The 111071-nt window shown below is 59.6% G+C and carries 111 protein-coding genes, 1 tRNA gene and 2 pseudogenes (2 of these 114 only partly in view); 47 read left to right on the forward strand and 67 right to left on the reverse strand.

The features are described from left to right. Positions 1–851, forward strand: the 3' portion of a protein-coding gene (locus tag FHS83_RS04465; protein ID WP_167081317.1) for an AraC family transcriptional regulator. Its footprint begins 58 nt before the window's first position; only the last 851 of its 909 coding nucleotides appear in the window; the start codon falls outside the window, past its left edge; the stop codon is at positions 849–851. Here FHS83_RS04465 and FHS83_RS04470 read toward each other — a convergent pair whose 3' ends face one another. From FHS83_RS04470 to FHS83_RS19615, 3 genes are all read right to left on the reverse strand, one after another. Continuing rightward, positions 852–1532, reverse strand: coding sequence for a YoaK family protein (locus FHS83_RS04470; RefSeq protein ID WP_167081319.1), 681 nt, complete (start codon positions 1530–1532; stop codon positions 852–854). It abuts the gene before it with no gap. A 77-nt stretch (positions 1533–1609) separates the two neighbouring features. Then, a complete protein-coding gene (locus FHS83_RS04475; RefSeq protein ID WP_167081321.1) occupies positions 1610–2491 on the reverse strand; it encodes a VOC family protein in 882 nt (293 codons plus the stop codon). Positions 2492–2565: 74 nt separating this feature from the next. Beyond that, on the reverse strand, positions 2566–2838 hold the full coding sequence (locus FHS83_RS19615; RefSeq protein ID WP_341801530.1) for a DoxX family protein: 273 nt from the start codon (positions 2836–2838) through the stop codon (positions 2566–2568). A 225-nt stretch (positions 2839–3063) separates the two neighbouring features. Between FHS83_RS19615 and FHS83_RS04485 the strand changes: the two genes are divergently transcribed. Beyond that, positions 3064–3354 (forward strand): DNA -binding domain-containing protein, encoded by a 291-nt coding sequence (locus FHS83_RS04485; protein ID WP_167081325.1) that lies wholly within the window; start codon positions 3064–3066, stop codon positions 3352–3354. 15 nt (positions 3355–3369) lie between these two features. Here FHS83_RS04485 and FHS83_RS04490 read toward each other — a convergent pair whose 3' ends face one another. From FHS83_RS04490 to FHS83_RS04500, 3 genes are all read right to left on the reverse strand, one after another. Continuing rightward, positions 3370–4146: a DNA -binding domain-containing protein gene (locus FHS83_RS04490; RefSeq protein ID WP_167081327.1), complete on the reverse strand. Its 777-nt coding sequence runs from the start codon at positions 4144–4146 to the stop codon at positions 3370–3372. A gap of 60 nt (positions 4147–4206) precedes the next feature. Next, a complete protein-coding gene (locus FHS83_RS04495; protein WP_167081328.1) occupies positions 4207–4836 on the reverse strand; it encodes an acyl-homoserine-lactone synthase in 630 nt (209 codons plus the stop codon). 80 nt (positions 4837–4916) lie between these two features. Continuing rightward, on the reverse strand, positions 4917–5651 hold the full coding sequence (locus FHS83_RS04500) for an autoinducer binding domain-containing protein (protein WP_167081330.1): 735 nt from the start codon (positions 5649–5651) through the stop codon (positions 4917–4919). 546 nt (positions 5652–6197) lie between these two features. Here FHS83_RS04500 and FHS83_RS04505 point away from each other — a divergent pair. The 6 genes and pseudogenes from FHS83_RS04505 to FHS83_RS04535 all read left to right on the forward strand — a co-directional run bounded on the left by FHS83_RS04505 (position 6198) and on the right by FHS83_RS04535 (position 9795). Then, positions 6198–6503 carry a heme-degrading domain-containing protein gene (locus FHS83_RS04505; RefSeq protein ID WP_208414223.1) on the forward strand — a complete coding sequence of 102 codons (306 nt, stop codon included), beginning with the start codon at positions 6198–6200 and terminating at the stop codon, positions 6501–6503. Positions 6504–6552: 49 nt separating this feature from the next. After that, positions 6553–7398 (forward strand): VOC family protein, encoded by an 846-nt coding sequence (locus FHS83_RS04515; RefSeq protein WP_167081332.1) that lies wholly within the window; start codon positions 6553–6555, stop codon positions 7396–7398. A gap of 103 nt (positions 7399–7501) precedes the next feature. Beyond that, positions 7502–7852 (forward strand): putative quinol monooxygenase, encoded by a 351-nt coding sequence (locus FHS83_RS04520; protein ID WP_425061525.1) that lies wholly within the window; start codon positions 7502–7504, stop codon positions 7850–7852. Positions 7853–7901: 49 nt separating this feature from the next. After that, a pseudogene (locus FHS83_RS19235) lies at positions 7902–8036 on the forward strand (GFA family protein); the annotation flags it as partial. A gap of 91 nt (positions 8037–8127) precedes the next feature. Further along, the gene (locus tag FHS83_RS04530; protein ID WP_167081336.1) at positions 8128–8811 is read left to right on the forward strand and encodes a type 1 glutamine amidotransferase domain-containing protein; all 684 of its coding nucleotides are present in this window, start codon (positions 8128–8130) and stop codon (positions 8809–8811) included. Positions 8812–8898: 87 nt separating this feature from the next. Further along, positions 8899–9795 (forward strand): hypothetical protein, encoded by an 897-nt coding sequence (locus tag FHS83_RS04535; protein WP_167081337.1) that lies wholly within the window; start codon positions 8899–8901, stop codon positions 9793–9795. Between the two features lie 201 nt (positions 9796–9996). On the opposite strand, the gene FHS83_RS04540 is transcribed toward FHS83_RS04535, so the two are convergent. From FHS83_RS04540 to FHS83_RS04550, 3 genes and pseudogenes are all read right to left on the reverse strand, one after another. Further along, positions 9997–10905: an MBL fold metallo-hydrolase gene (locus FHS83_RS04540; RefSeq protein ID WP_208414226.1), complete on the reverse strand. Its 909-nt coding sequence runs from the start codon at positions 10903–10905 to the stop codon at positions 9997–9999. Between the two features lie 79 nt (positions 10906–10984). Continuing rightward, positions 10985–11707, reverse strand: coding sequence for an alpha/beta hydrolase (locus tag FHS83_RS04545; RefSeq protein WP_208414227.1), 723 nt, complete (start codon positions 11705–11707; stop codon positions 10985–10987). A 115-nt stretch (positions 11708–11822) separates the two neighbouring features. Beyond that, positions 11823–11942, reverse strand: a pseudogene (locus FHS83_RS04550) (type 1 glutamine amidotransferase domain-containing protein); the annotation flags it as partial. Positions 11943–12422: 480 nt separating this feature from the next. Here FHS83_RS04550 and FHS83_RS04555 point away from each other — a divergent pair. The 8 genes from FHS83_RS04555 (at position 12423) to FHS83_RS04590 (ending at position 23990) form a co-directional block, all read left to right on the forward strand. Next, positions 12423–12719 (forward strand): putative quinol monooxygenase, encoded by a 297-nt coding sequence (locus FHS83_RS04555; protein WP_167081341.1) that lies wholly within the window; start codon positions 12423–12425, stop codon positions 12717–12719. Positions 12720–13047: 328 nt separating this feature from the next. Next, positions 13048–16119, forward strand: a complete 3072-nt coding sequence (locus tag FHS83_RS04560; protein WP_167081344.1) for a sensor histidine kinase — start codon at positions 13048–13050, stop codon at positions 16117–16119. Positions 16120–16384: 265 nt separating this feature from the next. Then, a complete protein-coding gene (locus FHS83_RS04565) occupies positions 16385–17179 on the forward strand; it encodes a sensor histidine kinase (RefSeq protein WP_167081346.1) in 795 nt (264 codons plus the stop codon). Continuing rightward, a complete protein-coding gene (locus tag FHS83_RS04570; protein WP_167081348.1) occupies positions 17172–17810 on the forward strand; it encodes a response regulator in 639 nt (212 codons plus the stop codon). The genes FHS83_RS04565 and FHS83_RS04570 overlap by 8 nt, the downstream gene beginning before the upstream one ends. Positions 17811–18046: 236 nt before the next feature. Next, the gene (locus FHS83_RS04575; protein WP_167081350.1) at positions 18047–18580 is read left to right on the forward strand and encodes a winged helix-turn-helix domain-containing protein; all 534 of its coding nucleotides are present in this window, start codon (positions 18047–18049) and stop codon (positions 18578–18580) included. Between the two features lie 389 nt (positions 18581–18969). Further along, positions 18970–19788 carry an alpha/beta fold hydrolase gene (locus FHS83_RS04580; RefSeq protein WP_167081352.1) on the forward strand — a complete coding sequence of 273 codons (819 nt, stop codon included), beginning with the start codon at positions 18970–18972 and terminating at the stop codon, positions 19786–19788. Between the two features lie 1563 nt (positions 19789–21351). Then, positions 21352–22599, forward strand: a complete 1248-nt coding sequence (locus tag FHS83_RS04585; protein ID WP_167081354.1) for a site-specific integrase — start codon at positions 21352–21354, stop codon at positions 22597–22599. 155 nt (positions 22600–22754) lie between these two features. Beyond that, entirely contained in the window at positions 22755–23990 is a 1236-nt protein-coding gene (locus tag FHS83_RS04590) for a tyrosine-type recombinase/integrase (protein ID WP_167081356.1), read from the forward strand. 50 nt (positions 23991–24040) lie between these two features. On the opposite strand, the gene FHS83_RS04595 is transcribed toward FHS83_RS04590, so the two are convergent. From FHS83_RS04595 to FHS83_RS04625, 7 genes are all read right to left on the reverse strand, one after another. Then, a complete protein-coding gene (locus FHS83_RS04595; RefSeq protein WP_167081359.1) occupies positions 24041–25057 on the reverse strand; it encodes a GIY-YIG nuclease family protein in 1017 nt (338 codons plus the stop codon). Positions 25058–25184: 127 nt separating this feature from the next. After that, positions 25185–28208 carry a type I restriction endonuclease subunit R gene (locus FHS83_RS04600; protein WP_167081361.1) on the reverse strand — a complete coding sequence of 1008 codons (3024 nt, stop codon included), beginning with the start codon at positions 28206–28208 and terminating at the stop codon, positions 25185–25187. After that, on the reverse strand, positions 28205–28903 hold the full coding sequence (locus tag FHS83_RS04605) for a retron system putative HNH endonuclease (RefSeq protein ID WP_167081363.1): 699 nt from the start codon (positions 28901–28903) through the stop codon (positions 28205–28207). The genes FHS83_RS04600 and FHS83_RS04605 overlap by 4 nt, the downstream gene beginning before the upstream one ends. Continuing rightward, positions 28887–30164 (reverse strand): AAA family ATPase, encoded by a 1278-nt coding sequence (locus FHS83_RS04610; protein WP_167081365.1) that lies wholly within the window; start codon positions 30162–30164, stop codon positions 28887–28889. The genes FHS83_RS04605 and FHS83_RS04610 overlap by 17 nt, the downstream gene beginning before the upstream one ends. Then, positions 30161–31444: a restriction endonuclease subunit S gene (locus tag FHS83_RS04615; protein WP_167081367.1), complete on the reverse strand. Its 1284-nt coding sequence runs from the start codon at positions 31442–31444 to the stop codon at positions 30161–30163. Before FHS83_RS04615 ends, FHS83_RS04610 begins: the two co-directional genes overlap by 4 nt. Further along, on the reverse strand, positions 31441–33444 hold the full coding sequence (locus FHS83_RS04620) for a type I restriction-modification system subunit M (RefSeq protein ID WP_167081369.1): 2004 nt from the start codon (positions 33442–33444) through the stop codon (positions 31441–31443). Before FHS83_RS04620 ends, FHS83_RS04615 begins: the two co-directional genes overlap by 4 nt. A gap of 48 nt (positions 33445–33492) precedes the next feature. Next, positions 33493–33696, reverse strand: coding sequence for a type II toxin-antitoxin system prevent-host-death family antitoxin (locus tag FHS83_RS04625; protein WP_167081371.1), 204 nt, complete (start codon positions 33694–33696; stop codon positions 33493–33495). Positions 33697–33909: 213 nt separating this feature from the next. On the opposite strand from FHS83_RS04625, the gene FHS83_RS04630 reads away from it, so the two are divergent. Further along, positions 33910–35850, forward strand: a complete 1941-nt coding sequence (locus tag FHS83_RS04630; RefSeq protein WP_167081373.1) for a hypothetical protein — start codon at positions 33910–33912, stop codon at positions 35848–35850. A gap of 605 nt (positions 35851–36455) precedes the next feature. On the opposite strand, the gene FHS83_RS04635 is transcribed toward FHS83_RS04630, so the two are convergent. The 7 genes from FHS83_RS04635 to FHS83_RS04665 form a co-directional block, all read right to left on the reverse strand. Further along, positions 36456–37970, reverse strand: a complete 1515-nt coding sequence (locus FHS83_RS04635; protein ID WP_167081374.1) for a DNA primase family protein — start codon at positions 37968–37970, stop codon at positions 36456–36458. After that, on the reverse strand, positions 37970–38188 hold the full coding sequence (locus FHS83_RS04640) for a helix-turn-helix transcriptional regulator (protein ID WP_167081376.1): 219 nt from the start codon (positions 38186–38188) through the stop codon (positions 37970–37972). The genes FHS83_RS04635 and FHS83_RS04640 overlap by 1 nt, the downstream gene beginning before the upstream one ends. Positions 38189–39128: 940 nt before the next feature. Further along, positions 39129–39203: transfer RNA gene (locus tag FHS83_RS04645), tRNA-Gly, on the reverse strand. Between the two features lie 197 nt (positions 39204–39400). Further along, positions 39401–42289 (reverse strand): bifunctional [glutamine synthetase] adenylyltransferase/[glutamine synthetase]-adenylyl-L-tyrosine phosphorylase, encoded by a 2889-nt coding sequence (locus tag FHS83_RS04650; RefSeq protein WP_167081378.1) that lies wholly within the window; start codon positions 42287–42289, stop codon positions 39401–39403. 41 nt (positions 42290–42330) lie between these two features. Further along, positions 42331–43773, reverse strand: a complete 1443-nt coding sequence (locus FHS83_RS19745) for an ATP-binding protein (protein ID WP_167081380.1) — start codon at positions 43771–43773, stop codon at positions 42331–42333. Continuing rightward, complete coding sequence (locus FHS83_RS04660) at positions 43760–44437, reverse strand: response regulator transcription factor (protein ID WP_167081382.1); 678 nt, start codon at positions 44435–44437, stop codon at positions 43760–43762. The genes FHS83_RS19745 and FHS83_RS04660 overlap by 14 nt, the downstream gene beginning before the upstream one ends. A 203-nt stretch (positions 44438–44640) precedes the next feature. Then, positions 44641–46200: a DegQ family serine endoprotease gene (locus FHS83_RS04665; RefSeq protein WP_167081384.1), complete on the reverse strand. Its 1560-nt coding sequence runs from the start codon at positions 46198–46200 to the stop codon at positions 44641–44643. Between the two features lie 180 nt (positions 46201–46380). On the opposite strand from FHS83_RS04665, the gene FHS83_RS04670 reads away from it, so the two are divergent. Continuing rightward, complete coding sequence (locus FHS83_RS04670) at positions 46381–46968, forward strand: hypothetical protein (protein ID WP_167081386.1); 588 nt, start codon at positions 46381–46383, stop codon at positions 46966–46968. 104 nt (positions 46969–47072) lie between these two features. Here the strand turns inward: FHS83_RS04670 and FHS83_RS04675 are convergent, their stop codons facing one another. The 6 genes from FHS83_RS04675 to FHS83_RS04700 all read right to left on the reverse strand — a co-directional run bounded on the left by FHS83_RS04675 (position 47073) and on the right by FHS83_RS04700 (position 53105). Then, the gene (locus FHS83_RS04675) at positions 47073–47414 is read right to left on the reverse strand and encodes a hypothetical protein (RefSeq protein ID WP_167081388.1); all 342 of its coding nucleotides are present in this window, start codon (positions 47412–47414) and stop codon (positions 47073–47075) included. Next, positions 47383–48771, reverse strand: a complete 1389-nt coding sequence (locus FHS83_RS04680) for a CoA transferase (RefSeq protein ID WP_167081390.1) — start codon at positions 48769–48771, stop codon at positions 47383–47385. Before FHS83_RS04680 ends, FHS83_RS04675 begins: the two co-directional genes overlap by 32 nt. 185 nt (positions 48772–48956) lie before the next feature. Next, on the reverse strand, positions 48957–50351 hold the full coding sequence (locus tag FHS83_RS04685; RefSeq protein ID WP_167081392.1) for a hypothetical protein: 1395 nt from the start codon (positions 50349–50351) through the stop codon (positions 48957–48959). 141 nt (positions 50352–50492) lie between these two features. After that, a complete protein-coding gene (locus FHS83_RS04690; RefSeq protein WP_167081394.1) occupies positions 50493–51869 on the reverse strand; it encodes a sensor histidine kinase in 1377 nt (458 codons plus the stop codon). 16 nt (positions 51870–51885) lie between these two features. After that, complete coding sequence (locus FHS83_RS04695; RefSeq protein WP_167081396.1) at positions 51886–52563, reverse strand: response regulator transcription factor; 678 nt, start codon at positions 52561–52563, stop codon at positions 51886–51888. A 38-nt stretch (positions 52564–52601) separates the two neighbouring features. Beyond that, the gene (locus FHS83_RS04700) at positions 52602–53105 is read right to left on the reverse strand and encodes a PepSY domain-containing protein (RefSeq protein WP_167079621.1); all 504 of its coding nucleotides are present in this window, start codon (positions 53103–53105) and stop codon (positions 52602–52604) included. A gap of 198 nt (positions 53106–53303) precedes the next feature. Here FHS83_RS04700 and FHS83_RS19240 point away from each other — a divergent pair, with 198 nt between their 5' ends. Together FHS83_RS19240 and FHS83_RS04710 are read left to right on the forward strand one after the other, a co-directional pair. Beyond that, the gene (locus tag FHS83_RS19240; protein WP_208414229.1) at positions 53304–53729 is read left to right on the forward strand and encodes a hypothetical protein; all 426 of its coding nucleotides are present in this window, start codon (positions 53304–53306) and stop codon (positions 53727–53729) included. Positions 53730–53935: 206 nt separating this feature from the next. After that, positions 53936–54346, forward strand: a complete 411-nt coding sequence (locus FHS83_RS04710; protein ID WP_167081398.1) for a hypothetical protein — start codon at positions 53936–53938, stop codon at positions 54344–54346. Positions 54347–54381: 35 nt separating this feature from the next. Here FHS83_RS04710 and FHS83_RS04715 read toward each other — a convergent pair whose 3' ends face one another. The 18 genes from FHS83_RS04715 to FHS83_RS04800 form a co-directional block, all read right to left on the reverse strand. Further along, the gene (locus FHS83_RS04715) at positions 54382–54846 is read right to left on the reverse strand and encodes a hypothetical protein (RefSeq protein ID WP_167081400.1); all 465 of its coding nucleotides are present in this window, start codon (positions 54844–54846) and stop codon (positions 54382–54384) included. A gap of 34 nt (positions 54847–54880) precedes the next feature. Then, positions 54881–55144 (reverse strand): hypothetical protein, encoded by a 264-nt coding sequence (locus FHS83_RS04720; RefSeq protein WP_167081402.1) that lies wholly within the window; start codon positions 55142–55144, stop codon positions 54881–54883. A 10-nt stretch (positions 55145–55154) separates the two neighbouring features. Next, positions 55155–56354, reverse strand: a complete 1200-nt coding sequence (locus tag FHS83_RS04725) for a DUF2793 domain-containing protein (RefSeq protein ID WP_167081404.1) — start codon at positions 56352–56354, stop codon at positions 55155–55157. After that, positions 56344–60162: a baseplate multidomain protein megatron gene (locus FHS83_RS04730; RefSeq protein ID WP_167081406.1), complete on the reverse strand. Its 3819-nt coding sequence runs from the start codon at positions 60160–60162 to the stop codon at positions 56344–56346. The genes FHS83_RS04725 and FHS83_RS04730 overlap by 11 nt, the downstream gene beginning before the upstream one ends. Positions 60163–60168: 6 nt before the next feature. Further along, positions 60169–60603, reverse strand: a complete 435-nt coding sequence (locus FHS83_RS04735) for an NlpC/P60 family protein (protein WP_167081408.1) — start codon at positions 60601–60603, stop codon at positions 60169–60171. Continuing rightward, positions 60593–61468, reverse strand: coding sequence for a DUF2163 domain-containing protein (locus FHS83_RS04740; protein WP_167081410.1), 876 nt, complete (start codon positions 61466–61468; stop codon positions 60593–60595). The genes FHS83_RS04735 and FHS83_RS04740 overlap by 11 nt, the downstream gene beginning before the upstream one ends. Further along, positions 61465–62085: a DUF2460 domain-containing protein gene (locus FHS83_RS04745; RefSeq protein WP_167081412.1), complete on the reverse strand. Its 621-nt coding sequence runs from the start codon at positions 62083–62085 to the stop codon at positions 61465–61467. Before FHS83_RS04745 ends, FHS83_RS04740 begins: the two co-directional genes overlap by 4 nt. Positions 62086–62092: 7 nt before the next feature. Then, the gene (locus tag FHS83_RS04750) at positions 62093–62611 is read right to left on the reverse strand and encodes a phage tail tape measure protein (RefSeq protein ID WP_167081414.1); all 519 of its coding nucleotides are present in this window, start codon (positions 62609–62611) and stop codon (positions 62093–62095) included. A gap of 4 nt (positions 62612–62615) precedes the next feature. Next, positions 62616–62726, reverse strand: coding sequence for a phage tail assembly chaperone (locus tag FHS83_RS19885; protein WP_344100119.1), 111 nt, complete (start codon positions 62724–62726; stop codon positions 62616–62618). Between the two features lie 23 nt (positions 62727–62749). After that, on the reverse strand, positions 62750–63106 hold the full coding sequence (locus FHS83_RS04760) for a GTA-gp10 family protein (RefSeq protein WP_167081416.1): 357 nt from the start codon (positions 63104–63106) through the stop codon (positions 62750–62752). Further along, the gene (locus FHS83_RS04765; RefSeq protein WP_167081418.1) at positions 63103–63519 is read right to left on the reverse strand and encodes a phage major tail protein, TP901-1 family; all 417 of its coding nucleotides are present in this window, start codon (positions 63517–63519) and stop codon (positions 63103–63105) included. Before FHS83_RS04765 ends, FHS83_RS04760 begins: the two co-directional genes overlap by 4 nt. A 12-nt stretch (positions 63520–63531) precedes the next feature. Beyond that, positions 63532–63933, reverse strand: a complete 402-nt coding sequence (locus FHS83_RS04770; RefSeq protein ID WP_167081420.1) for a DUF3168 domain-containing protein — start codon at positions 63931–63933, stop codon at positions 63532–63534. Beyond that, entirely contained in the window at positions 63930–64244 is a 315-nt protein-coding gene (locus FHS83_RS04775; RefSeq protein ID WP_167081422.1) for a phage head closure protein, read from the reverse strand. Before FHS83_RS04775 ends, FHS83_RS04770 begins: the two co-directional genes overlap by 4 nt. Then, positions 64241–64780: a head-tail connector protein gene (locus FHS83_RS04780; RefSeq protein ID WP_167081424.1), complete on the reverse strand. Its 540-nt coding sequence runs from the start codon at positions 64778–64780 to the stop codon at positions 64241–64243. Before FHS83_RS04780 ends, FHS83_RS04775 begins: the two co-directional genes overlap by 4 nt. Before the next feature lie 138 nt (positions 64781–64918). Further along, a complete protein-coding gene (locus FHS83_RS04785) occupies positions 64919–66145 on the reverse strand; it encodes a phage major capsid protein (protein ID WP_167081426.1) in 1227 nt (408 codons plus the stop codon). Then, on the reverse strand, positions 66135–66632 hold the full coding sequence (locus FHS83_RS04790; RefSeq protein WP_167081428.1) for an HK97 family phage prohead protease: 498 nt from the start codon (positions 66630–66632) through the stop codon (positions 66135–66137). The genes FHS83_RS04785 and FHS83_RS04790 overlap by 11 nt, the downstream gene beginning before the upstream one ends. Then, entirely contained in the window at positions 66629–66895 is a 267-nt protein-coding gene (locus FHS83_RS04795; protein ID WP_167081430.1) for a hypothetical protein, read from the reverse strand. Before FHS83_RS04795 ends, FHS83_RS04790 begins: the two co-directional genes overlap by 4 nt. A 15-nt stretch (positions 66896–66910) precedes the next feature. Beyond that, entirely contained in the window at positions 66911–68083 is a 1173-nt protein-coding gene (locus tag FHS83_RS04800; protein WP_167081432.1) for a phage portal protein, read from the reverse strand. Between the two features lie 92 nt (positions 68084–68175). Between FHS83_RS04800 and FHS83_RS04805 the strand changes: the two genes are divergently transcribed. The 3 genes from FHS83_RS04805 to FHS83_RS04815 all read left to right on the forward strand — a co-directional run bounded on the left by FHS83_RS04805 (position 68176) and on the right by FHS83_RS04815 (position 69306). Beyond that, the gene (locus tag FHS83_RS04805) at positions 68176–68523 is read left to right on the forward strand and encodes a hypothetical protein (protein ID WP_167081434.1); all 348 of its coding nucleotides are present in this window, start codon (positions 68176–68178) and stop codon (positions 68521–68523) included. 124 nt (positions 68524–68647) lie between these two features. Beyond that, positions 68648–68977: a GrlR family regulatory protein gene (locus FHS83_RS04810; RefSeq protein ID WP_167081436.1), complete on the forward strand. Its 330-nt coding sequence runs from the start codon at positions 68648–68650 to the stop codon at positions 68975–68977. Continuing rightward, positions 68977–69306, forward strand: coding sequence for a hypothetical protein (locus tag FHS83_RS04815; RefSeq protein ID WP_167081438.1), 330 nt, complete (start codon positions 68977–68979; stop codon positions 69304–69306). Before FHS83_RS04810 ends, FHS83_RS04815 begins: the two co-directional genes overlap by 1 nt. Here FHS83_RS04815 and FHS83_RS04820 read toward each other — a convergent pair whose 3' ends face one another. The 3 genes from FHS83_RS04820 to FHS83_RS04830 form a co-directional block, all read right to left on the reverse strand. Further along, positions 69307–70587, reverse strand: coding sequence for a DNA-packaging protein (locus tag FHS83_RS04820; RefSeq protein ID WP_208414230.1), 1281 nt, complete (start codon positions 70585–70587; stop codon positions 69307–69309). Then, entirely contained in the window at positions 70520–70924 is a 405-nt protein-coding gene (locus FHS83_RS04825) for a hypothetical protein (RefSeq protein WP_167081442.1), read from the reverse strand. The genes FHS83_RS04820 and FHS83_RS04825 overlap by 68 nt, the downstream gene beginning before the upstream one ends. 81 nt (positions 70925–71005) lie before the next feature. Continuing rightward, on the reverse strand, positions 71006–72250 hold the full coding sequence (locus FHS83_RS04830) for an MFS transporter (protein WP_167081444.1): 1245 nt from the start codon (positions 72248–72250) through the stop codon (positions 71006–71008). Between the two features lie 178 nt (positions 72251–72428). On the opposite strand from FHS83_RS04830, the gene FHS83_RS04835 reads away from it, so the two are divergent. Then, a complete protein-coding gene (locus FHS83_RS04835) occupies positions 72429–72749 on the forward strand; it encodes a hypothetical protein (RefSeq protein ID WP_167081446.1) in 321 nt (106 codons plus the stop codon). A 98-nt stretch (positions 72750–72847) separates the two neighbouring features. Here FHS83_RS04835 and FHS83_RS04840 read toward each other — a convergent pair whose 3' ends face one another. The 3 genes from FHS83_RS04840 to FHS83_RS04850 form a co-directional block, all read right to left on the reverse strand. Then, positions 72848–73222, reverse strand: a complete 375-nt coding sequence (locus tag FHS83_RS04840) for a hypothetical protein (protein WP_167081448.1) — start codon at positions 73220–73222, stop codon at positions 72848–72850. 321 nt (positions 73223–73543) lie between these two features. Then, the gene (locus tag FHS83_RS04845) at positions 73544–74017 is read right to left on the reverse strand and encodes a VOC family protein (RefSeq protein WP_167081450.1); all 474 of its coding nucleotides are present in this window, start codon (positions 74015–74017) and stop codon (positions 73544–73546) included. A 2-nt stretch (positions 74018–74019) separates the two neighbouring features. After that, entirely contained in the window at positions 74020–74439 is a 420-nt protein-coding gene (locus FHS83_RS04850) for a VOC family protein (protein ID WP_167081452.1), read from the reverse strand. 93 nt (positions 74440–74532) lie between these two features. Between FHS83_RS04850 and FHS83_RS04855 the strand changes: the two genes are divergently transcribed. Then, entirely contained in the window at positions 74533–74976 is a 444-nt protein-coding gene (locus tag FHS83_RS04855) for a MarR family winged helix-turn-helix transcriptional regulator (RefSeq protein ID WP_167081454.1), read from the forward strand. A 168-nt stretch (positions 74977–75144) separates the two neighbouring features. Here the strand turns inward: FHS83_RS04855 and FHS83_RS04860 are convergent, their stop codons facing one another. Together FHS83_RS04860 and FHS83_RS04865 are read right to left on the reverse strand one after the other, a co-directional pair. Further along, positions 75145–76101, reverse strand: coding sequence for an SRPBCC domain-containing protein (locus FHS83_RS04860; protein WP_208414231.1), 957 nt, complete (start codon positions 76099–76101; stop codon positions 75145–75147). Then, positions 76082–76438 carry an ArsR/SmtB family transcription factor gene (locus FHS83_RS04865; RefSeq protein WP_167081456.1) on the reverse strand — a complete coding sequence of 119 codons (357 nt, stop codon included), beginning with the start codon at positions 76436–76438 and terminating at the stop codon, positions 76082–76084. The genes FHS83_RS04860 and FHS83_RS04865 overlap by 20 nt, the downstream gene beginning before the upstream one ends. A 140-nt stretch (positions 76439–76578) precedes the next feature. Between FHS83_RS04865 and FHS83_RS04870 the strand changes: the two genes are divergently transcribed. After that, positions 76579–76971 (forward strand): hypothetical protein, encoded by a 393-nt coding sequence (locus FHS83_RS04870; RefSeq protein WP_167081458.1) that lies wholly within the window; start codon positions 76579–76581, stop codon positions 76969–76971. A 97-nt stretch (positions 76972–77068) separates the two neighbouring features. Further along, positions 77069–77629 (forward strand): DUF4337 family protein, encoded by a 561-nt coding sequence (locus FHS83_RS04875; RefSeq protein WP_167081460.1) that lies wholly within the window; start codon positions 77069–77071, stop codon positions 77627–77629. A 266-nt stretch (positions 77630–77895) separates the two neighbouring features. On the opposite strand, the gene FHS83_RS04880 is transcribed toward FHS83_RS04875, so the two are convergent. Then, entirely contained in the window at positions 77896–78459 is a 564-nt protein-coding gene (locus FHS83_RS04880) for a TMEM165/GDT1 family protein (protein WP_167081462.1), read from the reverse strand. An 84-nt stretch (positions 78460–78543) separates the two neighbouring features. Here FHS83_RS04880 and FHS83_RS04885 point away from each other — a divergent pair, with 84 nt between their 5' ends. From FHS83_RS04885 to hcp, 4 genes are all read left to right on the forward strand, one after another. Beyond that, positions 78544–79620 carry an AbrB family transcriptional regulator gene (locus FHS83_RS04885; protein ID WP_167081464.1) on the forward strand — a complete coding sequence of 359 codons (1077 nt, stop codon included), beginning with the start codon at positions 78544–78546 and terminating at the stop codon, positions 79618–79620. A 116-nt stretch (positions 79621–79736) separates the two neighbouring features. Further along, complete coding sequence (locus FHS83_RS04890) at positions 79737–81815, forward strand: transglycosylase domain-containing protein (protein ID WP_167081466.1); 2079 nt, start codon at positions 79737–79739, stop codon at positions 81813–81815. A gap of 139 nt (positions 81816–81954) precedes the next feature. Continuing rightward, a complete protein-coding gene (locus FHS83_RS04895) occupies positions 81955–82356 on the forward strand; it encodes a hypothetical protein (RefSeq protein ID WP_167081468.1) in 402 nt (133 codons plus the stop codon). A gap of 174 nt (positions 82357–82530) precedes the next feature. Continuing rightward, a complete protein-coding gene (gene hcp, locus FHS83_RS04900) occupies positions 82531–84195 on the forward strand; it encodes a hydroxylamine reductase (RefSeq protein WP_167081470.1) in 1665 nt (554 codons plus the stop codon). 151 nt (positions 84196–84346) lie between these two features. Here the strand turns inward: hcp and FHS83_RS04905 are convergent, their stop codons facing one another. Then, entirely contained in the window at positions 84347–86830 is a 2484-nt protein-coding gene (locus tag FHS83_RS04905) for a glycoside hydrolase family 9 protein (protein ID WP_167081472.1), read from the reverse strand. Between the two features lie 198 nt (positions 86831–87028). Between FHS83_RS04905 and FHS83_RS04910 the strand changes: the two genes are divergently transcribed. The 10 genes from FHS83_RS04910 (at position 87029) to FHS83_RS04955 (ending at position 95669) form a co-directional block, all read left to right on the forward strand. Beyond that, positions 87029–87307 carry a DUF2849 domain-containing protein gene (locus FHS83_RS04910; RefSeq protein WP_167081474.1) on the forward strand — a complete coding sequence of 93 codons (279 nt, stop codon included), beginning with the start codon at positions 87029–87031 and terminating at the stop codon, positions 87305–87307. Positions 87308–87310: 3 nt separating this feature from the next. Next, positions 87311–88966 carry a nitrite/sulfite reductase gene (locus FHS83_RS04915; RefSeq protein WP_167081476.1) on the forward strand — a complete coding sequence of 552 codons (1656 nt, stop codon included), beginning with the start codon at positions 87311–87313 and terminating at the stop codon, positions 88964–88966. Beyond that, positions 88953–89438 (forward strand): DUF934 domain-containing protein, encoded by a 486-nt coding sequence (locus FHS83_RS04920; RefSeq protein ID WP_167081478.1) that lies wholly within the window; start codon positions 88953–88955, stop codon positions 89436–89438. Before FHS83_RS04915 ends, FHS83_RS04920 begins: the two co-directional genes overlap by 14 nt. 134 nt (positions 89439–89572) lie before the next feature. Continuing rightward, positions 89573–90148, forward strand: a complete 576-nt coding sequence (locus FHS83_RS04925) for a Spy/CpxP family protein refolding chaperone (RefSeq protein WP_167081480.1) — start codon at positions 89573–89575, stop codon at positions 90146–90148. 165 nt (positions 90149–90313) lie between these two features. Then, complete coding sequence (locus FHS83_RS04930) at positions 90314–90697, forward strand: VOC family protein (protein WP_167081482.1); 384 nt, start codon at positions 90314–90316, stop codon at positions 90695–90697. A 161-nt stretch (positions 90698–90858) separates the two neighbouring features. Further along, complete coding sequence (locus FHS83_RS04935) at positions 90859–92496, forward strand: alpha-L-fucosidase (protein ID WP_167081484.1); 1638 nt, start codon at positions 90859–90861, stop codon at positions 92494–92496. Between the two features lie 220 nt (positions 92497–92716). After that, the gene (locus FHS83_RS04940; RefSeq protein ID WP_167081486.1) at positions 92717–93175 is read left to right on the forward strand and encodes a hypothetical protein; all 459 of its coding nucleotides are present in this window, start codon (positions 92717–92719) and stop codon (positions 93173–93175) included. Further along, a complete protein-coding gene (locus FHS83_RS04945) occupies positions 93172–93600 on the forward strand; it encodes a hypothetical protein (protein WP_167081488.1) in 429 nt (142 codons plus the stop codon). The genes FHS83_RS04940 and FHS83_RS04945 overlap by 4 nt, the downstream gene beginning before the upstream one ends. 142 nt (positions 93601–93742) lie before the next feature. Continuing rightward, entirely contained in the window at positions 93743–94924 is a 1182-nt protein-coding gene (locus tag FHS83_RS04950) for a type III PLP-dependent enzyme domain-containing protein (RefSeq protein ID WP_167081490.1), read from the forward strand. A gap of 97 nt (positions 94925–95021) precedes the next feature. Then, a complete protein-coding gene (locus FHS83_RS04955; protein ID WP_167081492.1) occupies positions 95022–95669 on the forward strand; it encodes a DUF2336 domain-containing protein in 648 nt (215 codons plus the stop codon). A 5-nt stretch (positions 95670–95674) separates the two neighbouring features. On the opposite strand, the gene FHS83_RS04960 is transcribed toward FHS83_RS04955, so the two are convergent. Together FHS83_RS04960 and FHS83_RS04965 are read right to left on the reverse strand one after the other, a co-directional pair. Beyond that, on the reverse strand, positions 95675–97051 hold the full coding sequence (locus tag FHS83_RS04960; RefSeq protein ID WP_167081494.1) for an ATP-binding protein: 1377 nt from the start codon (positions 97049–97051) through the stop codon (positions 95675–95677). Next, entirely contained in the window at positions 97048–97773 is a 726-nt protein-coding gene (locus tag FHS83_RS04965; protein WP_167081496.1) for a response regulator, read from the reverse strand. The genes FHS83_RS04960 and FHS83_RS04965 overlap by 4 nt, the downstream gene beginning before the upstream one ends. Positions 97774–97928: 155 nt before the next feature. On the opposite strand from FHS83_RS04965, the gene FHS83_RS04970 reads away from it, so the two are divergent. Further along, a complete protein-coding gene (locus FHS83_RS04970) occupies positions 97929–98729 on the forward strand; it encodes a MipA/OmpV family protein (protein WP_167081498.1) in 801 nt (266 codons plus the stop codon). 19 nt (positions 98730–98748) lie between these two features. Beyond that, entirely contained in the window at positions 98749–99012 is a 264-nt protein-coding gene (locus FHS83_RS04975; RefSeq protein WP_167081500.1) for a helix-turn-helix domain-containing protein, read from the forward strand. Here the strand turns inward: FHS83_RS04975 and FHS83_RS04980 are convergent, their stop codons facing one another. Continuing rightward, entirely contained in the window at positions 99013–100581 is a 1569-nt protein-coding gene (locus tag FHS83_RS04980; protein ID WP_167081502.1) for a peptide chain release factor 3, read from the reverse strand. It lies immediately after the preceding gene. A 196-nt stretch (positions 100582–100777) separates the two neighbouring features. Here FHS83_RS04980 and FHS83_RS04985 point away from each other — a divergent pair, with 196 nt between their 5' ends. Further along, positions 100778–100927, forward strand: coding sequence for a hypothetical protein (locus tag FHS83_RS04985; protein WP_167081504.1), 150 nt, complete (start codon positions 100778–100780; stop codon positions 100925–100927). A gap of 62 nt (positions 100928–100989) precedes the next feature. On the opposite strand, the gene FHS83_RS04990 is transcribed toward FHS83_RS04985, so the two are convergent. Next, positions 100990–101325, reverse strand: coding sequence for a DUF1491 family protein (locus FHS83_RS04990; protein WP_167081506.1), 336 nt, complete (start codon positions 101323–101325; stop codon positions 100990–100992). Positions 101326–101462: 137 nt separating this feature from the next. After that, entirely contained in the window at positions 101463–103193 is a 1731-nt protein-coding gene (locus FHS83_RS04995; RefSeq protein WP_167081508.1) for a PAS domain-containing sensor histidine kinase, read from the reverse strand. Positions 103194–103430: 237 nt separating this feature from the next. On the opposite strand from FHS83_RS04995, the gene FHS83_RS05000 reads away from it, so the two are divergent. Beyond that, positions 103431–105020: a sensor histidine kinase gene (locus tag FHS83_RS05000; protein WP_167081510.1), complete on the forward strand. Its 1590-nt coding sequence runs from the start codon at positions 103431–103433 to the stop codon at positions 105018–105020. Positions 105021–105652: 632 nt separating this feature from the next. Here the strand turns inward: FHS83_RS05000 and FHS83_RS05005 are convergent. Further along, positions 105653–106378: a DUF6456 domain-containing protein gene (locus tag FHS83_RS05005; protein ID WP_167081512.1), complete on the reverse strand. Its 726-nt coding sequence runs from the start codon at positions 106376–106378 to the stop codon at positions 105653–105655. After that, complete coding sequence (locus FHS83_RS05010; RefSeq protein WP_167081514.1) at positions 106371–106730, reverse strand: helix-turn-helix domain-containing protein; 360 nt, start codon at positions 106728–106730, stop codon at positions 106371–106373. The genes FHS83_RS05005 and FHS83_RS05010 overlap by 8 nt, the downstream gene beginning before the upstream one ends. 378 nt (positions 106731–107108) lie before the next feature. On the opposite strand from FHS83_RS05010, the gene FHS83_RS05015 reads away from it, so the two are divergent. After that, positions 107109–107447 (forward strand): hypothetical protein, encoded by a 339-nt coding sequence (locus tag FHS83_RS05015; RefSeq protein ID WP_167081516.1) that lies wholly within the window; start codon positions 107109–107111, stop codon positions 107445–107447. Between the two features lie 336 nt (positions 107448–107783). Here FHS83_RS05015 and FHS83_RS05020 read toward each other — a convergent pair whose 3' ends face one another. Together FHS83_RS05020 and FHS83_RS05025 are read right to left on the reverse strand one after the other, a co-directional pair. Beyond that, positions 107784–108824, reverse strand: coding sequence for a DUF4424 family protein (locus FHS83_RS05020; RefSeq protein ID WP_167081518.1), 1041 nt, complete (start codon positions 108822–108824; stop codon positions 107784–107786). 158 nt (positions 108825–108982) lie between these two features. Continuing rightward, positions 108983–109459, reverse strand: coding sequence for a MerR family transcriptional regulator (locus tag FHS83_RS05025; RefSeq protein ID WP_208414232.1), 477 nt, complete (start codon positions 109457–109459; stop codon positions 108983–108985). A gap of 576 nt (positions 109460–110035) precedes the next feature. Here FHS83_RS05025 and FHS83_RS05030 point away from each other — a divergent pair. Then, positions 110036–110821 carry a DUF1499 domain-containing protein gene (locus FHS83_RS05030; RefSeq protein ID WP_167081520.1) on the forward strand — a complete coding sequence of 262 codons (786 nt, stop codon included), beginning with the start codon at positions 110036–110038 and terminating at the stop codon, positions 110819–110821. On the opposite strand, the gene FHS83_RS05035 is transcribed toward FHS83_RS05030, so the two are convergent. Further along, positions 110818–111071: the 3' portion of a hypothetical protein gene (locus FHS83_RS05035; RefSeq protein ID WP_167081522.1), read on the reverse strand. The gene runs 52 nt beyond the window's last position; 254 of the gene's 306 nt are visible here — the last part of the coding sequence; its start codon lies beyond the right edge, outside the window; the stop codon is at positions 110818–110820. The genes FHS83_RS05030 and FHS83_RS05035 overlap by 4 nt on opposite strands.

Here is a 111071-nt window from a genome sequence, read left to right on the forward strand (position 1 = left end):
CAGTACGCAGTTCCGTGACGGCAGTCACATATCCGAAAAAGCATTGGAACGGCTTGGTGGCGGAAGTAGACGAATTGCGAGGCCCCGGCTGCCATTTAGCGAAAAAATGCGCCGACCGCGCTTGGCTGGCCGTTTGCCTTGAAGAACGGGGAGGTCATGTCGAGTTGCGTGCAAAACTCGACCATACAGAGTCGCGGCCATGGCACGGCGATGCTCGGCTCTATCTGGTACCCGCAAGATTGCCGGTGTGGGAGCGCGCCGATCACATTGCCTTTGCACGACGCATCTCCTTTTTCTTCGACGCTGCGCGGCTGGAAGAAGCCGGACACGATACGCAATTGCTGCTCCAGCTTTCTCACATTGCGGTATTCTCCGATCCCGCCATTCGCCAGATCGCCACCATGCTTGCCACCGAAACGCTACAACAGGAGCCCAATGGACGTCTCTACGGTGAGAGTCTTGTCATGGCCCTTGCCGCGGCACTTCTGGCCACGGCCGGCAAAGCTCAATCGCAAGCGCACGGCGGACTGGCGCCGCGAACCCTGCAACGGGTCATCGATTATCTGGAAGAAAAGTGGCGCGATCAGGTTTCGTTGGCCGAACTGGCGAAGCTGGCCAACATTTCCCAATCCCATTTCGGCCGCGCCTTCAAAGCCTCGACGGGCGCTCCGCCATCGCGTTGGCAGACGAATATCCGCATCCGTCATGCCCAGGACATGCTGCTTTCGGCCGAGCAGTCTTTGGCCGACATTGCTCTCAATACCGGCTTTGCCGACCAAAGCCATTTCACCCGGACGTTCCGGCAGGTTGTCGGAACCTCGCCCGGCGCTTGGCGCAAATCGCGCGGGTGATCACGCCGTCTTGTGCGGCTGATGCAATAGAATGGCAAGCGCGAGCAGCGGCGGAAGTGCGTAGCTTGCCGCTCCAGCAAAATGCACCAGAAGCGCCGCCGCGGCACAGCCGAACGCAAACGACAGGATGCTGGTGCCAAGGCGTACAAACCGGCCCCGAATGACCGCGGTCTCGTCTCCCGCTTTTCCGGCCACAAGATCGGCGATATCCAACATTGCCTGTGTGGTAGAGCCGGTCATCAAAGTCGATGGCGGGATCTGCGGCAGATGAATGCGTTGCGCGCCGTTCTGGATTGCCATAGCCGAGACGAGAACCATTCCGGTGATCAGCGCCGGCCATTGGTCGCCGCCGAGGAATGGGCTGAACCGAAAGGCTAGTACAGCCGCCGCAAGAAATAGCACGAGCATCAGGCACAGCATCATCGGCAGAGGCGCCCGCCCGCGCCGTTCCAGGCCATGGGCGAGCAATCGCGTTACGATAATTACCAGACAGAAAACCGGCAATGCCAGAAGCTTTGCCGTTATACCGCTGTTGCCCAACACTAGGGCTGCGCCGAGCGTGACGAAATTTCCGGTGACGTGGGCGGCGAATAGCCCCTGTAAGCTCAAGAAACTGAGTGTATCGACATAGCCGCCCAAGATACTAAGCAAAATCGCAACGCGGTTTATCGTAGGATTCATTGTTCACCAGCCGGTCTTGAGTTCCATGCCAAGGAGCAATGGCGATTTGCGGACCACCGGAACGAGCGCCGTTCTGATCACGGAGCGACCGCGTGAATCTCGGCCACATAGCCTCCCGGGAACTGCACCATCGCCGCTTTACGATTACCGGAAATGGCCGGCTCATTCACCACCGTCACGCCGGCCGCTTTGGCCTTCATAAGCGTCGCATCGAGATCCGGAACTTCATACCCCGTCGTTTCGCGCCCATAAGGCCAGGGCAATTGCCCATTGGTCACCAGCACCACCATCTTGCCGTAACCGGATTCGATGCGGACCCGGCGATAGGTCGTGCCTGGCTTGCCGATTTCTTCGCCTGGGGCGTTAGCCACATCGGACACCACGTTGGCATGCGCAAACGCGACGAAATCATGGATGAAGGCGTTGGCGGCATCAGGCGAAACATAAACCCGGTTTTCCGGCACGGTGGCGAGCGCGGGATAATTCGGGGCTGTTGTGTGCCAATAGAGCTGCATGTTCACCCCGCCCGGCCAAGTGATCACCGCATCCTTGCCGATCGGATCGAGGAAGGTCGACACCAAAACCGTCGCGCCCGCTTTCCGTGCGGCTTTCACGGCGGCGTCGATATCGGTGACGAGATATCCGGTGCGTTCCGCCCCGAAGGGATAGGGAACCGGGGTCTTGAAGCCGAACGTCGAAATCGTTCCGACCGGCGTAAGCGCCAATTGCGACACGGTCTGGCTCGGAGTCGGCGTGACTTGAAACACGCCTTGCTTGGAGAGCTTACCGCCGAACGTAGCGACGAAACTCGCCATGAAACGATCGTAGTCCTCCGGCGCGACATACACATGTGTGGTATCGTATTGTGGTCCGACGGAGAAATTCTTGGCTTCAAGCGGCGTGACCCAAAGGCCAGCCAAAGCCACACCTGCAAGCACGCCAACTGTAAATTTACGCATCCGAAACGTCCCTCTTCAGCCATCACAGCGCTTGGCGTGCTCCGCAACCAAAGCCGCCATCACCAGACCTACGATCAATCCCATATGCTCGAAGAAACTGTTAGCGCCATGAATTGCGCCTGCCCGCTCGAGTTCCAGAAATCATAGGCGACCAGACTGGCAATCAAGGTCAAGAGGGTCAATCCGCCCGCTGCCAGCCAGACAAACCTTCCCCAAACGATGGGAACGGGACCTACCAGTTCCAACGTGATCGCAGCCACGGCCCAAACCGCGGCCGGTTGCCGGCGCCCCGAGGACGCCGGCCAGGGCGAAGCCTTTCCCCTCCGTCCGAATTTAATCACCAGCACGCTGTTTGCTTAACAAACAAAAAACTGCGATTCTGACGGTCTGAACACAACTCACTTCAGAAGTGATGAAACCTTTCACAGGTTCGACCTGCGGGGTCGGACAACAGCGTTATGGCCATGGTTCGGGGGAAAATTGTTGGGCGCGTGTCGTGCGAACATTGTGGTCACCGGGCCACCAACGTCGCTCCGCCCGAGATGCCGCCACAAGCCGATGGGAGACCTAGAATGGTGCGACGGCCGAGACCAAGCCCAGATCCGAACATCATTGCTTGCGCTCCCGACGTGCCAGAACTGACCGATTATGACTACACGTTATTTATTTGCTACGTGCGCCTGCTCGACGCCGAGAAAGAGGGCGCCGATTGGCGGGAAGTGGCAAAAATCGTCCTCAAAGCCGATCCTGACCGAGATTTTGTTTACGCCAAGCGCTGCTACGACACCCATCTGGCACGGGCCCATTGGATGACGAAGCACGGCTACCGCCATTTGCTGCGTGAAGCCGACGACGAGTGGTAATTCCACAAACTCGCCTCAACACAAAAATGCGCAGTGACCGCGCTCCACCAACGCTCGTCCGCGTGCAATCGCGTGTCGCACCTGATCGCGAAGGTTTTCTCTGGGATCACGCCAATCGCGTTCAACACGCTCGCGTCCGTAGAGCGTCAACGCGATCTCACGTTGGGGCAGACCGAAAAGCCAGCCGTCCAGGGCTTTAAGAACAAAGGTCAGACGCTTGGCGTGCGGATCCGCCGGGAAATGGCGTTCTAGAAATCCTTGGCCTGCCCGGTATGCCTGAAAGCAGGCCAGACTCTGATTTTGGCGGGAAAACAGCGATGGCGCTGCAGCGGTATCAAACACCAGCGTAACTGGATGAAGAAGACTTTGGCCGCGAATGCAGAGTTGCAAGGTCCGCACACCATCCCGGACAGTTACGTGTTGCAACCCATCTGGAGCAATAAGCAAGCTGGTATGTAATGGGCTTTCGGCGAAGATAAATGGCATTGCCCTCTTCCGGACGGGTAGTGCCAACAAATGCAATACTTTGGGGCACACACCAGGCTCCCAGAAGACCGTGGCCGAACGGGCGTCGTCGTCGGGCGAGGTAGCGAAGAGGCAATGGCCACCAAATTTTAGCCGTCGGCCATCAATCACTGTGAACCGATTGCCTACCTGCCGGATATACCGGGAATTGTCGTGGCAAACCTCTCGAAATCTCTCATTGCGGCGCAGGTATTCCCACGCGAATGCCAATCGCGGAAAGCGCTCAAAACCTTCGTATCCGGTCCGCCAATTGGGCGGTGCGCTCATGCTTACCATTGTCGGTCATCTCCACCCCCATTGAGCAACACATCCCATTTCCCACATGTCTCACGCAGCCTGCATCACAGGGGCCCAGAGTACGGGACCAGGTAGCCCGCCAAGTTCGCGCAAACGCGCTAGCGCTGCGGCCGATACTTCGAGATAGCCCGCCACCGCCATCGTGGTACCAATCGCGCGAGACGGTCCTAATCGTTCAAGCGGCCAAGTGGCCCGCCGCAGAATGCGTTCCATCCGCACATCCGTAACGGTGAGGATTTTTCTGAGGGCTTTGGCCAAGCCAAACTCCACCATGCCCGCGAAAAGTTCATAAGTCGATTTCGCAATCCCACCAGCCGCTTTCGGCGTATCGCTTTGGAGGTCGAGCGCAAAGCGGCTGCTCTCCCAGATGTCGTGCGCTGCAGGGGCCGCCCCTTCGGGCACAAGGGCCGGAAAGGCATCACGCAACATGGTGGAGCCTTTTGATGGCAGAAACCGAACACATCCTTGCAAACGTCCATCATGAGCTCGCAGCAGCAGATAGGCTGGTCGCAAGGCATCAAATCCATCGGCCTCCATATCACCGGCGGTCTCCACTTCCCAGCCCAGCCGCTCCTTGAAGACACGGTAACGTAAGCGATGCATCTCAGCGAGATGCTCCCTGAACTCGCCATATCGATCGGGCGTAATCAATTGGATCACAATGAGCCTCCATGCGTAGTACCGGCATGAAAGCGGAAAACATGGACGTGCGGAGCCCCCAAACTCTTATGGGGCGGGTGCTAGGAACATTTGCTGCCGTCCTGCGTTGCACGGCCCAGTAATCTCGCGATTTGACTCTTGGTCCGGACGCCGAGCTTTCGTTTGGCATTTTCAATATGCCAAATAACCGTGTTCTCACTGATCTGAAGAATTTGGGCGGTTTCCCATGCGGTTTTGCCCTCCGCGACCCAACGGATGCAATCAAATTCCCGCGGCGTCAGCCCAGCCATACTGTCGGGCGGTCGATCATCGAGCTTTCGTCGCACCTGAAAATGCAGACATAGCGACATCAATTGAAGAACGCGCTTATTCTGCTCAATGATCTGCAAAAACTCCCGGCGCGGCGCATCCGATGCAAACGTGACCGCCGCAACCGGCCCGTGACCGTCCTGCACCGGAATCGTAAGACCGCAACGAATTCCGAACTCCGCGGCCTCATCGAAGAATTGCGCTTCGGCAGGGGTTATTTCGCTCGCCGGAGTGCTTATCCCCCACTCGAACGGCTCGTCCCATTTGTGGGCTTGAGCGATAACGGGATCGAGCTTCTCATAGTGCTGTCGCAGATAGTGATCGGTCCAGAGAACTGGGTAATTGGAGATTAGTGCCGCAGGAGCGAGCTGATCGCGCGGCATCCGAAGATAGGCAAAACACGAGAGGTCGAAACTCGTTATTGCCTCAGCCATGGCAAGCTGGAACTCGCCTACGTCCCGGCAGATGTTCAGTTGATCAAGGAATCTTTGGAAGATGCGCTGCATCACTCTTACCAGAGTAAAAGCCAGCGATGATGACTATGCGAGCTCTAGACAGTCAATCAGCAGCTTGGTGTTAAGCAAAAGCAACTCGTGAGAGCCCAACTTATCCGTAGCCGCAGCGCAATTTTGTGGCTAACAATGATGCCCTAAAGTCCATTACCCCGGCTGCTCTGTTTTGACTACTTAGCGATGCAGACTAGCTTAGGTATAGGTCATTCATTACGTGAGGAAGCCGTTGTCGCTATGGCGGTGCTTAGGGCGCGAGGCCATTAAGGCGAATACCACCCCATCAGAGTAGTGGCACAGAACTGGGGCCGAGATATCAGGCGGGCATCCCAACAAATCCGGATTTACCTCTTTTAACCGGTACCGCCAGCGACTCTTTGCTATTTTGATTGGGCCAACCCGAAAAAGGCGACCTGGCTGGTCCAGACGCAAGTTGGCTACTGCAAAGGATTTGGGCATTGCGCGCCATCTCTGCGACGACCACCTCGTGGCCGCCCCGGTAGCGCCCGTGCCGAACGAACAGTGTGGAACCTGAGCAAAACCATGCCTCACATGCTCACCCCCCTGACGCTGTCAGATGCGAAACGGATGCTGCAGACTGACGAGGACAAGGCGACCAGTCTCGGCATTGTCCACAATATCGCGGTGGTCGATGCTGGCGAGGCCCTCATCGCGTTCGCGCCAAGACGGCGCGCTCACTGGGAGTATCGACCTTGCCATCGGCAAGACGAAAACAGCCCGCATGTTCGACAAGACGAGATCCAACACACGATCAAGACGATCTCGTTCAACGACATCAACAAGAATATCAACCTGATGCACGACTACAAATCGTCGGGCGCGCGGTAGTGACGTTCTGAAGGATTGGACACTGAAGGACAAAACCGAAAGGTGCGACATGAGTAACGTCAATGACGAAAATGCCTCGAACCTCAGGCGGCGGGACGTCATCCATTTGACAGGTCCGGCGATCATAACAGGTATGGCCGGTGGCGCACTTTCAACAGCACCTGCGCGGTCGCAACCCACCATCAGCGACCGTGACGGCGCACCTCTGGGCGTCCGACTGCAAGGCGTGCAGCATTTCGGCCTTACCGTTCAGAATATGGAGCGTGCTTACGAGTTCTACACGCAGGTACTAGGCGGAACCGAAGTATTTCGGCACGGCAACTTCCACGGTGATACGGTTCAGAATACGCTGCTTGCCGACCAGGAAATTCTCGCCACTGAACGCGGCATCGATCCCCAAACCATCGGCGTGCCCGATCTACGCTCCGGGGTCCAGCGTCTAGATGTGCGATTCATCCAGTTCGACAATGTGGTTATCGAACTCCTGCAGTATCGCGACGCAAGCCAGCCCATGGGTAGCTCCAAGTCGTTCGCGGAGCCGGTACAGCATATGAGCCCGGCCTATCCGCGCATGATGCACATCTGCTTTTATGTGCGCGACGACGTCGACTTCAACAAATTCATCGCCGACCTTGAAGCCGAGTCCGCTCGGCGCGGCATGGCACAAGTGCGCGCCAACAGGTCGATCCGCGTCACCACCGAACAGCAACGCAAGGCAGCCCCGCGCGACGCCAATACCACCAAAGTCACCGAACCGCCGTCAGACGGCTGGGAACTGATCTATTGCAAGGGGCCTGAAGGTGAGCAGCTAGAATTCGTGCGCGTGCTCGGGCCGGTAAAGAAGCGGTTCGGCGACGCCTTCGCCAAACGGCAGGCGCTTGTGGGTGCCCGCTAAGGACCTTCACTTCGAAAAGGGAAAGGTCATGCGAAAACATTTACGTCCACCCGTTCTTGTAGTGATCATGGCCGCCATCGTGGAGCTAGCGATGGTCTCGCCGATGGCGGCGCGCGAACGCGCAGCACCCCCCTATTCCCGGATACCCGAAGATGCTTGGTCGATCGTTGCGCAGGTCCACGCCAAGCCCGGAAAGGAGGATGAACTGCGCAAGGTAACGCTGCCGCTGGTCGCGCTTGTTCGCAGTGATCCGAAAAATCTCGTTTACTTCCTCCAGGAAGATCGCGAAACGCCGGGGCATTTCGTGTTTTACGAAGTCTTTGCGACCCGCGCCGATTTCGAGGCGCATAACGCGATGCCCTATGTACAGCAATGGTTCGCGCGGCTGCCCGAACTCGCTGACGGCGGCGTCACAGTGATGCAAATGCGCGTACTGAACGAACCATCCAAGTAACGCTGTGGGATAAACACCGGCGATACACCTTGCAAGAAAGGACGCAGCGATGACGATGAAACATACCGGCCAATGCGGTGGCGAAGCGGCGACCTTCCTCGGCATTCCGCAAGATACATTTCCGCTGAAAAGCGGTCAGCCGAAAGCCTTCCACTACATCGCGGGCTCGGGAAAGGGGCTCGACTGGGCCGCTGCGCTATCCCTGCCGCAATACTATGCCATGCCGGGCTGAACGTCCGATGCCCCCATTCCAACGATCAATCGAGGAGAAAACCATGACCCAACATGTCTTGTTCATCGTCACCAACGCACCAGTCATTGGCCCGCACAATCGCAAGACAGGCTTCTTCTTCGCCGAAGTGGCCCATCCATTCGACGTGCTCGACAACGCAGGAATCGCAATAGAGTTTGCGTCTCCCGCCGGTGGCTGGACGCCCTACGATGCATATGACGAGAAAGACCCTGCCCAGAAGGGTTTTCTCGAGAGCAAGGCCTTCCGGCGGCTGAATCACAGTCGGAAATTGTGCGAAGTAGACACGGCCGATTATGATGCCATCCTGGTGCCCGGCGGGCTCGGCCCCATGGTCGACATCCAGCGCAATGCGGATGTCCAGAAGGCCATTGTGCGCGCCTGGACCACGGGAAAGATCGTTACCGCCGTTTGCCACGGTCCTTGCGCCTTGCTCGGTGTCAATCTCGGTGATGGCACACCATTCGTGCGCGGCAGGAAACTGACATCGTTTTCGACAAAGGAAGAATACGACTACGCCCGCGAAGACGTACCCTACGAACTCGAAGATGCGCTAAGAGCTGAGGGAGCCGAGTACTCGTCTGCATCCAACTGGCAACCTCACGTCGTCGTCGATGGTCGGCTTATTACCGGCCAGAACCCAGCCTCGGCGGGACCGCTTGGAAAAGAACTGCTCGCCGCCCTAAAACGAGCTGCCGTTCCAGCGTGAACTGATGAGGTGCAATACGCGATTTGCCGATTGGCTTAGGAGGCGTCTTGCTGTGATTTGAGCCGCCTTCCTTCGCGAGTGAACTGTATGGAACCGATCAAGGTATTGCTTCAAACCACCATCCCTGTGGCTGTGGACGATTGGTCAATTTCGCGCTTCAGCCGTTTAGCGGAATTTCTGCGCAACGAACGCGACGCCGAGGGACGCCCGATTTTTGAGGTCACAACGCGTAATCGCGATCCCCTGGGATCGCCGGACGCCGTGCTGTCCAGACTTGATCGGAGCGAGTTCGACGAAATGTGGCTGTTCGCCGTGGATGTCGGCAATGGCCTAACGACAGAAGATTGCGAGGCGATTTCCAATTTCCGCCGCAAAGGCCGCGGGCTCCTCGTGACCCGGGATCATATGGATCTCGGATCGTCTGTTTGCAATCTTGGGGGCGTCGGAAAGGCCCATTACTTTCATTCACGGAACCCCGATCCGGACGAAGCAAACCGCAAGGTGGACGATCTCCAGACAACATATATCTCGTGGCCGAATTTCCATTCAGGAGCCAACGGCGATTTCCAGACAATTGAGGTTCTGAGTCCGATACACCCCGTCTTGGCAGACCCCACCTCACCGACCGGCGCCATACGTTTCCTGCCGTCTCATCCGCATGAGGGGGCGGTTGCGGCCCCAGTTGATGAGCACGCGCGCGTTATTGCGCGGGGCGTGAGCAAAGTTTCCGGACGCCCATTCAACCTGGCGGTGGCCTTTGAGCCCGGTGAAAGGGCCGGCCCCGCGATAGCGCAAAGCACATTCCACCACTTCGCAGACTATAATTGGGACACCAGAAGTGGCGCTCCCAGCTTTGTGGATGAACCTCCCGGCGATGGCATGCTGCGGGAACCGCAAGCCATCGCTGATACGCATCGCTATGTCCGCAATGTCGCCCTTTGGCTTGCACAAAGCTCCCTCCTGTCGGACCCTCCGCCAACATGACGGGATCAAATCCGCTACACTCATCCTCGATCTGCAGAACAAGACGATCGCGAGGATATTCCGTCCTGGCGCGAACCGCGTCGGAATGAGGCTGATATTGAACAGAGCCTCGCATCCGATCTCAATCACTTCGTCCAGGACCTGCGGTTAAGCCGGCGCGTAAAACGCAATCAATACACGTGAGCGATGTCAAACGCCTCTTCAGATCGCCAGTGTTTCACCATCGGCGGGAATGAGGAGATGCTGATCGTATCCGTCCCGTTTCGCGAAGGCACGCAGGTCAGCTCGGCTGAGGATGCAGTGATTGACGGCTTCCATGTGGCTGGCGATCAGCATGGCGTTCGGCGCGGCACGATGCACGGCGAGCACATCGGCAGGCCCCATGATGATCGGATCGAGTCCGATCACCGTCGCCATGCCGGCGTTTAGTACAATCACGTCCGGAGAGTGATGGGCAATGGCGCGCTTGACCTCAGCGTTCCAGATCGTATCGCCGGCGACATAAAGAGTCTTGTGAGCAGGATGGCTCATGACGAAGCCGCTGACGGGGCCGAGGATCTGCGGCAGTGCCTTCAGGGCTGCGTCGGTACCATGCTGCCCGCCAGTACGGTTCAGACGCACGCCATGAAACTCGGTATTTTCGGTCAGCAATCGCACATCTGAGAAGCCCGCAGATCGGAGCTGGGCAGCGTCCTCGGCATTCTGCGCGAAGATCGGCAGCGACTTGTTCAGCTTGGCCTTCGCTGCCTCGTCCCAGTGATCGGGATGCAGGTGCGTCACGACGACGGCATCCACGTCGACGATCGAGGCGAGCGGTATGGGCAGCGGCACCAGCGGGTTGCGCCGCTGGCTGTTCGCCGTACCCTCGAAGCCAGGATAGGCGTCTTTGTCTCCCAGCAATGGGTCGACCAGGAAACGAACCCCGCCATAATCGATGCGCAAGGTCGCGTTACGCACCTGGGTCAGGCTCGCGCTTCGGGTAGAACGCTCAGTAATGGCACTGGCCGAGCCGTGCGCGACGAGTAGCGCCGAGCCAAGCAGCGCACCGCTACCCATGGCGATTGTCTGTCGGCGTGTCATTGATTTCGGCATGTGTGTAGCATCGACCATCTAACATTCTCCCTCAACTCCGATTGTTCTTCGGCGTTTCCGGGCGGGCGGCGCACGCGCCGCCGCCTAGAACTTTAGGTTAGTGGGTGTCGGCGGCCGCAGCCTCAATGAAGGCGGCGACTTCCTTGGGATGAGACAGCATCACGGCGTGGCTGCTGTGGATCTCGGTCAGTTTGGCCTTGGCGCGGGTCGCCATAAAGCGCTGGGTGGTCGGCGAGACCATGTGGTCCTGTGTCGTCAGCATCCAGTGGACCGGTTTGTCATTCCACGCCGCCTTGGTGAGCTTGGGCTGCACCGCACCGAGCCCCCAGGGAACTTGCCCCACCGCCATGAAGCCGGTGACCGAGATATCGACATCCTGGGCAAAAGCAGTTGGGAACTTGGCGGGATCGACAATGATGAACCCGTCGTCCGGCGGCAGCAGTGGCGGACCGGACTCGCCCGGCACCGGCCGGGTGGCGAGCTCGAACACCGATTCCCCGGCATCGGGCGCGAGCGCCGCGATATAAACGAGGCTCTTCACCTTGGGATCGGTGCCGGCTTCGGTGATGACCGCGCCGCCATAGCTGTGGCCGACCAGCAGGACCGGCTTGGTCGCCCTGGCGATCACCTGGCGCGTCGCCTCGACATCGCCATCGAGCGTAACGGTCGGGTTCTGGACGACTAACACCTCATAACCGTCGTGTGTCAGGATGTCGTAGACGGACTTCCATCCCGAGGCATCGACAAAGGCGCCGTGCACCAAGACGATCGAGACGGGCTTATCAGGGGTCTGAGCGGCGGCGGAAGCGATGGTAGCCATGGCGAGAAACACTCCTGTAATAAGATGTTTCATTGACGTCACTCCAGGTTGAACGGGTCGCACGCTTCCGGAACGGAGCGCGCATCACCAAGTTGGGATCTTGTTCGGTACGCTGTCAGGCGAGGCCGAGCTTGCGATCCAGCGCTGCGATAGGTGCCTTAGCAATCGGATGGTCTGAGCGTGGGTTCTGGCCGGTGATCAGTTCGCGATTTTCGATGACATAGGGCTCAAAGTCCGACCGGTTATCGATGCGCGCAGCATTCGAACCGATGACGACGACCTTTCCTTTGCTCATGACGTACTCCGTTGCGTTGATCTGCCGAAGCAGCAGCTCACGTCTAATACGCTCGCGTCCGGGGTCTCGGTCGTGAATTGCGGTTAGGTTGGGTTAAGAGAGAACATTGCCCCACAAGAGAGCCTGGTTGATGGTGCTAAAGATCAGTCGGCCCGCGATCGGACATTGCCCGAAATTGATCCCGCTTAACTCTCCGGACCTGCCGATTGGTGATAAAGTTGGTAGCGTATCCACAGCGACGAAGCCGCCGATCTGCTTGCTGAGAGGTTATCGGTGTTCGTCGCAGGAGCACGATGAGAATGCGAAAGCGCGCCTAACCGAGTTTTGCTGCGTTTAACCTTGCCAACGCAGCCTGCTGGTCTATGCCGCAGTCCGCCGAGAAGGTGCGTAACGAGGACCGTCTGTAACAGGAGAACGGACATGACCAGCAACGTGAAGACCGTGGGCATCTTGACGGCCCATCCAGGCAAAGAAGCCGAACTGCGCAGCCTGCTCGAAGGGTTGATCCGTTCCAGCCGGTTGGAACCGGGCAATTTGCGCTACGACCTCTGGGCCGATCCCTCCCAGCCAGGCGTCTTCGTGCTCGACGAACTCTATGTCGACGCGGAGGCGGCCGGCGCGCACCAGGCCTCTCCGCATTTTCAATACTATCGTGCGAACGTCGGTGCGCTGGCTGACCGCCAGGCCTTGAGCCTCCGAGCAGTCGTGGTTGCCTGAGGGAGAGAAGGAGATTCGAAACGATGAGCAGGAAGATTAGCCGACGGGCCGCCCTTCTGGGCGGAACGACATAGCTCGGGATGGGCTGTTCCCCGTCATGTTCTTCACGCGGGTGGCCAGTATGGTGTGTCCGGCGTGGCAAAACTGGTGGTGATGCCGTGTTGGTCTCGCATAACGATGTGCGAGCGGCCTGGGGCGTATAGAGCGATCACGCAAAGCTTCCTCTGCGATACTTCGCAGCGAGCTTTCAAGAAGCTGTCGACACGGCAATACATACGGTGAGATTTAGGTCTCGCCGTGCTCCAGCGTGACACCGCGTCCGATTTGAATGAAAATATCGGACATGCCGTCCGCTAGGAAATTGCTTCTGCTGGGGATGCTTGCCTCGCTCCTGCCGGACCTGGGTGGCGCATGTGCGGCAGATGCGCAACGTAGCCTTCAACAACTGCAGCACACTGCCTGGACTTCGAGAGACGGAGCCCCACCGGAAGTTTGGGCTCTCGCTCAGTCGAACGACGGTTATCTCTGGCTGGGTACGGGCGGCGGACTCTACCGGTTCGACGGAGCGAGCTTCGAGAAGTTCCGACCAGTCAAAGGCGAGAGCCTTCCTTCGCTCAACGTCAATTCCCTGCTCGCCACTCGCTCCGGTGATCTTTGGATCGGCTTTGCATCAGGTGCTTTGGCGAGACTCCGCGCGGGCCACCTGACCACGTTCGACTTAGGCCTGCCGCCGGTCCCCGTGCTGGAGCTATCTGAGGACCGCACAGGCGGGATCTGGGCGGCCCTAGGCGAGAATGACAGAGGCGGCGTCGCGCGCTTCCATCAGGGCAGATGGGAGATTTTCGGTCGTTCACGTGGGGTAGCCGCAGGCGCGGCAACCAGCGTCCTCGGGGCGGCCGACGGATCGGTCTGGATAGCGGCCGGCGGTGAACTCGAGGTGCTGCGTCCGGGCACAAATCGCTTTTCGCCCGTCACCGCCTCGGCTTCGGACAGACCAAAGCTGAAGCAGTCGCCTGATGGAGCGATATGGCTCACCACCGGCGCCCGCCCCGGTCTCCAGCGCATCGCGGCATCGCCTGCCCAAGCCGCGCCGACATGGATTGTGCCGCCGATGACGGCCGATCCTCGAGCAGAAAGCATCCTGTTCGATCGGCACGGCAATCTTTGGGGAACCTACGGGAGTGGCGGCGTCTTTCGTCTCGATGGCGTCGGCTTGGGAGATAGGGCGCTCATTGCCGATAGCGCGAAAGAGAAGTTCGGCGCGGAGCGCGGCCTTACGTCCAACCTCGCCAACCCTATCCTGGAAGATCGTGAAGGTAACGTGTGGGTAGGGACGAATCTTGGTCTCGACCAGTTTCGTGAGACGAGCGTGGTGGTGGCGACCGGGCTGCCTACGGATTCACGGAATGGTTTCCGGATCGCGCGAGGCCGCTCCGGCTCGATGTATGTGACTTCAAAGGACGCTCTCTTCAGAGTGGACCCAGAGCATGTCGCCCGGAAGCTGGTCCAACTTCCGCAGCGGCCATTGATCCTTCACACAGATGCATTGTTGCGGACCTGGATCGGCACAGACCGAACGCTGGGCATTCTATCAGGCGTAACCGTGCGGGACGTGCCGCTGCCATGGGCAAGGAGCAGACCGTTTGCCCTCCTTGAGGAAGCCCCGGGTCGAATCTGCGTCTCATCCGTGGAGGGGGCCTTTTGCCGGAAAGAGCGTGGATGGACGTCCGAACCACGCCTGGCGACCCCAGGAATTTTGCCAATGCAGATGCTCCGCGACGAGCTCGGGCGCGTATGGATCGCAGAAGGCGACCGCATCGAGATGGTCGATGGAACCACACGTCGGGTGTTCTCCGCGCGCAGCGATCTTTCGCTGGGAACCGTTGTGGTGATGGCCGTCCGGGGACGACATGTTTATGCAGGCGGCGACTTCGGATTGGCGCGGTTTAGCGGCCAGCGCTTCATCACTCTCACGTCAGACACGCACCCGTTTTTGAGCCGGACAGCCGGAATCGTCGAAACCTCCGAAGGCGACCTCTGGCTCAACACCGTTGCCGGCGTTGTTAATATCGCGAGCACTGACCTAGATTATGCGTTCGCTCACACCTCTCGCCCGGTGAAGGCACGGGTGTTCGATCGTGACGACGGAATGCCCGGCGTGGCGCAGCAGGACTCCTGGTCGCAAACGGCAATGGAGGCCTCCGACGGACGTCTTTGGTTCGTGACAAGGCTCGGCGTTGCCTGGATCGACCCCAAGCGGCTTTCCTTCAATTCACTTCCACCGCCAGTGATCATCAAGTCTTTGGTTTACGACGGCCGCATCTATGCGGTCTCTACGCCCATTCAGCTGCCGAAAGGCGCTTCCAATCTCCAGATCGAGTATACCGCGCCGAGCCTTTCTATGCCTTCACGCGTGCGGTTCCGCTACCGATTGGAAGGCGTGGACGATGATTGGGTCGACCCGGGCACCCGCCGCGCGGCCTTCTACACGGGGCTTAAGCCAGGCAGCTACAGGTTCCGCCTTATGGCGGCGAACGATGACGGCGTATGGAACCGACGGGGCGCGACGTTAGAGTTTGAAATTCCGCCGACTTTTTTCCAGAGCTGGCCGTTCTACCTCCTCTGCGCGGCTCTAGCGCTGGCGCTGCTGTGGCTCGGCTATTCGCTGCGGTTACGCGCCATTGCCGAGCGCATCCGGGCGCGGATGAACGAGCGCCTGGACGAGCGCGAACGCATCGCGCGCGAGCTGCACGATACCCTGCTGCAGAGCGTGCAGGGGTTGATCATGCGCTTCAGCAACATTGCACAGGACATAACTGCGATTCAGCCGGCACACCGCGATATGCTGGATGCGCTGGACAGCGCAGACGCCGTCGTGGTGGAAGGGCGCGACCGCGTCCACGAATTGCGGCGATGGAGCGGAGCACGGAGCCTGTCCGACGTCGTCACCCACACCGCCGAGCGGCTCCTGCTGTCTGACAAGATCGAGATTCGAGTAGGCGTCGAGGGGCTGCAACGGGAGATTTACCCCGCAATTGCCGATGAACTCCTGCGTATCACGGACGAGGCATTGTTCAACGTCACCCGTCACGCGCACGCGCGCAAAGTCTCGATCGCCGTTTCCTATGGCGCGGAAGAACTTGTTTTACGCATCATCGACGACGGTGTCGGAATCGCACCGGAGATCGTCGCCCAAGGCGGTGTCGCTGGTCATTTTGGTCTCGTCGGCATGCGCGAGCGGGCGGAGAAGATAGGCGGACAACTGGCCATCACCCCTGCCCCAGCCGGAGGGACACAAGTAGAAATAAAGGTCGCTGCCGAGATTGCCTATGCCGACAGACCGCAGCCGATATGGCTGGCCTGGTGGTATCGACTCGCAAAGAAGCGCAACGGTAAATGATGCGGTATTTGCCAATGCAATCACGGAATTCACGTTGTAGCCACTCCGAATACGATGCGGCGACGTGGCATCTGGTTGTTCATCTCCGTGAAGCGGGGTTAATTCTGGTCGCATGACAACCTCGGGCGGGTGCTGGCTGTCGACGCGCGTGAGGCGAAGGGGCTAAGTCGGACGACTAAGTTCGACATGTCTCGAGACGCGCTCCGCTCGATCAGGGCAACGGCCATGAAAATCACAAATGCATAAATCGGCGCGATATCTATCTATGGGTAGGCGCATCTCGATCGCGCTGCTGCTTTTGGCATTGCTGTGGTTCGCCTATTCGCTGCGACTTCGTGCCGTTGCCAACCGCATCCGAGCGCAGATGAATGAGCGGCGGGACGAGCGCGAGCGTATCACGCGCGAGCTGTACGACACGCTGCTGCAAAGCGTCCAGGGGCTTATCATGCGATTCAGCAACATCGCCCAGGACATCACTACTATACCGTCCACGCACCGCGAGATGATCGATGCACTCGACAGCGCCGATGCGATCATTATCGAAGGACGCGACCGCGTCCACGCGCTGCACCAATGGAGCGACACGCGCAGCCTGTCCGACCTCGTCAGGCGTACTGCCGAACGGTTGCTGCGGCCCGAGAAGGTCGAGACACGCGTGGTCATCGAGGGCTCACAACGTGACGTCTATCCGGCGGTCACCGACGAGTTGCTGCGGATTACTGACGAGGCGCTGTTCAATATTGCGCACCATGCCCAGGCACGTAACGTCACCATCGCGATCATATTCGGGCCCAAGGCATTGACACTACGGATCATCGACGATGGAATCGGTATTGCGCCGGCGATTGTCGCGCAGGACGGCGTCACTGGTCACTTTGGCTTGGTCGGCATGCGAGAGCGGGCGGCGAAGATCGGCGGACAACTGGCGATCACACCTGGGCTCACTCGTGGCACTCAAGTCGAAGTGACGGTTGGGGCTGAGATTGCCTATGCCGACAGATCGCGCTCGATATGGCTAGCTTGGTGGCGTCGGTTCGCGATGGTACGTAGTGATGAATGACTCTGTAACCGCCAGTCCCATCCGCGTGATGATCGTGGACGATCACCCGATGCTGCGCGACGGGGTCGTTGGGTCAATCAAGCGGCAGTCTGATATGGTTGTGGTCGCGGAGGCTGGCGATGGCGCCGCGGCGATCGCCGCGATTGAGGCGGCCAGCCCCGATGTGGTGCTGATGGATCTCCAAATGCCCGGCATCGACGGGGTCGAGGCGATCCAGACGATCAGCAAAAAGCATCCGCAGGTACGTATTCTGGTGCTCACAACCTACGTCGGCGATGCGAAGGCATTGCGTGCGCTCAAGGCGGGGGCCAACGGCTACTTGCTCAAGAGCGCGATGCGAACCGATCTGATAGACGCGATCCGCGCAGTGCATGGCGGTGGACACCATATCCCTCCGGAGGTCGCGACACAGATAGCGGTGCACGCGATCGGCGAAGCCCTGACCGAGCGCGAAATCGAGATTCTGTCGCTGGTGGCTGCCGGCAATCCGAACAAGCAGATCGCCTGGAGGTTAGGTGTCTCGGAGGACACGGTGAAGGCACATCTCAAGCGCACCTTCGCCAAGCTCGGGGTCACAGACCGAACGCACGCGGTAACGGTTGCCGCCAAGCGAGGTATCATCGAACTTTAGCCATTCCGTCAAGTTTATCGACCGGAAGCAATTTCGCAAGTCGCTGACTTCGTGCACTAGACATGGCTTGTCACTGACATGGGTACTCTGGCTTACCCGCTTTGGGGCCATAGACCGATGTTGGGGCCGACGCCTATTCTGCCACTGTCGGATAGAGCAACACTGTCGAACGCACTCCAGTGATGGACCAGATGCCGACAGCTCAGACTATGCGTCAAGCTAGAAGGAGTGTCGAAATGCCGACTACTGCAGCTTCCGAACCTCTTCTTGGGGCAACTCGTTCACCGGATTACGCACCGGTTTTTGACCAAGCCGTGCTGCCCCAGCGCTCCTTTGCGTTCGGCCTTTTCCTTCTGAGGCCGGAACAGCAGTTACTGCTAAAACAAGAGGTGCCGGTCAGAATCGGGGGACGCGCACTCGACATCCTCACGGCTCTAGTCGAGAAACCGGGCGAACTGGTGGACAAGCGCACGCTGATCTCGCGGGTCTGGCCGAACACCCACGTCGAAGAAACCAATCTCAAGGTCAATGTGGCCGGCCTGCGACGGGTCCTAGAGGACGATCCTTGCTTGCCACAATTTATCGCGACCGTCGTCGGTAGAGGCTATCGCTTCATCGCGCCAGTCCGTGCGACTGGATCGCTCGCTCCAGCTTCAAACCGCCCCCCAGCAGGAGAAGCGCCCAGCATCGTTGAGTTGATCGAGACCATCGATGCCGTTCGGCAGCACCTCGCGCAAATCTCGTCAGGTCGGAGGGAGCCGAACGCTTGATAATCCGCGACCTACATAAGACCTCAAACTCAGTCCGACCAATGCAGGTGGAACCCTGCCCCGAGCCACACAGTATTGCGAATACAAGCACTTTCAAGTGCAGCCCTTCCCAATGACAAGCCAGGACGATGACCTCTACTGATCGCGCCCGAGCAATGGAAGGCTGCCAAGCCACCAAGGCTTGGGGCGGCGAGATCACCAGGATTGTGGTGCATGCCTGCTTGCCGAAAAGATTGTCGCGTTAATAGACGACTGGTCATCTTAGAAAAAGATCGCCACCCCTCTTCTGACGCCGAAGCGTACCAATTGTTTCGCAGAGATCACCCGCTGGAACGCCGCGCCAGCGAGCGATGAAGCTCAACCCGCGGCTAACCTGAAGGAACTGAACAATGTCCACGATCACCACTACAGACGGCGTAAGCATCTTCTACAAGGATTGGGGATCGGGTCAGCCCATCGTTTTCAGCCACGGTTGGCCGCTGACAGCGGACGACTGGGATGCCCAGATGACGTTCTTCCTTCAGCACGGGTATCGGGTGATCGCCCACGACCGGCGCGGCCACGGCCGGTCCGACCAGCCCAGCACCGGCAACGACATGGACCACTGGGTTGCAGACCTCGCAGCCCTGACGGAACATCTCGATCTGCAAGATGCGATCCATATCGGGCACTCGACAGGCGGCGGTGAGGTGGCTCGCTATGTCGCTCGCCATCAGGAGCGCGTCGCGAAAGCGGTGTTGGTCGCTTCACTGACGCCGAACATGTACCGGAGCGCGGACAACCCGTCCGGCCAGCCGCTGGAGTGGTTCGAAGCGATCCGCGCAGGTGTGCTGGGCAACCGGTCGGAGTTCTACCGCTTCGTCCCAGAGAACCCGTTCTACGGCTACAACCTCGACGGCGCGAAACCTTCGGAGGCGGTCATTGCCAACTGGTGGCGCCAAGGCATGGCTGGCGGTGCCCTCGCGCATTACGCAACCGTCGCCTCTTGGCTCGAAGACTATAGCGAAGACCTCAAGAAGATCACCGTGCCGGTGCTGGTGATGCATGGTGAGGCTGATCAAGTCGTCCCCTTCGCAAGCTCAGTGCCGCGCGCGGTCAACCTGCTTAAAAAAGGCTCGCTGAAGACGTATCCGGGCTATCCCCATGGCATGCTCACCACGCATGCGGATGTCCTCAACCCCGACCTGCTGGCGTTCATCAGGGCCTGACAACATCTCTCATCCATGATTGCCTATGATAGACATTTCGAGCTTTAAGTGAGGAGGGCTCGGGTTTCGGCGTCGTGACGAAGAAACGACAAGAAACTCATACCCTCCTCGAATATTCGTCGGCCACGATCCCACTCGAAGCGGGTGGCGTTGTTCGGTCTTGAGGTCCACTCCATCGTTGGCCTCGCGCCTGCCGGCCCCAAGGGGGCGCTCGGTATCTTCCCCTTTCAAGAAGAGAACATCTTCACCACAGCCCTTTGCCGTAAATGACGGTATGAATGCATTCGATTCCAGAGGCCTTTGCAGGCAACGTCGAGCGGAGCTGCTTGGCGTACGACACGTAATCAGTGATGCTGGCAGTCATGTTCGACAGTACGAATTGATGGAGTTGCGCAAGGAATATTCGCAGGCTCATGGAGAGTACCAAAGTTATCTCGGAAAATGTGGAGACTGATCCGGACGGGGCAGAGTTCACAAGAGGGATGATGGATTGGACAAACATGGTTTTGGGCTAGGGCGTGGCATTGCTGGGAGAACTGCCCCGCTCGTAAGAAATGCGAGCCTCAACTTCGATCGATAGCATCCACCGTGTTATTGCGGATTAGCTGCCTTACCAGAACCGGAGGAAGAGGAGGTTAGATACGTCTCCCCTCCTTGGATAAGATATACGGCGCCCCGTTTGACGACCTCGCGTGCAGGGCATCCGTCTATTCTTAAAATCACAAGGCGTTCAATTTTTCCGCTCGGAAGGGCGCCCACGGGCTGCAACCTGCCCCAGCCCGATCGCTCTGCATTATGTTCGAAGTCCGAACAAGCCTCTCTGATCGCCGACTGATCGGGTCCCGGACTCATTACCATGTTATTATCCAAGCTGCCGTGACCAGAAGATAGGGCTGTCAATGCAATGCCAGCAAGCCAAACACCATCCATGCAGACCTCCAGACCAACTCCTTTATGGTAATCCGACACGCTGTAACTCATCCAGGACAATCTGGTGAAAAAACGCCTTATCAGCTGGTACAAGAATGAACCAGACGGATTGAATGGCGACTCTGAGGACCTCCAATGCGCGACCTCTGGCCTCGGCAATTATTACGAGGATAGTCCGAGAGGGCTTGTGTGTGTGCGTCCCCTAAAGTTCCTCTTTGTGGTTTGAGCTGAGCTCTAGCGGAGCATGCGTAGACAGCGTCGCCCAGAACAAGTCATCATCGAGCCGTATTCACTCCGTCGCTTCCGTGGCAGCCAGTGACCGACCACAAGCCGAGCCGACGAAATGCTGACGGCCGCATCAGGTGCATGGATTTCGATGTCAGCATTTGCGTCAGTCACTGAGGAGGGCGCAAACCTCGTTTGTCCGGGAGCCGACACACTTCTGTCGGAATCCCAAGTAGTCAAAACTTGGCCTTGCCTTTCACGCATAGGCTTGCGTGCAGCGCGAAAGTCCGGGAAGATTCGTTGGGTGCGCGGACAGCGCGGAACGGCCTGGTACGAGCCGAGCGCCGTGCGCGAGTACATACGTGATGTTCTGGAAGTTGCAAGATGGCTAGACCACGATCCAGATCCTTGTTCGAACTCGGCGGTCAATGGATCGCCACCGAAGGCGATAGAGGAAATCTGTACCGCTATTGGTTCGACGTTGGAACTGGAAGAACACGTCGCGAAAGTCTGCGCACAACGGATCTTGAATCCGCCAAACGGGCCCTTGCAGAAGTCGTCATCAAAGGCGCACCAAAGACGGCGACCGCCAGGCTCTCTGTAGTGCTTGAAGACTACTTCGTCGGTCATACCGACAAGCTGCCTTCCAGGCTTCAATCGCGCAATGCTGGCAAAGTCCTTCTTCGCCATTTCGGTGAGACTGCGCGCATCGCGTCCTTGACTGAAATCAAGCAGCGAGAGTTCGCGAGCAAATGCATCGAAGAGGGCTATCGGCTCTCGTATATCGCCAGAAACCTTGTGGTCTTGCGGGCGGCACTTGCCCATGCCCGAATAGCTCACGAGGTCATATACACCGAAGCACAAATGGAACGGCGCTGGGGCTTGCGACCGGCTGTTATCGAGAAAGCGCGAATTCCAACCGATGAAGAAATTGCAGCGCTTTGGTCTGTGGATCTCGCCGAGGATTTGCGCCGCTTCATCCTGATCCAGCTCGCCACAGGCGGTAGGCCGCAAACTGCGCTCGACCTCATGCCCGTTCAGCGAATTCGAGACGCTTCCCTTGTTGACCTCAACCCGCCCGCTCGCGCTCAAAACAAGAAGCGGCGCCCGATCGTACGAGAGCCGCGGGTGCTGACGGGATGGTTGGACAAATGGGAGGGCGAAAAAGCGGAGATGGAGACCCGCAGGAGCCATTATTGCGGTTACACTACCATGGAGGGTGTGAAATCCGGGCTCGAACGGGCCATAGAGCGCGCCCGGATCCCGAAGATCTCCACCTACAGCTTCCGCCATAAGGTGACGACCATTCTGCGGCTGGCCCGGGTTCCCGAGGACGAGATTGCTCGGCAACTAGGCCACCGCCGGTCTGACCTGCGCACCACCGCAGGTTATGGCGAATGGGACCCGGGCTACCTGGCCAACGCCGCCGCCGCGATAGATGCATGGTTTGTGCGGGTCCAGAAGCTCGCGACGCGGCCTCTGTTTTCCCAAGGTTTTCCCAAAACCGTCCGCAGACGGAGGGAAAACACCTCGCAAGTCATTGATTCCACTGGAGCGGGCGAGGCGAATCGAACGCCCGACCCTAACCTTGGCAAGGCCCCAAAGGGGTCTTGCCGGGTGCTTCCGTGTCGTTCCTGCTCATTCCCAACATACTGATTTGACTTGCAAAGAACGGGGTTCCAGGGGTTAGGGTCGTTCCCATGAATTCCTGGTTTTTGCTTCCGTCTGCTTCCGTGGTGCTTCCGCGGAAGCAGGTTAGGCCCCACGGAAGCAGACGCGGAGGGGAGCTGATGCCACGTTTGACGAAACGAATGGTCGACGCATTCCAGAGCACGCCGACTGAGCATGAAGCCTTCCTTTTTGATGACCAGATGCCCGGATTTGGTATCCGCAAAATGCCTTCCGGCGTCTCATCCTGGATTATCCAGTACCGCAACTCTTACGGGCGAACGCGGCGGATGACGCTGGGCCGGGTAGGCGTGCTGGCCCCCGACCAAGCTCGCCTTTTGGCGAAGGACAAACTGACAGCGACGGCGCACGGCTCAGATCCCTCCGCCGAGCGAACAGCCGCACGGAAGGCAATCACCGTGACCGAGCTGTGCGACCAGTATCTGGAAGCCGCCGAGGGCCGGTTCAAAGAGAGCACGCTCCTGGTCGATAGATCGCGCATCGAATGTCACGTCAAACCGCTCCTCGGAACACGTGCAGTTGCTAGCCTGACAGCCCTCGACATCGAGAAATTTCTTCGCGACGTGGAAGCAGGCAGAGGTTCCCGCCAGCGCAAGAAGGTTGGCCGCGGCGGCAGAACCACGGGCGGCCAAGGTGTCGCCAGCCGAACAGTGAGCATGCTCGGCACGATTCTGCAGCGCGCCGTGCGGGACGGCATTCTTCCGACAAACCCCGTTCGAGGTGTAAAGCGGCCGAAGGACAAAATCCGCAAACCGCCGTTTTCGTTTGAAGCCCTCGCGCGGGTTGGAACCGCACTTCGAGAAGCTCAAGCCTCCGGGGAAAGTGAGACTGCGATTGCCGCCATCCACCTTCTCGCGCTTACCGGTCTTCGCCGTATGGAGGCCCTCTCCCTTCGCTGGGAGGAAGTCGACTTCAAGGCGCGATGTCTTCGTCTGTCAGACACCAAAACCGGCCCTCAAATCCGCCCCATCGGCCGCGCTGCACTGGACCTACTGAATTCGCTACCGCGCTACAAAACTCAGCCCTACGTCTTCCCGAGCAGGACCGAAGAAGGACACTTCATTGGCCTCCCCCATTTCTGGGACCGCATGGCCAAGCGCGCCGGAGTCAAAGGCGTCACTCTCCACGGACTGCGCCACTGGTTCGCCAGCGCGGCGGCAGAATTGAATTACTCCGAACTCACAATCGCGGGATTGCTTGGACACAGCATCAAGAGCGTAACCGCTCGATACGCAACAGCACCAGATTCGGCGCTTCTTAGTGCAGCAGATCGAACTGCCCAGAGTATTGGCCGCCTTCTCGGGGGCTCTCTACCTGAGAGCAACGTTATCGATTTAGAGCGCAACCGTACGCAGTAATAGCGTTATCCCCAGCCTTCGACGATACGGCAGTCAAGGAACTGCCAGTTTCAGTTCGCCTGTTCGCTCCCGGCTCGGGACTTCAGGATTTGGTCCTCCTGCCAATCGGCATACGTCTTCCCCGTCTCCTCAATGGTCCAGTCCGTTCGACCATTACGGCTCGTCCCCATGACAGCTTGCGCCGCAGCACTCGGACTGGAAAATGCCACATCTTCCTCAAATCTAAGGACGCCAGATTTTCCAGATGGAACAAGCTTGCCCGCATGGCGTAGTTGCTTTCGCAACGTCTTCACATTTGAAGGCATCGATGGAAGCTCCTCTTCCCGCGCCTCGGAACCCTTTAAGACAATCATCTGACCGTCGATCTCGACCGCTCGAGCATGCAGGTTTCCTCGACGATCGCCGAACTGGAACTGTGGACTCCGCCCACCATCAGCGGTAGGCCGATCTAAACCGAATGCGCGCCGTCCTGAGGCTTCTAGAGCTTCGTCACCAGCGATAGTAGATATAGACTGATCGGCTGCATCTATGGCTAACCCCGTTAGCTGGGGAGTGGCTCGGAAATAATCGAGCCCCAATACAGGCAACAGCGTCTGAAGCTGTAACACGAAATACTCCATATCGGCGATGTCGGCCTCTGGCAAAAAGCCGTAGTCGGGCGCAGTGCCATTCCAAAGTCGAGCGCGAGCCTCCTTCACTGCCAAGCTTATAAGACGGCTCTCCAGATATCGGACGTGGGCTTTTGTAAGGTTGGCATCTTTGCTCGTAATGATGCAGGTAAACTCCCAAAACGCTTTGGCATCATCTCGATTATGCTGCGTCAGCCGCACTCCAACATTATCACTCTCACCGACGTATATGAGGCGCTGCGAGGGGTCGTCTGGATCTTGACCGATCAGAATGTATACACCAGTGCGATTGGCCTCGGGACGTCGCAATACATCCACGATTCGAGCACGAGGAGCACAGAGGACATGTCCCGTCCAATTCATTATTTCCGCTGTGATGATTCCTGTCGGCGCCCCATCTGCAAGGAATAGCCTGATTGTTCTCCCGCCCTCATTCATAACGCCCCCTTAGATCGACCTGAGGAAATTACACTACTTCAAAATTAGCCATACAGCCCCATTTCATCAATTATTGAACATGGGACCAATTTACCCGAGACCTAAATCATTCAACTTAGCTTGGCATTTACAATCCCGGCTTTCGCAATTTTCGATACGCCTCCGATGAGAGCCATTCGGTAACAACTTTTTGAAAGGATTTATCGTTCATGAAGCGAGCAAATATCTCCTCATTTTGATCCATGCGCTCGACAAAGAGCGCCTCAAGAAGGTTTTTGAATACCAACTCGAACTTATCACCAGGGTTTACTGCCGCAGCCTGCCGAAGAGCATTATCAGAAATCGCGGCCTCAACAATTTGATCAAAGAAGAGTTGGTCAGCTTGATTGAAATCCGTTCCGAAACGATCATTGACGACGTCGATCAGACGAGATAGCGAAACAGCCTCTTCGCGGAGAACACCGGTTCCGACCTCGGATGGTCCATCGAGGCGATTAGCTTGGCCTTCACTCAGAGTGATGGAGCCTTCGCTGATCTTCTGTAGACGATAATATTCCAACCTCACCTCATCATCGAATTGATATGACGGGCCAGCATCTCGCCTTGGCAGCTTCGATCCCAAATGGCGAAAGAATACATAGAGACGCTCAAGATCAGAATCTTGGTAGGGAATGATCTGACTTAAAAATCCATAGAGACTACCGAACGCGACCATTTTTCCGCGCCACAGCTCGGCTTCAAGAGGTGAGCTCTGTTGCATTGCCTTAAATCGCGAAACAACGGGGTCAAGGGCAGCGTTCATCAACTGATGATCGTTTGGACTCTGGCGCTGCTTTGGTTTGAAGTAGACCGCACAAAAGCGCTCTACGTCTCCGGCTTCATACACACCTTCGGAATCAAGCTCGCCTTTGATTTGATACATTCGAGCGGGGTCCACCTCTTCGCCGATCTCAGCCCCCTCAAAGTAAACCTTGAATGCTTCGCGAATTTCATCGCGATCATTGACAAAGTCGAGAACGAAGGTGTCCTCTTTTAGCGGGTGGATACGATTGAGCCGGGAGAGCGTTTGCACGGCCTGGATACCCGCGAGTCGCCGATCAACATACATGGTGTGCAGCAGCGGCTGATCGAAGCCCGTCTGGTACTTCTCGGCTACAAGTAGAACCTGATATTCTTGTGTAGCAAAGACCTCGGGCAGCTCCTTTTCCCGAATACCGAGGTTCATGCCCTCTTCGGTGTAGGTCACGTCTTCGAGCTTGTCGTCGGCCACGGCTCCTGAAAAAGCAACTAGCGTCTTTATTGCGTACCCCTTCTCCCGAATGTACCGATCGAAGCTCTGCTTATAGCGCACCGCTTCAAGACGAGATCCGGTGATAACCATTGCTTTGGCTCGCCCACCTATCTTGTGCTGAGTTGCTGCATGGAAATGCTCAACCATGACTTCGGTCTTCTGCGCGATATTATGGGGATGTAGCCTTATGAAGCGCGCAAGGGCTCGGGCGGCTTTTTTCCGCTCAACGTTAGGATCATCCTCGCAGGCCTTAAGAAGCCGAAAATAAGTCGCATACGTTGTGTAGTTCTTGAGGACATCTAATATGAAGCCCTCCTCAATCGCTTGGCGCATTGTATAGCGATGTGTTGCCTTGCCATCACGGCCGAAGATCGCGAGTGTCTTGTGCTTGGGAGTCGCTGTAAACGCAAAGAAGCTTAGGTTCGCCAACCGCCCACGCTTAGCCATAGAGCGATAAAGCTCCTCGATAGCCTCCTCGTCATTTTCGGCCACGTATTTTGCCGCTTCTTCCCGAAGCCCTCGACCGCCAAGAACCTCCTTAAGATCCGTTGCTGTTTCCCCTCCCTGAGAACTGTGCGCTTCATCGACGATCACGGCACAGCGGCGTGTTTTCAGCACACCCCCATCTACCTCTCCGCGCTTCTCAGAGAGTTTAGACAGTTGACGCGAGACGAACGGAAATTTCTGCAGTGTCGTGATAATGATCGGTACAGCGCTCTCCAGCGCCTCGGCGAGTTGTAGCGAGCTTTCGTCGATTTTTTGCACAACGCCATGCTTATGTTCGAACTGATAAATGGTGTCCTGCAGCTGCTTATCGAGCACCACCCGGTCCGTAACCACGATGACGCTGTCAAAAACTTTTTCATTCTTGGCATCGTGCAACGAAGCCAAACGATGTGTCAGCCAACCGATTGTATTGCTCTTTCCGCTTCCGGCTGAATGCTCAACAAGATAATTGTGCCCGACGCCCTCACGCTGAACCTGCTTGACTAGGGCGCGGACAGCATCAAGTTGATGAAAACGGGGAAATACCAGGGTCTCCTTTTTAACTTTACGGCCCTCGTCGTCACGCTTTTCCTCAACTTGGAAATGTATGAATCGCGCAAGAAGGTCCATAAGACTATCTCGCTGCAATGTCTCTTCCCACAAATATGTAGTACGATAACTGCGCCCGTCACGATCTGGTGGGTTTCCGGCTCCGCCCTCATTTCCCCGATTGAAGGGCAAAAAGTGGGTTGCACTCCCGGCCAAGCGCGTTGTCATGAAGACGACGTCGGTATCCACCGCAAAATGCACAAGCATCCGGCGCTTAAATTCGAATATCGGTTCTCGCGGGTCTCGATCGACCCGGTACTGGCGCATGGCATCATTCACATTCTGCCCAGTCAGCGGATTCTTGAGTTCGATCGAGGCGATCGGAATGCCGTTGACGCTAAGCGCCACATCTAGCGACTTCTCCGACGCCTTCGAGAAATGAAGCTGTCGTGTGATGCCGACGCGATTGGCCGCATAGCGCGCCTCAAGCTCGGGGTTAAGCCCATGCGCCGCCTTGAAGAAGGCTACGCGCAAGGTCTTACCATAGCACTTGAAGCCATGGCGCAAGGTGGCGAGTGAGCCCTCCCGATCCATCCATTTGGTGAGATCTGTCAGGATTTGCTCGCCGGTCTTGTCACCGTGCAGAGCTTCCAGTGCCCCCCATTCTTTAGGCTGCGTATTACGGATGAAATCGAGCACAGCCCCCGGAAAAATTGCACGCTCGCGGTCAAACCCCGCCGCGGGTTCCGACACAGCGCCATTGGTCAGCATTGCGGTTTCAATGACGGTCTCGAAAGCGCCCTCCGAATGCCGTGCGTGGTTCATGACTGACCTCTAGCCTCCCGAATCTTCTCTATGCGCTGGATCTGCCTTTCGAGCGCCTGAACCAAGACAAACGAGTAGGGTTCCAGTGTTCCAGCTTGTTGCTCCGCCTGTTCTAGGTCGCGAAGTCGCTTACGTGCGTCTGCAATCCTAATTGAGGCGGGACCACGCCCCCGTATCTGAAGTGTCGCCGCAATTGCAGCCTTTCGAAGCTGAACGAGCGCGTCGTCATTCAGCCCGAGGCGCACGATCGTCTCGACTGCGGCATTATCGGTCGCACTACGCGCCTCAACCTCTCCGTTCAGTCGGAACGAGAACCGGTCTGCGCAGCCTCCAGATAAAGGTGATACAAACAAATGCTCATCAGCGCGTGTCGGCCAATCGCCTTTCTTGTGGGCGCCATACGGCAGCTGCGGCGTGTTAGGAGCGGGAACACTGGCAACCAAATTCCGGTAGTCGACATCTTCACCGATCTCGCAGTGCGTTTGAGGGCGAAGGTGTTCGATATGACAGCTCCCCACATCGATACGCCGCCCGGTATAGGCGCAAAGGCCCCTCTGTTCTCTCACAAGCGCGTTTCGGACCGCGAGACGATGTGTGGCGGTCAATGATGCGTAGCAATAGTTCGGCGATGCCCGATTTTGGGCTTTCCACGCCGTCAATTCAGCCGGTTCGGCGCCTTTATTGATCTGCCGCATCACCGAGCGCCTCAAGATTATTGATGGTTGCCTCGAGGCCAACAACGGTAGGATCGTCACCATGAATTAGCGCCCGCAACTTAGCGAGTAGTGTGCGGGCTTGGTCGAGCTCGCCACCATCTAGAGCAGCCTCAATGTCCGCTATCGCTCTCCTTGCGGGCTCTGGTCGGGAGGGCGTGCCCATCAGGTGTTCGAGAATGTAATTTGTGTCGAGCCCGTAGGCCTGGCCGCATCGCACTGGAGTTATTCGGCCTCCTTCTGCTTGTAACAAGATAATGCGTTCCGGGTGCGTCTCGCCGATGATCTGCGGCGAGTGCGTGGTGGCGACGAATTGGCAATTGGGAAATGTGCTGGTCAGCAAGGACATGACTTGCCGTTGCCAGAGCGGGTGCATGTGCATGTCAAGCTCGTCGATGAGCACGACGGCGGCGCCGTCCCGCACTGGATCATCCAGTCCAGGATTGGCCTGAGAGAGCCGCCGGGCAAGATCGAGAACAAGGACCAGTAAGCTGCGTTCGCCATCCGAAAGCTGGCGCGCATCGAGCGTTACACCTGATTTTGTAATCATCAACCGGGGCTTTTCTTCAACCTCCGCCCATAGTTCCTGGCAGCCTGGAAGAAATCTCCGAGCTGCGGTTTGAAGGGCCTGAAGATGCATCCGCAACTTCGGTTCCTCGCCTGAAAGGATTTTTTGCGCGTGCATCCACTGCGCAAATTCCGCGAGCCGAAGGGGGCGGGCGACAAGGGCATCGGCGAATGCGGCGGCTTGCCCGCCTCCAGCTTTTCCGGTCTTCACCTGTTCATCGGAAACGAGAGAGCGGCGGGTAGCGAAGTAGACAGCAACTGGCTGCTCTTTCGCCGTCTTGAGCGCTCTAAACCTTCCGCCGAATTCCGGTGACAGGGTTTCCCGGTCAGGGGTAGCAAATGTCTGCTCTCGCACGACACCGCCTTTGTGCGGCACGCTCTGCTCGCGCTGCTTATGGATCAGCAGATGGTGGGCTTCGCCATTGATCTTGAGGTCCAGATCGACCGTTAACGCCGGTGCTCCCACCTGGATATCATCGAGACCAAAAGGGACCGGACGGCTCCTGCTGGCGGTGAACTTTGGCAACACGCGCGAAAGGCAGACGCGTAAGGCCTCCAGCACCGTGGTCTTGCCCACACCGTTGACGCCGACCAGCAGTGTGAAGCCGGAATCGAAATCGAAGGAGGCCTGCTCGAAGGCACGAAGATTGGCGATGCCGAGTCGTGTGATCTTCATGCCGCCTCCGGGATATCGATTTGGCCAGTGACTGCAGCAGCGATCAGCGCGCCGCGGCGCTCTTTCAACAATGAGATAGAATGCTCAGTGGCGGCACGAAGGCGGTCGATCTTGGCGGTTTCGGTGGAGATGTAGCGGACGATCTCATGCTGTTCGGCTAGTGGCGGGCACGGAAACCAGAGCGCCAGGAAGTTCTCCGAATAAAGCCTCAAGAAGCCCTGAGAACCCGTGCCAAGCCCGGTCGACTCAGAACGGAATACAGCCTGCAGAAGCGGCGTCTTGAACATATGAACATAATAGTCCGCCAAAATGTCTGGTGATGGCCGAAACACCGCATAGTCTGGACTGACGAGGCCATCTTGCGTCGTGATCGCAATCAGGCCGGTTGCGGCTCGCATTCGATTGACAACAAGTTGCCCAACTGAAGTTTTCTTGTAGCCGATTAACTCTTCAGGGCGCGTGTGCTTCTCGGATACATCGTTGTGCGGCACCAAACCGCGTTCCATGCGGAGTGACAGCAAAACCTCAGAGCCGTCAGTGCTGCGGTCGTCGCGTTCCAGGAATAGCCATTTGCTCCGCTTCATTTCCCAATGCGCGGGAATGTCGCCGAGCCAGTCGATGCCAGAGGGGCGCATGCGGACTGCAGGATTGAGCCCACGCATGACGGCCTCGGCAACGATTGCCCGCCGCTTCTCAGCCAACAATTCGAGCAGCCTCTGCTTGGCTACGATCAGGGCGTCTATTTCGGCAGTTTCGCGGTCAAGGAACGCAATAATTCCTTTCTGAGTGTCAAGAGTAGGCAGAGGAATTTCGGTGGAAGCCATAAGGTCGTACTCAATGCTCTCGACTGTTGCCCCTTCCTTGCTCCACTGGCTCAATAATTGTGTTTGAAAGCCCATGATCAGATACGCAAGAAATACCACATCGAGGGAATCGTCAGGCAAAATCGCGCGCATATCTTGATTAAGGGCGACTCGGACACGATTCACGGCCACAGGTATTGAGTGCCTTAGAATGCCCGAACGAACGACGATCAATGCTGCGCCAGGCTCAACCAAATTGGTGGCACTCGACTGAAGCCCCTCAAGGGTGATGTGATCTTCTGAATCAAAGACCTGATTAGTTTTCATATCTTTAGGTGAAACCCAAGGGATATCGCCATCCCAGAATTCTGGTTTCGATTTATCAGGGGTTCCCCCTCCGACAAAACCTGCAACATACTTCAGCTTCTTACGTCCCCAGACTTCAGGGGTAACCTTTGACCAAGGGGCATCAATCATTCTGTTACCTCCCGCAGCAACCGAAGGATTTCCTCTTCCGCCTTTTTCAAGTCAGCGTCGATCTCGGGTAAGTTGCGCGGCAGCGTGAATTTGTAGAAGTGGCGGTTGAAGTTGATCTCGTAGCCGACCTTATCCTTGGTGCGATCCATCCAAGCATCTGGGACATGAGGCTGCACCTCGCGCTTGAAATAGGCGTCGATGTCTTCCTTCAGCGGAACATTCTCGAAATCGCGCAAATCCGCATCGGCTTCAAAGCCCGAGCCTTTCTTCACGGCGGCACCCTTCTGGTCCTTTTCAGTAAATACCGTGCGGAACAGCTTTTCTTCTGGAGCCTTCCACCGCGAGCTGCGCTTCTTCAAGAGCTTCTCAATACTGGACCAGACAGCGTTCCAATCGAGCTGCGGCTCACGGCCAAGCGCCTTATCGATCGCTTGTATGTCGTCCAAGAGGTGCGGCGCCGCATCGAGGAAGCGCGCCTTATCCTCTAAGCTCATCTGGTAGCGCAGCTTAAGAGGACGCTCGACCGTTACGCGGGTGTAACCGAAGTCTTCATTGTCAAAGAGCTTTGATTTTTCGTTTGCCTGGAATTGTCCATAAAGCCGGACGATATCGGCGATCTGATCGGGCTCGTCTGCCCGGTCGTCGCCTTCCAGCGCCGGGCCTTCGCCGATCTTGCGGCGCTTGTCGCCCTGGCTGCGGCGCATAGGAATCCACGTGTCACGCGCATCGACGAGCTGGATTTTCCCCCTGCGCCGCTTCGCCTTCCGGTTGGTGACGATCCAGATATAGGTGCCAATACCAGTATTGTAGAACATCTGCTCCGGCAGGGCGACGATGGCTTCCAGCATGTCGCGTTCGATGATCCAGCGGCGGATTTCGCTTTCGCCGCCACCTGCGCCTCCAGTGAACAGAGGCGAGCCGGAGAAGACGATGGCCGCGCGCGAACCGAACTTCTGCGCTTTAACGTCCACATCTTCGAACTTTGAAAGCATATGTTGGAGAAACAGCAGCGAGCCATCGTTGACACGGGGCAAACCGGGTTTCCAAGGACTGTCCCCTTGGGCCTTCTCGTGCCGACGGACGATCTCCTTCTGTTGCTTCTTCCAATCAACACCAAAAGGCGGATTGGCAATGAAGTAGTCGAAGAACTGCCCTTCGAACTTGTCATCGAGAAAGCTGTCGCCGAATTGAATGTTTTCTCCGCCGCCGTTGTGATCCACTTCTTTCATGAGCATGTCAGACGCGGCGGTGGCGAAGGCACGCTTATTATAGTCCTGCCCATAGACGTAGAGCTTTGCATCGGAATGATGCTCGCGCATGTACTTTTGTGCGCCAGCGAGCATTCCGCCTGTGCCGCAAGCAGGATCAAGCATCCGCATGGCAACACCCGGCTTACTGAGAAGATCGTCAGCGTCTATGAAGAGGAGATCGATCATCAGCGTGATGACTTCGCGCGGCGTAAAGTGATCACCAGCCGTCTCGTTCGCTAGTTCATTGAATCGACGGATCAGATTCTCAAAAATGAGACCCATATCTGCATTCGTCACTTTTCGGGGATGCAAGTCGACGTCGCAGAACTCCTTGATTACGAGATACAGGATGTTCGCTTCATGCATTCGCTCGATTTCGGTTTCGAATTCGAAGAAATCGAAAATGCGACGAACATTCGCCGAAAAGCCCTTCATATAACTTATGAGGTGCTTGTTCAGATTATCGGGATCACCCTTAAGCCTTTGGAAGTCGAGAGCAGAGTGATTATGAAAGCGATGGCCAGAAACCTTGTTAAGGGTACGGTCGAGCGCATCATCGGTGAGCTTTCCGCCCTTACGACGCTCAAATTCGGACACAACCTTCTGCTTCGTGTCGGCCAGCACGCAATCGAAGCGGCGCAACACAACGAGCGGCAGCATGACGCGCTCGTACTGCGGAGGGCGGTAAGGGCCTCGAAGAAGATCGGCTATCTGCCAGATCAAATTGGCGAGATCAGAATGGCTAGGCATGATGCTGCTGCTCCCCGGCTGGTCTTGCCGGATTGTTGTGTATGACCGTCACTTCTTTGACCTCGGGCGCATTGCGGGTTCGGCCCGTGTCGCTCGAACTCCAGATTTTTGGGAAAGGCGCTCATACTCTTCAACCGAAAGAACGACGACCACGGATCGGCCAAACTTTTCAATAGCGACGGGCTCAGCCCTCGCTAAGTCGATTAGCCGTCCGAAGCCATTTTTGGCGTCCCGCGCGGATATGCGCTGCATGAATCACCCCCAGAAAACGGGAGCTACTTTAGCCACGGAATTTGGCCAGAGAAAGAGGCATAACGGGTCTTGTAGCCAAGAAGATCAGAGGCGGGCGCAGGGGCCGCATGCAGCCGCCTGACGCCCACGCCTCTCCTGACTATTATCGACGGGCAATTTCAAGCATACGCTTATCTGAATGAAAGCGCCTTGGCGGGCGGGAGAATTGGGGCGATGCTCAAGTCCACGAGTAAATTCATCGAAACACTGCGCAAAGACAAAATTCACTCACCTGCGGTGCGAAGCTTCACCGAAGCCGAATGGCGGCGCGATTACGCAAGTCTCGGCACTGATTCCGAAGAGGAGCGCGCTGTATTTAATGCAGGGCTTTGGGTGGCTCCACGATTGCAGAGGCTTTGGTCCCAGATCGACAGGCTTGATATCACGCGCTTCGACTTCGAATCCGTCGTTACAATCCTGATGCTGATAGCGGTCCGAGAATATCACCGTCACAGCGAACCTCTACCAAAAGGGCGCCCATCGCCATTATCCGCCGATTACGGCTGCACCGCGCTTGGAGACGCCTTGTGGAGAGCACTTTCCTTCTTAGCTTCGAAGAGGAACGAGTTTCGAGGCGAAGCAAAAATGGACGTAGGCGTCGCTGCAAGCCTGCTCAAACATTGCGCTACAATTTATGTGCTCGAATATATGATGAGCCGCGTCGTTCATTGCGGTTGGCAGCTAGAACATACAGCTGAAGGTCATATTTTCCGCCCCCGATCCTCAACTTTGGAATTTGCAAATAACGAGGCAATTGCTCTTGCCAGTCGCGACGAGGAGTATCTCGAATTTTACCTCGTCTTCAGGCAGGCCTGGGACCAAGGGCAGTTACGCGATGAGGCACCATTTCAGCCTAGACTAATAAGCCGAACCCCGACACGGGCAAAATTCCGCATTGTGAACAAGCCGCCAGTGGAGATGCCTGCCACAATAGCGCTATTCAAAATGGATATACCCGATTGGTTGCGCCCCATGATGGAGACCGAACCCCAGAACCTGCCAGGAATATCGGTCGCGCAATTGGTTCGCGCGTGGCTGCTAATACACACCATTTTTGAGAAAATTTACGACCGCGACACTCGCAATGGCAGCGCCGATTATGCAACTACCAGCCTACACGAAGACGACCTCCTAGCCATATTTCTACTACATAAATATCCACGCCGAATTGCCGAAGCTCTGATCAAATTCTTTACCTACGATTGGAGGCGGCACGAATCTTTATGGACGTCACCGCTCGTCAAAGTGGGTCATCTGTTTTACCCTTTCTTGCCCTCTGTGATGTCACCCAACATGACACGGCTGCTAGACCTTTGGCTCGGTCGGTGCAAATATGTTACCGACAAAGGCAATCTCGATACATTGCAGACACTGCGTGGATCCATATTCGAAAAACACATACGCACAACGCTTGCGCATTATTTCGAGAAGAACCCCAATTGGGATGGGCACATTTACCCCCTTGGCATTGAGATCGATGGTAACGAAATCGATCTACTGTGGCGCCTTGGATCGACAATCTTTGTTGGTGAAGCCAAGTTCATGAAATATCCGGCTAATCCAAACGAGATTGGCAATTATTTTCGAGAACTCGAGCACGGCGCGGAGCAGGCTTCCAAACGTGTTGCAGCACTTCAAAGCAATAGAATCCGTATCGCTGAATTGCTGAAATGGGAAGGAAAGCCAGAGGAAATGTCATTTCAGCCGTGCGTGGTGTGCGGGCATGCTGTGGGTAGCGGCCTTTCATTCGGCGGAGTGCCATGCATTCAATTCGACATGCTCGAGATGTTCTTCCGCGAAGAGCAATATGGCATGAGTAGATCTAGTGCGGGAGACCGGGACATTGCCCTCCCCTTACCTAAATCTCATAATTTGGCGAAAATGGCTGCGTTATTTTTAAATAACCCGCCCGACACCTGGTTCCGGAAGAAGGCCATAAAAACAGCTGCTGTTTTGGGCTGCGAAATCGGAGAGGAAAAAGTCTACTTTGAACACCGAACAGCAGATATTCCTCGGACAACTGAGCGGGAAATCTATAGCCGAGAACGATTAACTAAATGGCTAGAGTTGTTAGCAGAGCACAATGGTGTGCGTGGGGGGAGCGCCCCAGATTAACGGCACCAAACCTGCGAGCTGACCACCTCTATGTATTTCCGCAGAAGAGTTTTGTGAAAGCAGATTTCGCCCACGTTGCATGAGCGAAAATTGCAGATGCAACCGTTGCATCGTTATCGGACCTTCCCACTGGTGCGCCATCACGCGAAGCTTGCCCGTATAAATTTGAACCCTGGGAAGGACCCGCGGACCTGAAACCGACGGCTTCGTTCGCAATGTTCGGAGCATTGGGGTCTGCCGAACATCAGACGCCGCTCGTCCCCAGCCCTCAAGAAAGGACCGGTGGAGGTCACTGCCAGCACACTCTAAACAACCATCTCCTCAACTTCCTAACAGGGAGGGAGTAGCCCACGATATGTCTCGCGCATGCGCGCGCGCATATACGTGGGTCCTGGACCGGCACTGGCCCTCCCTGATTTTGATTTCATTTGGCCGCAAGCGGTTAAGCGACAAATCCATCAGGGACCATCAGGGAGCATCGGACCATTCGGGCTACTTTGTCTTATCCGGGTCGCGCCGGACCATAAGAGTCTGCGACAATATCCATCGCGGCGATGACGGCGGCCCACCCTTCCTCCCTAAACCCTCCCTAAGATTATCAATGCTCAGGCTCTGGCGTTGAACATCATGCCGACATACCAAGTCAGGCCATTCGTCTTTCGGCGCTCCAGACCGCGAGCAACAAGCCGTGAGCCAAAGGCTTTGGTGGGCAAAGCGTCGAGACCTTCCTCTTCGCACCACGTCTTGTAGCGCATCCTCAAGTCTTTGGCGGAGACCTCAAACCGGCGCCCGGTGCATGGGTCAACGTCATCACCCGTCAGCTGGATCCGCGCTTTCAGAAATTCACCAACCGGGTCTTCATCGGCTCGGTATGCTTCAACCGCAGCGATGGCCTTTTCGGGAGGTCGCAGACCACCGCTGAACCAATCTTCAGCGCCTGTCAGCATCCATTGCAGGATACCTTCCCTTTCCTCTGCGAGCTTTCTTTCAAGGTCCCGATCGATCTCATCTTCCGGGATCTGAACGGTGAAGGGGATCAAGTTGATGCGCGACCATATTCCATGATCTGTACCGCGGATCGTCGGCCGGTGATTGGTTGCGATAATAGCCTTGAAGGTTGGCGTGAACTCGAAAAAGCCCTGGTTCAGATGGCGAACAGTCATGGAATCACCACCCGTGATTTCCTTCACCTTGGACTCATCAAGACGGCCACCCTCTGGAGGCTCAGCAGTCGTCACCATGCGAGCCCCAGGAAGGCGCGCTAAGTCTGGCGACGCCTCCCCGCCCGAACTGCCTTCGCGCTTTGCCAAAAAGGTCGCAACTGGTGCACCCATCGCATAATCGCCCATGACAGAGCGAATGATGTTTATCAAAGTCGACTTACCATTGCGTCCAGTTCCGTAGAATAGGAACAGCTTGTGCTCGCGTGTCGAACCGGTGAGGCAATAGCCGAAAATGCGCTGAACAAAATCTCGCATCTCTTCATCGGGAATAATCCGGGCCAAAAACTTCTTGAATAGCGGACATGAGGCCTTTGTACTGAACTTAACACCCAAGCAGCGCGTAATCCGGTCTTCCCGGCGGCTCTCGCGCAATTCACAGTGAGACGATAGCTCGATCGTTCCATTTGGCGCCGCGATGAGGAAGGTATGCGCGTCCAGAGCATCAACGGGCTGCGATAGAAACGATGAAGCTGAGGAAAGCATGGCTTGAGCGCGCCCGTAGTTTCCACTTTGAACTGACCATGAGAACAGGCGGTCAATGCGCTCCGCAGACACCCTTCCCGGCCGTTCTCTTAAGGCTTTCGCTTCCGCCGTAATTTCCTGGCCAATGCGGAAGCTAAACTTCAGCGCACCAGAATGGCCTCCTTCCCGATCCCAGCGAGAGCCATCCCAAGCGAACCAGCCGATATTCTCGACAAACATTAAGCTGTCACCAAAGCGGAGGACGAGACGCTGTGCATTTCCGAAATCGTTCATAGGCTGGAGAGCACAAATGCGATTTAGGTCATCACCTTCGGTGGGCGCTTCAAGCATCTCTAGGTTACGCGCCCGTCGCTTCGTGCCGCGCAGGGTTACGGGTTCTAGCTCATCGTCGTAAGGGTCGTGGAAGTCGGCCATCAGCGCCCCACAGCCAAATTGTGGTTTCCGGTGTCTGACGTCGATCGCCGAGCGCGGGCCGTAACCCAAGCATCGATGCTCTTGCGGGTGTAGCGAATGCTGCGGCCTAATTTGAGGTATTCCGGCCCACCACCCGAAAGCCGCATCTTTGCGAGGGTCGATTCACTTAAGCCCAGCATAACAGCCGCATCTCGCGGCCTTAGCAGACGGTCTTCCATCCATGCCTCCGGTGTACGAACGCTCCCGGCGATTCCGGAAACGTCCAAACCGTGGCAAATCAAACCCGGCGTTATTAGCCGTCACGATTTATTGGCGCTTTGATTTCGCCTGCGGGGATTTTTTGGGACGACCGGCGAGGTTCCATTGAGACCCCGTTATCTCTATCGCAGCATCCCATGCACGATGGAACGAACGGATTGAGAGCCCTTCGAACCTAGAAAGAGCGTCCCGTTGATAATGGGCCTTGGGCTTAGGGCGCTGCTCCGGATTAGCCCCCATAAGCGCAATCAGCCATTCTCGACAGGCTGTCTCGGCATCGGCTCTAGCGATGCATTGCCTGTCAGCCGCCTTCTCTGGTGCCAGAGAAATCCGGACATTGAAGAACAACGAAGGCTCTCCCGGCAGAGCGATCGTCGAATACTCCCAACTCCGAAATCGGGCCAGGCGCCAAGCGTCAGCGCGGATCGGTACCCGTTGGGCATTAGGGCTTCCCGGACAGCCCTCAGCTCGAAGCGCTCCTGACACCAAGTCCTTGCGGAGGGCTTCCTGAAGATTTTTTCCATGCACCTTTTTGTCGTGGAAGAGCTTGCGCCCGTGTTGCTGGGCGAAATCACGCGAAGCAGTCGCCGAACTGTAGCGGACGAAGCGGCTAGGACTGCCAGCTCTCCGCCAAGCCTCTAGTGCATCCTTGTACTTGATTTGGAGGTCTCGCGGGGTGAACTCCCAAAGAGCCTCCTTCAAGCTCCGCCAGTTGTTGGCGTCACCGCTACCCACGTCCCGCCGCCCACAGACTCATGCCCCGCAGGAATTATCGCCCCTGCGACATGTGCGCGCCATGGCAAATGCGCTCCGGTTGCTTCCGTGGTGCTTCCGCGGACCAAACAGCAAAAAGGCCGCTTTCGCGGCCCTTGTGCAACCTATTGATTTTATTAGCCTACTTGGAGCGGGCGAGGCGAATCGAACGCCCGACCCTAACCTTGGCAAGGTTATGCTCTACCCCTGAGCTACGCCCGCGTTCCAAGTGGGAGGCGGTATATGGCTGAAGAGCGGGCGGGTTTCAAGCAGCTTTTGCATTTCGAGGTGAAGTTTTTGAGGACAGGGCGCCGCATGGGCCAGATATCGGGGCTCTTCGCCAAAAGCGTGCAGTAAAAAGGGCTTAGCAGTGGTTTTGGGGGCCGAAATGGCCCAGGTCGAGGCGGTTTTAGCCCGCCCTATTCACCCACCAGGCGGATAAAAACATCATGGGCGCGGTGCTGCAGATCGGCAAGGACGCGGGTGAGGTTCTCGAACCGGCTGACGCCTGCGGCGCGGGCGAGCAGGGATTTGAGCCCTGGGCTAGCGCTGGCCGCATCGAGGGGACCATCCACGGCGATACGCAACACCTGCAGCAAGGTGAGCTGCAGCTCGGCGGCGGCGGTGAGCACCGCGGCATCGTTCTCCGACAAAATGTGCTCGGCCTTCAAGCGCTGCAACGCGGCCAGCGTGGCTTGGGCGAGAATGGCCGGATCGTCATGGGCATAGACGAGCTGCAAGGTTTGGGCGGTGAAGTCGATATCCATCAGCCCGCCCGGGGCATATTTCAAATCGAAGGCATTGGTGCCGGGATATTGCGCGGCCACCTTGCGGCGCATCTCGGCAGCATCTGATTTCACCACCGCGCGATCACCAGAACGGCAGAGGCTATGGCGGATCACCTCGCGCACCGCGCCACCAAGTGCCGGAGAACCGGCCACCACGCGAGCGCGGGTCAGCGCCATGCGCTCCCATGTCCAGGCATCGGCGGCGTGATAGCGGGTGAAGGATTCCAGACTCACCGCCACCGGCCCTTTATTGCCGGTGGGGCGAAGCTGCATGTCGACTTCGTAAAGCGGCCCTTCGGCGGTGGGCACGGTAAGCGCCGCGATCAGGCGCTGAGCCAGGCGCGTGTAATAGAGGCTGACCGGCAAAGGCTTGGCACCATCGGAGGCTTCCACGCCGGGCAACGCGTCATAGACAAAGATGAGATCGAGATCGGAGGCCGCCGTCATTTCGGCCCCGCCGAGCTTGCCCATCGCGATCACGGTGAAGGCGCCACCCTTCACATGGCCATGGGCTTCCACCATCTCCGCTTCGGTGCGAGCGAGCAGCGCATCAATCACGGTTTCGGCGATGGCGGCGAAGACCGGCCCGGCGGCTTTGGGCGTGGCGATGCCTTCGATCACCTGTACCCCGACGCGGAAAATCTGCTCATGGGCAAAGCGGCGGGCCGCATCCAGCGCCTCTTCAAAACGGGGGGCGCGTAAGAGACTGGCGGCCAGCGTCTCGGTGAGTTCCGCGCGGCTTGGCAATTCCTGGAAGAAGCCGGGATCAAGCAACGCATCCAATGTGGAAGGCTGGCGCGCCAGATGCGTCGCAAGCCTTGGCGCCGAGCCCATGATGACGGCGATGAGGCGCAAGAGTTCTTCATGGGCGAGCAGCAGCGAGAAAAGCTGCACACCGGAAGGAAGATTGGAAAGGAAGCGATCGAACTGGGCGAAAGCCGCGTCGGGATCGGCAGTGGTAGCAAGAGCGGCGAGCAGTGCCGGGATCAGGGCGGTGAGGCGTTCGCGCGCGCGCGGACTTCTGGTGGCACGGATGCGGCCATGATGCCAGCCGCGAATGGCGCGGCTGATGTGCTCGGGATTCTTGAAGCCCATCTTGGCGAGGGTCTCAAGGGTTTCAGGATCATCCTCCACACCGGTGAAGACAAGACTGCCGCCCTCCCCCGCCAAGGGCGCGGCCTTTTCGAACAAACGCGCGTAATGGCCTTGCACGGTCTTGAGGCGCGCTGTCAGCGCGGCGCCGAATTGCGCGGCGTCGGGAAACCCCGCGAAACAGGCAATGGCAGCGAGATCATGCGCGTTCTTAGGCACGCTATGGGTCTGCTCATCCTCCACCATCTGCAAGCGATGCTCGAGGGTGCGCAAGAACCGATAGGCCTCGGTCAGATCCTGCACTGCCGCGAGCGAGACATGGCCGCGCAGACGCAAGGCTTCCAAAGCGGCGAGCGTGGCGGGGGTGCGAAGGCTCGGGTCGCGGCCGCCTAAGATGAGCTGCTGGGTCTGGGCAAAAAACTCGATCTCGCGAATACCGCCGCGGCCAAGCTTGATGTTATGGCCCGCCACCGCGACTTCGGAATGGCCGTGATAGGCGTGAATCTGGCGCTTGATGGATTGGATATCCTCGATGGCCGCGAAATCGAGATTGCGGCGCCAGACGAAAGGATCGATCACATCTTTCAAGAAACGCTTGCCCGCACCGATGTCGCCCGCAGCAACCCGCGCCTTGATCATGGCGGCGCGTTCCCAATTCTGGCCCATCGCCTCGTAGTAATCGCTCGCCGCATCGGCGGAGATGGCGATCTGGGTCGCGCCCGCATCGGGACGCAGGCGAAGATCGACGCGGAAGACATAGCCATCCGGCGTCGCATCCGCGATCAGACGCACCACATGTTTGACGATATCGACGGCCGCGCCGCGCTGATCGCCCCGCTTGGCGAAGGGAAAGCGCTCGGCTTCGTAGAAGGTGATGATGTCGATATCGGAGGAATAGTTGAGCTCGAAGGCGCCATACTTGCCCATGGCAAGCACGATCAGCCCGGTCTCGGCCTCCAGCGTGGCACCATCCCTATCGGCAAAGGGCGTGCCTTGCGCGGCCTTCTTCAGCGCGAAGCGGAAGGCGCCCTTGAGCGCGGCATCGGCAAAACGGGTGAGCGATTGGGTGACGTCATCGAGGCTAAAAAGCCCGCCGATATCGGCGAGCGCGATGGTGAGCGCGGCTTGTCGCTTGGCTTGGCGCAAGGCCTGCATACATTCCAACTCCACCACCGCATCGGCGGCGCCAAGCGCGAGCGCCTCGCATTCGGCGGTGAGCGCGCGGGGGCCTTCCGCGAAGAAGCGCTTAAGAATCTGCGGCTCGCGCAAAGCCAAGCGCGCCAGAAACGGGCTGTTGCCAAAGGCCGATTCCAGCAGCGCGCGCGCCTCCCCTTCGGGCTCATAGCCTGATTGTTTCAAGCTCTCGAAGCTGCGCTGCGCGCGGGCCCGGTCAAAAGGTTGCGGCAGGATTTGCGGCGCGATGGTCATAGCCGAAGTGTACTCCCGCAACACGGTTCTGGGGAGGGGTTCTAAAACGCCCGCTCGACCATATTAGGTTTGCGTCCCAGCGCACGCGGGAAGGAGAGCACCGCTTTGAGACCGGGCGGGGTGGCGCCGGGGGTCGTATCGGCAAGGATCAGGCTCGCGTCATGCATGCGCGCCACAGCGGAGACAAGGCTGAGGCCAAGCCCGGTACCGGGGGAGTTGCGGCTCTTCTCCAGGCGCACAAAACGTTCGAGCACGCGGGCGCGTTCGTCCTCAGGGATGCCGGGACCGGTATCGGCGACGGTCATATCGATGCTGAGCGGCGTCTCGCTGACCGAGACCGTGATGCGATCGCCGGGGCCGGAATATTTGATGGCGTTGTCGATCAGATTGGCGAGCGCCTGAGAAACAAGGCTGCGATTGCCTTCCACCGTCAGCACGCCGGAAGGCAGCACTTCCAGTGTGATTTCCTTTTCCTCGGCCAGCGGCAAATAGAGATCAGCGACATCGGCGACGATGACCGAAAGATCCACCGGCCCCATGGAATCGCGGATGATGCCGCTATCGGCCTGGGCGATGAGAAGCAGCGCGTTGAAGGTGCCAATCAGCCGGTCGGTTTCGGCAAGCGCGTTCTCGATATCCTCATGCTGCGGGGATTCGGGATCGAGCTTGCGCTGCATTTCTTCCAGGCGCAGGCGCAAGCGGTTCAAGGGTGTGCGCAGATCATGCGCCACCGAATCCACCACCTCGCGCATGCCTTTCATCAGACGCTCGGTCCGCTCCAGCATGGTGTTGAGGTTTTCAGCGAGCGAATCCATCTCATCATGCGCTTCGGTGATCGGTACGCGGCGGGAGAAATCCCCAGCCACGATTTCCGAGGAGGTGCGTGTGATGACATCGAGGCGGCGCAGGAAATTGCGGCTCATCAAGATGCCGCCGCCGATGCCAAAGAGCAGCATCAGCCCCACCGACCAGGGAATGGAGGTGAGGAATTTCTTACGGCTGAGCTTCTGGTCGGAGATGTCGCGCGCCACCAGCAAAATGAATCCACCGGGCACGGTGAAAGCCTCGCCGCGCGCGGTGCGGGTGACGGTCTCGTCTTGCTGGCTGCGCTGGTAATCGAATTCGAAGAAGCGGCCATCGGAGCGCGCCGCATCCGGCAGCTCCAGAAGATTGCCGGCCAGCACCGCACCATTGGAGCTGCGCAGGTAATAGATGCCCGAGCCATGCTGCGCGACGCGGCTGGTGATGACATCGGAAAGACCGATCACACCGAGGCGCTGATAGGTCTCGCGCAAACCGCCGACCTCGGCCTCGATGGTGTCATCGGTTTGGGCATCAAGGGCGCGCTGGGCGTTCCACCAGGTAAAGGCGACGAGCGCTGTCGCCGATACCGCGTAGAAGAAGACAAACACCAGGAGCATGCGGAAGGCCTGCGTATGCAGGAGCCGCTTTGCCCAATGCCAGAAAGCGTTATTTCGCACCACGGATCATATATCCCGCACCACGGATGGTATGCAGCAGCGGAGCCTCGAAGCCCTTGTCGATCTTGGCTCTGAGACGGGAGATATGAACATCGATGACATTGGTTTGGGGATCGAAGTGATATTCCCAAACGCTTTCCAGAAGCATGGTGCGCGTCACCACCTGACCGGCATGGCGCATTAGATATTCCAGCAGGCGAAACTCGCGCGGCTGAAGATCAATGGCCTGGCCCGAACGGGTGGCGGTGCGGGTGAGAAGATCAAGCTCCAGCTCGCCGACGCTGAGCTTGGTCTTGACGGTGGCGGGCGCGCGGCGGCGCATCAAGGCATCGATGCGGGCGAGCAGCTCGACAAAAGCGTAGGGCTTGGTGAGGTAATCATCGCCGCCAGCTTTCAAGCCTTTAACGCGATCATCGACCTCGGAGAGGGCCGAAAGGAACAGGACCGGGATGACATTGCCATGCTCGCGCATCTCGGCAACGACATTGAGGCCATCCATCTTCGGCAACATGCGGTCGACAATGGCGCAATCATAGGGTCGGGAAAGTGCCAGGGTCAGGCCGGTATCGCCGTCTGCTGCTTCGTCGACCACGTGCCCGGCTTCCTTCAGCCCGTTCACGAGATAACGCTGCGCCTCGAGATCGTCTTCCACGACGAGAATGCGCATGCGGGGTGCCTCCATTTTTAGAGCAATAGCTTCGACAAAAGGGCCCAACGCGGCGCCCGGAAATTCAAATCCCCAAAATCCCAGAACCAAAACTTCAGGACTGAAAAGCAAGGTCCCGCGCCGGTGGCAACCGGGGGGAAAGCCACCACCGGCGCGAGGGACGCCGGGCTCCGAGGGGGTGGAGAGCCCGGCAGAACGAAACGTCAGGCCTTCTCGATCGGCACGGCCACAAAGCGCGCGGTACCGCCCGAGGAAACCAGCAAGAGAACCGACTTCAGGCCCGAAGACTTTGCCGCCGCAACGGCTTTCTCGACATCCTGCGGCGTATGCACGGCCTTGTTGCGGACCGAAACCACCACATCGCCCTGCTGCACGCCTTGCTCGGCGGCTTTGGAGTCAGGATCGACATTGGTGACCAGGACGCCCTGCACGCCGTCATCGACATTGTATGCGCGGCGTACATCCGGGGTCAGCGCGGAAAGGCCAAGCCCCATCGCCTTGCCGGTAACCGCGCCAGCAGCCGGACCGGCTTGGTTCTGCGGCCCCGCGGCGGCGACTTGCGTGTCCTTGCGGGCACCGATGGTGACATCCACGGTCTGGCGGGCACCATCGCGCATAATCGCCAGCGCTGCGGTCTTGCCGGCCGGGATCTGCGCCACCTTGCGGGTCAGATCGTGATAATCGGCGACTTCCTTGCCATTGATCGAGAGAACAAGGTCACCGGGGCGGACACCGGCGCGCGCCGCCGGGCTATCCGGCACCACGCTGGCGACCAGTGCGCCCTTGGGATCCTTCACGCCGAGCGAGGAGGCAATTTCCGGCGTAACGGGCTGGATCTGCACGCCGAGCCAGCCACGCGCAACGCGGCCATGGGTCTGCAGCGCAGCGACCACATCCTTGATGGTCGAGGCCGGAATCGCAAAGCCAATGCCGATGGAGCCGCCGGTGGGCGAGAAGATCATTGAATTCATGCCGATCACCTGACCGCGCAAATCAAAGGTCGGGCCACCGGAGTTGCCACGGTTGATCGGCGCGTCGATCTGGATGAAGTCGGTATAGGGCTGTTCCGCGCTGCCAATATCGCGGCCGAGCGAGGAGACAATGCCCGCGGTCACGGTGTTGGAGAGGCCGAAGGGATTACCCACCGCCACCACCCAATCACCGACGCGAATGGCGCGGTCGTTGCCGAATTCAACAGTCGGCAGGGCTTTTTCAGACGTCACTTTCAGCAGCGCGACATCGGTCGCGGCATCGGTGCCGATCAGCTTGGCATCGAAGCTGCGCCCATCGGGCAGCTTCACGGTGATCTTCGACGCGTTGGCGACGACGTGGTTGTTGGTGACGATGAAGCCCGACTTATCGATGATGAAGCCAGAGCCCATCGAGACGCCTTTGCGCGGCTGAGGCTGCACTTGCGGGCGGCCACCGAACTGGCGGAAGAAATCGCGGAAGCCTTCGGGCATGTCGTCGAGACCCTGCGCGGTCTGCTTTTCCACCACATCGGCGGTCACAGACACCACGGCGGGGCTGACGCGTTCGACAAGATCAGCAAAGGAGAAGGGCGTGCCGTTCTCCATCATGCGCGGCGGCGGGGCCGAGCCATTGGATTTATCGGCGGCGACGGCATAGCGCACCGGCTCGCCATTATGATCGGGCAACAGCGCATAAGCGCCAACGCTGACCAGGATGATCGCCGCGGCGGCGGTGCCCGCCAGGAGAGCCTTGTTTCGCTTCATATAGGCCATGACCTGCTCTTTGTTCATTGTCCACACCATCGAAGGTGGGGATGATATATATCCAATTTCTTTCTCGATTATTGCTCAAAGATGAACTCGTTGCAATGATATGGATATTTTTTGGAAGGGTTGCTGAAGGAAATCCGGATTCCCGTAGAGAAAGCGAAAGTTGTATAGTCCCAGCCCGGAATTCGGGGGGATTTCGCCATGAACCCACTCTGGCGCGGTCTTTTGCTGGCGCTTGTCGCGCTGCTTTTGGGGGGCTGTCTGCCGGTCACGAGCAAAAGCCCGCTGGGCACCACCGCGGGCCTTGGCGCGGATAGGGCGCTTTACGGCACCTGGAAGGGACACAATCCCGACGATCCGAAAGCCAAAGATGGTTATCTGCATTTTATGGCCGGCAAGGATGGCGCACTGACCGCCGCGCTGGTGATGGCCGATGGCGGCAATGACGATGGCTGGACCATCTTCCGGGTGAAAACGGCGCGGCTGGGCGGGCAAAACTATCTCAACGCCGCCATGGCCTTCGATAAGGATGCCGCCGCCGAGGGCAAGCTGAAAGACGCGATCATCCCCCTCGCCTATGTCCTTCGCGGCGACGTGCTGACGCTCTATGTGCTGGACGAGGAGAAGGTGAAGGCGGCGGTGAAAGCCGGAAAGCTCAAAGGCACAATCGAGCCCGGCGACAGCGGCGATGTCACCCTCGCCGATGATCCCGCCGCGCTAGACGCCTTCTTCGCCAAGCCCGAAGCGATGGGCCTGTTCAAAGCGATGCTGGTGTTGAAGCGGGTGTGATCTACACATCGTCATGGCCGGGCTTGACCCGGCCATCCAGAATTTTGCCTCGCAGACGCTCGGCCGATGGATGGCCGCCTCAAGGGCGGCCATGACGGGAAGGCTTAATGCCCGCTGGCGTGGAATATCTCGCCGGCAAGGCCGGTGTTGTATTGCAAGCCGTCGATGGTCAGCGTGATGCGATGGGGCCAATCGGTGCGGGCCAGGCCCTTGCGCGCCAAAGCATTCCAGACCGCTTCATTGAAGAGGCCGGTCGTGTCCTTGGTCGCCACCACGGCATTGCCGAGATGGAAATGGTCGCCATGCGGCTGGGGGAATTGGACAATGGTGATTTCGCCATTCGGCTCCTGCACGGCGGTGCCGGGGATGCTGGCGAGCCCCTGCAGAATGGTCAGGGTGCGAAGCTGAAGGGGGTTAAGTTTGAGCGGATTGTTCTTCGGCGCCATTGGCTTCCTCGTGGAGGGATGCCCATCTGGGTGAAACGAAACCGTCCGGAAGCGCTCCCTTGATGGGCGGGGTCTTGTCCATCCGGACCACCGGCCCGAGGAGTTCGAACCAGCCGGACGTCGTTTCGCACGAATAAAGATATGGGTCTATACCGTCCGGAAGCCCCTCCTGCGCGGCACAGCGGCCAAGGCTCATGACCCAGGCGGCGGTGGCGGCGAGCGAGACGTTCACCTGCCAGCTTCCGCCTGCACGAATCCGCTTCAGGAGCGCGGCTTTCGCCCCCGCCGCGGCGAGATAGCCGGTCAAGACCGACAGAACGGGATGGCAAATCAGCTCTGGAAGGCCGGATTTTCCGCTTTTGGCTGCTTCCAGCGCCAGCCCGGTCGCCGCCTGCACCACCTCCTCGAAGCCGCGCCGGGGCGCCCATGGGCCGTAGAAAGCGGCGATCTCCACCACCACAATGCCGGGCGCGGTGTGGGCCAGGGTCGCCGGGGAAAAGCCCAGCCCCGCCAGGACGCCAGGGCGGTGCGAATCGACGAAAATCTCGGCCTCGCGCACCAGGTGGCGCAGGGTTTCGGCATCCCCCGGCTTGGCGAGGTCCAGATTGGCCAAGCGCTTACCGCCGCTGAACGCCATAGGGGGATCGAGCGGATCGCGGGGCGAGCAAATCTGCAGCACCTCGGCGCCATGGCTGCCCAAGAGCGCGGTGGCGGCAGCCCCGGCGCAATAGCGTGTCACGTCGAGAACACGCAGACCTCTAAGCGCCTGGCCAGCCTCACGTGGGCGGAAGGGCGGCGCATCGCCGATTTTCTTAAGCTGGATCGGCGGGGGAGCAATGCCTGCGAGCGCGCGCCATTCCTCGGCGCTGCGCACCAAGGCGCCTGGCATTTTCAAAAAAGCGAGCGCGTCTTCCAGCGCCTGTCCATTCCATCGCGCCACCGACTCGACCACCGCCTCACGGCTGTTGGCGGCATTGAGAAGATCGAAGATGCGCGTCGATAAATGCGGCTGCGCCCCGCGCAGATAAAGCCAGCGACGATCACCCGATTGATAGAAGCCCGTCGCCGCCGTCTCATCTTTCAGCGCCGCGACCAGCGAACCATTGCGGCGCAATGTGAGATGCGGTGCCAAAGACGCGCCTGCAGCAGGTACATCCACATGGATCGCCTGACGTTCGCCGCCGCGCAGGCGCCAAATTTCGCCCGCAACCCCTGCTCCAAACGCCAATGCGGCCGCGGCGGCGGTGGCAAAGCGGAAGGGTGCGAACAAAGCTTCCCCGCGCTCAAAGCGCGGCGCGGCCAGCGGGGCGATCCCAGCGGCGCGGTTGAGAAACTCAAACGACGTTTGCGGCGTCATGCCAATCTCCGGCGGCAGTCCGTCATAGGCCGCAGCGTAAAGTCCCGCCAGGGGGACTAGCCGAATCGGATGCGAGATTAGCCGATAAATAGAAATGCCAAGACGATTTGGGAGGGGTATTTGTCTGCACTCTAAACCATTGCGGGAATGCAGCGTATTGCACCTGAAATGCAGCTTATTTTACGTCAGCCTTCCACCAGCGCTCCGGCGGCTTTGCCACGACGGCGGACGAAATCGGCATCGCTCGGCTCGAAAAGCAGAACGGTAAGGTCGAGGACAAGCTGGAACTGGGCTTGCGCCACCTCTTGGCGGGGGCCTTCGGCGCTGCGCAATTCTTTCAGCAGATCCTCAGTGTAGCTGCGTAAGAAACTTGTCACCTCGTCCACGGCGTTCTGATGCTTAGCGCCAAAAGAGCCAGGCACAGAATAGAGCTTGGTGTTCGCCAGAACTTTGCCATAGCGCATCGCGCGATCGACCTTGTCAGGATCGACCGGCTTATTGAGATCGGGCACACGCGGGCCGCCGGAATAACCGGCCTTATGGGTGGGCAGCGCCGCCATGATTTCCTTGGGCGCGCGCTCCATGAAGGTATCCATCACCCCGCCGACCGCGGCGCGTTCCTTCAAGAGGCGCTGACCCCATTTGCCGGCGCGCAGGATCTCAAGTTCTTTGACGATGGCGGTGGAGTTGGTGGTGAAGGAGGCGAGGTTAGCGATCAGCACATCGATGTCGAAATGGGGATGGCGCAGGTTCATGATCGCTTCGCGCGCATCATCCATATCAGCGAAGAGCACTTCACCGGCAAGGCCCATATCGGTCGAAGAGATCAAAGCATCGGTGGTCTGGCGTGCCACCAGGCGCGGCAGCTTGAGCGCCTCCCAAGGCTTGGCGAGACGGCGCATCGCCACCACCGACACCAGCGGAGCGGCATCGAGATTAGTTTCGACCACGGCGTCGTAGATGCCGCGAAGCCCCCATAAAAGCTCTTCATTCAAGGCGGGGGTGTTTCGTTCAAGCAGCGCCTGCACCGCCAGCATCGCCGAGCCCGAACGCAGCACAGCCGCGATATCTTCGGCATCGGCGGCCACCGCCTCACCGCCAAGAGCCAAGGCTGCTTTCTTGCGGTTGGCCTTGAGGGCTTCCGTCATCGCCGTGCCGGCGATCGGCCAAAAGACTTCCGCGCGCGCCAGAGCTTCGGTGTATTTGCCCCGCACGGCGAGCCGCCGGATATCATCGCCATAGGTCTTGGCCTCGGCAACGACGAGATCGCGGCTTACCCATTGCCAGATCGGGATGATGTGCCCGCGAAAAAGCCGCCCGCGCTGCTTTTCCTTGCGCAGGACATTGGAGAGCAAATCCTCGAAAGGCTGACAGAAGAGGCGCAACGGCGTGGGCGTGCGTTTGCGGGCATCGGCCCCGCGCAATACAGGGCGCAACCCATCCAGGATCAGCTCATGCGGCAGCGCCTTGCCATCGACCAGACGGTCGATCTCGATCGCGCTGGCAAGACGGCCAGCCACATCCCCCGGCAAACTGCCGAGGAATCTCTGTAGCAGCATCATCTTGTCAGTCGTAAGCATGGGTCCAGACGCGAATTGACGGAACATCCTAAACGCAGACGCCTTAACAGGCGATTGCCGCTCGCAATCCGGCTTAATTGTTATAAGCCCGTAAAATTACAGATCCTTTTGCCTGGGTTAGATAATCTGGTTGCAATGGGCTTAGCCCAGCACCGGCAGGTTCAGGCGGGTGGCAAGACCGCCAAGGCGAGCCTCATCCATGACAAGCTGACCGCCATAGAGCTTGGCGATCTCGCGCACGATGGAGAGGCCCAGCCCTGTGCCGGGGACGCTTTCATCCAGGCGCTCACCCCGGCTCATCACCCTTCCGCGATCCTCGGGCGCAAGGCCTGGCCCGTCATCCTCGATGGAGAGCTGAAACAGGCGCCCCTCCAGGCGTTCGGCGGTCACGATCACCCGGCCCTTCGCCCATTTGCAGGCGTTGTCCATGAGATTGCCCGCCATCTCCTCCAAATCCTGGCGCTCGCCGCGGAAATAGAGTGTCTCGGGGCAATGCACGGTGATGATGATGCCGCGCTCCTGATGGATACGCATCAGGACCCGCGCGAGGTCTTCCAGAACCGGGGAGACCTGGGTGCGATTGCCCAGCGCGTTGACGGCGCCAGCGGCGCGGGCGCGGGTGAGATAATGATCGACCTGACGGCGCATGACGCCGACCTGGCGCTTCACCGTATCGGCCAGGGGCCCCGGATTGGCTTCGGATTCGGCCACCAGCACCGAGAGCGGGGTTTTGAGAAAATGGGCGAGGTTGGCGACATGGGTGCGGGCGCGCCCCACCACCTCGGCCGAATGCTCGATCAGGCTGTTAAGCTCTGAAGCCAGCGGCGCGATCTCAGCGGGGAATTTGCCTTCAAGATGCTGCGCCGCGCCGGAGCGGATGCGGGAGAGCGATTCTTCCACCCGCCGTAAGGGCTGCAAACCAATGCGCACCTGCAAAAGCACCGCCGCCAAAAGCCCGAAGAACAAGGCCGCGAAGGACCAGAAGATGATGTGGTTGAATTCGGCGACCGAGGCTTCCACGCTGGAGACATCGCCCGCCACAAGAAAGGTATAGGATTTGAAATCCTTGGGGTTGGGCGTGTTGGTGACGGGAAAGCTCACGCGGCGCGCGATCACCCGAAGATGCTGATCCAAAGGTCCTTGCGCATAGCCGAAGGAGACGCTGCCATCCTTCACCTTCAGCCCATCGGGGCGCAGCGTTTGATCCAGCAAGGAATGAGAGAACATTACCGGCATGGAATCGGACGGATCGATTTGCCAGTAGAGGCCGGAATAAGCGCGCGCGAAGCGGCGATTGAGAAAGCGGTCGCGCAGAACGATTCCGCCGAAGCTATCGCCATCTGCCGCAGTGATGAGGCCATCAAGATCGACCTGAAGCTGGGTATCGAAATTATCCCGCATCGCCTCCATGAAGGCATTCGACAACACATATCCGCCTGCGGCGAGCGCGATGGCCGCCCAAACGGCAGCGGCCAAGATCAGGCGCGACGCGAGCGAGCGCGGCACCTTTGTGAACATCGGCCCAGGCCGGAGCTTAATCTTTGCGAGGCGCTGAAGGATCATCGAGGCAGTAGCCAAGCCCGCGTACCGTTTGGATGAGATCGGCTTCCAGCTTCTTGCGCAGGCGGCCGACGAAGACTTCGATGGTGTTGGAATCGCGGTCGAAATCCTGATCGTAAAGATGTTCGACAAGTTCGGTGCGCGACACCACCCTGCCCTTGTGATGGGCGAGATAGGCAAGCAAGCGATATTCGAGGCTGGTCAGCTTCACCGGATTGCCGTTCAGCGTCACGCGCGAGGAGCGTGTATCGATGCGCAAGGGGCCAATCTCGATCTCAGAGGTGGCAAAACCCGCCGCCCGGCGCAACAGCGCCCGCAAACGCGCCAGAAGTTCTTCGGTGTAAAAAGGCTTGGCGAGATAATCGTCGGCACCCGCATCGAAGCCGGCAACCTTATCGGACCAGCTATCGCGCGCGGTGAGGATCAAGACCGGCATGGTTTTGTGGGCCTTGCGCCATTGCTGCAGCACCCGCACACCATCCATCTTGGGCAGACCGAGATCGAGGATCACCGCGTCATAGGGTTCTGTATCGCCGAGGAAGTGGCCTTCTTCGCCATCAAAAGCCTGATCCACCGCATAGCCAGCGTCGCTCAGCGCCTTTTTGAGGTTGCGCTGCAGATCCGCATCGTCTTCCACCAGTAACAGTCGCATTGATCACCCTGGTTAGGGATTTGGATTAGGAACTTCAGTTAGCGAGGACGGCGGCGGTCGCCATCCCGGTCAGAGTCGCGATCATAGCGCCCGCGGCCATTGCGGTCATCCCGAGATCGGTCGTCACGCGAACGATCATCGTGGTAGCGATCGTCCCGCGAACCGCGATCCCAGCGCCGGTCCTCGAAATTATTGCGCGGCGGGGCGTAGTCGCGGCGATCATAATCTCTGCGATCATCTGGGGCATCGGCGCGATAAGGCTGGGCGCCGCCAGAAGGCGCGCCGCCCATAATCTGCCCCGTGCGCGCATCCGCGGCGAACCAGATGATCCTGCCATCGGGCGTCATCCACTTGATGCGGTAATAGGATTGGCCGCTTGGCCCGAAAAAGGGGCCCTCCGCGTCGTAAAACCGGCCAGGCATGGAGTGGCGGATCTGGGGCAAAATGCGGTCGAGCGAACCGCCGCCGCGCCCATCCTGAGCCAGAGCCGGGACGGCGAGCGCGAGCAGTACTACAAAAAAGCTTACCAGACGCGCGCGCATAGCCTTTCCACTATCCCCCAGCATATGAACCGAAGCTGAATATGCCATCCAGGGTCAGTTCAGAGAGCCCATACTAATCTCACCACCATCGATACAGGGAACTTTTTTGTCACAAATCCCGTTCCCGGTGTCGCGCAATGGGCGGGGGTTCGCACCTTGCGTCAAATGGGGGCCGAAACGGCCCAGAAGGAGAGAGAGATGAAGATCAGGACACTTCTTTTGACGGCTGCAGCGGCTGCCATGATGACCACAGCCGGCGCCTCCGCCGCCTGGGATCGCGACCGCGATCATGATGGCCGCCCGGACCATGGCTGGGCCGAACGCCACGACCGCGATGGCTTCAACGATGCATGGCGCGGACGCGCCGACTGGCACTGGCGCGACGATCACGGCCGCTGGCATGGCGATCGCGACCGTTATTGGCGCTATGGCTATCGTGGCTATATCAGCGATCGCGACATCTATTATCGCAGCTTGCGCGCGCATGGCTATTACCGCTGGGATGGAGCCCCTTATTGGTATCAGGGCCGCTATGTCGTGCGCAGCTACGACCGCTGGGGCCGCGTCGTGTTCGTTGAGATGAACCCCTACACCGGCGGCTTTTTGGGTGTGATCCGCTTCTAACAAAGCCGCGTTCTAAAGGAATAGGCCTTGAGTCGGGGGAGCCACAGTCCGCCCCTCCCTGTAGGTCCCTCCGGCGATCAAGCGAAGGCCTCGCGAGCCCCCTCGCGGGGCCTTCGGCGTTGATACAGTTTGTTACGTGCTAGGAACCCGCACGGAACCCAAGCGGCTTGAGAGGCGTAGTGTTGGTTTGTTGACAGGAGAATTGAATGGGTTTGAGCAAGCGTCTTTCGCTTAAGACATTTGGAATGACCGCGTTTGCCGCCGCGCTCCTCTGCACCAGCGCGAGCTTTGCGGATCCCCCACATCGCGACGATCACCCGCCCATGCGCGATATGCGCGATATGCGCGGACCGGATGCGATGCGGGACCATGACATGCGCGGACATAATGATTGGGGCAAACACCGTGACCGGTATTGGCGCCCCGAATATCGCGGCTATGTCGCGCGCGACCGCATTTTCCACGAGCTGCGCCGCCACCACTACAACCGCTTCGATGGCGATCCCTATTGGTATCGCGGCCGCTATGTGGTGAAGAGCTTCGACCGGCGCGGACGGCGCATCTTTGTCGAAATCAATCCTTATACCGGCGCCTATATCGGCGTGGTGCGCTTCTGAAACGTGAAGGCCCGCTAGAAAGGCGGGCCTGTTCCTCAGGCTTTGGCTTTGGCGCGATCGCCGAACCACCATACCACTGCAGTGACGGCCGCGAAAACCAGAGAGCCGCTGATTTCGCCGCGCGCCGCGTCTGTTGCCGGCAGGGCGAAAAACGCCGCAGAAAGAAAACCACAAAGCCCGACAGTTAGAACCGGACGCACCAGCGCGCGCACGGCATTCACCCAAGGATAGCTCACGCCAATAGCGCCTTCGGCTTTCAGGCTTTCGCAAAGCCCCGTCCAGGAACCGGACGCCGCGGTGGAGGCGCGCATGTCTGCCGCTTCCGCCGCTTTGGCTTTCATCGCCATGTCCGCCATGCGCTCCTCATGGCCCCACTCTTCTTTTTTTTGCGCGAAAATCTCACGCGCTTCGAAAACGCCAACGGCCTTGCTCGCGACATTGCCGATCAAGCCAAAAAGGCCACCGCTCAGCGCATCGCCGAGCATGGACACAAGCTCCATTGTCTCAACTCCTTGAAGGTTCTGGAACGCGGGCTCAGCCCGCAAAGGTTTGCAGGCTGGCGCGGTAGGCCGCGATCACTGCGTCGCTCCATACCGCCGCAGCGATGGCTTTGATTTTTTCGGATTTGGCCGATAGATCGTCCCCCGGCACCAAAACATAGCGGTGATAGCGCGGCGGATAGGATGGATCGATCTCACCATCAACAGTGATGAAGGTGGCCTCACGGATCTGCAGTTGCCCGTCAGGCAAAACAGTTATGGTTTCATCCGGCTGAGTGAGAGCAGAAATAGAGGGCATGGCAGCCTCCTCAATTGGGGGTGAAATAGAAGAGTTCGCGCCCAAGGAAGGTGTTGGGCGTGATTTCGGACCAGTTCAGGGCGGTGTCGCCGTTGGTGTTCAAGATGCGCCCTTCCATATAGGCGCTGTTCGAGGAGACAAAGAATCCTACCGCACCGCAAATGGATGGCGTTGCGAAACCACCCTGCGACCCTAAAAGCACTGCGGCTTCGGCATAACTGCCGGTGCACTCCTGCACAAAAGGCAAGCCGCCGATGCGCACAGCACCACTGCCGCCCACCCCAGAAGACCCCACCCGAATACCGAAGCGAACGCAAACGAGACGGCCGATCTTGATATAACTGCCTGAGCCGACCATCACGGAAGCTCCGGAGGCTGGCACCGCGGAGATGATGGATGGCGACCAGATCCCCTCTTCGTAATCATCGAGCGTGTTGGCGTCTGGCGAAGCGATCTGCGCCGCGGGAAAGCCGATCTGCCCGCCCGCGAGCGAAAGAAGCCCGCTTACGAAGGGCGTGGCGAGTGTCTTATTAAAAAGGGTTTCCGCGCCGCTTTTGGTAGCGAAATCACCAGCATTGGCGGCCGCGCGGAAATAGGCGCGCTCGCGCCAATTGCCCGAGGCATCAGAGGCGTAAAGCCCTACATCTCCGGCCTGGGTCACGCGGCTTGTCCCGCCCAGAAGAACAAGAGAGGCGGCGTTATGGGTGAGGGTGAGGCCCTGCGCAAACCGCACAAAGCGCAGCTTGTTGGCGGCGCTACCGAAGGACGTAATCGTCGAGGTGCCGGTGATCTGGATAAAGAGCGAACCCGCCGCCTCAAGATCGCACGTGCCCGCCGAGGCGATGGAGGTTTCGTTCGCCGAGATCAGCGCGTTCCAGTCCGTCCAGACGCCATTGAGATAGACTATAAAGGCGCTCGACGGCACCACGAAAGCGCGCAGCCCATTGAAAGGGGTGAAGAACCGCCAAGCGCCATCAAGGCAATAGGCGATCTTATACGCATAGCCCAACCATGCTCCGCTGGGCGCCCCACCCGTGAGATAGGCATCGCCATCAGTGGGACTTGCGGGCGGCGTGTTGACGAATTGGCCCAAGAGGCAAAGATCGAACAAGGCATCGAGCTCAGCCAGGGCCTCGTTCCAGGTGACGGGATTGGCCGATTGCAGCGAGACGAGCTGTGCTAATTTTAAACGCGGGGTTTTATCGGACATAGAGGGTTTCCGTTTTCATGTTCCCCCGTCCAAGCACGGTGGAACGCTGGGCGACACGCAGGGTCAAAGGATTGGGGAGACCGGACGGAAAATCCGCCTCCTGATCGGCTACGCTGTAGCGCTGGCTTTCGCCCGCGATGGCGCGATAGCTGCGTACCACCGTGTCGCCGGAAAGAATGTCGAGATCGAAGAGCGCAGGGTCTGATTGCGGCGTCTCCGAAAGAAGAATGCTCGATGCCGAAAAACTGCGATCACGGCGGCGCCAGGTGAAGATCAGATCGCTGCCTGACCATTGAAAATCCACATGACAGGGTGCAGGCGGGATGAGCCCCTTGGCCGAAAAACTCTGCGGCTGAGTTTGGAAAGCGGGATCGGCGAGCGGCAGACCTTCCGGGCCATAGGTATAGTTATGAGCGAGAAGTGCCTCACCGGTGCCAAGCTGAATCTGCGTCAGGGCGTCATCAAGCAACACCACACGCGCGCCCGCAGGCACCGGGGAGGCCATCGCCTGCTCGCTTCCTTGCACGCCACGGATAAAGCGCGTGAGGCGCCAGGTGCTGGGGGCGATCAGCTCGGCGCTGGCGAATTGCAGCACCTCCCAGGCACCGGAAGGATTTTGCACGGCCAAGCGATTGGCGCCGGCGAAAAGATCGGTATCCGAAACCGAAAGGAACGCGCCATTGATCAGGCTCACCGTGAGGCTGTTCACAAGGTCGAAGCGATTGAGCGGCCCGGGCCAGAAGTCATAAAGCGTTTGGCCAAGCGTGGCGGGCGCGGTGAGCGTGGCGGCCTCTACGCCGTCTTTATACACCACCACCCTGCCCGGCCAGGGATCAGCGAAACCCGCGATAAAAGGTGAGGCCGCATCCTGGGTTTCAGAGAGGAGCGGCAGATCGAGGAACACCACCAGCACACGGCCCGGACGGACAAGGCTTCGCGTAGAGCGCAGAGAGCGGGCCGCGCCTGCACGGCTTTCATACAGCGACGGATCGGTGGCAACAGCCTCGATCTTGCGCGCGCCCGCATCGGCAATGGAGGTGAGCCGCAAGCGCCGCACCCGACCGCCAGCCTCCAGCCGCACCTCATCCGCGGGATCAAGCGCGAGATGCGAGGGCGGCAGCGCGAAATTCGCGAGTTCCGACATCACCGCCGCATCGGCGAGAAGCCGATCGCTGATCGCTTGCGCCTCGCTTTGATCGAGTAGAAGCGCCAATGCGGAGGTGGCGACGCGCTTTGTGCCCGCCAGATGGGCGCTTTGCGCCACCGCCTCGTCATAGCTTCCCGCATCGAGATAGGAGAGCCGCGCGGCACAGGGAATATCCGCCGCATCATTGCGCTGCAGGGTGAAACCGGCATTATCGCCCGTGACCACAAGATCACTTTTGCTGAGGCACAGCGGCTCGGCGCCGCCGCGCGACAGAAAAACGATATTGCCCTCGCGCTCTATGGCATCGAAAGCATAAGCGCTCATCAAAGGCGCCAGCGCCTCGCGGATGCTCATCGTGTCGGTCACGGCGTAACCGGCGACGAGGCCGGAAAGGCCAGAGACATCGACAGCGGAAAACCCCGCATCTGCGCAGAGAGTGGCGACAAGCTGGGCCAGCGGTACCGTGCCCAAACGTCCATTCAGCCAATGGCCGGTAGTGTAATTGGCAGCATCGCCCCAGACATCGCTGAGTGCTGGAAAGAAGGGGTAAGGGCGCGCGTCCCAGCACCATAAGGTGGTGGCATCCACATCCAGCATGGCTCCGTCATAGACGGTAGAAGTGGGATTGTTGGCAGGATCGCGCCAATAGGAAAGATGCGCCTCCAGAAAGCGGCGCTGGATAAGATCGTCACGCATGCCACTGGAATAATACGGAAAGAAACTCTCCGAGGATTTGGGATCATAAAAGACATTGGGCTGGTTGGCGCCTTTATCCGCCGCGGGGCAGCCCAATTCCGTGAAACGGATCGGCTTTGATTGCGGCATCCAAGCGGTCGGCGTGGCGCTTTCCGCCCCGTTCGGGCGATCGTAGTGGCGGTTCGACCACCAATTCCAGATATCCTTGGCGCGCCAGATCCAGGGCTTACCGAGACCATCGGTAATCGCGCTGCGGCCCTGTGCGTCCCGCGCAGCGGTGCTGGCGTAATACCAATCATAACCCTCGCCGCCGCTTATATTGGCTTTGAGATAGTCGAGATCATAAGGCGAGGCATATTCGGCTGCATCGAGCCCGCCGCTCTCGCGCCAATCGGCGAGCGGCAGGTAATTGTCGATACCAATGAAATCGATATGGGGATCGGCCCATAAGGGATCGAGGTGAAAGCGAAAACCACCTCCGCCCATCTGATGACCGTTATACTCTGTCCAATCGGCGCCATAGCCGAGCTTGGCATTAGGCAGCAGCGCCTTCACATCGGCGGCTAGCGCTTTCAGCGCCGCCACAGCGGGATACGTGGAAGCATCCGAGCGCGCCTTAGTGAGGCCGACGAGTTCGGAGCCGATGAGAAACGCATCCACACCGCCTGCGGCCGCACAAAGCTCGGCATAATGCAGCACCATGGCGCGGTATTGCGTGAAGAAGGCGGCGATCTGTGTCGACGCAGCAGCGGTTTGATCGACGCTTCCGCTGTAGCCCGCAGCCGGACTCAACGTGATGCGTCCCCGCCAAGGATAAGCGGGCTGGCCCGGGCTGGCGGCGTTGTTCGAATAGGGGTTGGGCTTGGTATTGTCCGCTGGAATATCCATGAAGACGAAAGGATAGAAGGTGACGGCAAGGCCGCGCGCCTTGATCGCAGCAATGGCAGCGCCAACGCTTTGATCCGACGGCGTGCCACCATAAGACGGGCGCCCATCGATCATGGAGATGAGATAGGCGCTTTCGCGCGCAATGCCGGCGACGCTCCAGCTTTCGGGATAGGTGCCGCGCACTATCTCTTCCACACCGGGGCGGATGTGGCATTGGCCCGCGCGCAGATCATCGCCGAACCAGCCCACCACCAGGGCGATGGACTTCAAATTGGGCGCCAGCGCGCAAAGCTCGTCCAGCGAGGCGGTGAAATCAGAGCTGCTCGAGGCGTTATGCGCATTGAGCGGCTTGGTGGTACCAAGACCATTATCTTCGGTAACAATTTCTGGCGCATAGACGAACTCACCCGCGCCGGGGATAAGTGCGACGGATGTGATGCGGCTTTCGAGACTGCCTGCGCTGATCAGCGGGCGGAAGATTTCGAATTGCAGCTGGGGAATGCGATTCCCGAAGGCTGCGAGCGGCATATCCTCGAAGACGACATAGCAAAGCCCGCGATAGGCAGGGCTATTGCCCGCCCCTTCGATTTCCTCGATCGCGGGATCGGCGGTTTGCGTTTCATCGCCGGGATAGAAACGTAACGTGTATTGAGAGGGATCGATCAGATTACCATCGGCCCAGATGCGGCCAATGCGCGTCACCACACCCTCGCACAGACCAACCGCGAAGCTGACGCTGTAGCTATAGGTGGTGGTTTCGACCGAACGGCCCTTGCCGCCCGACTGATTCACCGCCTCCTTGAAGCGGCTCGCCCAAAGGATTTGTCCGGCCAGCCGCATGCGGCCATAGACACGCGGAATGGGCGCGCCTTCGCGCGAGGCCTGCAGGGAAATATCCGACAGCCTTGGGCCTTGGCGCTTGATCGATGGCATCAGCGCGGAATCGATCGCCGAGCCCGCGAGGCTTCCCAGCGCACCGCCGATTTGGGCGCCCGAAATCGTCAGGCCGAGAACAGAGGTCGCGCCAAAGCTGGCGCCGATGGCGGAACCCGCCGCGCCTAAGACTAGAGCAGCCATGAGGGATCAATCCTTGAGAAACCGGAAAGCGTAAGCCGCACGCGCGCGCCAAAAGGCGCTGAACACTTCCTCGCTGACGCGCTTGTTCTGGCGGGCGTGAATAAGCGTTGGCGCGCCCTCTTTATCCGCAAGCAACCCGCAATGGCGCGCAGGCCCGCGCGGCACCATGCGAAAGAGAAGAACATCGCCGGGCTTTGCAGCAGCGGACGTGATCTCGGGAAAATGCCGTGCGAAGCCTGTGTGCAACTCCTCACCGCCGATATGCCATGAAGGATCGTACGGGGGAACATCCTCCGGCTCTTCGCCGGTAAGCTCGCGATAAAGCCCGCGCAGGAAACCCAAGCAGTCGCAGCCGACGCCCTTCAGCGCGGCCTGGTGCACATAGGGCGTGCCGATCCAGCCGCGCGCGGCGACGAGAAGCGTTTCGCGATCAATGGCCATAGCGGCTTTTCCCATCCAAGGGTTTCGAAACACCCGCCAGCGCCGCCGCCGTTCCTGGCATATAGGGGTGGCCACGGAAATTGACGACGTTGGCGAATTTTGTTTGGCAGGTGGCGAATTGCTTGTCGCAGCCCGGCGTAAGGGTGAAAGCATCGCTCGGCGCGATTGGCTTACTCATCGCCTGCCATAGCTCGAGTGTGACGGCGCTTCCCGCCAATGCGTGGCGTTTGACAAGAGCACTGCGGCCCACATTGGCACCACTGGTGAAATGCAGAACGCCTTCAGCGAACCATCCGGCAGCACAGCCAGATAATCCGCTGACGGAGAAACGGCGCGTATCGGTGACCGTGGTGACAGACCCCGTGATGGGCGTGAGCGCGACTTTGCAGCGCGCATCGCCCAGCATCGCATCACAGGAATGGCCAAAGGCGCGGCCGACCGGCTGATTGAGCGCCGCCGTCAGTCCGCGCATTTCGGCGGAGAAGCCCGTCTTGCCACGCTTGACCTCGCCCAGCGTGCCTTTGCGCATCAAGACACGCTGGCTCGCATCGGCCCAATTCACGCGCCAGATCTCAATCGCAGCGCAATCAAACAGCCCCGCCGCGAGATCGGCTTCGTTGATACTGTCAGAAGAAAGCGCGCCTTCCACGGTGAGATTGTCGATAGATAAATCGAGACCGGATTGCACTTCGCTGGCGGTGAAGCCGGTGGCGGCTTCGAATGTGATGCCCGCGACGGAAAGCGGCTGATCATGGTCGGTGAAGCCGAGCACCGCGCCATCACCGCGCGTGATCTTCCAGCACCAGCAGAGTGTGGTCGTGCCACTGGCGAGATGGGCGGCAAGCGCGGGCTGAAGTGATTTCATACCCGGATCTCCACCAAGGTGATGGACGGAATTTCGCCCGCCTGGAAATTGGCGAGGTTGACGGTGAGCTTGTCGCTGTCAAAGCGCACCGGCACATCGAATTCGAATCCGGCGGTAACGGCCGCGCCCGCAGATGGCGCGGTGGCGAGGGTGACAAGGCCTGTGGCGGCATCAAGGGTGAATCCGCTTTGCTCCACACCCGCCACCGCAATCCGCAGCGTGCTCGCCACCGGCTTTACGATGGGGCGCTGATAGGAAGATGGGCCGGAGTTATAAGTTTTGATGAGCTGAAACCGCTTGGCCGTGCCGTCGCCGGTAGCGAGTACCTGGTCGCGCGGGGTGATCGGGGCGGTGGGCGAGACGGATTTATAATCGGTGAAATCCCTAAAGCGGAAACCGTAAAGCCGCCCCAGACGCGCTTCGAAAAACGCAATCACCGCATGAATGTCATCCAGCGTCTTGAGGCCATAGCCGATATCATAGCGCCGCCGCCCATGCGCCCAGACGGCATTGCGCTCTTCGAAGCCGGAGCCAAGGGTGACAATCTCGGTCTTGCGTTCTGGGCCGCCATGGGAGTGGAAGGCAATGGTGGTGGGAAAGCGGATTTCGTGAAACATGCGTCCCTCACAAATTTCTTTGTCCGCGGGCGAGCGCGCGCGCCAGCATGGCGGCGATCTGGCTTTCCGATTTGAGGAAGCTTGCCGCATCGGGCGCGGTGACATTGACGGTGATGGCTTGGCGCGTCGCGAGCGCGGAATTGGGCGTGATGGCGCCGCTTTCTCCGGGTACGAATAATTCCGGCCCCTTCTCACCGACGAGATAGGCGCTGCCCGCCGCCACCGGCCCGCCGGACGCGCGCGCCCCGCCGAGCGGCAGCATGGCGGTGACGGCCTGGCTGATGAGCCCTTCCAAAGGCTGGGTGAGATATTGATTGGCGGCCAGCCGGTCGAGATCAGAGAGCACCGAGGTGACGAAATCGCCGAACGAGGCTTTGCCAGAGACCACCGCGCGCGCCACCGAATGTTCGAAAGCGGTGAAGGTGCGATCTATCGCGGTTTCGATGGACCGCGTGGCGGCCGTCACCGGGCCAGCGGCGAAATCTTGCAGCGCGGCTGCAGCGCTCTCAAGCGGATCATCTTCCATGGGTCTAGTCCGGATAGAGTTGCATCAAGGCGCCAAGATCGGCGCGGGTGAGTGAGGCGCGTGGCGGCGGACATGTCAGCGCGCGCCATTCGGGCAGAGACAGCGCCCAGAACACGGCAGGCGTTAAGTGAAAGCGGCCTAGCCCGAGGGCGATGAGATCGGCCCAGCGAAAGGGCCGGCGGTGTTCTCACCCGGTTCCTTGCTAAGGCCCGCGCGCGCGAAGGCGGTTGCGATGGCGGCGAGCAGGCTGCCGAGATCGAGCGGCAGACAAAGCACGTCTTGCGGCGAGAGGTGGTGCCCGCCGCCTTTCAACAGCGCCGCCGCGATCACCGCGATATCGCAAGCTCGTGCCTGTTTCAGACGCGCGCCAATGTGAGAGAGATCGGAAAGACCCAAGCCCTCTTCGATGTCGGCGAGCGCGCCAAGGGTGAGAAGCAGCGTGTAGCGTACCCCGCCGCACTCCAGCGCAGCCTCGCCGCGAATGGCATTGGTCATGGCAGCGCCGCGAAGCTGAGCGCGCCGGCGGAGGCGAGCGAGAGCTGAATCTTCACCTCGCCATCATAGGGACCTTCATATTTCAGCTCTGTCAGCTTGAAGGGTCCTGCGACGGTGCCGAAATGCGGGATGACGATCTGAAAATTGGTCAGGCTCTGCGCGAAAAAGGCGCTGCGCAAGGCAAGATCGGAAGCCGCATCTTTGAACACGCCGGAGCCGGAAAGCGCGGCCGATTTCACGCCTGCCGCCAGAAGCTCGCGCCACATATCGGTGGAATCGGCATTGGTGATGTCGATGGTGGTGGCGTTGAAGCTGAGCCCTGTGGTGCGCAGCCCCGCCACGGTGGTGAAGGTCTCAGGATTTTGGCCATCGCCGATCTTGATCAAAAGATCGCGGCCGCGTTGGGCGGTCATGGTGTTTCCTTTCTAAAAAGGTTCAGTAAACGCCGAGAAGCGCAACACGGCTCGGGTAGCTGTGCCATTGCTCTGGCGGCCATACTCGGCAGAGGTGAAAGCAAGATCGATCAGGCGGTGACCGGAAAGCGTCAGTGCCGCGCCATGCAAAACGGCGATCACCGCGCCCGCGATCTCTTTGACCTCGCGCGTGCCACCGCCGCGCGACCAGATGGTGAGACGCAAAGCGTGGCGCGTGGCGGGCGTATCGCTGGAAGCATCGCGTTCCTCACTCTCCCCCAGCACGAGATAAGGCAGCGGCGCCGCTGCGGGCACACCATCATAGATGCGCGTGCCGATCAGCGCCGTCACCGCAGCATCGGCGGAGAGCGCCGCGAAGATGGCCCGTTGCAGGGCCCAGCTTGGCGCGGTCATGGCAGTTCCTCACACAGAAGGGTGATGATCGGCGCGCCCGCATCTTCCATCGCGTGAATCTGAAATATGCGGCTGGCGGTAGAGAGGCGCTGACCGACGCTAAGATCGCTGCGCGCGCGCAAGGTGATCTTGTGGCGGGCTTTGGATTCCAGACGCCCAGGACCGATGCGCTCGGCGGCGGCGAGCGGCGCGATAGAGATCCAGACGGTCGCGATCACTGCCCACACATCGCTATAACCGCCGCCACCATCGCTTTGCAGCGTATGTGCAAGAAGCTCGGCGCGCTGATTGAGCTTTCCCAGCGAGCTCATAGTTTGAATATCCGATAGGGCGCGAGCAGCACCTGGCCCGCAGGGGAGACAAGCGCCCCCTCATCGCCGCGATGGGTATAAAGATCGGTGACGATCTGCAGGATCGCTTCTTTCAATGCGGCAGGAACAGTGTCGCCATAGCCCGCAGCGAAGGCGAGTTCGAGGCAATCCTGCTTGCGCAAATTGTTCGGCTTCTTGGGCAGGAAGACGCGCCCCGGTACGCTCGCCGTATCGACGCGATAACTTGCGGGATCACACAGGGTGCGGATGCCATCCGCCGTGATGCAGGCAAGGCTTTGAACGCTCTGCAATGGCGGCAGCGGAATCTCCACCATCTCGGGCCAATTATCGAGGCGCAGAACCCAGCTTTGGCTGAGAAAAGCGCGGCCCGTATGCCATTCGGCGCGGGCGCGCGCGGCGGTGATCAGCGTACCGAGCAAGGCATCGTCATCAGATGTGTCGAGCTTTAAATGCGCCTTGGCTTCGACAAGCGTCACCGGCTCGCCCACAGGAGGAGAGGAAAGAGAAAGAGACATGGAGGAATCTCCTCAACCTCCCCCTCGCGGGGAGGTCGAAATGGCGGAGCACCGCGACGGCATTTCGGGTGGGGGGATAGAAGCCCCCACCCGGAACGCTGGGCGTTCCGACCTCCCCGCAAGGGGGAGGTGAAAGTGTCAGCTCACCGCGAACTTCATCAGCTTGATGGCTTCGTAGTTCTGCACCCCACCGCCGACGCGTTTGGTGGTGTAGAAGAGCACGTAGGGTTTCGCCGAATAAGGATCGCGCAGCACCCGCACGCCGACGCGATCGACGATGAGATAGCCGCGCTTGAAATCGCCAAAGGCAATCGCGAAGGAACCCGAGGCGATGTCAGGCATGTCTTCCGCCTCCACCACCGGATAGCCGAGCAGCGTGGCGGGCTGGCCGGCGCTGGTGCCGGGCTGCCAGATGTAGTTGTTCTGGCCATCCTTCAGCTTGCGGATGGCGCTTTCGCTCTTGCGGTTCATCAGCCAGGAGCCATTAGCGCGATAGGCCTGCTTGGGCGCATAGACCAGGCTGATCAAGGCATCGCTAGGCGTGGTGGAGGCAAAGGCGCCATCGGCGCCCGAAGCGACATAGCCAAGCTTGCCCCAGGCCCAAGAGCCGTCGGCAATCGCCGTCTCAGTGAGAAAGCCTTTGGGCTGGGTCGTGCCATTGCCGCTGATGAAGGCTGCGCCTTCCTGTTCGGCGAAGACGGTCTGCACTTCTTCGGCCAGCCAGGTTTCAAGATCGACCTGACTGTCGTCGAGCAGACCCTGGGTCGCCGCCGGCATGGCGTAAAGCTCCATAGTGGCGAAATCGATGGCGGTGAGCGTCGGCGTGTTGGTCTGCGGGCGGGCATCGGTTTCGGCCACCCAGCCCGTTGCCGCACCAGCAGTGGTGATCGGCTTGCGATACACATTGGAGCCGATCTGGCGCACCGTGGCGATGGCGCGAATGGGCGAGACCTTGGCGAGTACGCGGTCAATGGTCTGCTCGATTTCCAGCGGCACGGTGTAACCGCCTGCGCTCGCGGTGCTGGTGCTCATCGCTTTGGCTTCGATAAGACCGCTGGAATCGCCCTGACGGACATAACGCTCGAAAGCGGCCTTGGCTTCGCGCTCGCCACGCGGAACCGATTTGCGCTCACCAGAAAGCTGCGGACGCGCGGCAGCCAGGGTCAACTCGTCGAGCTGGCGCTTCTGCTCGTCGAGGGCGCGGTTGATGCGATCGACCTTTTCCTCGGTGATGACATCGGCCGAACGCGTTTCAAGCTCGGCAAGTCTTTCGTCATTGGCCTGTTTGAAGGTTTCGAAGGCGCAGAGGAAATCATCAAAGGCCGATTTCATCTCCGGCGTGACGGCTTTGGTTTCAAGATCCATAGGAAGCTCCCACGGCCGTGACCAGGGATCCGGCGAGCAGGGGGAAGGTCACGACCGAGATTTCCCAAAGCTCGATTTCGCTCAGAAGGCGATGGCCCGTACCAGGATCTTTCCTGGCGCGGATGGTGCGAAAGCCAATGGAGAGGCCGTTGAGCGCGCCCTCGGCGAACAGCGCCCGCACTTCGCGGGCCCGCACCACATCAAGCACCAGACGCCCGCGCACTTTGAGGCCGCGCGCATCCTCCTTGATGTCCACCCAGACACCCAAGGGCTCCGAAGCCGAATGCTGATAGAGCATACGGATTTTCTCCGCCGGGCGGCGGCGCAGGCTGGTGGCGAAGGCGCCGGGCAGCACCACATCGCCGCCGCCATCGGCAACCCCGAAAAGCGAGGCATAGCCTTCGAACTCATCCTCCTTCAGCGAGGAGAGGCGCGCGGGCACAGAGCGGCGCGTCAGCGGGCGCCGCACGGAGGTAATCAAGGTCATGGCGCACCCCGCGCGGGGCGCGTATCGAGTTTGGTCTCGATACGGTCGAGGCTGGCGCGAATGGTGGCGATCTGACTTTCCAGCACCGCGACGCGAGCCAATGCCTGCTGATCGGCCACGGTGGAGCGCTCCAGCGTGGCGATGCGCTCGGCGGCAGAGCCCGCCCAGAACAGCGCGCCTGCCGTCTGCAATAAAAAAGCCGCCACAAGGGCGGCTGGCAGTTTTCGGTCCAGCGCGGGCTGGACGATATCGCTTAAGGTCACGATCGGTGCCTTTCCTTAGAACACATCTCCGCCACTGACCGGCGAATAGCCCGCCGCGGCGCGTTTTTCGTTGAGGGTGAGGAAGCTCGCATCGGCGAGGCGGTTCCACACCGCCTCGCGCTCCAAGGCCAAGGCTTCCACCGCGTCGACGTCATAGCTGAGGCGCAGATTTTCGCCGAAGCGCGGGGCGAGCCATCCCGTGAGCGCGCGGGCGGTGCGCGCCACCAAAGGCAAAACCGTCTGGCGCCAGAAGACGAGATTGGCCTCGCGATAATTGGCATAGGTGTTGTCGCCCGGAATGCCGAGCAGCATCGGCGGCACCCCGAAGGCCAGCGCGATCTCCCGCGCCGCGACCGCACGCGAATTGGCGAAATCAAGCTCGGCTGGCGAATAGCTCATGCTGCGCCAATCAAGCCCGCCTTCCAGCACCATGGGGCGCCCGGCATTGGCAGAGCCGGTATAGCTCTCATCGAGCTCGCGCTTCAGCCTGGAGAATTGCTCATCGCTCAAGACCGCGCCGTCGGGGCCTTTATAGACCAGCGCCCCCGAAGGCCGCGCCGCATTGTCGAGCAGTGCCTTGGTCCAGGCCGCACCGCCATTATGCACATCGAGCGCGGTGCCCGCGGGGGCGAGCGGCGAAAGCCCATAATGATCATCAAGCGGATGAAACAGCTTGGCATGCAGAACGGGCAGGAAGCCGGTGGCATCACGGGCCAGGCGCAGGGTGCGGCCCTCAATTGTATAGTCGTAAGCAATAGGCCAGCCGCGCGCATCAGCCACTAGAACGACTCGATCCGGCCGCAAAACATAGAGTTCGCGCAAACTGCCCGAAGCGCTCACCGCCTCCAGATACGAATCGCCCGCGCATTGCAGAAAACCATACCAGCGCTCGAACAGGGCGGTGCCCTCTTCATGCGGGTTCGGCCTTGCGAGCAAGGACAGCAAAGGATGCGCCGCGATCTCGCTCGTCCCTTCATAAAGCAACCAAGGAACAGAGGCGGCGGCTTCTGCGATCATCCGCACACAGCGATAGGCAACCGCATTGGCGATCACACCTTCGCGAGCAGCCGAGGTGAAGTCCCGCCCGCTCCAGCGCGGCGCCCCTATCATAGAGAGCGCGATGAAGGGCGAGGCAGCATGCGGCGCCGCTTTCTTTTCGGCAGCAAAGCGGGAAAACAAATTCAGCATATGATCCATCCTGAGTTGAGGCTTCTGGCGCGGTGGTGGCACCAGCGATAGGCTGATGGCGCTCTTGAGACGGAAAATGTTAGGAAACAGCCGTGCTGGGCTTTTTCGTTGCAAGCTTGATCGTGTTCGCAGGGCTGAGCTTCATCCTGTCTCGCGATGACGGGCGTTTCGGCACCGCCATACGACTCGGCGAGATACTTATTCCCCTCGCCGCTGCCATGTTTTTGGGCGCCGTTTTTCTCAAAGGCTGGGGCCGCAATTACTTCCTGGCCTCATGCTTCTTCGGCATCGCCACAGCGCTGGCGCTGTTGCGCAAGACTCCTTCCTTTTGGCATTCAAGGCCGCCAGAAGGCGAGCGCGTGTTCACTTACGGAGCAATGCTGCTCATCGGCGGCGCAATCACGGCCGTGACATATTTCGGTCACGGGCTTTTTTGGTAAAGATCAATCGCTGAGCGCGGCTATAAAGAAAATCAGCCAACAAACGTATTAGACGACATTACAATTCTTTGCTTGCGACGTCTTGAGACGCTAAGAGCAATCCCTCGCGTAGTGGAATTTGTGCATGCAGAACGGCGTATATCGTGTTTGGTACAGAGGCCCCAATGGCCGATCGGCCGGTATTCTGGCTTTTCGTGATGGCGATATTCTGGGCTGCGATGGCAGCTATGCCTCGGTTGGGCGCTATAGCGTGGAAGAAGGCCAGTTTGTCGGGCAAATGACCTGCACCCGATTAGACAGCAGCAATCACCCGGATGCGTTTCCCGATCTTGATGCGTTTACCTTATATCTCGACGGACGGCCGGGCGAAGATTTCGCCACCTTGCATGCCAGCGTGCTCGGGATTGCCGAGTTCACGCTTATTTGCGAATTCGCCAAAGTGAGCGAACTGTGATGCGTAATGGTATCTACATGGCCGAGTTCGGCACCGGCGGCATCCGCCATCTTGCCATCTGTTCGGTGAAGGACGGCACAATCATCGGCGCCGATGTCACCCACTTCATCACCGGCGAGTTCGTGCGCAAGGGCCACCGCTTCAGAGGCCACCTTACCCTGACGCGCCACAGCCATCGCCCCGACCTGCGCGAGATCGCCTATCTCGATCGCATCGAATCGCCCTTCTCCGGCGTTGGTGGCGACAGCTTCGGCGAATTCCAAGCCGAAGTCGTCGGCCGCCAAGGCTTGCGCATCCATGTCTCGTTCCATTGGTTGAGCGGGGTTTGATCACACCACCCGTGCCTTCGGATTGGCGCGGATGAGCGGGAAGAGATGGGCAATGGCCCAGACCAGCGCATCCATGCGGTCGGGGCTTTGGCCCGTGCCATCGAACTGCACCATCTGATCTTCCAATTCCGGGAAGGCGCCGATGTGATGCACCCTGCCCTGCTCATAAAGCGCGGCAGCGGGAACAGCCCGGGTCCGCTTGCCGCGCGTGGCATAAACCAGCTTCACCGGCGCTTCCGGCAAGGCATCGACCAGCACCTGTTTCACCATATCGCCGCCCTGATTGGCTTCGGCGATGATGGCGTCGGCCTTGAAAGCGAGATAGGCCTCGGCCACGGCATTGGCCCAGCCTGCCGACGACATGCCCGAGACGGAGCGGTCGGCCAGCACATAGGCATCGTTCGCTTCATCCTTGCCGACCACGACGATGCCGCATTCATCGCCCGCCACAGAGCAGGGCGGATCGACCGCGACCACGATGCGGCAAAGCTCCGGCGCCGCGCGCAGCCGCGCCGCCTCGATCCAATCGCGCTTGAACAGGGCGCTCTCATTATCCTCGATCAGCTCGCCTTCAAGCTCCTGGCGGCCAAGGCGGGTGCCGGCAAAACGCAGCTCCAGCCCGGCCAGAAAACTGGGCGCGAGATTGCCGGCGTTATCGGCGGTTTTGGCATGGGTTTTGACCACATCCGGCATGACCATCAGCGCCTTCATGGCCGGAATGGCGCGCGGCGTGGTGGTGACCAGCATGCGCGGATCCGTGCCGAGGCGCAGCGCCATCAAGATCATGTCGAGACCTTGTTGAGGTTCGGCCCATTTGCAGAATTCATCCGCCCACACCGCATCGAATTGATGACCGCGGACGTAATCGGGCTCTTCGGCGGAGATCACATCTGCGATCGCGCCATTTTTCCATTTGATGCGCCGATTGGAAGGTTCGAACACCGCACCGTTGCTGACCGAGAGCAGGCCGCTGTTGCCTTCCACCATCACCGCGCGGGCGTCGTGAAACGTCGCCCCGACAAGGCCGATGCGGCGCATGGTTCTGGTGCGCACACCTTCGCCGATCCATTCGGCCCCGGCCCGCGTCTTGCCCGCGCCACGCCCGCCGAGAAAAAGCCAGATGCGCCAATCGCCATCGGGCGGAAGCTGGGATTCTTGCGGCGCCCAAAAATGCCACCACTGCAGGAGGATCTCTATCTCCTCCTTTGACAGGCTATCGATCACCTCCTGTACCAAGGCGGGCGTTAACAAGCTGAGCCAGGCGGCGTTCAATCTCAGCAACGGCCTCTTCATCACTCTTGACCACCTTGGGTTTGCGTTTCTTGGCCCCCGCCTCTTCCATCGCCATCAGTTTTTCGAGCGAGGTTTGCATTTGTTTGGCGAGCCGCGTGCGCCGCTCCGCGCCATCCAGATCATGAGGCGGGGGTTCGCCATCCGGCCCTTTCTTCTCGCTGATCTGCGCCTCGGCTGTTTCCAGCCGGATCAATTCGCTGTTGAGCACCATGAGTAGGCGTTTAACCATGTCATCCATCCAGCCAAGGGGAATGCCTTCGGCCTCGACACCCACCCAATAGTTTGGATGCGTGCGCGAGACGCCGTTTCGCGCGGCTTCGCTCATCGTTTGTCGGCTTACTTTTTTGGGGATGTAAGAGAGATGGGAATTAGAGGCGCAGGGTTCAAGCCCTAATTCAAAAAATCTTCAGCCCGCCGGAATAAATCGCCGGAATTTCTTGAACACCACAAAGAGGCCAAGCGCAGCAAGGCCGGTGATGGCCGCATCGGTCAAGAACAGTCCCTCCGGCCCGCCATGCGCATAGCCTTGCGCATCAACGACTTGCATATAGGTGAGCGGCAAACAAATGGCCGAAGACAGAAGCGAAAACTGGGTCGCGGCCAAAGGACTATCCTGGCTGATGGTGCGAAGGATCACGGCATAGGCAACCGAAAATCCCGCCGCCTGGAAAATGTTTTCCCACAAAACAGCGACGCCATAGCTACCTGCATTATGGGGCAGGCCCGCGATCAAGGCCGTGCCCACAGCTCCCACCATACCGAGCGCAAGGTACAGCATGCGCGGATGAATCCAGCGCTCCAGCACTGGCATCAAAAGACTGCCAAACACGCCCGCGATTATGCCACCCAGCCCCAAGAGCAGGCTGACAAATTGTTCGGGGGCCGAGAAATCATGCCCCAGCCCGCCCAGGACATTGACCAGCGCGAAAGATGCAACGGGCGAGAGGAAAATTAGCAGCGTCCATAAAACCAGACGCGATTTCAAAATCTTCGCCACATCAGCGGCAAAGCGCGTGACGCTCTCGCGCGCCAGGCGGCCATCGGCTGGTTTGCAGGGCAGAAAAAAGAGCAAGAGCACGACCGCAGCGGCCCAAACCCCGAACACCACCGCGCCGACATCAAGTGAGGTCGCGCGCACCAGCGGCACCACCGCCATCGCGGTCGCTCCACCGACGCCAATATTCCAAACCGTGAACCAGGCGCCGAGGGTGCCCGCATCTTTCTTGGAAAGCAGCGAGGAGAACCAGCCGCCCACCGCGTTCGAGCCGACCGAGATCGCCAGCATGGCGAAGAATTCCCAGAAAGCGAGCGCCGTAAGGTTGGCGGTGGAGAGCAGCGCCATGAAAAGCCCGATGCCGCCCAGAATATAGCAGCTAATCGCATAGGATTTGCGTGGCAGGCGCCAATCGAGCAGCGGCCCCAGAAGGAAGGCGACAAAACCGGGAAAAAGGGCGAAAGCGGTGAGCGACGCGATAGTCGGCTCGGGAACATGCCGGGCGGCCAGAAGCTGGGGCATGGCCATCAAGGTCACCGCCGCGCCAATCCCGACCGGGGCGAATCCCGCCCCCATCACCCAGACCGGAACAGGGCTGACATGAGTCGTCTCCGGCGCCAACTCGGGCGTGATAAGGCCTTCACTGGTGAAATCCATGTCGCGCCCCCGCGCAAGCAACTTTAGAACGCCGCCAATATGGACAAACTGTCGCAGTATTCAACCTGCGCGGGGAGAAAATCCAACCCCGGGGTAAAAATCTTTGTCACAAAAGAAAGGATTGTGTTCCTAGTGACAATATTCCTAACCTGCATCGCAATCGCGGCAGGAGGCGAGGATGCGGGGTGAAGATGGAGAGCGGCAGGAGCAGGTAAGGCGGCTGATCGCCCTTACCCTGATGGGGGCGCTTCTCGCACTCCTTATATATGTGATGGTGATGGCGGCCGTCGCGCTCTTGCCCCATCCGCCCGATCCGGCGCTTCTGGCCGCGATCCGCACGAAGGAGGACGCCGAGCGCGCGGCGGCGCTGCTGAAGCTCTCGGCCCAGAGCGCCAAAGACGATGCCGAGGCGCTGGCGGCGCTCTTCAATATCGTCTTCGGCCCCTTGATGGCGCTGCTGGGGTCAGTGACCGGGTTCTATTTTGGGAGACGGGGGTGAGGAGGATTGGGCAGAAACTTTCCTCCCTCGCGGAGCCCCGACCGGCTCACCTGCACTATCGTCGAATAGCGGGGGAGGAAAGATAATTCCGTCAGCCCCTATTCCTTCACGGGCGGGCAGTTGCGGGCCATCTTGGCGCGGGCGGCTTCGGATTTTTCCTTCAGCGCCTTTTGCTCGGCAGGCGGCAGCGCGTTGAAGCGCTTGGTGAGGTCGGTGAAATAGGCTTGGCGCTGCTCAGACGACATGGCGCGGATCTTATCGCGCTGCATCGCGCGGTAATCCTTCATATCGATGCTGCCATCGGCGGTCGCCTTTTGCGCATCGGCGAACATCATCAGCCGCTGTTCCGGCGAGATCATCGCCGCCATGCGGGCGCGCATCGCGTTTTGCGGCGGGCATTGGTCTTGAGCTTGGGCAAAAGCAGGCGCGGCGAAAAGAATGGCGCAGAAACCAATCGAGGAAAGACGCGGCATGGCTGATCCTGTCTGAAGTGGCACAGGATTGAACGGGCCATGCCGCCGCTTCCGTCGCAAAAGCAACGGGCTCCTCAACACTCGAATGGGCGCTATCGTTTTTGGGGTTACAAGCCCCATATTGTCATCCCGGACGCGCCCGCGAAAATCGCGTCATCTGACACAAGGGCGCGATCCGGGACCCACTTTGAAATCTGACAGGTGTTGAAGTGGGTCCCGGCTCGGCGAGCCCGTTGCTCTGCAACGCGCTCTTGGCCGGGATGACAGCTTGGATTACTTCACCCAAAAGCGATTCCCTCACCATTGCAGAGAGGGCGCGCTTCAAGCCTCGTCGAAGGCCTTTTGCATCGCGGCAAGATCGATTTTGACCATGCCCATCATGGCTTGCATCGCCGCATTGGCCTTGGCCGGATTGTCTTTCGGGAAAAATCGCCCGAAATCCTTGGGCGCGATCTGCCAGGGCAGGCCATATTTATCGCTGAGCCAGCCGCAGGCGATTTCCTTGCCGCCCGCCGTCAGCTTTTCCCAATAGTAATCGATCTCCTTTTGATCGGCGCAATCGACCAGAAGTGAGACCGCATTGGTGAAGGAATATTGCGGGCCGCCATTCAGTGCGACGAAGGGCTTGCCATCGAGCTCGAACACCACCGTCATCACCATGCCTTTGGGGCGCGGCCCCCCTTCGCCGTAATGGGTGATTTCGGTGATCTTCGAATTGGGGAAGATCGCAGTGTAGTAGCGCGCGGCCTCTTCGGCTTCTGTATCGAACCATAAGAAGGGTGTGATTTTTGGCATGATCAGGGCGCCTTCTTGCCTTCGAAAATCACCATCCAATCGATGCCGAACTTATCGGCGAAAGAGCCAAAGCGTTCGGCAAAAAAGGTCTCGCCGAGCGGCATATAAACGGAGCCGCCTTCGCCCAACGCGTTGAACATCCGCTCGGCTTCCTCGACGCTGGCCGCGGAAATGGTGAGGGCATAGCCGCCATGCGGTTTGGCGTTATCCGGCATGCCATCTGAGGCAAAGATTGTGGTGTCACCGAGCTTGAATTCGGCATGCATGATCTGATCAGCCATCTCCGGGCTGATATGGCCTTCGGCATTGGGCATCGACTTGAAAGGCATGGTGAGCAGCGTCTTGGCCCCCACAGCCTTGGCATAAAACTCCAGCGCTTCGGCACAACGGCCGTTGAAGAAGAGATACGCGTTGACGTGCATGGAACTCCCCTGTTGCTTGCTGTACGAAAGAATGGCGCCTGTGGCATTCTGCGCCATTGCAATTTTTATGTTGATATCAACTTATATAGCGATATGGCCAAAGGCAAGCCCGTCCCGTTCGAAACCACCCTGCATGTTCGTGACACCTGTCTGTGTCTGCATGTGCAACGAGCCGCGCGCAGCTTAGCACGTCGCTTTGATGAAGCCTTGCGCCCGGCAGGCATTACCTCGGGGCAATTTTCCCTGATGATGAGCCTGAACCGCCCCGCGCCGCCGACCATGAAAGATGTGGCCGAGCTTTTGGCGATGGATCGCACCACACTCACCGCCGCGCTGAAAGTGGTCGAGCGCAATGGCTGGGTGAAAATCATGCCCGACAGAAGTGATAAGCGCAGCAAACGGTTGTCGCTGACCGCCGAGGGCGAAGCGGTGCTGGCGCGCGCCGTGCCAATCTGGAAAGCCACCCACGCCGAAATCGACGCCGCCTTGCCCGACGGCGGAGAGGCCTTGCGGGCGGGATTGATGGCGCTGGTGTAAGAGTTTCACCTCCCCCTTGCGGGGAGGTCGGAGAGCGTAGCGATCCGGGTGGGGGTAAGCGCTTGAAGCACATCTCCGCCGCTTACCCCCACCCGATCCTTCTACGCCGCGCTACGACGGATCGCTCGCACGCTGGCACTACTCGCCCCCGCAAGGGGGAGGTGAAGATTACGACTTCTGCTTCGCCAGATAATCCTCCAGCGCCTGGAAGCTGGCACCAAAGCCTTGCTGCATCGAAGCGTGATGGGATTTGAAGCGGGCGCGTTCGTCTTCGCGCGCGTTGATGGGGGCGCCGCGCAAGGTCATGCGCGTCGCTTCGCCCTCTTCTTCCAAGGTCATCACATTGAAAACTTCCAGCGGCCAGTTATCGAAGAAAGGCGCGCGCGTGATGCCGCCTTGTGCGTCGGAGAAACTGTTCACGTAAGTGAGGCGCTCGATAGGCTTGATCTCGTGAAAGATGAAGCGGCCCCACATCTCAGACCCGTTCGGCGCTTTCATGCCATAGTGAAACATCCCGCCCGGCTTCAGATCGATCGTGCCGCCGAGCCATTCGAAACCTTTCGGCCCCCACCAGTTCTTTAAGTGCTCGATCTCGGTATACATCTTCCATACCAGGGGCCGCGGCGCCTTGAAGACGCGGGAAATCACAAACAGATCGGCCTCGAGGAATTCGGCGAGACGGCCAAGGGTCTGATTGCCACCCTCTTCGGCCTTGTAGTCGCGCACCACCATATCGCGCTGTTCCGCCGTCGGGAAAACCATGAACAGCGTCAGCTTGGTGCGCCCACCAAGATCTTCGAAGGTGATGGTGGTGTCGTGATGGGTAGGCGATTGCTCCTCTTCTGCGGTGCCATAATGCATCACCAGTCGAGACGGCGGCGTGACCTCTTCAAAGGTGACATAGTTTTCGTAATCGCGCCCATCCGGCCCATGCATGGTCAGTCGCCAGACGCCGCCTTTGCGAAATTCAAACCGATGCGTGGTGATGGTGAAGCCTTTCGGCCCCCACCAGTGCGCCAGATGCGCCGGATCTGTGAAGGCATCGAAAACCATTTGCCGCGGCGCATCGAATACACGGCTGACAATGAGACTGCGCTTTTCCAAATCAAGCTTTGCGGCGTCCACGTTTCTTCTCCTTGGTTGCGGCTTGCAATTCGGTGAGATAGGCGTCGAGGCGATCCAGGCGCGCCTCCCACAGCGCGCGGTAATGGGCGAGCCATTCATCCACCGGCTTCAAGGCTTCAGCTTCCAGGCGGCAGGGGCGCCATTGCGCTTCCTTCCCGCGCGACACCAGCCCCGCCTTTTCCAGCACCTTGAGATGTTTGGAGATGGCCGGCAGCGACATGTCGAAAGGCTCGGCCAGCTCCGACACGCTCATCTCTCTCAACGCCAGCCGCGCCAGCATGGCCCGGCGGGTGGGATCGGAAAGCGCTGCGAAGGTGGCACTCAGACGATCGGACATGGCGGACTCGTATTTAACTAAACGGTTAAATATAGATTTCGTCCCGACCGGTCAAGCAGGCCATCGCCGACTTGACACAGGTGCCAGCTAAGGTCTGGATTTGAAGAGCCATCTTCTTTCGCACATGGGGGAGCTTAGCGATGAACGGCAAGAAGCCCGCGCCAGCGCTTTGGATGGACGAGCCGGAGGAGCATGATTATCCGGCAGCGGAGGATTATCTCTCGCTCATCTTTGTGCCTAAGACGGCCGAGGAGTTGGCCAGGAAGCTGAAGAAAGCCCGCATTTTGCGGCGCAAGGCGAAAGACCTGTTACGCGCCTCGGGGCTCATCGTGCTCGGCAAGGATAATTATTTCGTGCAGCACAATCTCGATAAGATCGCCAGCGGCAAGGCGCTGTCGCCAGTGCTTTTGGTGCGTGGCGATGCCATGCGCCATATCCCGTTGATCGTTGCCGATGGCTATCACAGGATTTGCGCGAGCTGGCATCACGACGAAAACGCCGTCATTCCCTGCCGCATCGTGAACTGTCCGTGAGACTTGCGGCTTAAATTTTCCCAATGTGAACGGGGCGATTGCGAGGCCAACCCGCGCAGCGTAAAAGCCCGCCGCCTTAGCCACTGAAGAGACTTCGATGCACGACGCACCGCTGGAAGCCCATGAGCATACCGAACATCTCGCCCATGAAGGCCATGCGCCGGATCGCTTTGTCTCGCGCCTCGCGGTTTTGGTAGCGGCGTTCGCGGTTTTCGCGGCGGTGGCGGGCAACCTGGAAGCCATCGAAACCGCCAAGGCGCTTGGCTCCACCGGCGAAGCCACGCTGGCGCAGGATGAAGCCACAGATGCCTGGTCGGAATATCAGGCCGACAGCGTGAAGAAGCATCTTTATACCGTGGCTGCCGCCCTGAACCCCGCGAAGGCTTCCGATTATGTGAAGCAGGCCAAAGACGAAACCGCCAAGCAGGACGCGATTAAAACGCGCGCGAAGAAATTCGAAGAGGAGCGCAGCAAGCTCGTCGCCGAAGCGCACGCGCATGAAGAGCGTCATCACTGGCTTTCGGGCGCAGCCACATTGTTCGAAATCGCTATCGCGCTGACCACGGTGTCGCTGGTCACCCGCAAGAACTGGCTGTGGCAAGCCGCCAGCGTGCTGGGCATCGTGGGTGCGGCGCTGGGAGCGGTGGCGTTTCTTTAGACGAAAGCTCCACCCTCCCCTTGAGGCGGATAAGCGCTTTGAGTGAATTACCTCAAACTGTCATCCCGGCCGAAGTGCGCGAGAGCGCAAGCGAACCGCACGCAGAGCCGGGAACCACTTTGACAATGTTCAGACTTCTGAGTGGATCCCGGATCGCGCCCTTGTACCAGATGACGCGATCTTCGCGGGCGCGTCCGGGATGACAATATAGGGCGCGTAAACTCAAACGCGATAGCCACTCCCTCAAGGGGAGGGTTGAAAGAGCATCACCCCGTAATCGCGCGCACGGCGAAGAGGACGGCGAGGACGGCGAAGATCAGCGCGGCGACGACGCGGATCGTCTTCAGCGGCAGGCGCGTGGCGAAAGCATTGCCGAGGAACAGCACCGGCGCATTGGCGAGAAGAAGGCCAAGCGTCGAGCCCGCCACAACGAGCCAGAGATTATGATAGGCCGCGGCAAGCGCGGTGGTGGCGATCTGGGTCTTGTCGCCCATCTCGGCGAGGAAGAACATCGTCAGCGTGGTGAAAAAGACATTGCGGCTGGAACAATCCGGCTTGGCGCCTTCCTTATCCGGCACCAGCGTCCAGCCAGCCATGCCCATCAGGCTCACCGCCACAATGGCGTCGAGCACGCGCGGAGTCAGCCAGCTTGCGAGCAGGATGCCTACCACACCCGCGAAGAGGTGGTTGACGATGGTCGAAGCCACAATTCCGCCCAAAATGACCCAGGGTTTGCGATAACAGCAGACCAGCATCAAAGAGAGTAGCTGGGTGCGATCGCCAACCTCGGCCACGGCCACGGCGGATAAAGAGACAAGAAACGCTTCCATGCGGGCAGAAAGACCAGCGGGAAGGTAAAGATCAAGCCCCCCGGCCTTGCTTTGGCCAAAAGGAAGCGTCAGGACGGGCCCATTATGGAGGCAACCCTCGAAAAGTTGATGATCCGGATCGCGCCGCACAGGGCGGTGCAATGGGGGATTGTGCTTGGCTTTTCGCTGCTCTTTCTCGCCGCGCTGGAGGCGCTTGATATTCCCGCCGGGCTTTTGCTGGGACCGATGATCGCGGGCATCCTTTTTGCCGCAGCGGGCGGCAGCATCCGCGTGCCGGCCCCCCTTTATGGCACGGCGCAAGCCCTGATCGGCGCGATGATCGCAAGCGCGCTGCCCTTTTCCCATCTCGGCAATATCCTCACCAATTGGCCGGTGCTGCTCTTGGGCGTGGGCTCCACCATCATCGCCGCGGCTACTATCGGCTTTGTCCTGGCGCGCGGACGCGTGCTGCCCGGCACCACCGCGATCTGGGGTTCTTCCCCCGGCGCGGCCTCGACCATGGTGGTGATGGCGGAAGTCTTTGGCGCCGATGTGCGCCTCGTCGCCTTCATGCAATATCTGCGTGTGATGTGTGTGGCGGGGCTTGCCTCATTGACGGCCAGCATCACCATGACCACGAGTGGCCATGCGCCGAACCCCATTGATTGGTTTCCCGCATTTGATGGTGTGAGCTTTGTGCTGACTCTGGCAGTGGCCTTCGGCTCCGGCCTTGCCGCGCATCTGTTGAAGATTCCTGCGGGCGGGCTTCTTACCCCGATGGTGGCCTGCATTCTTGCCAGCGAAGCCGGCCTCACCATCGTGCTTCCGCCTTGGCTTCTCGCCATCGCTTACGCGCTGTTCGGCTGGACCATTGGCCTGCGCTTCACACGCGCGGTGTTTCTGCACGCGGCCCGCGCGCTGCCGCGCCTATTGGGGGCGATTTTTCTTTTGATCGCGATCTGCGCCGGCTTCGGTTTCGCGCTTTCGGCGTTCGCCGGGATTGATCCTTTGACCGCTTATCTTGCCACCAGCCCTGGCGGCGCGGATTCGGTTGCCATCATTGCGGCCTCTGCACCCGTAGATGTCGGTTTTGTCATGACCATGCAGATGGCCCGCTTCCTGGTCGTGACGGCGACCGGCCCCGCTCTGGCCAAGCTTTTGGCGGGAAAAGTGACTTCTTAAAGCCAGTCCTACGCAACAAAGCGGCTCTTCCTGGCTGACAGGGCGTTAACATAGCGCCAGTCTTGAATCCGCCCCAAATTTGGGCCACCAAACGCGCATCTTGGGGAGCGGACCGAATGTTTGATGGGTTCTTGCGCGCGGGTAGCGCCTTGGGAGAGTGGATCATCCGCAACAATCGCACACTGTTGAAAATCGCCGTCTGGGCGGTGGGCATCATCACCTTACCGCTGCTTGGGCTTTGGCTGTTGCCGATTGTCTTAGGACTTATCGCGCCGCCGCTCGACAGATCGCAAGATCTTTACGCGCTGAACCGCCCCGTCGCCTTCACCTTCCTCGACGCGAAAGGCGAAGTGATCGGACGCCGTGGCGCCGCGGTGGGCGAACGCCTGACGCTGGAACAGATGCCCGCTTATCTTCCCGCCGCCTTCATCGCGATGGAAGACCGCCGCTTCTATGAGCATCACGCGATCGATCCGCGTGGCATCGTGCGCGCGCTGGTGGCCGATATCCGCGCCCGTCACGCGGTCGCCGGTGGCTCCACCATCACCGAACAGACCGCCAAGATTCTCTACACCAATCAGGAACGCACGCTCTCGCGCCGCTTAAAGACCGAGCTTGATGCGGCGATGCTGGAAAAGTCGCTCTCCAAGAAAGAGATTTTGGAGCTTTACCTCAACCGCATCTATCTCGGCTCTGGCGCTTATGGCGTCGATGGTGCCGCCCATATCTATTTCGGCAAATCGGCACGTGAGCTTTCGCTGGCCGAAGCCGCCATGCTCGCCACGCTAACCCGCGCGCCGTCCGTCTTCTCGCCGCGCCGCGATCTCGCTGCGGCGCAGGAACGCGCCGATGTCGTGCTCTCCACCATGGTGGAAACCGGCGCCATTACCGAGGCGCAAGCGAAAGCCGCGCATGATCACCCCGCCGTGGTGGTGGATCGCGCCACCGCCGAAGCGCGCAACTATTATCTCGATGCGGCGCGCGAAGAAGCTTTGCGGCTGGCGCAAGCCAGCGGCCAGGCGGTCGGCGGCGATCTTACCGTGCGCACGACGCTGGAACCCAAAATCCAGGACATCGCACGGCGCACCGCCCATTCGGTGATCACCGGCAAGCAGGGTCAGAAGGCCAATGCGCATGAAGCCGCGGTGGTGGTGATGAAGCCCGATGGCGCCGTCTCGGCCATGATCGGCGGTGTCGACTACACCGAATCCACCTTTAATCGCGCCATTCAGGCCCATCGCCAGCCTGGTTCCGCCTTCAAGCCTTTCGTCTATCTCGCAGCGTTGGAAGCAGGCGTTTCGCCTTGGGAGACGCGTGAAGATACGCCGATCTCGATCAATGGCTGGACCCCGACCAATTTCGGCGGGCGCTCTTATGGCACCATCATGCTCGCCGATGCCTTGGCCCATTCGGTCAACACCATCGCGGTGCAGCTCTCCCAGGAAGTCGGCATTGATACGGTCGTGGACGCGGCCAAGCGCTGTGGCATCACTTCCAAGCTCACGCCTAACGCCTCGCTGGCGCTGGGTACCGCCGAAGTGACGCCGCTGGAACTGACCAGCGCTTATGCGACCTTCGCTTCGGGCGGGCTGCGCGTGCGTCCCTATATGGTGACGCAGGTGAATGGCCCCGACGGGCGCACGCTGTATAAGCGCAAGGATGTGCCGGGCGAACGCGTGGTGGCGAGCCATGTCAATCGCGACCTCCTCGCCATGATGTTCGGCGTGGTCAGCCACGGCACCGGCTTCTCCGCCAACCTGATGGATCGCGAGGCCGCGGGCAAAACCGGCACCACCCAGGATTATCACGATGCCTGGTTCGTCGGCTTCACCACCGATTATGTGACGGGCGTCTGGGTTGGCAATGATGACTCTTCGCCGATGCGCAATGTCACCGGCGGCACCCTGCCCGCGCAAATCTGGAAAACGGTGATGAAGGTCGCCGAAGCGGGTCTGCCGCCCAAAGGTCTTGACCGTTCGCCGCCGCAGGATGCCGAGAATGGCGAGATGACGCTGGAATCCGGCCCAGGCGGCTTCACCGCCGATGACGAGGCCGCCATCAACCGCACGCCGCAAATCGAGGGCCAGAGCGAAGGCCCGCAGGAGAAGAAGAAATCCACGGGCGGTCTCTTCAACTGGCTGTTCGGCGGCGACGATAAGGAAAAGCAGAATAATCAATCCAGTCGCGACGACTAGAACCGATCAACAAACTCTCAAAAAGGCGCTCTTCGGGGCGCCTTTTATGTTTTGCGTTATCGTTTTGGTGAGACCGAGCCGCTACCCTCGATTGCAAGGTGCCATGGGCACGCCCATCGGACCACGGGGGAGGTTCGAGATGAAATCCTATCTGGTCTACGGGCTTTTCGCGGTGACCATCACAGTCGCAGCAGTCCTGCTGCTGAAAGACCCAGGCACCAAAGGCCGCGAGCTCATCATCTCCAACTCTAGCGATAATCGCATCTCGGTGGTCACCACCTTGGAAGGCGACGAGAATTCGCTCGAAGCCATCTATCACATCTACCTGCGCTCCAACGCCACTGGCGCCAAGCCCGACGAAATCGCCTGGGTCACACGATCCAACCAAGCCTATGCGCGATGGGGGAATGACGACACCGTTGAGCTGGTCGTCGATGGCGGAGAGGTTCATTACACCCGCGCCAGCGACGTGCCCGTTCCGGTACAAGCCGGAGATCGCATCCGCCAGATCGCGATCTTGCTGATATTCACCCGAAGCTGACAGCAAAGCAGATAGGTGCCTCCAAAGTGCACCATTTTGTTTGCGTTGCACTCTTAATTAGCCGCGACAATCCGTCAATTCGCATACCTCTTTTATGGGGCGTACAGTTTCACAATAGATGCACGTAGAATGCATCTTTAAGGGAACGCAAACGCAAAATCCAAGGAAGAGAAAATGTTCTGCTATCAATGCGAACAAACCCAATTCGATGAAGGCCGCCATGGCTGCTTCGGCTCACGCGGGGCTTGCGGCAAGGATGCGGCGACCAGCGATCTGCAGGATGTGCTGATCCATCTCTGCAAAGGCATCGCGCAATATACCGCGAAGGCCCGCGCGCTCGGCGCATCCGATATCGAGATCGATCGCTTTGTCAGCTTCGCCGTCTTCACCACCCTCACCAATGTCAATTTCGATGCGGAGAAATTCGTCGCCTGGATTCACCAAGCCGCGTCGGTGCGTGACCGCGCGAAGGCGATGTATGAAGCTGCTGCCAAAGAAGCTGGAAAGCCGGTGGAAGCCTTGAGCGGCCCCGCCCTTTTCCAGCCTGCCGCCGATCAAGCCGGGCTTCTCGCCCAGGCCCAGGAAACAGGCATTCTCTACGGCATCGAGAAGCTTGGCGAAAACGCGGTGGGCTTGCGTTCGTTGCTGCTCTTCGGGGTGAAAGGTGTTGCCGCCTATGGTCACCATGCGAGCGTGCTGGGTGAAGAGCGCGAGGCGGTGTTCGCGGGCATCGAACGCGCCCTGGTGAGCCTTTCCACAGAGGAGGCCGATCTTGGCCTGCTGCTCGAAGAAGGGCTTGAACTTGGCCGGGTGAATTTCACCGCCATGGAAGCGCTTGATAAAGCCAATACCGCCACCTTTGGCTCGCCCGTGCCGACGGCGGTGCGCGTGACGCCGGTCAAGGGCAAGGCCATCCTTGTTTCCGGCCATGACCTGAAAGACCTTCTGGTGCTGCTCAAAGCCACCGAAGGCACAGGCATCAACGTCTATACCCATGGCGAGATGCTGCCCGCGCATGGCTATCCCGGCCTCAAGAAATTTCCGCATCTCGCGGGCAATTACGGCGGCGCCTGGCAGGATCAGCAGATCGAGTTCGCCGAATTCCCCGGGCCGATCATTCTCACCTCCAATTGCCTGATCAAGCCGACGCCGAAATATAAGGATCGTGTTTATACGCTGGGGCCGGTCGGCTGGCCGGGTGTGAAGCATCTTTCCGGTGAAGACTACAGCGCGATAATCGCACACGCGCAAAACCTGCCCGGCTTTACCGAAGACGGCGCCGATAAAACCATCCTCGTCGGCTTCGGCCGCGAGGCGGTTCTTTCGGTGGCCGACAAGGTGATCGGCGCGGTGAAGGACGGCGCGATCAAGCATTTCTTCCTGGTGGGCGGTTGTGACGGCGCCAAATCCGGCCGCAACTACTTCACCGATTTTGCCGAGAACGCGCCGAAGGATACGGTGGTCTTGACGCTGGGCTGCGGCAAATACCGCTTCAACAAACATGATTTCGGCACCGTGGCGGGGCTGCCGCGTCTCCTCGATGTCGGCCAATGCAACGACGCCTATTCGGCCCTCATCATCGCCACCAAACTCGCCGAGGCTTTCGGCGTGGGCGTCAATGAATTGCCGCTGTCTTTGATCGTCTCCTGGTTCGAACAGAAAGCGGCGGCGATTTTGCTGACGCTGCTTGCGCTCGGCGTGAGGAATATCCGCCTTGGCCCGACGCTGCCGGTCTTCCTCACCCCGGCGCTGGTCAATGTGCTGGTGGAGAAATTCGGCATCGCGCCGATTGGCGATGCCAATGCCGATATCGCGGCCTGCATGGCGCGGGTGGCGTAACTGCCTGTCATCCCGGACGCGCCCTCGGCGATCTCAACATTCGCACTGGGGCGCGATCCGGGACCCATTTCAAAATCTGTGCAACGTCCGGGTGGATCCCGGGTCTCTCAGCCGATGCGGTGCATCGCCTGATCGCCCGGGATGACAACCCTTATTCCTTCGCCGCTTCGATCGCGGCCTGGGCAGCGAGGATGTAGCCCGACGCGCCCGCAACAGTGGCTTCATTCTCGAACCACAAGAACGGCCAATCGACCTTTTGCTCGGGATAATCCGGCTGGATCACGATCACGCCGGGCGTCAAGGCGCCAGGCACAAAGGAGTAATCCGCGCGGTTATGGCCATACATGATGAGCTTGGACGAGGTGCCCACGCCCGTCACCAGCGAGAGATTATGCACTGGATGACGGCCCAAGAGATAATCGATGGCCGCCAGCGAATATTCCTTGCCGATGAGATCGGGGAAGGCCTTGTGCAACAGATACATGGTGTTGCCGAACATGGCGACCTGACCTGACCCGGCCCATGTGCCAAGCCCGACAGGAACATTGAACGGCGTCTTGGCAAGCTCGGCATCGAGCTTGGGCTTATTGGCTTTGACGAGGGTTTCAAGTTCCTGGCGATAAGAGGCATCCATATACGGGATGGCCAACACCACCTCACCCGCGAGGAAGTTGAAATACTTGCCCACCACCGGCATCAAGGATTTCAGCTTGGCGGTATAGAGCGGATCACCCTTGGTGGTGAGGATCAACTCCACCGTGGCCGACACCGCGGCGGCATCAAGCCAATCGGGCATATCATCCCGGCCCGGACGATCCTTGCGGTCGCCAAGGTTTTGCTGATTGGCCCAAAGCTTCTTGGCTGCTTCAAGCGCTTCCGCCGACAAGGCCGGATCGGAGTCTTTCAAAGCGCGCGCCGAGGCCGCCAGCCCCGAAGCCACCATGTAATTGACCGACGGCACATCGGTGGTGAAGGCCCAGCGATCATCCGGCGTGCCGGAGCGGTCGCCCTTGATCTCGCCCACTTTGAGGCTTGGGTCATAAAGCAGGCGATCGGTTTGCGAGCCGGAATCGCCCAGATGGGTGTATTGCTTCAAGACCGGATCGATGATGCCGACAATGGCGTGACCGAAGGTCTTATACTGCGCCAGAAGCTGGAAGGTGCCATGGCGGATTTGCTGGATGGCATCGTCGGTGCCGTCTGGCTTGCGGATTTCGACCGCGCGGGCTTTTTCATCGACCGTGGTCTCATCCCATTTCAGGCCGAAGATTTCGCGCGCACGCACCAGATCGCGCACCACTTCGGCATTTTGCGGCGTCTGGATGTCGTAATCGCCCGCATCCTGCCAGCCGCCGATATTGAGGCCCGGAATATGCTCGCCCGGCTTGAAGGGCGAATCCAGATTGGGGCCCATCTTATAGCCGTCGAAATGGATGGTGTTGGGCGGCGCCTGACGGGCATCATCCATATGCGAAAGGCCGGACCAGACGCGATACTGTTCGCGGATCGACATATGGTCCATCTGCTCGGCGATATAGGTGTCGAGCGAGGCATGCCAGATATTGGCATAGGCATCCGTGGCAATCGGGAAAGGATTGGTGGTCTTGCCCGCATAGGAGATGGCGTAAACGCCCGGCTCCTTCACGCTTGAGAAATCGAAGCTCGCATAGTTATAGCGGGTCCATTTCCCCCAAGGCTTGATCTTGCCTTTCAAGACCGGCGTGAACTTGCCATCAGCGCCGACCTTGACGAGTTCGGCCTCATCCGGCGCTTTGAACAAGGGATCAAGCTCGATCAGCGCGGATTTAGAGCGGCCCGGCGTATAGCCCGCCTGATTGAACGACACCACCGGCTCACGCGTCCAGCCCGGGATCACATTGGGCTTCACATGCCAGACGATGGCGTTCTTGGTAACACCCGCGGGGATCAGCGCGCGCACCACGAACCAGCCGTTCTGGGCGCGGTTGCGCGCATCATAAAGCGCGATGGGCGCAGCGTCGGAGGTGATCGAGACTCGCGTCAACGGATCTTCCGGCGAGAGCGTGATCGAGTGAGCGCCTTTGGCGAGCGGCTCGGGATCACCCGAACCATCTTTCAGCATCGGTCCAGCCGGTGTGCGCGGGAACAGCCCCGGCGCGCCATCCATCACATAGGTCTTGCCGAAATAAGAGGTCGGCAGGAAATCGAGATTGAATCCGGCCTTGCCCTCGAGATCCTTCGGCAGCGGCTTGTCGAGATTGACGACAATGCGAAAGCCGCCCTCTTCGGGGGTGACTTCTGTCGTGTAGCTGAGCCCCTTGGCGGGATAGCCCGACTTCGCCACGACCTGATTAGGGGCCTTGCCCGCTTTGCGCGACACAAAGGTCGGGATCGGGTCCCACTGCTCAGGCGTGGGGTTCAGACGAATCTCGCCGTCCGTCGCGATGCGTTCGCCATGCAGGACGATCTGCAAGGCGGCGTTTTTTTCGTCGAAGAAGATGGGGTGGAATTTGTTGTGATCGATGAAAACGCTAAGACCTTGTTCTTCCAGCGTTTCGTTGGCGCTGCGGACAAGCCCCGCAGCAGCGCAGGACGGCGCCGCCACGAGCAAAGCAATCAGTCCGGCAACGCCGCTTTTGTATGTTTTGTGCGGCATTATTCTCTCCCTGATAACGCTACCGTAGCAGGGGGCCAGGGGACCGCCTAGCGGTGCACGAGGAAGTGATATCTTCCCGTGAAGGGTGTAATTTACCTCTCACCAAAAAGTACATCTGTGCAGTGTTGTTTTGCTTTATTCACACCTCGCGCGCTGTAATGGCTTGATTTCTGGGCCTCAAGGTGGGAGGTGTAGAGCATGGCACAGAAGCTCACCGCGAACCGGCTGGTTGACGGCATCGTCCTGTATTGGAAGGGCGAAGGCTGGATCGAAAATTTTGCTGAGGCCGATCTTTTCGAGGATGAAACGGTGGCCAAAGCCGCTCTCGAGGCGGCCCGCGCCTCGGTGGCGCGCAACGAGGTCGTGAATCCCTATTTCGTCGAGCTGAAGGGCGAGCAACCCTTGAAGGAGCGCGAAATCATCCGCGCCGCGGGCCCCAGTGTGCGCCCCGATCTCGGCAAGCAGGCGGAGGGCTGACCCATGTATCGCTATGACGAGTTCGACGCCAAATTCGTGGCCGAGCGCACCGAGCAATTCCGCTTTCAGGTCGAGCGCCGCTTAAAGGGCGAGCTCACCGAAGACCAGTTCAAGCCCTTCCGCCTGATGAACGGGCTTTATCTGCAACTGCACGCCTATATGCTGCGCGTGGCGGTGCCCTATGGCACGCTTTCGGCGCGGCAGCTCAAGAAGCTCGCCCATATCGCGCGGGTCTATGACAAGGGCTATGGCCATTTCACCACCCGCCAGAACATCCAATATAACTGGCCCAAGCTGAAAGACGTGCCGGACATTCTCGCCGAACTGGCGGAAGTGGAAATGCACGCCATCCAAACCAGCGGCAATTGCATCCGCAATGTCACCGCCGATCATTTCGCGGGCGCTGCCGCCGATGAGATTGAAGACCCGCGCCCCGTGGCGGAGATCATCCGGCAATGGTCGAGCCTGCATCCCGAATTCACCTTCCTGCCGCGCAAGTTCAAGGTCGCGGTGTCGGGCGCCAAACAGGACCGCGCCGCGCTGCAATATCACGACCTTGCAGTGGAGATCGTTGAGAACGAAGAAGGCCGCGCCGGCTATCGCATTCTGGTGGGCGGCGGCATGGGGCGCACGCCGTATCTCGCACTGGTCGTGGGCGAATTCGTCGAGAAGCAGGATCTGCTCGCCTATCTGGAAGCGGTGCTGCGCGTCTATAACGAGAATGGCCGCCGCGATAACATCTATAAGGCCCGCATCAAGATCCTCGCCCATGCGCTTGGCGAAAGCGAAATGCGCGACCGGGTGCTGCGCGAATTCATGGAGATCAAGAAGGCGGGCACTTTGCAGGTGCCCGACGAAGAGCGCGCCCGCATCGAATCCTATTTCGCCCCGCCCGAATTCGAGGCGCTGGACGATATTGCGCTGCCGACAGACGGCGCCTTGGGTGCCTTCGTGAAGAACAACGTCGCGCAGCATAAAGCCAAGGGCTATGCGATTGTCACGATTTCCTTGAAGCCCATCGGAGGCGTGCCGGGCGATATCTCCCATGAACAGCTCGATGGCGTGGCCCAGCTGATGGAAGATTTCGGCTATGACGAAATCCGCGCCAGTCACGAGCAGAATTTGGTTCTGCCGCATGTGAAGCAGAAGGATATCCCTTCGGTGTTCGCGCGACTGGAACAGCTTGGGCTGGCGACGCCCAATGCCGGGCTGATCAGCGACATCATCTGCTGCCCTGGGCTTGATTACTGCGACCTTGCCAATGCGCGGTCCATTCCGATTGCGCAGGAAATCGCCAAGCGCTTCGGCGATCAAAAGCGCCAGGAAGAGATTGGCGAACTCAAGATCAAGATGAGCGGCTGCATCAATGCCTGCGGCCATCACCATGCCGGTCATATCGGCATCTTGGGCGTCGATAAGAAGGGCGTGGAATATTACCAGCTGCTGCTCGGCGGTTCGGGCGCTGAAGATGCCTCCATCGGCACCATTCTGGGCCCCGGCTTCGGCGAGCATGAAATCGTGGATGCCGTGGAACGCGTAGTGAATCTGTATCTGAAACTACGCAAAGACGGCGAGCGTTTCCTCGACACCACGCGCCGCGTCGGCATCGAACCGTTCAAGCAGATCGCCTATCAGGAGCAGCTCCATGCCGCTTATTAAAGATGGCGCGCTTGCCGAAGACCACTTTGCTTTCGTGGCCGATGATGCGGCGCTGCCCGATGGGCCGGTGGTGGTCTCGTTAAAACGCTTAAGGGCTGACCGCGACGCCCTCTTCGCGCGCAATCAGAAGCTGGGCGTGAAGCTGACCAGCGAAGAATCCCCTGAAGGCATCGGCTCCGATCTCGACCGTCTCTCGCTGGTGGTGCTGGAATTTCCCAAATTCCGCGACGGGCGACCCTTCTCCTGGGCGCGCATCCTGCGCACAAGGCTGAAGTTTGCAGGCGAAATCCGCGCCGTGGGCGATTACCTCTATGATCAGGTCGCCTATCTTTCCCGCGTCGGCGTCAACGCCTTTGAGCTGCCGCCCTCCATCACGCCGGAACTTTTTGCGCGCGCCTTGACCGAGATGACCAACGTCTATCAGCCCGCGGCGGACGGCAAGAAAACCATCCGGGATTTGCGGGCGGGCTGATCCTGATGAACGCGCCCGCCAGCCACTTCCGTCGCTGGTACATATCGTTACACGATGAAACCTTATTCAGCGAACGGATAGACGGAGCGCAAGGTTCATGGCGTTGAATTCTCGATAACGAACGGGAGTTCCCCATGAAGTTCACCATTCCGGCGCTTGCCGCGACGCTGCTTCTGTCCTCCGCCGCTTTCGCGCAGGATGCCGCCCCGCCCAAGGGCCCCGATTTCGCCGCCCGCCACACCGAAATGTGCCAGGGCCATTACGCCCATGCCGTCGGCAAGCTTGCCGAGCTGGAAGTGCGCTTGAAGCTAACCTCGATGCAGAAGCCCCTCTTCGAACGCTGGAAGAATGTGAAGCTCGCCAACGCGAAAGCCAATTCGGCCAAATGCGCGGATATGAAAATGCCCGTGCCGGGCGAACGCCCCAGCCTGCTTGAGATGCGCCAGCGCCACATCGCCATGCTGGAATCGCGCCTTGCCGATATGAAGGCCGAAACGCCCTCGCTGGAAGCCTTTGTGAAATCGCTGGATGAGGCGCAGGTGAAGATTCTGACGCGCGAAGCCCATGAAGCGCGCGGCCGCTTCTTCGAACATCGTGGGCCGATGGGTCATGGCCCGATGGGCCAAGGTCCTATGGGCATGATGAATGGCCCGCATCATCCGCAACACGCCATGCTCGACGGCGGAATGCCGATGGGTGCTGACGACTAAACCTTGAATCTGGTTGCTACCCTGTCTGCCAAAGCCCCCTCTCGGGCAGACAGGCGGGGACCCGGGAAAAGCCCAAAGCGGTTCCCCCCCCACCGCGAAATCCCCGGGTCCCCATTCTATTATCGCAAAACACAGCGCATACTGTTTGCGACGTGGAGCAAACAAATGTCCGAGATCGTGCGCGCGGGGGCCTTCGCCATTGTGCCGAGCAATAATTTGCCAGCTTCCATTCCTTTCTGGGAACGCCTCGGCTTTGCGCGGACCGGCGGAGAGGCAAGTTATGTGATCATGACGGGCTGGGAGTGCGAGGTGCATCTGACGCAGGCGGGCAGCGGCCCGTGGCGTGTGCCCGAGGAGCACAATCCTTTTGGGGTTTATATCCGCACGCCGCATGTCGCGGCCATCGCGGCACGAGTCGACGACCTTGTCATCCGCCCTGGCGGCGTTCTGCGCCATCGCGAATGGGGGCTTTACGAAGTCGGCATCGCCGGGCCGGATGGCCTCCTGGTCCGCATCGGCTGGCCGTCGCACCTCATCAACCCCGCTTAGCTTAACCCGGCCCCGTATTGCCAAGGCCGCCCGATCACCATGTGGCGCTGGATAAAAATATCCAGGCATCTAGAGCTATTATCCATGGCTCAGCGCCGGTCTTGGCCATAACTTCCCCGCCGGACACAAGCCGACATTCCAGAACGGCGACCGGGGAAACGATGACGAAGATTTCCAAGAGAACCTTATTCAAGGCGGCGGGCACGCTGGGACTTGCCGCGGCGCTGCCCGCGGCTTCACGCGCGGAAGAAGCGTCCGGCATCGCTGGCGGGCCGTTCCGCCCGAACTGGGAATCATTGGTCTCCGGCTATCAGACGCCTGAATGGTTCCGCGATGCCAAATTCGGTCTGTGGGCACATTGGGGCCCTCAATGCGTGCCGGAAGCAGGCGATTGGTATGCCCGCCAGATGTATGTGCAAGGCAACGGCCAATACGATCAGCATGTCGCGAAATTCGGCCATCCCGCCGATACAGGCTTCATGGATGTCATCGGCAAATGGAAAGCGGAGAAATTCGATCCGGACGCGCTGCTCAACCTCTATAAGCGCGCGGGCGCGAAGTATTTCGTCGCGCTGGCCAATCACCACGACAATTTCGACACCTTTAATTCCAAACACCATGCGTGGAACGCCACGCGCATCGGCCCCAAGCGCGACCTGATCGGCGCCTTTGCCAAAGCGGCACGCGCCCGCGGGCTCAAATTCGGCGTCTCCAACCATTCGGCTCATGCCTGGCATTGGTTCCAGACCGCGTATGGCTATGACCTTGAGGGCCCGCGCAAAGCCGAGCGTTATGACGCCTTCAAGCTCACCAAAGAGATGGGCAAAGGTAAATGGTGGGAGGGGCTGGACCCGCAGGAGCTTTATGCGGGACGTGTCATGGCGATGCCGGACGGCATCCCCTCGATCGCGGAAGCCAATAAATGGCATGAGATGAACGACCGGGTGTGGGACGAATATCCACCCATCGCCAATCCCGAATTCGTGCGCCGCTGGTTCCTGCGCTGCAAGGATCTGATCGACAGCTATCAACCCGATCTTCTCTATTTCGACAATTTCGATCTGCCGCTCGGCCAAGCCGGGCTCGATATCGCCGCCCATTACTACAACGCTTCCATCGCTTGGCATGGCAAGCTCGAGGCGGTGCTGAATTTCAAAGCCGTTGTGCCGCAACATCGCGGCGCGGCGGTGGAAGATGTCGAGCGCGGCTTCCGCGCCGATATCGAACCCAAACCCTGGCAAACCGACACCTGCATCGGCGACTGGCATTACAGCCGTCCGCTTTATGAAAAGAATGGCTATAAATCGGCGGCTTCGGTGATCCACCGCTTATGCGATGTGGTGTCGAAAAACGGCAATCTGCTGCTCAGCGTGCCGGTGCGCGGCGATGGCTCCATCGATGAAAAGGAAACAGCCATCGTGGAAGGTGTCGCGGGCTGGATGGCGCGCTTCTCCGAGGCGATTCATGGCACGCGGCCTTGGATCAAGGCGGGCGAAGGTCCGACCCAAGTGGCGTCCGGCCAATTCGGCGAAGCCAAGGAAGACCCGTTCAGCGCCGAAGACATCCGCTTCACCACCAAGGCTGGCGCGCTTTACGCCATCACCCTGGGCAAGCCGCAAACCGAGACGATCACCGTGAAAAGCTTAGCCTCAGCCAAAATCGAGCGTGTGGAAGTGGTTGGCGCCAAAGCACCGCTCGCATTTCGGCAAGACACGCAAGGGCTGCACATCACCCTGCCCGCGCGCGCCAGCCACGATTATGGCCTCGCCTTCAAGATCAGAGGCAAGGGGCTGGTTTAGGAGAATGCCATTTCACCTCCCCGAACACGGGGAGGTCGGAAGGCGCGGAACGACGGGCTGGCACCCGGAAAAGCCCAAAGCGCGCCCCCCTGCCGCCAAATCCCCAAGTCCCCAATTTCTTCATCAGCCTCTCACGAGCGGTCGAAGGCAACGTGCGACGCGGCAGGCCTTTCAGCCGAGTGTGATATCTGCATTTATGCGGAACTAATCGGGGGCGTTCATGGCCGGCAAAAGCTTTCGCGAAGACCACAGATTCAGGCTGGCCGGTTTGATCATCATTGCGGGGTGGCTTGGAACAGAGGCCATCCGCGAGCTTTGGCCTTATCTGCATTTATCAGATAGCTTGGCTATGGCTATCATACTGCTGCATGCCGCCTTTCGCCTCGCATTTTTTGTCTGGATGGCGATATTTACGTGGCGATGGTGGCGCGGCGCCTATCGGGCGGAGTTCGAAGAGCAACGCGCCCAAGGCAAACTCCCGAATGCAAAGTTTTCGCTTCTGTTTTGGATTGGCGTCGCCGTCGTTCTCGTTTTCGTGTTCAATGTGATCCCCGAGTATGTGAAAGACAGCCATGTCGCAGGCCTAATCACGACCGTCGGGCCGCTTCTGCTTTTGATCGCAATTTGGATCGGGGCATTCCTCTGGATGCGGCGGGGCGGGAAGAGAGATTCCAAATGAACCTTTCACTCGCTGAGCTTTCCAAACAGCCGAAGCACGCAATCGCGTTCGGCGCTCTTCAGCTACTCGCGGCGAGTAGCTTGGTTTGCGCCCAGCCATGGCTTCGGGACGGCTATCCGCACAGGCTCGTGAACGCGCTAGACCTAGCAAGCACCATCCTGGTACTTTCGGGCCCTCTGTATGTTCTTGCCGGAATACAATCATGGCGTAAGGCCCAGGCCGACACGTTCGACACCGCGCGTGAAACCGGGAAGGCGGGAATATTTTGCATTGTCGCCGGAGCGCTTCTTTTCGCTCTTGGGATGCTCGCGAACCAGAGCGACGTCCCCCGCTGGATCGAGGATGTGCTGGCACGGCTGAGCATGGGGGTATTCTTTATCGGTGCCCTCTATGCCGCCTCTGGCTTCCGGCCCGGCCAGAAATAGGAAGTAGCGCCCTTCTCCCCTCGGCGCCCTATGCTCCCGGCGCGGGGACCTGCGACCGGGCCAATGCCCTCCCCCGCACACACCTCTTGACCCCACCCCCCCTCTGCCCCATGTAACGGGCGAAATTTTATTTGGGGCCGCCATGAACGCGCACCCTCTTTCCGCCCAGACGCTCCCAGCTATGGAGCGGTTTTCCTCGGTTGAAGAGGTGATCACGGCCATGAAGCCGGGTGATCCCGTTTATGTGCTGGAACCGGCCAAGTTCCGCGCCTCGGCGGAGCGCTTCCTGAAGCATTTCCCCGGCACGCCGATGTATGCGGTGAAAGCCAACCCGACCACGCGCGCCATGGACCTCATCTGGCAGTCGGGCATCCGTCATTTCGACACCGCCTCCTTTGGCGAGGTGAAGATGGTGAAAGAGCGCTTCCCGGAAGCCGTGTGTCACTTCATGGCGCCCGTGCGCCTGCCCGGCCATGCCAAGGCGGCTTTCGAGCAATATGGTGTCACCGATTATGTGGTGGACTGCGAATTCGAGCTGGAAAAGCTGCTTTCGGAGATCGAAGACCACTCCCGCTTGCGCATCTTCGTGCGGCTGGCGGCGGCCCTTGGCGGGGCGCTTTTGGAACTCTCCTCCAAATTCGGCACCAACCCGGATGAAGGCGCGCGGCTGTTGAACCGCGTTGTCGCGGCGGGCGCCCAGCCGGCCGCGACCTTCCATGTCGGCAGCCAGTGCCTTTCGCCCTTCTCTTATGCCCAAGCGGTAGAGATCGTCCGGCGCACCATCGACAAGGCCGGGGTGAAGATCACCGCCCTCGACATCGGCGGCGGCTTCCCCGCCCCGCTGCTCAACAATGACGTGCCGCCCTTCATCTGGTATTTCGATACCATCCGCGAAGCCATCGAAACGCTAGATATTCCGGATCTGCAACTTTTGTGCGAGCCTGGCCGCGCCCTCGTGACCGAAGGGCTGTCGGTGGTGACCCAAGTGGTGCTGCGCAAAGGCGACCGGCTTTACCTGAACGACGGCACCTATGGCAGCTTCGACGAGCTGACCCTGCCGGGCTTCAATGCCGATTACCCGAGCCGCGCCTTCCGGCTTTCCGCCACCGGCGAGGCCCAGCCGCTGACCACGCAGACGACGCCCTTCCGCGTCTATGGCCCAACCTGTGACACGCTCGATGTGCTGCCGCGCCCGCAAATGCTGCCCGAGGACATCAAAGCCGGGGACTTCATCGTCTTCGACAATATGGGTGCCTATACGGTGGCCGTGCGGACCAACTTCAACGGCTTCTACAACGACACCTGGGTCCAGGTTGGCGCCTAAGAAACAGCCCGTTTTAACCTTGGCCTCAAAAAGACGCAGTTAACACCAACAAAACCTTAACGCTCGCTGCTATAGTCTTCCTGGGTGGGAGGCTTGGATGGTTACGGCGCGGGCGCGGTTGAACCAATTGTTGGCGATGGCGGCAGAGCGCAAATGGGCGCCGCTGGCGCGCGATCTGGCTGAACTCGTCCTCTCCTGGCCCGCCGATTGCCCCGTCCAGATGCGCGGCCCCATGCTGGCGCTGTTCGAGACCGCCCTGCGCGAAGCCGATGCGGCCATCCTTGGCGAGATCGCCCCCCGCTTTGCCGGACGCAGTGACGTGCCGCTGAAGGTGCTGAATCTTCTCTATCTCTCTGCGCCCGCGCCGCTGCGCCGGGAAATCCTGCTGCGCAACGGGCTGGAAAACGAAGAGATGGCGGCGGTCCACCCCGCCGATAGCCTGCTCATCCTCTCAGCGGCCAGAAATGGGGCGCGCGATTTCGCCTCCGCCTTCGCGGTGGGAACCGGCCTTACGCGCCGCATGGCCGAAGCAGTGTTGGCCGATAGGAGCGGCGAGGCCCTCGCCGTGGTCTGCCGTAGCACCGGGCTTGACCGCGCCACCTTCTCGGCGCTGGTGCTCTTGAAGGCCCCGCGGGGCACACAGCTTTCGGCCTATGACACGGTCACACCCAAGGCGGCGGCGCATCTGATGCAGGAATGGCAGAAATTCGCGCCCCTGAAACCGCACGCCCACGCGGCGGAATAGAAGCTTCAACGCCCAGGCAGGGTGGCACAGGCTTCCAAACCGCCCTCGGCAAGATTGCGCAAGACCAAATCGCCGCCATGACCGCGCAGAATGGAGCGCGCCGCCGTCAAACCCAGCCCCACCCCGCCGCGCGCCTTGTGGCGAGATTTATCGAGTCTGAAAAAGGGCTCGAAGACCGATTCCAGCGCCGCCTCAGGGATGCCTTGGCCGCGATCGCGGACCGTAATGGTAACCGCGGTGGCTTCGCGCTCCAGCGTAATGGCGGGGGCGGAGGCATATTTGACGGCGTTTTCCACGAGATTGGTGACGGCGCGTTTGATGGCGAGGGCGCGGCCCGTATAGACGACATGATCCGGACCGCTATAGGCGACCTCCACGCCCTGATCGGCGAAGCCATCGACAATGCTTTGCAAAAGGCCGGAGAGATCGAAGCTGCGCACCGGTTCTTCTTCGCTATCGCCGCGAAAGAAGGCCAGTGCCCCGTCCACCATCTCCTGCATCTCGAGCGCATCGGCGATGAGCCGCTCGCGCTGCACCGGATCGGCGATGTATTCGCCGCGCAGGCGGATGCGCGTCAGCGGCGTGCGCAGATCATGCGAAATCGCCGCCAGCATCGCCGTGCGATAAGCCACAAAGGCCGATATCTTGGCTTGCATGCCGTTGAAGGCCGCAATCACTTCACGCAGCTCATGCGGGCCGCTTTCCGGGATCGGTGGAGCATTGGGATTGACACCCGCAGCATGCACCGCCACGGCGAATTTGCGGATCGGCCGCGAAATCTGGCGCGTCGCCACCGCGCTGATGCTGCCCGCAACGACGAGAAAAACGGCCAGCAGGATCGCGATGCGTTCGCCGCTCGAAAGCCCCCATTTATGCCCGCCGCCCAGGAATACGAGCCAGCTGCCATCGCGCAGTTTCACGATCAGGTAATAGGCATCCGGCTTTTGCGGCCCGAAAGGAAAACCGCTGCCAGCACGCAACGGCTTCTCAGGCCCGATCATGACGTAAGGCCGGTGCAGTTCGGTGTTGAGGCCTTGGAAAATCTCAACCCGCTTCGGCAGGTGCTGCGTTTGACGCGCCGCATCGAACCAGCGCGCCGCACCGCTATCGGCGCCGTACCATTCCATCCTGTAATATTCATTGCCGTGCGCAACCGGGGTTGCCACGAGGCGCGGGCGTATCTCGGGCGGAGCGGCTTCGATGATATCAACAACCGCCGTGACACCGGCGAGCAGCGAGCGCAAGTCCATCGGCGGCTGCGTCCACCGTCCGCCAAACATGTAGAACAACCCCGTCAACACGCCGGTGACGACGATCGCAGCGGTGATGATCGCGCCAAAACGCCAGGCGATGGTATCGCGTAGTCGGCATGGCGGTTTCATCGCGCCACCACCTTCAGCGCGAACATATACCCGCCATTGCGGACGGTGCGGATGATAGCCGGGCTCTTGGGATCATCCTCCAGCTTGCGGCGCAAGCGGCTGACTTGAACATCGATGGTGCGGTCGTTCGGCGCGTCATAGGTGGCATAAGGAAGTCCACGCGCGTCGAGCAATTGATCGCGCGTCAGAACTCTTTGAGGATGCTCGACGAAGGTGAGCAGAAGATCGAACTCGCCACTGGTCAGAAAAATCAGCGTGTCGTCATCGGCAACAAGTTCACGGCGGGCTACATCCAGCCGCCACTTGCCGAAACAGAGTTTGGGGCGACTCGGCTGGGCCTGCTGCGGGCGCTCAGCGGAGCGGCGCAAAACGGCGCGCACCCTGGCCAGAAGTTCACGCGGATCAAAGGGCTTGGTGACGTAATCATCGGCGCCGACCTCCAGCCCGATCACCCGCTCGGTCTGGTCGGACATGGCCGTCAGCATGATGACCGCAGTGGAGGCCGCGCCCCTGAGGCGGCGGCACAGGGAGATGCCGTCTTCGCCTTGCAGCATCAGATCGAGAATAACGAGATCGATAGGGTGGCGACCCAGCGCCGCGAACATTTCCTCGCCGCCGCACGCCACGGATACTGCGTAGGCGTGGCGCTCGAAAAATGCCTTCAAGAGGCTGCGGATATCCTCGTCGTCGTCGACGATCAAAAGATGCGGTGCGCGCTCCATCACCAAGATTTAGCACAGCCTCCCGCCCGCCATATATCGGAGTTTTTGCGCATTGTTTCCGGCCTGCAACATTACATCAACCGCGAAACAATCGGGACATACGCCATTCAGGAAAGGGCGGCATGGTGGGGGCGGAAATATCGGAGCTATTGGCGATGCCATTCCACCTAAGCGCGCGTCTATCCTGCGGCGCCATCCTGCTTATCTGCGGTGCGATCCCGGCGGCGGCCGCAGAGCCCGCGTCAACCGGCGCATTCGATATTTCGGCAGGGGCGGGCGTGATGATGCGCCCGACCTATTTGGGCAGTGATCGCTACAGGGCCTCCCCTTTGCCCCTCCTCTCGGTGAAGTGGAACGACATGGTGTCGCTCGATCCCAGCGGTCTTCGCCTTTATCAGCGGCTGGGCGGTTTCACCGCGGGAATTGGCCTGACCTATGATGGCGGACGTGACGAAAAAGACCCCGGCGGCATCTCTTTTCGGGGTGGCGACGGCCGCCTCAAAGGCATGGGCAAAATCGGCACGGCGGTGGGCTATCAGCTCTTCGCGTCCTACACGCTGGGCCGGATCACTTTCGATGCCAACGCGACCAAATATGACGGCAGCCAAAACAAAGGCCTTTTGGTGCGCGCAGGCGCGGAGCTTCCGATCCGCCTCAACGAGCATTTCACCATAATTCCCCATGGCGGCGCGAGCTGGGCCAATGACCGTTATATGCGCACCTTCTTCGGTGTCAGCAGCGAGCAGGCGCTGCATTCCAATTTCGCCCGCTATGATGCGGAAAGCGGATTTCTAGGGGGGACCGTCGGGCTAAGACTGCACTACCGCTTCGATAACCATTGGTTTGCCGTGGGCGATGCCTCCACCACATTCCTGGCGGGGGATGCCAAGAAAAGCCCGATCAGCTTCTCGGATACGGCCACCATCGCTACCCTTGCAATCGGCTACCACTTCTAACCCGCAACCGGAGGCGGTTATGCCTGCGATCCCCGCAAAACCGAAACGTCCATGGCAGCGGCGCAAACAGGCCCGCGCGGGCGAGATATTGGCCGCCGCCGCAGAGCTCGCCGCGGAACGAGGCGCCCAGAACCTGCGCATGGCCAACATCGCCGAACGCGCGGGGATCACCAAGGGCACGATCTATCTTTACTTCATTAACAAGGAAGAGGTTCTGCGCCTGATCGCGCCGCCGGAAGAAACTCCGGCGGTCAGCGGGACAGAAATGCTGGCGGCGGAGTGATCAGTTCTCCGCCTGCACGTCGGCGCGTTCGCGCGTCTTGGCGAATTTGATGCCGGGATTCTTGTCGGCGACATAGCCGAGTTCCCAAGCGCTTTTGGCGAGGAACACCGGCGCACCGTCGCGATCGGCCGCCATGCCGCCGCGATTGCCATCGAGGAATTTCTCGATGTCCGCATCCGAGCCACTGATCCAGCGCGCGGTGTCGTAAGGCGCTTGCTCGAGCTCGACATCGAGGCCGTATTCAGCGCGCAGGCGCGACTTCAAGACATCGAGCTGCAGCGGCCCGACCACGCCGACGATCCAGTAAGAGCCGATCTGCGGCTTGAAGACTTGCGTCACACCTTCTTCGGCAAGCGAGGTCAGAGCACGCGCGAGGTGCTTCTGCTTCATCGGATCGGAGAGGCGCACGCGGCGCAGGATTTCCGGGGCGAAGTTCGGAATGCCGGTGAAAACGAGCTTGCCGGATTCCGACAGCGTATCGCCGACGCGCAAAACGCCGTGGTTCGGAATGCCGATGATATCGCCGGGATAGGCCTCATCCACCGTCTCGCGGCTTTGCGCGAAGAACAGGATCGGGTTGTGCACGCCGATGGTCTTGGCGGTGCCCGATTGGGTCAGCTTCATATTGCGGCGGAAGCGGCCCGAGGCGAGGCGCACAAAGGCCACGCGGTCGCGGTGGTTGGGATCCATATTGGCCTGGACCTTGAACACGAAACCGGAAACTTCTTCATCGGCCGGATGCACCACCTTTTCCTTGGCGCTTTGGGCGCGCGGCGGCGGGGCGTGCTCAGCCAGATGCGCAAGAAGGTCCCGCACCGAGAAATTCTTCAGCGCCGAGCCGAAGAAAAGCGGCGTGAGGTGGCCTTCGCGATAGCTTGCGGCATCGAAATGGGAGAGCCCGGCTTTGACCAGCTCGACATCCTCATCGAGCTTGTCTTTTTCCTCAGGGCGCAGCCGCGCCACCATCTCGGCCGAGGAGATGCGCTCGCCATCTTTGCCGAAAACCGAGAATTCATCTTTATAAAGATCATACACGCCGCGGAAATTGAGGCCCTGCCCCACCGGCCAGCTCATCGGCGCGACATCAAGCTGAAGCTGATCGGCGATCTCGTCCACGATCTCGAAGGGATCGCGCGCCTCGCGGTCCATCTTGTTGACGAAGGTCATGATCGGGATATCGCGCAGGCGGCAAACCTCGAAGAGCTTGCGGGTCTGGGCTTCGATACCCTTGGCGGCGTCGATCACCATCACCGCGGAATCCGCCGCGGTCAGGGTACGATAAGTGTCTTCCGAGAAGTCTTCATGGCCCGGCGTATCGAGCAGGTTGAAGATGGCGTCATGAAATTCGAAGGTCATCACCGCCGACGTGACCGAGATGCCGCGTTCCTGCTCGATCTTCATCCAGTCGGAGCGGGCGCGGCGCGCCTCGCCGCGCGCTTTCACGCGGCCTGCCTCATGGATCGCGCCGCCGAGGAGGAGCAGATGTTCGGTCAGGGTCGTTTTGCCGGCGTCCGGGTGCGAAATGATCGCGAAGGTGCGGCGTCTTTGGGCTTCGTGGGCGAGTGTCATAGCGGGGCCGGAGTTAGCAGGCGCGGGGCCCGCGCACAATGGCTGAGAGCTGTGCCCTGCCCGCCACGGTTGCCGCGCCGGATTTCCCCAAGGATTTGGCGCTTTCGCGCCTTTCTTACGGGAACTGCCTAGGCATTCTCGCCAATTGTGCGTTAACCGGCGGGGACGGATGCTGTCTGCAACAGGGATCAAGCTAATGCAGAAGCAGCCAAGCGCGATACGCGACCTACAACGGGATTGGGACGGATGGGGCCCATGGGAACGCCGCGCCGTCGGCGCACTCGCCATCACCTCCTTCGCCTGCTCGATCTTCTGGCTCGCCATGAGCCTGGGGCTGATGCTTTAGGAAAGTGCCTGCGGCGCGGGCTCGCCGGGGATGACAATATTGTTGAATGCCCGGCTTCCCCCTCACACCACCTTTTCATCGAAAAAGACCCGCCCCTGGCGGTCTTCGATTTCGACGATCCAGAGATCGGGATCGTATTTTTGCTGCTTCTCGAAATAGGCTGAAGCGCGCGCCTCATCGCAGGTCTCGCCCAAAGGCCGGGCCCAGGCGCGCTCCCCGTCGGGCAATGTGGTCTGGCTATAGATGGTGCACGTGCCATCGAGCTTGGCGATCTTGATAAAAACCGCTCCGGCTTCTTCCGAGCCCTTCTTGACGAGATAGGCCGGCGCGCCCGCAACCTCGGCCCGGCGGATCAGCGCGCGCACAAAGAATCCGGCTTTCAGGCGAGGTGTGGTCATGGCGGGGTTATACGTGCTTTCTGGCCCATCTCATACCGTCATGGCCGACCACCGAGCCGGCCATCCATTGCGGTCACAAGAAAGATTGGATGGCCGGGTCGGGCCCGGCCATGACGAATTAAAACTAGGGAAAGAGCCTACGCCGCCGCGCCGCGGAAGGGGATGACCTTGTTGGCGTCATCGGTCGCCATGCGCTCGCCGTTTTCGCCGACAGCGGCATAAGGCAGGCGCACGCGCACCGTGGTGCCGACACCGAGGGTGGATTCGATCACCGCCTCGCCGCCATGCATGGCTGCCAGCGCTTTCACCAGCGAGAGCCCAAGACCGGTGCCCTCCTTTTTGCGCACATGCTCGCCTTCCACCTGCTCGAAAGGCTGGCCGAGGCGCACAAGGTCCTTTTCGGGAATGCCGACGCCGGTATCGACCACCGTGATCTCGATCCCCTTGGTATCGAGGTTCGCGCGGATGCAAACCTCGCCGCCCTTGGGCGTGAACTTCACGCCATTGGAGAGGAGATTGACCAGGATCTGCTTGGTGGCGCGCTTATCGGCGAAAACGAATTGCGCGTTCTGGGCCACGGCGGTTTTCAAGACCACGCCCGCACGTTCGGCCGGCAATTTGACAAAGCGCACCGCGGCTTCGGCCACCGCGGAAAGATCGAACACTTCTTCGGAAAGCTCGAACTTGCCCGCCTCGATCTTCGACATATCGAGAATGCCGTTGATCAGTTCGAGGAGGTGATTGCCCGATTCATGCACCAGGCGCGAATATTCAAGATAGCGCGCATTGCCGAGGCTGCCGAACATCTCATGCGTCATCACTTCCGAGAAGCCGATGATGGCATTGAGCGGCGTCCTGAGTTCATGGCTCATATTGGCGAGGAAGCGGGACTTGGCGCGGTTGGCCTCTTCGGCGAGATCGCGTGCCTCGATAAGCTCGCGCTCATGGGCCTTCCTCTCGGTAATATCGCGCGTCACCGCCACGATGTCGGCGCCTTCAAGCCCGCCCTTGGGCACCGGGCGACAGCGGATTTCGGCCCAGACATAAGCGCCGCTCGCTTTTTTCAGCCGCACTTCCGCGGTGCCGGGGCGACCGAAATAGCTCGATTCCATGAAAGCGGCCTGCACCACCTTCAGATCATCGGGATGGCAGAGCGCGCCCGGGGCCAGGCCTTCGAGATTTTCAGGCGCCATGTCGAGCAGGGTATAGGCGGCGGGGCTGGCGAAGCGGATACGCCCATCGGCGGAATGACGGGTGATGAGGTCCATCGCGTTATCGGCTAGGAAACGATACATCGCGGCGCCCTGGGCCGCGGCCTGGTCGGCGGCGCGCTGACGATCCTGTGCCGCGGCGGCGACGAGAGCGGCCTGCACAATCGCGATGAAGATGCTGATGGCGTAAAGCTCAAAGGCGGGCAACGCCAGGCGCGGATGCGGCAGAAGCCCAAAGAACTGCAAGCCAGCGACCACACCCAATGCGGTGAGGGCGGCGAGCGCGGCGCGCAGCACGGTCGGGCGCCCGCCCGAAAGGGCGGCTTCCGCCGGCACCAGTGCGAACCATACCACCAGCGGCGAAAGCACCCCGCCTGTTAACCCCGCGAGCCAGCCGATCAAGGCCGCGAATACAACCAGAGCGGTCTGTTCCAGCACGGCAAGGCGGATTTTGGTGAAGGAGAGCAGCGCCAACAGGGCAGGCGCCATAAGCCCGCCCATGGCGATCATTTCCGCCGCGTTAGGCTGGCGCACAAGCGCGACAAAACCGGCGCAGAGCACGGCGCCCAGCGCAGTCTTGGACAATTGTACGGCAAGGAACTGGCGGCGCTGACGATGCGCCGGAAGAGCTGCCGAATGTTCTCTGTGGACGTCCATAATCCCCAAGCCGCCGGAGCATTCCCGTGTGGGGCATGCTGGCTCCGAAGTGATTAACAAGGTTTGAATGAAGTTGATGTTCGTTCGTTAATTCACAATGTTTATTAAGGCACTCCTTTACCTTTGATTAACCATGGCGCACCGTTTCGGCGCAGGCATTTCATTGCTACCCTAGATGAAAGACTTCCGAAACTGCGCTTAATGCAGCCTTCTGCCCCCGTCTAACCGGTTCAGATAATGCTTCCCGCTCAGCTTGCCAGCCTTCTTGATGGTCCCCCCGCCGCCGTGATCGAGGCGCTGCATTGCCTGCGCGTGGCGATCACCGTGTTCGACGCGGACGAAAGGCTGGTCTTCGTTAACCGCCATTTTGGGTACATGTTTCGTTCGCTGCCGCCGCGCGAAACCTTAATCGGCAAGCGTTATGAAGAACTGATCCGGCTGGAGATCGAAGGCGGCGATATTGGCGCGCTGGGCGAGGACATCGAAAGCTACATCACCAAGCGGCGCACCCAGCTCTTCGCACGTGATTACGGTTCGCGCGATATTCCCCTCGCCGATGGCCGCATTGTGGAGATCAAGACGCGGCGCACGCCTTCGCTCGGCTGGATCGCGCTGTGGAGCGACGTCACCGAATCCCGGCGCAACCTCGACCGGCTGCAAACCGCGATCGGCCTCTCCGCCGATGCCTTCGCCTTCTATGACCGCTTCGACAAGCTCATCCTCTGCAACAGCGAATACGCCGCCCTGAACGGCTCGAAATCGCCCGAGGACCTTATCGGGCTGAAATTCTCCGATGTCATTTTGCGCGCCGCTTTGCACACCATGCCGCGCGGCAATACCAAAGCCTGGCTAGAGAAGCGCCGCGCCATCCACGAAGAACAAGCCGGCGCCATGATGATGGAATGGGAGGATGGGCGCGCCTATCTCATTCGCGACCGCTTGAGCAGCGATGGCGGACGGGTGGTCGTCTTCACCGATTCCACCGAACATCTGCGCATCGAAAAAGCGCTCGCCGAACAGACCCGCTCGCTCAATGACACGCGCGAGGCGCTGGCCGCCACCACGGCCCATAACGAGGCGCAGGCCAATTATCTCGCCGATCTCGCCACCAAGCTTGAGAAAACTCAGGCCAGCGCCGACACTACCAAGAAGACGCTGCTGAGGACGATGAGCCATGAGCTGAAGACCCCGCTCAACGCCATCATCGGCTTTTCCGATCTTCTGGGCAGCCTTGCCGACCGCGCCGGGCCGGATCAAATCCGCGAATATGCCGGGCTGATCAACACCGGCGGCAAGAACCTCTTGCGGCTGCTCAATCAGATCCTCGACCTCACCAGGATTTCTGCCGGGCGCTATGAACTCAACCGCCAACCCCTCGATGCGGGCCAGGCGTTGTGGAATGTGAAGGACCGCTTCGAGACGCAAGCCGCAGAGCGATCTCTCACCATCGATATCGGTGAGCCCATGACCGGACTGATGGTGGATGCCGATGAAACCGCGTTCAGCGCCATCCTTCAGTATCTCGTCGAGAACGCCGTCTCCTTCACGCAGGCGGGCGGCACGGTGTGGCTGAAGACCGGCGGCGATGAAGACTGGATCACGATCACCGTCGCCGATAACGGGCCGGGCGTGGCGGAAGACGCCCTGTCGCGCATCCTGGAGCCTTTCGAGCAGGGCGGCCGCTCCACCCATGATCATGCGGGCGGCGCAGGTCTCGGCTTGACCCTGGTGAAAGCCTTTTGCGAGCTTCAAGGCGGATCGCTTGAGCTTCAAAGCGCCAAGGGCCAAGGCTTCACGGCCATCGTGACCCTGCCGCGGGCGGAGTGAAATAGGCAAATAGGCAGACCTCGATACGCCCCCAACTCGCTATTCGCCTCTCGCCCAATTTGTTTCAAATTCTACTAAATCACGCCTCAACTACATCTAAAGCTCGCAGCGCATTTGTCTCTTTCTTGAATCGAGACATCAGGAATTTCCCAAAGCTTTGTTTTACTTGATGGCGCGAAGTAGCCCGATTAACGCCATCGTATCAAACTTTAGGAAATCCCTTCAGAGCCCGGAAAAGCGCCGCGCCTAGGCTTGCCCTCGCGTCTCGTGAAGGTAGGTCCTAATGATCCTGCGCGCAGCATTCTGGATAGCCGTGGTAGCGGTTTTTATCCCGCGCGAGCCGGATTTAGGCTACGGCCGTCCGGGCGCTTTAGCACTAGCTCCAAAGACCGCCGAATGGCTCGCGGATACGCTCAAGGTCCCCCCCTGTGATGGGCATCCGCATTGCATCGCCGGTTTGTCGATCGCGTCCGACTTCCGCCAAGCGGTACGCGAACGCTTGGAGTTAGCGAGAGCGGAGCTCAAGGCGAGTTCCCCCCCAAGCCTCGCCAAAGGAACTCCGCTTCCATAGCCCACTGCCCCGCCCTCTCTTCTCCCCCGGAGAGAGGGCGGGGTCACTCTAGCTTCGCGCATCACTTTTCTTCCGCCTGCCAGCCACGCATGCGCGCCTGATCGGGTGCGCCAAAGCCGTAATGGGCGGCGAGCCGCGTCAGCGCGAGTTTTAGCACCACCTTGGCAGAGCCGCGCGGCCAGCCGCGGCCCTTCTCGCTCTCCTCAAGCCCTTTCAGATAGCAGCAGATATCGAAGAGAAGCTCCGACAGGCCGGGACCCGCCGCCTTCATCGCGGCATTGAAGCGCTGGCGCGCAGCGAGTGTGGTCTCGGCCATATCGGGGCGATGCGAGCGCCCGCCAATCGGCATGGCATAATTGACGCCCAAGCGCTGCGTGAGCTGGCCGATGGTGTAATCGCGGCGCAGCTTCTCGCCCGCTTCCACCTCAGGCGGGGTGAGCCATCCGAGCCGAGTCAGGAGCGCGAGCGGAGACTCAGCCGCATTGATCACCACAAAATGCTCGCGGCCATTTTCATCAGCGATCTTGGCGGTTTCCAAAAGCCGATGCTGCTCGGCGAAGCGTCCGCCATTCGAAAGCCAGTCCTCACCAGCTTTGGCGAGCACGATCATCTCGCCCCCGCTTTCTTTTTTGACCAGGCCGCGCCGCAAAAGCTGCTCGACCAGCCCGGCCGTCACCTGACGGCGCTTGCCGCGCAATCCCACCACCACAAAGCATGCGCCGTTGAACGGCCGCAGCTTGCCGCCCTCAGAAAGCTTCTGCAGTACGATCTCGGTTGCGTCAGACATGAGGGACATCCTCACGCCCAAGCCGGCCCACAACATGTTCGAGCCAGGCCATGGCCTCATCGAACTCGGCATCCTCGCGGGCATCCTCGATGCGCTGCACGGCATGGCCCACAGTGGAGCGGTCGCGCCCGAAACATTCGGCGATCTCGCTCAAGGGCATCTCGTAGACCAAGCGGCAGAGATACATCGCCACTTGGCGGGCAAAGGCGGCATCCCGCCCACCCCGTATCTCGGCGCAGAGATCGGTAAATTCGACCCCCATCACTTCGGCGACCACCACCTGCGCCGTGACGGCCCGCGACGCGTCCGGCGGCAACTGGGTGGCTCCCGAAATCCTCATCCATCTGGTCATCACTCTCCCCTTCCTGCTCAATGCTCTCGCGCCATGGTGCGCGAGGAACATTATCCTACAGATTTGGGTGAGGGGGATAGAAAAACAACCGGGAAGGGTGAGTGGGAAGGAAATTCTCTAGCAACAAGGGCGGTTAGCGCGACATCTCATCAGTGTAAACAAGGGGGATAGCCGTAAAAAGGGTAAACATTTTTCAACCAGAAATATATCACTGGTTGCAGGTTAATTGTCCCATTTTGTCCTTGAGCTTCGAGGCGCACATTCTGAAAGCAGACTCAGGCCCGCTCTTTTGCCTCCCCAAAGCCACCTTCGAGGACCGCCTGAAGACCAACACCGCCGTAACTTTACGGGCCGCCTGCAACAGCTTAAGAGGGACGCATGCTGACGCGCCGCTTCCTGAAAACCGCCCTCGTGATCTTCGCCGCTGGCAGCCTCGCCGGTTGCGGCATTCTCATGCCGACCGCCAAGGACCGCGCCGCCAAGAAAACGCCCGGCTTCAAAAGCGGCTATTCGGATGGCTGCGCCTCGGCCTCGCTGCAAGGCACCAATCACCGCGCCGAGCAGGTGCGTGACGAGAGCCTTTACAAGACCGACGCCCATTACCGCTCGGGCTGGGCCAGCGGCTTCACCAACTGCCGCAACAACAACGTCAATCCGCGCAACCAGCCCAATGCAGGCCCGATCCCGGATAACTCCCCCGGCGGCCACCCCTACTAAGCAATCCTGAAAACCCGCCGCACGCCAAACGTCCGATCGTTTGCGGTACTGCGTTTTGGAGCGACCCGGTAACGCGGCTTTGCCGTCACCGCTGGGGATTAATTGTGGAAAGTCCCTAGCTTGGCCTGTGGATAAAGTGTGGACAGAGCGCCCCAGCCGCGTATCCTCAGCCGTCCGAGGCTTTTGCTGATGGGGCAACGCTATGATCGGATTACTGGTCACCGGCAGTCACGGCTTTGCATCCGGCACAGCACCGCTGGCGCCACCGCGCAGCTTTTGGCGGCGGGTTATCGATTGGCTGATGGGCCGTTGAGCCCAGCTAACTGAACCAGAGCTTCACTTTCCCGGCGCGATATCCTCGAGCACGATGAGGTGGATGTCGCGCTTGGGCACGAAATTCTCCGCGGAAAATTCGAAGCTGGTTGGGCCGGTCTTCTTCAGCGCGCCATCCCAGCAGAGCGAGAGGATGTTCTCAGGCTTGCCCTTATCGAGGGTGAGATGAAAGCGCCCGATGGGCCCCTGCCAATTGCCCGCGGTTGAAAGTATGTAAGACGTCTCATTGGCCAGCATATAGCCGCCCATATCGGGATTGGCCGCCTTGGCCTTGCCGGTCTTTTCTTCCAGCGCAGCCCAGCTCGGCGCGTCGAAGCAATAATCCTGATCGCTGTATTTATCGTGGCGCTTCATATAGGCGGTCGAAAAGAAGGACGAGCCGGTGACGGGCTGATATTCGTGTTCGATGACCACGGTCTTGCCCGCCGGGAATTTCTGCGGCCAATAAAGCCGCGTCTTCACCATCCAATGTGGAACCACATCGGCTTTTTTGACGAGCTTGCCATTCTCGCGGGTTTCGGCCTCGAATACTTCCACCAGCCCCGCAGCTTCCAGCATCTTGAGCTTGGCGAGCGGCAGCTTGTCGAGCGCGATATAGCCATCACCCGCTACCGGATTGACGGGCGCGCCTTGCGCCTTAAGACGCTCGGTAACGTCCTTGCCCTTGAAGAAGGCGCGCTGCTCGATGTTGAAGGGCACCTTCTTGCCGTCGACCACCGCCGTGAACCCGATGAAGTTTTGCGGGTCGTCGGTCAGCGTGCCGACGGCGCTGCCGTAATAGGCGTTGGTGTCGATATCGGGCAGCGGGAAAGCCACCAAGGTTTCGACATCGCGCCGCGTCGGATTGAGAAACTCAAAACGAATGCGGACTTTCCTGGAGCTGACGTAAAGATCTTCAGCGGCCATTTTCACCGGGGTGTTCTTGGTGAAAACAATACTGCCTGCGCTCAGCATGGCGGAGCTATCATCGGCCAAAGCTGCTGAAAACAGCGCGCCCGAGATCAACACAACAGCCGCACCGGCCTTCAAACTCACGCCCCGCATTCCTGCCCCCGCCTCTTTGGCTGGCGCAGTTTAGGCATGTTTTTCCGTCAGGGACTATTCCGCAAAAGGCAGCGCCTTAAAAAGATTATGGGGCCGGCGAACAGCACCGGCCCCACAAAGCTTCAGTTACCAAAATACAGCTTCAACTACCCAAATACTCAGGCAGCAGCGGCAGCAGGCGCTTCGGCGGGTTCGCCGAGCGGGGCAGCCTTATCCGCCTCGATGTCGGAAAGATGCTGATCGATCTCGACCAGGCTGCGCTTCAATTCGTTGATCGCAATGTCGATATCCACCTTCTGCTTTTCGAAAGCGACGATGCGTTCCTCGCACTTCTTACGCGCGTGGCTGAGCTGCCGCGAATTGTCGGCCTGGTTGTACATATCGAGATATTCGCGGATTTCAGCCAGCGAGAAGCCAAGCCGGCGACCACGAAGAATGAGAATGATCCGCGCACGGTCCTTCACCGAGTAAATGCGAGTCTGACCGCGCCGCTCCGGGCCGATCAGTCCTTCATCCTCGTAAAAACGCAACGTACGTGCCGTAACGGAAAATTCCTTAGTGAGCTGTCGAATCGTAAACGTCCTGTTCATGTGTTCCCATCGCTCCACATTGGGGGCCCGGCTGCGGTTGGCCATTCATTGGCTCTTGGGTCACGTGCCCTGATTAACATCAGACTAGGGGATGTTACGTATGCCGCAACGTAAGGGTCAAGCGATGCCCTAGGGTAATGGTAGTACTTTTCTAAAAGAGTTTACCGCAAAAAGCGAACATATGTTGTCTCTTTTAGTTGGTTATTACTCGCATATTAGAATGAATTCAGCTTTGTTTCTCGGCACTTATAGGTTTCGGAATGTCCCCAATTCTCATTAAGGTGGTCGTCCAAATTTTTGTGGGACAAATTTGAGACCTTTACCCCAACGCCTCCGGCAGTCTCCTAAAAGATGATTTTTGAGGGTCGTTCGGGACTACTACGCGCCAAAAGCACTTCGGCTGCAGATTCTCCGCGCCGGAAGTCCTCGTGATTTCTCCCCTCAGGGAATACAAAATGAGGCGAACCGCCGCTGTCCCACCGGCGACGGAGTTCACGAGGGGGGAAGACAAAAGCGCGTGAGTTTCCTATCTCTCAAACGATGACGCTGGATACCAGAGAACACGCTCGCGCGACCGGGCTCAAAAAGGCCGGGACGGCCTAAGCCCAGGAGAGGATACCCATGCGCCATCAGCCACTTCTGGCCCGCCTGTCGTTTGCTGCCTTCCTGATCGGGCTTACCATCGCTGCGGTGGCCTGCGGAGGAACTCGCGCGGGCCATTGGACACTCGATTTCGGCATCAAGGTGCTGATCCCGGGCCTAGGCTTCGGCATTACCGGGCTGTTTCTGGGGGCGGCCTGGATCTGGCGCGCGCTTGCCATGAACAACAGCCTGGGCTGGCGGCTTGGCACGATCGGGCTGATCGGCTCGGCGATTCTGACCGGCATTCCGGCCAATCATCTCTGGCTCACCTACAGCCTGCCGCCGATCCACGATATTTCGACTGATATCGGCAATGCGCCCGAGTTCGTTACCCTCAAACGTCTGCGCCAAGGCGCGCCCAATCCGGCGAGCTATGACGGCCCCACGGTCGTGACCTATGGCGGCGAACGCATGACCACCTCTGTGGCGCAGAAATATACCTGGCAGGAAATCAAATCGCTTGAGCCGCTCGACAACCGCATGCCGCAGCCGCGCCTGGTCGCCAAATATTTCTGGCGCGCCCTCAACGCGGTGAACGGTCTCGGCTGGACGGTGGCCGCGTTCAATCTCAAGGATGGCCGCATCGAAGCGACCAGCACCTCGCCCTTCTTCGGCATTGTTTCCGATATCGTGATCCGGGTGAAGCCCGCGGGCTCCTTCGGCGCGCGCATCGATATCCGCGCCAAGAGCCGCGTCGGCCAAAGCGATGCCGGACGCAACGCGGCTTTGGTCAAAGCCTTCTTGAAGCGCGAGTCCGGGCACTAATCCACTTGGATCAGCGCGATGCGGAAGCCGCGATATTTCTTGCGCAGCGCCATCAGCGTGACGAAGAGGCTCCAGATGAGGCCGATCGCGCCACCGGCAATCTGGGCATAGACCTTTACCCCCTCGATGCTGGTGAAATGGGTGATCGCGGCGGCAAGGCCAAGCACGAAACCGATGACAAAGGCTAAGACGAACGCCCCCACCGCCCCGCGCCACACCAACAGCCACCAGATCGCCACGACTTGGCGGA

Origin of the sequence: Rhizomicrobium palustre (assembly GCF_011761565.1) — a bacterium.
Classification (GTDB): domain Bacteria; phylum Pseudomonadota; class Alphaproteobacteria; order Micropepsales; family Micropepsaceae; genus Rhizomicrobium; species Rhizomicrobium palustre.

Excerpts from the sequence above, each read along its gene's own strand:
- FHS83_RS04835 (WP_167081446.1), top strand. The coding sequence starts at position 72,429 with ATGCGGGGTGAAGATGGAGAGCGGCAGGAGCAGGTAAGGCGGCTGATC.
- FHS83_RS04660 (WP_167081382.1), bottom strand. The coding sequence starts at position 44,437 with ATGCGCATTCTCGTCGTGGAAGACGATCTCGAGGCGCAGCGTTATCTC.
- FHS83_RS04840 (WP_167081448.1), bottom strand. The coding sequence starts at position 73,222 with ATGCCGCGTCTTTCCTCGATTGGTTTCTGCGCCATTCTTTTCGCCGCG.
- FHS83_RS04960 (WP_167081494.1), bottom strand. The coding sequence starts at position 97,051 with ATGAAACCGCCATGCCGACTACGCGATACCATCGCCTGGCGTTTTGGC.
- FHS83_RS04785 (WP_167081426.1), bottom strand. The coding sequence starts at position 66,145 with ATGGATCTTGAAACCAAAGCCGTCACGCCGGAGATGAAATCGGCCTTT.
- FHS83_RS04590 (WP_167081356.1), top strand. The coding sequence starts at position 22,755 with ATGGTCGACGCATTCCAGAGCACGCCGACTGAGCATGAAGCCTTCCTT.
- FHS83_RS04770 (WP_167081420.1), bottom strand. The coding sequence starts at position 63,933 with ATGACCGCGCCAAGCTGGGCCCTGCAACGGGCCATCTTCGCGGCGCTC.
- FHS83_RS04690 (WP_167081394.1), bottom strand. The coding sequence starts at position 51,869 with ATGTTCACAAAGGTGCCGCGCTCGCTCGCGTCGCGCCTGATCTTGGCC.
- FHS83_RS04710 (WP_167081398.1), top strand. The coding sequence starts at position 53,936 with ATGGGTTTGAGCAAGCGTCTTTCGCTTAAGACATTTGGAATGACCGCG.
- FHS83_RS04485 (WP_167081325.1), top strand. The coding sequence starts at position 3,064 with ATGGTGCGACGGCCGAGACCAAGCCCAGATCCGAACATCATTGCTTGC.
- FHS83_RS04505 (WP_208414223.1), top strand. The coding sequence starts at position 6,198 with ATGCCTCACATGCTCACCCCCCTGACGCTGTCAGATGCGAAACGGATG.
- FHS83_RS04595 (WP_167081359.1), bottom strand. The coding sequence starts at position 25,057 with ATGAATGAGGGCGGGAGAACAATCAGGCTATTCCTTGCAGATGGGGCG.
- FHS83_RS04685 (WP_167081392.1), bottom strand. The coding sequence starts at position 50,351 with ATGCTTACGACTGACAAGATGATGCTGCTACAGAGATTCCTCGGCAGT.
- FHS83_RS04490 (WP_167081327.1), bottom strand. The coding sequence starts at position 4,146 with ATGAGCGCACCGCCCAATTGGCGGACCGGATACGAAGGTTTTGAGCGC.
- FHS83_RS04825 (WP_167081442.1), bottom strand. The coding sequence starts at position 70,924 with ATGAGCGAAGCCGCGCGAAACGGCGTCTCGCGCACGCATCCAAACTAT.
- FHS83_RS04830 (WP_167081444.1), bottom strand. The coding sequence starts at position 72,250 with ATGGATTTCACCAGTGAAGGCCTTATCACGCCCGAGTTGGCGCCGGAG.
- FHS83_RS04680 (WP_167081390.1), bottom strand. The coding sequence starts at position 48,771 with ATGACGCCGCAAACGTCGTTTGAGTTTCTCAACCGCGCCGCTGGGATC.
- FHS83_RS04935 (WP_167081484.1), top strand. The coding sequence starts at position 90,859 with ATGACGAAGATTTCCAAGAGAACCTTATTCAAGGCGGCGGGCACGCTG.
- FHS83_RS04920 (WP_167081478.1), top strand. The coding sequence starts at position 88,953 with ATGCCGCTTATTAAAGATGGCGCGCTTGCCGAAGACCACTTTGCTTTC.
- FHS83_RS04880 (WP_167081462.1), bottom strand. The coding sequence starts at position 78,459 with ATGGAAGCGTTTCTTGTCTCTTTATCCGCCGTGGCCGTGGCCGAGGTT.
- FHS83_RS04940 (WP_167081486.1), top strand. The coding sequence starts at position 92,717 with ATGGCCGGCAAAAGCTTTCGCGAAGACCACAGATTCAGGCTGGCCGGT.
- FHS83_RS04885 (WP_167081464.1), top strand. The coding sequence starts at position 78,544 with ATGGAGGCAACCCTCGAAAAGTTGATGATCCGGATCGCGCCGCACAGG.
- FHS83_RS04610 (WP_167081365.1), bottom strand. The coding sequence starts at position 30,164 with ATGAAGATCACACGACTCGGCATCGCCAATCTTCGTGCCTTCGAGCAG.
- FHS83_RS04925 (WP_167081480.1), top strand. The coding sequence starts at position 89,573 with ATGAAGTTCACCATTCCGGCGCTTGCCGCGACGCTGCTTCTGTCCTCC.
- FHS83_RS04930 (WP_167081482.1), top strand. The coding sequence starts at position 90,314 with ATGTCCGAGATCGTGCGCGCGGGGGCCTTCGCCATTGTGCCGAGCAAT.
- FHS83_RS04695 (WP_167081396.1), bottom strand. The coding sequence starts at position 52,563 with ATGCGACTGTTACTGGTGGAAGACGATGCGGATCTGCAGCGCAACCTC.
- FHS83_RS04580 (WP_167081352.1), top strand. The coding sequence starts at position 18,970 with ATGTCCACGATCACCACTACAGACGGCGTAAGCATCTTCTACAAGGAT.
- FHS83_RS04675 (WP_167081388.1), bottom strand. The coding sequence starts at position 47,414 with ATGGCGCCGAAGAACAATCCGCTCAAACTTAACCCCCTTCAGCTTCGC.
- FHS83_RS05015 (WP_167081516.1), top strand. The coding sequence starts at position 107,109 with ATGCTGACGCGCCGCTTCCTGAAAACCGCCCTCGTGATCTTCGCCGCT.
- FHS83_RS04990 (WP_167081506.1), bottom strand. The coding sequence starts at position 101,325 with ATGACCACACCTCGCCTGAAAGCCGGATTCTTTGTGCGCGCGCTGATC.
- FHS83_RS04565 (WP_167081346.1), top strand. The coding sequence starts at position 16,385 with ATGGGTAGGCGCATCTCGATCGCGCTGCTGCTTTTGGCATTGCTGTGG.
- FHS83_RS04745 (WP_167081412.1), bottom strand. The coding sequence starts at position 62,085 with ATGTTTCACGAAATCCGCTTTCCCACCACCATTGCCTTCCACTCCCAT.
- FHS83_RS04980 (WP_167081502.1), bottom strand. The coding sequence starts at position 100,581 with ATGACACTCGCCCACGAAGCCCAAAGACGCCGCACCTTCGCGATCATT.
- FHS83_RS04815 (WP_167081438.1), top strand. The coding sequence starts at position 68,977 with ATGCGTAATGGTATCTACATGGCCGAGTTCGGCACCGGCGGCATCCGC.
- FHS83_RS04975 (WP_167081500.1), top strand. The coding sequence starts at position 98,749 with ATGCCTGCGATCCCCGCAAAACCGAAACGTCCATGGCAGCGGCGCAAA.
- FHS83_RS04875 (WP_167081460.1), top strand. The coding sequence starts at position 77,069 with ATGCACGACGCACCGCTGGAAGCCCATGAGCATACCGAACATCTCGCC.
- FHS83_RS04520 (WP_425061525.1), top strand. The coding sequence starts at position 7,502 with ATGGCGGCGCGCGAACGCGCAGCACCCCCCTATTCCCGGATACCCGAA.
- FHS83_RS04850 (WP_167081452.1), bottom strand. The coding sequence starts at position 74,439 with ATGCACGTCAACGCGTATCTCTTCTTCAACGGCCGTTGTGCCGAAGCG.
- FHS83_RS04620 (WP_167081369.1), bottom strand. The coding sequence starts at position 33,444 with ATGCCTAGCCATTCTGATCTCGCCAATTTGATCTGGCAGATAGCCGAT.
- FHS83_RS04715 (WP_167081400.1), bottom strand. The coding sequence starts at position 54,846 with ATGGAGCTTGTGTCCATGCTCGGCGATGCGCTGAGCGGTGGCCTTTTT.
- FHS83_RS04720 (WP_167081402.1), bottom strand. The coding sequence starts at position 55,144 with ATGCCCTCTATTTCTGCTCTCACTCAGCCGGATGAAACCATAACTGTT.
- FHS83_RS04985 (WP_167081504.1), top strand. The coding sequence starts at position 100,778 with ATGCAGAAGCAGCCAAGCGCGATACGCGACCTACAACGGGATTGGGAC.
- FHS83_RS04535 (WP_167081337.1), top strand. The coding sequence starts at position 8,899 with ATGGAACCGATCAAGGTATTGCTTCAAACCACCATCCCTGTGGCTGTG.
- FHS83_RS04530 (WP_167081336.1), top strand. The coding sequence starts at position 8,128 with ATGACCCAACATGTCTTGTTCATCGTCACCAACGCACCAGTCATTGGC.
- FHS83_RS04560 (WP_167081344.1), top strand. The coding sequence starts at position 13,048 with ATGAAAATATCGGACATGCCGTCCGCTAGGAAATTGCTTCTGCTGGGG.
- FHS83_RS04625 (WP_167081371.1), bottom strand. The coding sequence starts at position 33,696 with ATGCAGCGCATATCCGCGCGGGACGCCAAAAATGGCTTCGGACGGCTA.
- FHS83_RS04750 (WP_167081414.1), bottom strand. The coding sequence starts at position 62,611 with ATGGAAGATGATCCGCTTGAGAGCGCTGCAGCCGCGCTGCAAGATTTC.
- FHS83_RS04570 (WP_167081348.1), top strand. The coding sequence starts at position 17,172 with ATGAATGACTCTGTAACCGCCAGTCCCATCCGCGTGATGATCGTGGAC.
- FHS83_RS04915 (WP_167081476.1), top strand. The coding sequence starts at position 87,311 with ATGTATCGCTATGACGAGTTCGACGCCAAATTCGTGGCCGAGCGCACC.
- FHS83_RS04630 (WP_167081373.1), top strand. The coding sequence starts at position 33,910 with ATGCTCAAGTCCACGAGTAAATTCATCGAAACACTGCGCAAAGACAAA.
- FHS83_RS04945 (WP_167081488.1), top strand. The coding sequence starts at position 93,172 with ATGAACCTTTCACTCGCTGAGCTTTCCAAACAGCCGAAGCACGCAATC.
- FHS83_RS04810 (WP_167081436.1), top strand. The coding sequence starts at position 68,648 with ATGCAGAACGGCGTATATCGTGTTTGGTACAGAGGCCCCAATGGCCGA.
- FHS83_RS04605 (WP_167081363.1), bottom strand. The coding sequence starts at position 28,903 with ATGCGGCAGATCAATAAAGGCGCCGAACCGGCTGAATTGACGGCGTGG.
- FHS83_RS04740 (WP_167081410.1), bottom strand. The coding sequence starts at position 61,468 with ATGAAATCACTTCAGCCCGCGCTTGCCGCCCATCTCGCCAGTGGCACG.
- FHS83_RS05030 (WP_167081520.1), top strand. The coding sequence starts at position 110,036 with ATGCGCCATCAGCCACTTCTGGCCCGCCTGTCGTTTGCTGCCTTCCTG.
- FHS83_RS04890 (WP_167081466.1), top strand. The coding sequence starts at position 79,737 with ATGTTTGATGGGTTCTTGCGCGCGGGTAGCGCCTTGGGAGAGTGGATC.
- FHS83_RS04800 (WP_167081432.1), bottom strand. The coding sequence starts at position 68,083 with ATGCTGAATTTGTTTTCCCGCTTTGCTGCCGAAAAGAAAGCGGCGCCG.
- FHS83_RS04600 (WP_167081361.1), bottom strand. The coding sequence starts at position 28,208 with ATGAACCACGCACGGCATTCGGAGGGCGCTTTCGAGACCGTCATTGAA.
- FHS83_RS04760 (WP_167081416.1), bottom strand. The coding sequence starts at position 63,106 with ATGACCAATGCCATTCGCGGCGAGGCTGCGCTGGAGTGCGGCGGGGTA.
- FHS83_RS04955 (WP_167081492.1), top strand. The coding sequence starts at position 95,022 with ATGGTTACGGCGCGGGCGCGGTTGAACCAATTGTTGGCGATGGCGGCA.
- FHS83_RS19240 (WP_208414229.1), top strand. The coding sequence starts at position 53,304 with ATGAAGATCAGGACACTTCTTTTGACGGCTGCAGCGGCTGCCATGATG.
- hcp (WP_167081470.1), top strand. The coding sequence starts at position 82,531 with ATGTTCTGCTATCAATGCGAACAAACCCAATTCGATGAAGGCCGCCAT.
- FHS83_RS04540 (WP_208414226.1), bottom strand. The coding sequence starts at position 10,905 with ATGGTCGATGCTACACACATGCCGAAATCAATGACACGCCGACAGACA.
- FHS83_RS04895 (WP_167081468.1), top strand. The coding sequence starts at position 81,955 with ATGAAATCCTATCTGGTCTACGGGCTTTTCGCGGTGACCATCACAGTC.
- FHS83_RS04555 (WP_167081341.1), top strand. The coding sequence starts at position 12,423 with ATGACCAGCAACGTGAAGACCGTGGGCATCTTGACGGCCCATCCAGGC.
- FHS83_RS04995 (WP_167081508.1), bottom strand. The coding sequence starts at position 103,193 with ATGGACGTCCACAGAGAACATTCGGCAGCTCTTCCGGCGCATCGTCAG.
- FHS83_RS04965 (WP_167081496.1), bottom strand. The coding sequence starts at position 97,773 with ATGGAGCGCGCACCGCATCTTTTGATCGTCGACGACGACGAGGATATC.
- FHS83_RS04650 (WP_167081378.1), bottom strand. The coding sequence starts at position 42,289 with ATGACCATCGCGCCGCAAATCCTGCCGCAACCTTTTGACCGGGCCCGC.
- FHS83_RS04725 (WP_167081404.1), bottom strand. The coding sequence starts at position 56,354 with ATGTCCGATAAAACCCCGCGTTTAAAATTAGCACAGCTCGTCTCGCTG.
- FHS83_RS04775 (WP_167081422.1), bottom strand. The coding sequence starts at position 64,244 with ATGAGCTCGCTGGGAAAGCTCAATCAGCGCGCCGAGCTTCTTGCACAT.
- FHS83_RS04615 (WP_167081367.1), bottom strand. The coding sequence starts at position 31,444 with ATGATTGATGCCCCTTGGTCAAAGGTTACCCCTGAAGTCTGGGGACGT.
- FHS83_RS04670 (WP_167081386.1), top strand. The coding sequence starts at position 46,381 with ATGAACCCACTCTGGCGCGGTCTTTTGCTGGCGCTTGTCGCGCTGCTT.
- FHS83_RS04575 (WP_167081350.1), top strand. The coding sequence starts at position 18,047 with ATGCCGACTACTGCAGCTTCCGAACCTCTTCTTGGGGCAACTCGTTCA.
- FHS83_RS04470 (WP_167081319.1), bottom strand. The coding sequence starts at position 1,532 with ATGAATCCTACGATAAACCGCGTTGCGATTTTGCTTAGTATCTTGGGC.
- FHS83_RS04950 (WP_167081490.1), top strand. The coding sequence starts at position 93,743 with ATGAACGCGCACCCTCTTTCCGCCCAGACGCTCCCAGCTATGGAGCGG.
- FHS83_RS04855 (WP_167081454.1), top strand. The coding sequence starts at position 74,533 with ATGGCCAAAGGCAAGCCCGTCCCGTTCGAAACCACCCTGCATGTTCGT.
- FHS83_RS04640 (WP_167081376.1), bottom strand. The coding sequence starts at position 38,188 with ATGGAAGACCGTCTGCTAAGGCCGCGAGATGCGGCTGTTATGCTGGGC.
- FHS83_RS05025 (WP_208414232.1), bottom strand. The coding sequence starts at position 109,459 with ATGGCCAACCGCAGCCGGGCCCCCAATGTGGAGCGATGGGAACACATG.
- FHS83_RS04790 (WP_167081428.1), bottom strand. The coding sequence starts at position 66,632 with ATGACCTTGATTACCTCCGTGCGGCGCCCGCTGACGCGCCGCTCTGTG.
- FHS83_RS04905 (WP_167081472.1), bottom strand. The coding sequence starts at position 86,830 with ATGCCGCACAAAACATACAAAAGCGGCGTTGCCGGACTGATTGCTTTG.
- FHS83_RS04500 (WP_167081330.1), bottom strand. The coding sequence starts at position 5,651 with ATGCAGCGCATCTTCCAAAGATTCCTTGATCAACTGAACATCTGCCGG.
- FHS83_RS04700 (WP_167079621.1), bottom strand. The coding sequence starts at position 53,105 with ATGCGCGCGCGTCTGGTAAGCTTTTTTGTAGTACTGCTCGCGCTCGCC.
- FHS83_RS04735 (WP_167081408.1), bottom strand. The coding sequence starts at position 60,603 with ATGGCCATTGATCGCGAAACGCTTCTCGTCGCCGCGCGCGGCTGGATC.
- FHS83_RS05005 (WP_167081512.1), bottom strand. The coding sequence starts at position 106,378 with ATGTCTGACGCAACCGAGATCGTACTGCAGAAGCTTTCTGAGGGCGGC.
- FHS83_RS04665 (WP_167081384.1), bottom strand. The coding sequence starts at position 46,200 with ATGAACAAAGAGCAGGTCATGGCCTATATGAAGCGAAACAAGGCTCTC.
- FHS83_RS04765 (WP_167081418.1), bottom strand. The coding sequence starts at position 63,519 with ATGACCGCCCAACGCGGCCGCGATCTTTTGATCAAGATCGGCGATGGC.
- FHS83_RS05020 (WP_167081518.1), bottom strand. The coding sequence starts at position 108,824 with ATGCGGGGCGTGAGTTTGAAGGCCGGTGCGGCTGTTGTGTTGATCTCG.
- FHS83_RS04545 (WP_208414227.1), bottom strand. The coding sequence starts at position 11,707 with ATGGCTACCATCGCTTCCGCCGCCGCTCAGACCCCTGATAAGCCCGTC.
- FHS83_RS04475 (WP_167081321.1), bottom strand. The coding sequence starts at position 2,491 with ATGCGTAAATTTACAGTTGGCGTGCTTGCAGGTGTGGCTTTGGCTGGC.
- FHS83_RS04870 (WP_167081458.1), top strand. The coding sequence starts at position 76,579 with ATGAACGGCAAGAAGCCCGCGCCAGCGCTTTGGATGGACGAGCCGGAG.
- FHS83_RS04865 (WP_167081456.1), bottom strand. The coding sequence starts at position 76,438 with ATGTCCGATCGTCTGAGTGCCACCTTCGCAGCGCTTTCCGATCCCACC.
- FHS83_RS04780 (WP_167081424.1), bottom strand. The coding sequence starts at position 64,780 with ATGTCTCTTTCTCTTTCCTCTCCTCCTGTGGGCGAGCCGGTGACGCTT.
- FHS83_RS04730 (WP_167081406.1), bottom strand. The coding sequence starts at position 60,162 with ATGGCTGCTCTAGTCTTAGGCGCGGCGGGTTCCGCCATCGGCGCCAGC.
- FHS83_RS04515 (WP_167081332.1), top strand. The coding sequence starts at position 6,553 with ATGAGTAACGTCAATGACGAAAATGCCTCGAACCTCAGGCGGCGGGAC.
- FHS83_RS05010 (WP_167081514.1), bottom strand. The coding sequence starts at position 106,730 with ATGACCAGATGGATGAGGATTTCGGGAGCCACCCAGTTGCCGCCGGAC.
- FHS83_RS04970 (WP_167081498.1), top strand. The coding sequence starts at position 97,929 with ATGCCATTCCACCTAAGCGCGCGTCTATCCTGCGGCGCCATCCTGCTT.
- FHS83_RS05000 (WP_167081510.1), top strand. The coding sequence starts at position 103,431 with ATGCTTCCCGCTCAGCTTGCCAGCCTTCTTGATGGTCCCCCCGCCGCC.
- FHS83_RS04635 (WP_167081374.1), bottom strand. The coding sequence starts at position 37,970 with ATGGCCGACTTCCACGACCCTTACGACGATGAGCTAGAACCCGTAACC.
- FHS83_RS04910 (WP_167081474.1), top strand. The coding sequence starts at position 87,029 with ATGGCACAGAAGCTCACCGCGAACCGGCTGGTTGACGGCATCGTCCTG.
- FHS83_RS04845 (WP_167081450.1), bottom strand. The coding sequence starts at position 74,017 with ATGCCAAAAATCACACCCTTCTTATGGTTCGATACAGAAGCCGAAGAG.